This is a genomic window from Streptomyces sp. NPDC030838 (genome assembly GCF_055572035.1).
Map to the genome: position 1 here is coordinate 172,476 of NZ_JBVIED010000008.1, position 114,121 is coordinate 286,596.

Sequence of the window (114,121 nt, forward strand, 5' to 3'; positions counted from 1 at the left end):
GAACCGCTCGGAGAACAGCTCGGAGAGGATCCGGGGGATCGGCTCGCGCGGGTTCTCGCCGTCGAGCCAGCGCCGGACCCGTGAGGTGTCCGTCGAGATGTGGTTGGCGCCCAACTGGCGTGCCCGGCGGTTGACCTGGCGGGCCAACTCGCCCTTGGACCAGCCGCTGCGCACGAACCACGAGCCCAACAGCTCATTCGGGCGCTTTTCAGCGTTCGTCCCGCTTCCGCCGTTGCCGCCCACTGGAACGCCCCCATCCCTCAGACCGCTTGTCATCGAGTGCGCCAAGCCTTATCAGAATGCCGGGCGAGTGGGTTGCCCGTCCCGGAGTTGTCACCCTTCGAACGGGAAACCGACTTGCCTCCGGCATACCCACCGGCGCATGTGCCCCACCCGCTGTGCACTCACAGTAATCCTACGATCACCCCTCCAGCCATGGCGATTCCAGAATCGCCACCATTCGCCACCCCTTCGAATGAACTCACGGACGCCTCTGCACGATTCACTTGACACATGACAGCCGGGGATGGGCGGACCGACGCACTCGAGGGCGCGCACGGCCAGGCGCACCACCCGGCACGCTTCCGGGCGCCGAGTGAACCGCGCGGCAGGGGGCAGCCGGGTAGACGAGGTCACGTTCCGCATTCATCTCGATCCGTCTCGTAACCACCGGTGCGCCGGACCCGTTGGAGGGGGCATGGGCTTCACGATCGGCAGCAGTCGGGGCATCCGCGACATCCGGTCCGGCTCGCGCCGCCGCGGCCGCTCGTCGGAGTGCACCGCCGTGGCCGAGTACACCGGGCTGTGGGGATGGGACGTCGTACCGGGCGCGCGGGCCGCCGCGGGCCTGTGTTCCTGCGGTCGCGCCGACTGCCCGGCACCGGGCGCGCATCCGCTGGACTTCGCCTCCCGGGTGCCGGCCGGGGCGACGCTGGACGAGGTGACCGACGCCTGGGCTCAGACCCCGGGCGCGGCGGTGATGCTGCCGGTCGGCAGGGCGTTCGACGTGATCGAGGTGGCCGAACCCGCCGGTCGGCACGCCCTGGTCCGGCTGGAGCGCATGGGTGTCCCGCTCGGCCCGGTGACCGCCACCCCGGACGGCCGCGCCCACTTCTTCGTCTCCCCCGGCGCCGCCGCCGAGCTTCCCGCCCTGCTGTACCGCATGGGCTGGGACGACCCGGCCCTCGACCTGCGCGGTCTCGGCCCCGGTACGCACATCACGGCGCCGCCCTCCGACCGCGGCGGCCTCGGTCCGGTGCGCTGGCTGCGCTCCCCCGCCCTCGACTCGGCGAGCCACCCGCCGGAGGCCCGGCTGCTGCTGGGCACGCTGGCGTACGTGGCACACCGGTCACGGGCGTAGCGGACGCCCCTACGACGAAGCGCCCGTCCCCTTGTCCACCGGGGCGGGCGCTTCGGCCACATACGGATTTCCGGAGGTCGTGTCATTCTCCGATGAGCGCGTCGACGAACGCCTCCGGCTCGAACGGCGCGAGGTCGTCCGCGCCCTCTCCGAGCCCGACCAGCTTCACCGGGACGCCCAGCTCGCGCTGGACCGCGACCACGATGCCGCCCTTGGCGGTGCCGTCGAGCTTGGTGAGCACGATGCCGGTGATGTCGACGACCTCGGCGAAGACCCGGGCCTGGACGAGGCCGTTCTGGCCGGTGGTGGCGTCGAGGACGAGCAGCACCTCGTCGAGGGGGGCGTGCTTCTCGACGACGCGCTTGACCTTGCCCAGCTCGTCCATGAGGCCGGTCTTGGTGTGGAGCCGGCCGGCGGTGTCGATGAGCACGACATCGGCGCCGATCTCCTTGCCCTCCTTCACCGCGTCGAACGCGACGGAGGCCGGGTCGCCGGCCTCGGGGCCGCGCACGGTGTGGGCGCCGACGCGCTCGCCCCAGGTCTGGAGCTGGTCGGCGGCGGCGGCGCGGAAGGTGTCGGCGGCGCCGAGCACGACGCTGTTGCCGTCGGCGACCAGGACCCGGGCGAGCTTGCCGGTGGTCGTGGTCTTGCCGGTGCCGTTGACACCGACGACCATCACGATGCCGGGCTTGCGGTCCTCGGGCTCGGTTTTCACGGTGCGGTCGAAGTCGGTGCCGACCAGGGTCAGCAGCTCCTCGCGGAGCAGACCGCGCAGCTGTTCGGGGGTACGGGTGCCGAGCACCTTCACACGCTCGCGCAGCCGTTCGACCAGCTCCTGGGTGGGCTGGACGCCGACGTCGGCGGTGAGCAGGGTGTCCTCGATCTCCTCCCAGGTGTCCTCGTCCAGGTGCTCGCGCGAGAGCAGCGAGAGCAGGCCCTTGCCCAGGGCGTTCTGGGAGCGGGAGAGCCGGGCGCGCAGGCGCACGAGGCGTCCGGCGGTGGGCTCGGGGATCTCGATCGGGGGAGCCTCGATGGGCTCCTCGACGACGGGAGGTTCCTCGACGGCGACCGGGGCCGAGCCGTCCGGGAGGTCCACCTCCTCGATCGTGCGGCGCGGTTCCTCCTTCGGCGTCTCGGCCTCGTCGCCGACGTGCGGCTCGGCCGGAGGTGCGGTGAGGTCGGGCGTCGTGGGGGGCGGCGGGGGCAGCTGCTTCTTGCGCCGGCTGCCGACCACGAGCCCGCCGAGCGCGCCGAGCACGACCACGGCGATGACTACAGCAAGGATGACGATGTCCATAACGCGTCCAGTATCGGCCATGGGGGTCCGCCGGACCCTTCTTGTGGCTTCCTCTGAGAGACAAACCGCACCGGTGGGTGCGAGTCGGGCCAAAGTACAATGGCATCGGCTCCGTCAACGCGCGTAGAGTCCCGACGTCCCCCCGTCCCCCCACCGCTAGGCATGTTCTTCATGAGCAAGACCGCCGAGACCGAAGGCGCTCTCGAAACCCGCGGCATCGAGCAGGTACCGGACCACGAGCGCACCGCGAGAACCCGTGAGCTGTTCCCCACCTGGGTGGGCGCCAACATCAGCGTGCTGCTGCTCACCATGGGCGCGAGCCTGGTCGTGGCCTACCACCTCAACATCTGGCAGGCGCTGGTCGTCGCCGTCGTCGCGCCGGTCGTGTCGTACGGCCTGGTCGGGCTGATCGGCATCGCGGGCAAGCGGGGCGGCGCGCCGGGCATGGCGCTCTCCCGGGCCGTCTTCGGCCAGCGCGGCAATCTGCTGCCCGGTTCGCTGATCTGGATCGCCCGCTGGGGCTGGGAGACGATCAACGCGGTGACCGGCGCCTACGCCATGCTCACCATCCTGGACATCGTGTTCGGCATCCGTGCGAACAGCGTGCTGGACATGGTGATGCTGCTGGCGTTCGTGGTCGCGACGTTCGCGATCTCCGGACTCGGCATCGGCGCCGTGCAGAAGTGCAACAAGTACGCGACCTACCTCTTCGGCGCGTTCTCCGTGCTGGTGCTGGGCTATCTGGCGGTGAACACGGACTGGTCGAAGGTGCTGGACCACTCGGCCGGTTCGACGGCCGCGGTGATCACCGGAATCGGCATGATCGCGGCGGGTGGCGTCAGCTGGATCCCGTCCGCGCCGGACTTCACGCGCTATCTGCCGCGCACGGCGTCGTCGAAGGCGATCGTGGGCACGGCGGTGGGCGGCGCCGGTGTCGTCGTGCTGCCGATGGTCCTGATGGGCGCGGTGATGGCGGTGTCCACGCCGGACCTGGCCTCGGCCGCCGACCCGGTCTCCTTCCTCGGCGAGATCCTGCCGACGTGGATCGCGGTGCCGTATCTGCTGATCGCGCTGATCGGCATGCTGCTGATCAACGCGATGTCGATGTACTCGGCGGGCTTCACCGCGCAGACCCTGGGCATCAAGGTGCCGCGCCACTGGGCGGTGTCCGTCAACGCCCTCATCTCGCTGGTCTTCGGCGGCGTGCTGATGCTGGTGGCGACGAGCTTCATGGGCTCCTTCATCGCCTTCCTGTCCCTGCTGGCGGTGGCGTTCTCGGCCTGGGTCGGCGTGTTCGGCGCGGACATGCTGCGGCGTACGTCGTACGACGGCGAGGCCATGGCCGACACGACCCGCACCAGCGCCTACTGGTACCGGGGCGGCTTCTCCCCCGCCGCGGTGACCGCCTGGGCCGTCGGCCTGGTGGCGGGCCTGCTGTTCACCACGTCGGACTGGTTCACCGGCCCGCTCGCCGCGAACAACGTCATCGGCGAGTACGGCCTCGGCTGGGTCGCCACGATCGTGATCTCGGGGCTGCTGTACCTGGCCCTGCCGAAGCCGGCGGTGACCACGCCGGCGACGAAGGCCGCCGAGCCGGTCACGTCCGAGAACCGCCCGAACGCGCCCATGGCCATCTGACGATCCGTCAGCTACCGTCCCCCTCCACCGACCCGTACCGGAGGGGGACTTCGCCATGCCCGTCACGGTCGTCCGTTTCAACCTGGTCGAGCCCGGCGCCACCCCCGCCTCCCTCGGCGCCCGCTACCGGGCCGCCCTGGAGATGGCCGCGTACGCCGACGCGCACGGTGTCACCACGGTGCAGACCGAGGAGCACCACGGCGTCGCCGACAACTGGCTGCCGTCGCCGTTCGCCTTCGCGGGCGCCGTACTGGGAGCCACCCGGCGGATCGCGGTGACCGTCTCGGCGGCCATCGGCCCGCTGCACGACCCGCTGCGGCTCGCCGAGGACATCGCCGTGCTGGACCTGCTGAGCGGCGGCCGGCTGGTGACCGTCGCCGGGATCGGCTACCGGGTCGAGGAGTACGAGCGGGCCGGGGTGTCCTGGGCGCGCCGGGGACGGCTCCAGGACGAGCTGCTGGAGACCCTGCTCCAGGCCTGGACCGGCGAGGAGTTCACCTACCGGGGCCGTACGGTACGGGTCACGCCGCGCCCCTTCACCGAGCCGCACCCCCTGCTGCTGGTCGGCGGCTCGTCGCGGGCCGCCGCCCGCCGCGCCGCCCGGCTCGGGCTGCCGTTCTTCCCCAGCGCGCATCTGCCGGAGCTGGAGGCGTACTACAAGGAGCGGCTCGTGGAGTACGGCACCGAGGGCTGGACGATGATGCCCGCCGCCGAGACCCCGCTGCTGCACCTCGCCGAGGACCCCGACCGCGTCTGGGCGGCGTACGGCGAGCACTTCCTGCACGAGGCGCGGACGTACGCCTCCTGGCAGCACTCGGGTGTGCGCTCGGCGGTGCGTTCGACGGCCCGCACGGTGGACGAGCTGCGCGCGGAGGGCGTGTACCGGGTGCTGACGCCGGACGAGTGCGTGGCGTGGGGGCCGGCGCAGCTGGTGCTGCATCCGCTGGTCGGCGGGATGCCGGTGGAGGAGGGCCGGCGGAGTCTGCGGCTGCTGTGCGAAGACGTACTGCCCCGGCTCGGTGAGTGAGCCGGGGCAGTACGTCTTACGGGTGTCGAGGAGCGGGCAGCGGGGACTTGGCCCGTCTCCTCGAGTCGAGGGAGCCTCGGGTGAGGCTCAGCCCATCTCCTCCAGCTTCTTGCCCTTGGTCTCGGGCACGAACTTGAGGATGAAGGGGATGGAGAGGAAGGCGAACACCGCGTACATGACGTAGGTGAGCGACAGGTTCCACTCCGAGAGGTCCGGGAAGGTGATGGTGATCACCCAGTTGGCGATCCACTGGGCCGAGGCGGCCACACCGAGCGCGGCGGCGCGGATCTTGTTCGGGAAGACCTCGCCGAGCATGACCCAGACGACCACACCCCAGGACAGGGCGAAGAAGAGCACGAAGGCGTTGGCGGCGATCAGCGCGACGTAGCCCTGCGCGGTGGGCAGCGGGTCGTTGCCGTTCTGGAAGGAGAAGGACCAGGCCGCCGCCGCGAGCGAGATGCCCATGCCGACCGAGCCGATGAGCGCCAGCGGCTTGCGGCCGATGCGGTCGACGAAGATCATCGCGATCACGGTACCGATGATGTTGATGATCGAGGTCTCGAACGAGTAGAAGAACGAGCTCGACGGGTCGACGCCGACGGACTGCCACAGCAGGTTCGAGTAGTAGAAGATGACGTTGATGCCGACCAGCTGCTGGAAGACGGAGAGGCCGATACCGATCCAGACGATCGGCAGCAGACCGAAGCGGCCGCCGAGCAGGTCCTTGAAGGTGGACTTGTGGTCGCTGCGCATCGCCTCGTCGATCTCGGCGACACGGGCGTCCAGGTCGATGTCGCCCTCGACGTCACCGAGCACCTTCTTGGCGTCGGTGATCCGGCCGACGCTGATCAGGTAGCGCGGCGACTCGGGGATGGCGAAGGAGAGCAGACCGTAGATCACGGCCGGCACGAGCATCACGCCGAGCATCCACTGCCAGGCTTCCAGGCCGGCGATCTGCCCGCGCTCCTCGCCGTCGGCCATGTTCAGGATGGCCCAGTTGACGAGCTGGGAGACGGCGATGCCGATGACGATGGCGGCCTGCTGGAACGAGGCGAGCCTGCCTCGGTAGGCGGGCGGGGCGACCTCGGCGATGTAGGCCGGGCCGATGACCGAGGCCATACCGATGGCGATACCGCCGAGCACGCGCCAGGCCGCGAGGTCCCAGGCGGCGAACGGCAGACCCGAGCCCACCGCACTCACGGCGAACAGCACCGCGGCGATCTGCATGACCCGGATACGGCCGATCCGGTCGGCGATCCGGCCGGCGACGGCCGCACCCACGGCGCTGCCCAGCAGGGCGCAGGCGGCAACGGTTCCGGTGGCACCGGAGCTGAGGTCGAACCGGGCCTGGATGCCGCCGTTCGCACCGTTGATGACGGAGCTGTCGTAGCCGAACAGGAAACCGCCCATGGCGGCCGCGGCGGTGATGAAGACGACGTGCCCGAGATGTTCGGGGTGCGCCGACTTGGCTCCTGACTGAGGTGCCTGCGCTGTGCTGGTCACTGGGTAACTCCTCGGGCCGCCGGCAACGCTGCCGGCTGGGGGCGAGCCCTTCCAGGGGTGGGGTGTTCACACCGCTCACACCTGAAGGTAAAAGCAACGTTGCAGAGACTATGCCTTCAGGTTTCGAAGTCAATAGGCCAAGACCTGTGAATTTTCCCCATGACGTGTCAGCCTTGTGTTCACTTCTTGAAGTGATCTAGGAGGGGCGCAGGTCGCTACTGGTGTAGACCCTTATGCAGACCGCTGCCCGGAAGCGGGCGTTCAACGCAGCCGCTGGCTGATGACCTTCGACACACCGTCGCCCTGCATGGAGACGCCGTACAGCGCGTCGGCGACCTCCATGGTCCGCTTCTGGTGCGTGATGACGATGAGCTGCGAGGTCTCCTGCAGCTCCTGCATGATCCGGATGAGCCGCTGGAGGTTGGTGTCGTCCAGTGCGGCCTCGACCTCGTCCATGACGTAGAACGGGCTGGGCCGGGCCTTGAAGATCGACACCAGGAGGGCGACGGCGGTGAGTGAGCGCTCACCGCCCGAGAGCAGGCTCAGCCGCTTGACCTTCTTGCCCGGCGGCCGGGCCTCGACGTCCACACCCGTGGTGAGCATGTTGTCGGGATCGGTCAGGATCAGCCGCCCCTCACCGCCGGGGAAGAGGCGACTGAAGACGCCCTCGAACTCTCGTGCGGTGTCCCGGTAGGCCTCGGTGAAGACCTGTTCGACCCGCTCGTCGACCTCCTTCACCACCTGAAGCAGGTCCGCGCGGGTCTTCTTCAGGTCCTCCAGTTGCTCGCTGAGGAACTTGTGGCGCTCCTCCAGCGCCGCGAACTCCTCCAGGGCGAGCGGATTCACCTTTCCGAGCTGCTGGTACGCCCGTTCGGCCGCCTTCAGCCGCTTCTCCTGCTCCGCGCGGACGAACGGCCTCGGCTGGTTGCGCGGGTGCTCGGGGTCCTCCGGCAGCTCCTCGCCCTCGGCGGGCGGGGAGGGCGGTACGAGCTGATGGGGGCCGTACTCGTCGACGAGGCCGACGGGCTCCACGCCCAGCTCCTCCAGCGCCTTGGTCTCCAGCTGCTCGATGCGCAGCCGCTTCTCGGCGCCGAGCACCTCGCCGCGGTGCACCGAGTCGGTGAGCTTGTCGAGCTCGGCCTTGAGGTCACGGCCCTGGGTGCGGGCGGTGGCCAGCTCCTGCTCGCGCCTCGCCTTGGCGGCCTCGGCGGCGGAACGCTCCTGCTCGGCGCGGGCCAGGGAGACCTCGACGTGCGCGAGCAGCTGCCGGGCGCCCGAGGCGACGGCCTCGGCGACGGCCGCCTCGTGGCGCAGCCGGGCCCGCCGCTGCTCGGCACGCGCGCGTGCGTCGCGCTCCGCTTGGGCCGCGCGGTCGAGGGAGTCGGCGCGGCCGGCGAGCCCCTTGACGCGTTCCTCGTGCGTACGGACCTGGAGGCGGGCCTCCATCTCGGTCTGCCGGGCGTTGGCGCCGTCCGCCGCGAGCCGGTCCCGGACCGAGGTGTCCGGCTCCTCCTCGATCGGCATCTCCTCGGCCACGGCCAGCCGTTCGGCCAGCTCCTCGACCTCCTGGAGCGCCTTGTCCAGCGCCTCCTGCGCCCGCGCGGCGGCGGCGACGCTGCGCTCCGCTTCTCCCGCCGCTCCCCTGGCCTGCCCGGCGAGCCGGCCCAGCTGCTGCGCCACCGCCGACTTCTCCCGGTCGGCGGCCCGGCGCCGCTCGCCCAGCTCCTCGACGAGCGCGGCGGCCTCGGTGCGCTGCTCGGCGGCCACGTGCTGCGCCTCGGTCAGCTGCTCGCACCGCACCTCCAGCTCCGCCAGCTCGGCGGCGGCCTCGTCCACGGAGGCCTGCACCTCCAGAAGACTCGGCGCCCCGGCGGAACCGCCGTGCGCGAAGTGGGCGCCCAGCAGGTCTCCCTCCGCGGTGACCGCCGTCAGCTCCGGCCTTGCGTAGACCAGCTCCTCGGCGTCCTCCAGTGTCGGCACCACGACGATTCCGCGCAGCAGGCGTCGTACGGCGGGCATGAGCTCGGCGGGGCCGCGGACGAAGCGCTCTGCGGGGAGGGGTGTGCGCTCCTCGGGGAGGGCTGGGCGCTCCTCGGGGAGGGTGGTGGCGGGCGGGTGGGCGTCTGCGGGCTCGTCGTGGCTGGTCGCGCAGTTTCCCGCGCCCCTTTGGGGGGCTGGGCCGCGGTCGTCGGCTGCCGGTTCGTCGTGGTTGGTCGCGCAGTTCCCCGCGCCCCTTTGGGGGGCTGGGCCGCCGTTGTCGGGTGCCGGTTCGTGGGGGCTGGGCGCGCCGTTCCCCGCGCCCCCTTGCGGGGCTTCCTCCGGTGCGCCCGTCAGCAGCAGGGCCGCGCGGCCGCCGTCCTGTTTGCGCAGCAAGCGGAGCGCTTCGGCTGCCGAGGCCGGGGTCGTGACGGCGATCGCGTCCGCCGCCGCGCCGAAGGCGGTGGCCAGGGCGACCTCGTAGCCGGGGGTCACCGTCAGCAGCTCCGCCGCCGGGCCGAGCACTCCGGTCAGCCTGTCGCGTGCCCCCAGCAGTATCGCGGTGCCGTCCTTGCGCCGGAGGCCCAGCGCCAGGGTTTCGTGGCGGGCCTGGGTCGCGGCCCGCTTACGTTCCGCGGCGGTGACCGCCTCGCGGGCGGCGGTGAGGGCGGCGTCCGCCTCGGCGAGCCGGCGCTTGGCCGCCTCGTGCCGCTCGGCCAGCTCCGCGTCGCCCGCGTCGAGCCCGTCGACCTCGGCCTTCAGCGCCTCGTACTCCTCCTGCGCGGCGACGGCCCGTTCCTGCGCCTCGTCGCGGGCGGCGGCCAGCCGGTCGATCTCGGCCTGGGCGGAGGCCGCGCGCGAGCGGGCCGCGTTGACCTGGCCGTTCAGCCGGGCGAGCCCTTCGCGCCGGTCGGCGATGGCCCGGGCGGCGTCCTTCAGGCGGCGCTCCTCGGCGGCGAGCTCGCGCTCCAGTTCGGCGCGGTGCTCGACCGTGTCCTCCAGCGCCCGCTGCGCCGCCTCCAGGGCCGCCTCCAGCTCGGCCTCCTGCTCGCGGATCCGAGCGGCCTCGCGCTCCAGGTCCTCGGGGTCACGGCCGCGCCGTTCGTCCACCGGCGCGGCGGTGGCGCTCTTCACCCGTGCCTCGGCCAGCGAGATCGTGCCGCGCACCCGCTCGGCGAGCTGGGACAGCTCGTACCAGGTCTGCTGGGCGCGCTGGAGGCGCGGGGTGAGCCGGCGGACCTCGTCCTCCAGCAGGGCCTCCCGCTGGAGCGCCTTGCGCAGCTCCTGCTCGGCGGCCTCCTTGCGCTCCTTCAGCGCGGCCTCGTCGGCGATCTCGGCCTGGAGTGCCTCGCGCAGGCGTACGAGATCGTCGGCGAGGAGGCGGAGGCGGGCGTCGCGCAGGTCGGCCTGGATGACGGCGGCCCGCCGGGCGACGGCCGCCTGGCGGCCGAGCGGCTTCAGCTGGCGGCGCAGCTCGTCGGTGAGGTCCTGCACGCGCGCGAGGTTGGCCTGCATCGCGTCCAGCTTCCGCAGCGCCTTCTCCTTGCGCTTGCGGTGCTTGAGGACGCCGGCCGCCTCCTCGATGAAGGCGCGGCGGCCCATGGGGTCGGCGTGCAGCACGGAGTCGAGCTGGCCCTGGCCGACGATGACGTGCATCTCGCGGCCGATGCCGGAGTCGGAGAGCAGTTCCTGGATGTCGAGCAGGCGGCAGGTGTCGCCGTTGATCTGGTACTCGCTGCCGCCGTTGCGGAACATGATCCGCGTGATGGTGACCTCGGCGTACTCGATGGGGAGGGCCCCGTCGGAGTTGTCGATGGTCAGGGACACCTCGGCCCGGCCCAGCGGCGGGCGGCCGGTGGTGCCGGCGAAGATGACGTCCTCCATCTTGCCGCCGCGCAGCGACTTGGCGCCCTGTTCGCCCATGACCCAGCTGAGCGCGTCCACGACGTTGGACTTGCCCGAGCCGTTCGGACCGACGACGCACGTGATGCCCGGCTCGAACCGGAGCGTGGTGGCCGAGGCGAACGACTTGAATCCCCGGAGGGTCAGGGCCTTGAGGTGCACGCCGCTGGACTCTACCTTCCGGCGTTGTCTCACTCCATGAACGCGCGGTTTCGCCGGTGAACGCGCAGGGCACACCAGACGTTAAAGAAGCTGAAAGGATGCGCGGGGCAAGAACGCGGGGGCAAGGGCGCGGGGGCAAGAAAGAAGGGACGCCGAGGCGTCCCTTGCAACTTCTGACTATTGAGCGGTTGATACGGGCAGCCCAACCACTGCTTGTCGTTGTGCGATGCAGTGATCAGGTGAGCGCAGGCTCCGCCTGGTGTGCGTCGACGCTCTCCATGATCCTGTCGTGGTGAGAAGCGGCAGCCGCCAGCGCGTCGTTCTCCGCCTGGATCCGTACGAGCTCGGATTCCAGGTCCTGGACGCGCTGCTGGAGCCGTCGCATCTCGGCGAGGAGTCGAGGGTCGGAGCCGCCGACGTAACCGAGAAGCGCCTTTGCCATGATGGATGGTCCTCCACACTGAGTGACCGACCGAAGCGGTGTGGGTCGTGAGGGATTCGCACCCGCGGTGCTTGGCATTGTGGAGTTCTTGCTGCCGTTCATCCATGCCAAACAGCTAGGTGCGCGGGGTGCTTTCAGCGTCTCACCAAAAAGTTTGACGGTCAACACGATCACGCCCTGTATTGACGGGCAACCCGGTGTGCGCGGCCGGAAAACGGCGGCGCTGCGACTTCCGCGGGGCCTCAGGGCGTGGCGATCATCTTTCCGTGCGGAGCCTGCCACGGCAAGGGGTTCTCGGCAATCACCTGGGCGTTTTCCTTTCGGGCAGCTGCCCATGGCATGTCCCGCCGCCCGGCGGGGGCCGTCGGGCGGCCCGGGATCAGCGGATCGCGAAGCCGTCGTAGCCGCCGCGAGGTGTGTCCCAGATCTCGGTGACGCCCTCCACGCGCCCGGGCGTGTCGTCACCCTGGAGCCAGTCCAGCAGGCCCTGGCAGCCCTCGCGCGACCCCTCCGCGACCACCTGGACGCGGCCGTCGGCCAAATTGAGAGCAAAACCACTCAGACCGCCGATCTCCAGCGCCTTGGCCCGCGTGAACCAGCGAAAACCCACACCTTGCACGCGTCCTCGGACCCAGGCGACCAGTCGCACATCCTCGCTCATGGGTGCAACCTAACCGGCCAATGTCTCTCGGGACACTTCGCCCTCGTGCGCCATGGGGTACCGTCCAGCCCCAAACACATCTCATATGAAAGTCACCCGATCGGGTGACTTTGGTTGACCGCCGGGGACGAGTCGACCGCCAGGACGAGCACCAGGGACGAGGAAGGCCAGTACATGGGACGCCACCGACGCTCCGCCGCCGGCCGCGCCGCCACGGGCCGCGCCACGGGGGTCACGCCGGCACAGAGCGCCGAGACGGGGAGCCGGGAGCCGCGGCACCCGCAGCCGGGGCACCACCCCGAGCCGGGCATCGCGCCTTACCTGAACCCCGAGGCCTACGCCGAGGTGCAGGCCCGCAGCGACGCCTACCTCTTCGCCACCGACGACGGCCAGGGCTCCGCTCCCGACCCCGCGGCCTCCCCGGCCGGCGGCGGCTTCACCCCTGACGACGGCACCCGGCGCGGGAGCTCGCACCGCCGCAGGAAGAAGGGCGTGATCCCGGTCCGCACCGGTCTGCTCGGGGTCTCCGCCGCGGTCGCCCTCGGCGCGGTCGCGGTCGCCACCGGCGTCCTGCCCGGCGGCGACACCTACACGCTCGGCGGCAGCGGCGACAAGGTGCAGGCCACCGACAGCGGTGCCGCCAACACCGAGGGCCCGCTGGGCGGCACCTCCGGCACCGCCGAGGGCCAGTCCGGCGAGAGCGCCACCACGAGCCCGGAGACCGGCCGCTCCGCCTCTCCGTCGGCGTCGCCTTCCACCTCCAGTCCCTCGGCGTCGCCGTCCACCGAGAAGCCGTCGAAGGAGCCGACGAAGGAACCATCGGCCACGCCGTCGAAGAAGCCGAAGTCGAAGCCGACCCCGACGCCGTCGCGTACGCCGACCGCGGAGCCGCCGCGCACCACCGCCCCGGTGACCGTCTCCCAGGCGGCCGCCGCCGAGGCGGAGGTCGTGCGGCTGGTCAACGAGGAGCGGGCGAAGGCCGGTTGCCGGCCGGTGGCCGCGAACAGCGCGCTGGCGAAGCTGGCCCGCGACTTCAGCGAGGACATGGCCGCGCGGGACTTCTTCGACCACACCGACCCCAGCGGGGCGACCCCCTGGGACCGGGCGGAGAAGGCCGGCATCACCGACCTCGGCGGCGAGAACATAGCCCGCGGCCAGGCCGACGCGGCAGCCGTCATGGAGGCCTGGATGAACAGCTCCGGCCACCGCGCCAACATCCTGAACTGCGAGTTCACCACCCTGGGCGTGGGCGTCCACTTCGGCCCGGGCGGGCCGTGGTGGACCCAGGACTTCGGCTACTGAGACAGCCGCAGGGCAGAGGCCCAGGAGCCTTCCTGGGCCGTCTCCGGGACCCGGCCGCCGGGCCACGGCCGACCATGCACGAGGTCGTCAGTCGTTCCTCGTGAAGGTGCCGAGACCGGTCGTGTCGAGGTTCTCGACCCGGACCTTGCCGGCGCGTTCGCCGGAGGCGCCGGTGAAGGTCACGCCGGACAGGCCGACGGCGTTCTCGCCGGTGGTGCGGTAGCTGAAGGTGTCCCCGTCGTAGTGGCGCAGGGAGAACCGCTGCTTCTTCGGCCCGAGTTGCATGGTGAGTTCGCCGCCCTGGGCGCTGACGGTCATCGGGCCGTAGTACTCATTGGCGTACGTTCCGGTGTAGGCGCTGTCCGCCTTGGCGGGTGCGGGTGAGGCGGGAGGCTTGCTGTAGTCGACCGGCGAGCGGTCCCCCGCCAGGGACTGCTTGATGATCGGCCCGAGGAACGTCAGCCAGTCGACGGTGGGCCCGCCCGTCTGCGCGGTGTCGAGGAACGTGGCGGTGATCGCCTCGGGCAGGCCGACGGGCTGGCCGTTGGTCAGGACGACGATGCCGAGCTTCTCCGAGGGCAGCAGGGCGACGTGGGTGGCCGCCCCCAGCGCGAAACCGCCGGAGTGGCCGAGCTTCAGCCTGCCCTGGTCGTCGTAGCTCACGTTCCAGCCGAGCCCGTAGAACCCGGCCCGGCCCGCGGGCGCGTGCGGCGGCTCGGAGAGCATGTGCGGCAGATGGGTCCGTGCCAGCGCGTCGGCGTCGACGACCTGCCGCCCCTCGAACCTGCCGTTGCCCAGTTGCAGGCGCAGCCACTTCGTCATGTCCCGGGCCGTGGAGCTGGCTCCGCCCGCCGGGCTCTGGGCGTCCGCGTCACGAACATGCTCGGCGCGCCAGGTGCCCCCGCTCTGCACATGCAAGACGGCCTTGTTCTCCGCCTTCTCGTAGTCGGCGAAGGAAGAACTGGTGGAGTCCATGCCCAGCGGCCGGTACAACTTCGCGGCGGACAGCTCCTCCCAGCTGGTCCCCGCTGCTCGCGCGGCGGCGACGCCGGCTTCGGTCAGCCCGAAGTTCGTGTACGCGTAGTGGGCGCGGAACGGCGCCAGCGGCTGGTAGCGCAGGTGGTCCAGAATGTACGAGCGGTCGTAGCCGAGGTCTTCCAGGAGGTCTCCGGCGTGGTCGGGCAGTCCGCTGCGATGCGAGAACAGGTCGGCCAGCGTGACATGGCGGCTGACCCACGGGTCCTTCAGAGCGAAGCCGGAGCTGTGGTCGACGACCGGGTTGTCCCAGCCGACAGTCTTCTCCCCCACGGCCGCGGCGACCACCGTGGACGCAATCGGCTTGGAGACCGAGGCGAGCTGGAAGACGGTGTCCGCTCCGACCCGGTCCTTCGTGCCTGCCTTGCGCACGCCGAACCCCTTCGCATACAGCACCTCGTCGTCGTGCACCACCCCCACGGCGACACCGGGCACACCGGTGCGGCGCATGAAATCCCGCACGACGTCGTCCAGCCGGCCAACCGCGGTCTCGACCTCGGCCCGGGTGATCTGCGACGGCGGCTGAGCCGGAGGGACAGTGGGCAGCGGCGACGTCTCGGCGGCCGCACGCGCGATGGCGGTGGTGTCGGCATCGGCCCCGGTACAGCCGACAGCCGGCGCCGCCATCAGGCCCAAAGCCGCGGCGACACGAACGGAGCGGGAGCAAACACGACCAAGTCGGGCCATACCGCAATCGAAAACCCACCCCCGCCACCTGTCACACCCAGACAGGCCGATCAGGGGAATACCGCGTACGCCGGGCCTCCGAGGCCGAAGGCCCCGACCCGGCTGGTCCGGGTGCGGGGCCTTCGACGGAACTGCCCGGGGTGACTACTTGGTGATCGTCACCGTCGTCTGCGTCGTCGCGGACATGCGCTGCCCGTCGCCCTTGTAGGTGGCGGTGTAGGTGATGTCACCCGTCTCGCGCGGGCGTTCCGTGAACGTGAACTCGCCCGTCGCCGCGGAGACGGTGAAGGTTCCGACCGGGGTGCCGGTCGGGTGTGCCGCGTCCGTGCGGGTCACTTCGACCGTCGTGCCCGCCGGGAAGGGCTCCGCTGCCGACAGCCAACCGGTGACGGTCAGGTCCTTGCCTCGGTTCGAGGTCGCGGGGGCCTGGAGGCTGAGAGTGGTGTCCAGCTTGCCGGCGTCCGGGAGGACGTGGAGCGTGGGGGCGCTGCCGTAGGAGAAGCCCGTGATCGCGAAGAGACGGTTCTCGTCCGGGGCCCAGGCGAGGCCGTCGCGCTGGAGGTCGTTCACGACGTACTCGTGGAGCGCCGGCCAGGTGGTGCCCGGGCGGTAGGTCTTCACGAAGTCGCCGTCCGCGCCGGTCGCCACCGTTCCGTCGGTCGCCACGGCCACCGCGTTCGGGAACTGCCAGCTGGAGTAGGAGCCGTTCGACGACAGGTCCGACAGGCGGACGATCTGGTGGTCGTACGGGTTGTTCGCCGCCACGACGACGTTCTGGCCGTCGGCCGTCACCGCGAAGTCGTTGAGGTACGAGATCGACGGCGAGGAGCTGAAGGAGCGCTCGGCGCGCTTCTCCAGGGCACCGGTCGACGTGTCGTAGACCGCCAGGGTGGCCGGGCTGACGCCCTCCTGGCCTGCCACCAGGATGTTCGGGTCGGCGGGGGACGACGCCAGGGCCGGGCCGTAGTACCAGTACCGGCCGCTCGGTTCGAGCGTCGCCGCCGGGGCCGCGGAAGCCACGTCGAGCGAGCCGATGCCGCCGCTGCTGCCGGTGCCGATCGTGTAACCGAACCACAGCTTGCCGCCCGCCATCGCCAGGGTCTGGGGCGAGATGTCCGCGCCGGTCGGGTAGCGGTTGGTCTCGGTGAGCGTGGCGGTGTCGATCTCGGCGATCGCGCCGGCCGTCGACAGGGCCACGTACAGCTTGCTGGAATCCGCCGAGAGCACGAGGCCCGCGGCCCCCTCCTCGCCGGTGATCTGCCGGACGACCGCGCCCGCGTAGTCGGTGACGACGATGCTGCCGCCCGTGGGGTCGCTGACGAACACCCGGTCGTGCACGCCGTCGACGACGATGTCCCGGAACGAGGCGCTGGGCAGTGCCACGCTCGTCTGCTCGGCCGCGGCCGTCCCTGTCCCCGTCCCGATCAGGGTGAGCGAGCCGATCAGTGCCGCTGCCGCCGCGACGGCAGTGCGTGTGTGGATGCGCAAGTGAACGAAACCTCCTCGGAGTTGGGCGGCCGTTTTCGACCTCCCGTTCGAAGAGCGCAGCGAGGTGCAGATGTGTCACTCGGGGTCGCGGGGACAGGTGCTCCGGCTGGGGTACGGCAGCGGAGCACCTGCGCGAGACGTATGTGCGCTCAGGCCGCCGCGCGGCCCTTCAGGAACACCCCGGCGGTCTCGGTCACCCGGCGGCCCAGGTGCTCGGCGGTCGCGATGTCGGCCTTGTGGACGGCGGCCGGGCCCTCGTCGATGTTGGTCTGGGCGGCAGCGCCCGCGAAGAAGCCGAGGCGGTTGAGGTCGTTCTCGGAGCCGGCGCTGTTGTTCCAGCCCGGGTGCAGGCCCAGGTTGATCCAGTGCATGCCGTGCTGCGCGGCGAGGGTCTGGAAGAACTGCAGCGTGTGCAGCTTGTCGCCGCTCTTGGAGCCGGAGTTGGTGAAACCGGCGGCCAGCTTGTCCTTCCAGTCCTGGCCGAACCAGCGCTTGGAGCTGGCCTCGGCGAAGACGTGGAAGGCGCCCGAGGCGGTGCCCATGTAGGTCGGGGAGCCGAAGACGATGACGTCCGAGCGGTCGAGCACCGCCCACTGTTCCTCGGTGATCTCGTCCACCTTGATCAGGTGCACCTCGGCACCGGCCTCGGCGGCGCCCGCGCGGACGGCCTCGGCGAGGACGGTGGTGTGGCCATAGCCCGAGTGGTAGGCGATGGAGACGACAGGGGTGGTCACAGGGGTACTCCTCAGGGACGCGGACGAAATCACCGGGCATCGGTAGTTCACCGGCGACCTGACAGAGAAAAACACTAACTTTTTGAAAGCGCAACCCCTAAGTTTGCGCTGCAATCCCCTAAGCTGGGTGCATGACGACCACCCGGGAGTACACGCCGGAGCAGGACCTCGCGTACAACGTGTTCTCCAAGGCCTGCCCCTCGCGCGGCACGCTGGAGCACGTCACGGGACGCTGGGGCGCGCTCACGCTCGGAGCCCTGTACGAGGGTTCGTTCCGCTTCAACGAGCTGCGCCGCCGGGTCGACGGCGTGAGCGAGAAGATGCTGTCCCAGACCCTGCACGCCCTGGAGCGCGACGGCCTGGTGCACCGCGAGGCCCAGCCCACCAACCCGCCCCGGGTGGACTACGAACTGACCGCCCTCGGCCGCCAGGTCGCCGAGCGTCTGCTGGGCCTCATCCACTTCCTGGAAGGCCGCATGGACGACGTCCTCGCGGCCCGTGAGCACTACGACGCGACGCGCGGCGGCCGCTGACAGCGCGGGCAGTAGTAGCTGGAGCGGTTCATCCACGGGCGGCGGCGCATCGGCGTACCGCACCGCTTGCAGGGCAGTCCTTCGCGGCCGTACGCGTCGAGGGAGCGGTCGAAGTAGCCGGACTCGCCGTTGACGTTGACGTAGAGGCTGTCGAAGCTCGTGCCGCCGACCGCGAGGGCCTCGTTCATCACGTCCCGGACATGGCCGAGCAGCTCCCGGGTGCGGGGGCGGGTGAAGGTCGAGGTCGGGCGGTCGTAGTGCAGGCGGGCGCGCCACAGCGCCTCGTCCGCGTAGATGTTGCCGACGCCGCTGATCAGCGACTGGTCGAGCAGCGCCCGCTTGATGGTGGTGCGCTTGCGGCGCAGCGCCTGGTGGAAGGCCTCCTCGTCGAACAGCGGGTCGAGGGGGTCGCGGGCGATGTGCGCGATGACGTCGGGCAGGCCGTCGGGACCGGTGTCGTGCAGCGACAGGCCGCCGAAGGTGCGCTGGTCGACGAAGCGCAGCTCGGTGCCCAGGGCGTCGGTGAAGCGGACCCGGATGCGTAGATGCTTCTCGTCGGGCGCCTCCTGCGGCTGGACCAGCAGTTGCCCGCTCATGCCGAGGTGGGCGAGGACGGCCTGGTCGGTGTCCTCCAGCGGCAGCCACAGATACTTGCCGCGACGGCTGGGCATGCCGATCCGGTGGCCCTTGAGCCGGTGCGCGAAGTCGTCGGCGCCCGCGCTGTGCCGGCGTACGGCACGCGGATGCAGCACCTCGGCGTCGGCGACGGTCCGGTGGGCGACCCACCGCTCCAGGCCGCGTCGGACGACCTCGACCTCGGGCAACTCGGGCATGGGCACCCCCGGGGAAAGCGAAGGATGAACCGAGCGCCCGCCCCGGGATACTGGGGCGGGCGCTCGATCGCGTGGTGTCAGGCGCTCGCCGACGAGGTGTCGGTGCTGCCTTCCGTGGCCGGAGCGGCATCGACGGCGGTCGCTGCGGTTGCCGCCGCCTTGGCGCGCTCGTCCGCCGCTGCGCGGATGGCCCGCCAGGCGGATTCCGCGGCCTGCTGCTCGGCCTCCTTCTTGCTGCGGCCGGTGCCGGTGCCGTACGAGACGCCTCCGACGCGGGCGGCAGCAGTGAAGGTCTTCTCGTGGTCGGGGCCGGTCTCCGTGACCAGGTACTCGGGGACACCGAGGCCTTCGGTCGCGGTCAGCTCCTGGAGGGATGTCTTCCAGTCCAGGCCGGCGCCGAGGTTGGAGGACTTCTCGATCAGCGGGTCGAACAGGCGGTGCACCAGCTCCGCCGCCGAGTCCAGGCCCTGGTCGAGATAGACCGCGCCGATCACCGCTTCGAGGGTGTCGGCGAGGATGGATGCCTTGTCCCGGCCACCCGTGCCCTCTTCACCGCGGCCGAGCCGGATGAAGGAGCCGAGGTCCAGCGTTCGTCCCACCTCGGCCAGCGCGCGCGAGTTGACCACCGCGGCCCGCAGCTTGGCCAGCTGGCCCTCGGGCAGGTCGGGGTGGGTGCGGTACAGCGTGTCCGTGACGACGAGGCCGAGGACGGAGTCCCCCAGGAACTCCAGCCGCTCGTTCGTCGGCAGACCGCCGTTCTCGTACGCGTAGGAACGGTGGGTCAGCGCTCGCACCAGAAGGGCGGACTCGACCTTGTAGCCGAGCCGCCCTTCCAGAAGCGTGTGGGACGAGGCCTGGTTGTCCGCAGAGTTTTTCTTCGGCGTGGACACAGTGCCTCTCACCAGCCGCTCAGACCTCGAGGACCTGGCGCTTGTTGTAGGTGCCGCACGACGGGCACGCGATGTGCTGCTGCTTGGGCTCGTGGCAGCGCTCGCACGCAACCAGGGTGGGGACCGCAGCCTTCCACTGCGACCGGCGGTGGCGCGTGTTGCTGCGCGACATCTTCCGCTTCGGAACAGCCACGGCTACTTCTCCTGCTTCTCGTCGGCGCGTGCTGACTGAGGCGCGCCGCCGCTCATCTCGTCCTTATCGCCGGGTTCGAGTGAACCGGCGAGTCCCTGCAATGCCGCCCAACGGATGTCGACGGCGTCGTGGTGGTGATCCGGGTCGTCCGCAAGGCGTGCTCCGCACTCGGAGCACAGGCCCGGGCAGTCTTCCTGGCACACCGGCTGCATCGGCAGTGCGAGCACCACCGCGTCACGCAGCACAGGTTCGAGGTCGAAGAGTCCGTCCTCGAGGAAGAGCCTGTCCTCGTCGTCCTCGGCGTCGTCGCCCGGTTCCGCGATCACACGGCCCCGGTCGTCGGCGTCAGGGTACGAGAACATCTCCTGGAAGTCCGCTTCGAGCTCGAGCTCCAGCGGCTCCAGACACCTTACGCACTCCCCCTCGGCCGTTGCACGGGCGGTGCCTGTGACGAGCACCCCTTCCATGACCGACTCGAGTCGGAGTTCCAGCTCCACCGGGTTGCCTTCCGGCACTCCGATGACTCCCTGGATCCCGAAGTCCCGGGGAGCGTCGATCGTGCGGGTCAGGCGCTGCAGCGCGCCAGGACGCCGCCCCAGCTCGTGCGTGTCGAACACGAGAGGGTTGCGGTGGTCGAGGCGGGCGTGAGAGGCCATTCCTGCTTTCGATCTTCCGAGCTAGGGGGACGCCGCCCTTCGGTGCTCCCGGGCAGCGCTGATCGCGAACGTACGCGCGACCGAAGAGCCAGGATACTGGACCTTTCGCTCTCGGCCCAATCCGCGGGGTCAGCCGTTGCCCCGGCCCTGCTCGTAGGCCCGCAGCTGCTCCGCGCTGATCATGCTGGTGTCGAAGAGGCTGGTCTCGTCCAGAGCGTATCCCTGCGCCGCCTGCGGAGGCTGGGCGGGCTGGGGCGGGATCTGCTGGGCGGGCTGCTGCGGGGCGTAGGCGGGCTGCTGGGCGTCGTACCCCTGATAGGCGTAGGGGTCGGCCTGCTGGTAGCCGTACGGGTCCTGCTGGCCGTAGCCCTGCTGGTAGCCGCCGTACGGGTCCGGCTGCTGCTGATAGCCGTAGGCCGGCTCCGGCTGCTGTTGCTGCTGCCGGGCGGGCTGCTCCGCCTGGCTGTCCTGCTCCGCCAGGGCGGCGAGGCCGGCCAGGTAGTCGGCGTCGCTGGAGTGCTGGACGGTGCTGGTGTCGTCGGCGAGGGCGCCGAGGTCGTCGGTGGCGATCCGGCCGTGCAGCTTCTGCCGGCCGCGGCCGACGGCCTCCAGGGTCTTGGCGAGAACCGCCTCGAAGGCGCCGAGCTTGGCGTCGACGTACTGGTCGGCGGTACGGCGCAGGGTCTCCGGGTCGTGGCTGCGCTCCGGGGCGTCCTCGTCCTCGTAGCCCTGCTCGTCGAGGCCGGGGCCGGTGCCGAGCAGCTTCTCGCGGCCGCGGCCGACCGAGCCGAGGGTCTTGGTGAGGACGACCTCGAAGTTGGCGAGTTTGGAGTCGACGTAGTCGTCGGCCTCGGCGCGGATCTCCTCGGCCTCCTGGCGGGCCTCGGCGAGGATCCGGTCGGCCTCGGCCTGGGAGCGGCGGGCGACCTCGGTGTCGGAGATCAGGGAGCCGCGCTCGGCGTGCGCGCTCGCGATGATCCGCTCGGCCTCCTGGCGGGCCTGCTCGACCATCTGCTCCCGGCCGCCGATCAGCTCCTGCGCCTGGGCGAGCGAGTCGGGCAGCGCCGCGCGGACCTCTTCCAGCATCGAGAGCAGTTCGGCGCGGTTGACCACGCACGAGGCCGACATCGGCATCGACCGGGCACTGGAGACCGCCGCGACGATCTCGTCGAGCTTCTTCTGCACGTCCACCGTGTGCTCGCCACTCTCTACAGCTGTGTTGGAGACGGACGGGACGACTGTACGGCCATGGGGCGCCCGGGGGACACCGGGTGACGGGCCGTCAGCGGATCGGCCCTTACGTCACTCCTGGCGCAGTCGCTTGGTGAGGGCGTCCAGGACCACCGGCGGGACCAGGTGGGAGACGTCGCCACCCCAGGCCGCGACCTCCTTGACCAGGGAGGACGACAGGAAGCTGTAGGTGGGGTTGGTGGGCACGAAGAGGGTCTCGACGCCCGTGAGGCCGTTGTTCATCTGGGCCATCTGCAGCTCGTAGTCGAAGTCGCTGACCGCGCGGAGGCCCTTGACGATGGCGGGGATGTCGCGCTGCTTGCAGAAGTCGACGAGGAGGCCGTGGAAGGCCTCGACGCGGACGTTGGCGTACTCGGAGGTGACCTGTCGGATCAGATCGATCCGCTCGTCGATCTCGAACAGGCCCTTCTTGGACTTGTTGATCATCACCGCGACATAGACCTCGTCGTAGAGGCGGGAGGCGCGGGCAATGATGTCGAGATGTCCGTTGGTGATCGGGTCGAACGACCCGGGACAGACGGCGCGGCGCACTTGAGATCCCTCGCTCTCCGGTCCGGTCATGGTGCGTCTTCGCACGTAGAGGCGGCGCGACCGTACCAAAACGTTCCCTCTCCGTAGCGCCGGGCCCGCAGCGGCTCGAAGCCGTCCGGCCACGTGAATTCCCCGCCTCTGGTGCTGCGCTCCACGGTGACGAGGGCGTCCTCCGCGAGCCACCCTTCCGAGCGGAGTGTGAGCAGAATCTCGCGAAGATCGTGATCTGTGACTCGGTACGGCGGGTCGAGGAAGACGAGGTCGTACGGCTGCTCGGGCGGGGCCGTACGGATGATCTGTTCCGCTTTGCCCGCTCTGACCTCGGCGCCGGGCAGGCCCAGGTTTCTGACGTTCTCCCGGACGACGCGGACGGCTCGGGCGTCGGCCTCGACCAGCAGGGTGTGGCCCGCGCCGCGCGACAGGGCCTCCAGGCCGACGGCGCCGGAGCCGGCGTACAGGTCGAGGACCCGTTCGCCGTCCAGGGGGCCGCCGAGAAGGCTCTGCCAGGTGGAGAAGAGGCCCTCGCGTGCGCGGTCGGAGGTGGGGCGAGTGCCTGTCCCTGGCGGGACGGCCAGGCGGCGTCCGCCGGCTGCGCCGGCGATCACGCGGGTCATCTTGGGTCCTTGTTCGTGGGGTTCTTAGGGCTTCAGTTTGGCAGGCGGGGCGTGGGGGTGCTGATTCGCCGTCGGCCGGTGCGGGCTCGTTGTGGCTGGTCGCGCCCACGCGGCGGAGCCGCATGTCGATACAGCCCCGCGCCCCTAGGTCACTCATCTCACCCCTTTTCCAAGTACTGCTCTCTCTCCTCGTCCAAGAGGGCGTCCAGGGCCGTTCGCAGGCCCGGCAATCCGGTCAGCTCCGGATCGGCGGCGACCACCTTGGTCGCCTCCTCCCTCGCCTCCGCGATGATCTCCTCGTCCTCGATGACCGTGAGGACCTTCAGGCTGGTGCGGGCGCCGGACTGGGCCTGGCCGAGGACGTCGCCCTCGCGGCGTTGTTCGAGGTCGATGCGGGAGAGTTCGAAGCCGTCGAGGGTGGAGGCGACCGCGTTCAGGCGCTGGCGGGCGGCGCTGGCCTCGGGCATCTCGGTGACCAGGAGGCAGAGGCCGGGGGCGGAGCCTCGGCCGACGCGGCCGCGCAGCTGGTGCAGCTGGGAGACGCCGAAGCGGTCGGCGTCCATGATCACCATCACGGTGGCGTTGGGCACGTTGACGCCGACCTCGATGACGGTGGTGGCGACCAGGACGTCGGTCTCGCCCGCGGCGAAGCGGCGCATCACCGCGTCCTTGTCGTCGGGGTGCATACGGCCGTGCAGGACCTCGACCCGCAGTCCCTGGAGGGGACCCTTGGCGAGCTGGTCGGCGACGTCCAGGACGGCGAGCGCGGGGCGCTTCTCGGCCTCGTCCTCGGGGGACGGCTTCTTCGTCGCGCTCTTCGGGTCCGTCTCCTCGTCGCCGATGCGGGGGCAGACGACGTACGCCTGATGGCCGTTCGCCACCTCCTCGCGGACGCGCTCCCAGGCCCGGGCGAGGAAATGCGGCTTGTCGGCGGCGGGGACGACATGGCTGGCGATCGGGGAGCGGCCGGCCGGGAGCTGGTCGAGGACGGAGGTCTCCAGGTCGCCGAAGACCGTCATGGCGACCGTGCGCGGGATGGGGGTGGCCGTCATGACGAGGAGGTGCGGGGGCTGCTTGCCCTTGCCGCGCAGGGCGTCGCGCTGTTCGACGCCGAAGCGGTGCTGCTCGTCGACCACGACCAGGCCCAGATCGTGGAACTGCACCTTGTCCTCGATCAGCGCGTGGGTGCCGATCACGATCCCGGCCTCGCCGGTGACCAGGTCGAGCAGCGCCTGCCGGCGGGCGGCCGCGCCCATGGAGCCGGTGAGCAGCACGACCTTGGTGGCGTGGTCGGCCCCGCCGAGCATCCCTCCCTCGGCCAGCTCGCCCATCATCTCCACGATCGACCGGTGGTGCTGCTGGGCGAGCACCTCGGTGGGCGCGAGCATCGCGGCCTGCCCGCCGGCGTCGACGACGGCGAGCATGGCGCGCAGGGCGACCATCGTGTTGTGGGTCACCGTGAAGTTGTCCGTGATGTACGCATGGCTCGGGTGAGCGACGCTGATGCACTGCACGGGCTTGCGCCCCACGTACTCGACGGCGCGGATGCCACGTCGGAAGGTGTTGTACGTCGGACGCGGACGGACACGTTCCGCCTTGCGGGCCAGTCGGAACGGGGCGTACTCGTCGGGCAGGGCCACAGAGACGTTGAACGCGGCCCTCCTCGGCAGGACCCTCGCCCTGCCCCCCAGCGAGCGCACCAGCCAGGCGGCGTCTTCCGCGAGCCTGCGGGAAGCCGAGCACAGCGACACGCTCATCCCGTCCCGGTGAACGGTGCCGTCGGTGTCCAGGAGTCCCTGGAGGAGCGCCAAACGGTTCTTGATCGATGTGTTCTTGAACTCGGTCGGGATGAACTTCTCGTGCGACGTCAGGCCCCAGAGCCCCAGGTCGCGCAGGGTCTGGATGACCGGGTTGCGCACGCCGCCCGCACGGCGGGCGAGTTGGATCGTGTGGTCGCAGCGGGAACCGGTGACGGGAACGAGGCGGCATTCAGGGGCCACCGCGGCCGCCACCGCGTCGCGGATCTCGTCGTCGGCCGTGGACAGCCGCAGGTTGTGCCGGAAGGAGCCGTCCCCCAGGAGCAGGCCGAAGAGGTAGGGGTCCATGGGAAGCCCGCTGTCACCACCCAGGTCGACAGGGGTCGCCGCCGGGACGTACCACTTCGACGAACCGTTGGCCTTGAACAGGTCGTGACGGATCTCGCGGGTGGTCATCACCTTGGGTGCCTGACCCCGATGCCAGGCGCAGCTCGTGCCGACGATCCAGAGATGCTCCTCATCGCACTCCACCGCGCTTCCGTCGGACAGCACCATGCGCCACACGTCGCGCTCTCCCTGCGGGAACACCCCGTCCACCAGAGCGATCTCCCCTGTGGGCACGACGACCTCGTCACCCGGCCGCATATCGCCCATCCGTCGGAAGCCCTGGGGCGTGAGGACGAGCGAGTCCAGAGGCTGGGCCTTCCCCGAGCCCACCTCCCCCTGGAGCAGGCGGTGCATCGGGTGTTCCGTGGCCAGGTCGTCGAAGATCTCCTTGGAGACCTTGCGCTGGCCCTCGGTGAGGGTGAAGGGGAGGCGGTCGTCGAAGGCGGCGAGGAGGCCGTCCGGCCTGGGTTTGCGGGGGATCGCCGGAAGCAGGGCGTCGGCGTGGCGGCGGCGGGCCAGGGCGACCTGGAGGACGAAGGCCTCGTCCCACTTGAGGCGGTCGCGGGCGGCGGCGATGTCCGCCTTGGTGTGCGGGCGGTGGATCCTCAGCAGGGCTTCGGGGAGCGGGAGCAGGCCGCGGCCCTCGCGGAGCGTCGGCGGGAGCGGGTCGACGGCCTCGTGGGCGCTGGGCAGGACGGTCTGGACGGCCTTGCCGATCTTCCAGGACTCCAGTTTGGCGGTGGCGGGGTAGATCGGAATCAGGGCGCCCGCCCAGGTCTCCACGCTCTCCTCGCTGTCGCCGCGCAGCAACTCGTACGCCGGGTGCGCCAGTTGGAGGCGGCGGTTGAAGACGGAGACCTTGCCCGCGAACATCGCGTGGGTGCCCGGCAGGAGTTCCTTGAGGGGCTTGTGCACGCCGTTGCCGAAGAAGACCAGCTGGAGCCGGCCGCTGCCGTCGGTGATGGTCACCTCCAGGCGCTGGCCCTTGCCGCGGGGCGCCCGGGTGGAGGCGAAGGTGTGCAGCCGGGCGTCGGCGACCTGGGCGACGACCGTGACGTGCTCGTCCATGGGGAGGTCGGCGAGGTGGGTGAGCTGGCCCCGCTCCTCGTATCTGCGCGGGTAGTGGTGCAGGAGGTCGCCGACGGTGTGCAGGCCGAGGTGCTCGGCCATCACCTTCGCGGTGGCGGGGCCGAGCACTTTCTTCAGGGGTTCGTCCAGTGCGGGCACGAGATCCATTGCACACCACGCCACTGACAATGCCTCGGCGACGCCCAGGCGGCGTTGCCGTATCGGTCTGGGAAACCCCTGGTCAGGCGGCTCGATCGGGCTCTAGGATGACGCGCTCCGGCCATCCCTCTCCGCGGTCACCGCCTCACCGGGACCGCCCGACCCCGCGCCGTAGCCTCTCCCCCCACCGGCGTTGTGACGATGGACTCCCAGACCTCACAGTCATCACAGGCATCCCAGGCACCTTCTTCGCCTCATACGTTCCAGGTCGACTTGCGCGGCCTGGTGGACCTGCTCTCCCATCATCTCTATTCCAGTCCCAAGGTCTACCTGCGGGAGCTGTTGCAGAACGCGGTCGACGCCATCACCGCCCGGCGGGCCGAGCAGCCCGACGCCCCGGCCCGGGTACGGCTGTACGCGCAGGGCGGCACGCTGCGGGTGGAGGACTCCGGTGTCGGGCTCACCGAGTCCGATGTGCACAGCCTGCTGGCCACCATCGGCCGCAGCTCCAAGCGGGCCGACGGGCTCCAGGAGGCGCGCGCGGACTTCCTCGGCCAGTTCGGCATCGGTCTGCTGGCCTGTTTCGTGGTCGCCGAGCGGATCCGGGTCGTCAGTCGCAGCGCCCGTACGCCGGACGCCCGGCCCGTGGAGTGGACGGCGTCGGACGACGGCTCGTACACCGTGCGGACCCTGCCGGACGAGGCCCGGCCCGAACCCGGCACCACCGTCCACCTGGTGGCGCGGGCCGGTTCCGCGGAGTGGCTGTCCGAGGAGCGGGTGCTGGCGCTGGCCCGGGACTTCGGCACGCTGCTGCCGTACGACGTCCGGGTGGGCGAGGAGGCGGTCACCGATCTGCCCGCGCCCTGGGACCGGCCGTACCCCTCCCCCGCCGCCCGGCGGGTGGCGCTCGCGCGGCACTGTCATGAGCAGTTCGGGTTCACACCGCTCGATTCGATCGATCTGGACGTGCCGTTGGCGGGCATACGCGGCGTCGCGTACGTCCTGCCCTCCGCGGTCAGCCCGGCCCAGCGCGCCCGGCACCGGGTGCACCTGAAGGGCATGCTGCTGACCGAGCGCGCCGAGCAGTTGCTGCCCGACTGGGCGTTCTTCGTGCGCTGCGTCCTCGACACCGACAGCCTGCGGCCCACCGCCTCGCGGGAGGCGCTGTACGAGGACGAGACCCTGGCGGCCGTACGGGAGGCGCTGGGCGAGCGGATCCGGTCCTGGCTGACCGGGCTCGCGGCCGGCGATCCGCAGCGGCTGACGGCCTTCCTCGCCGTGCACCACCTGGGCGTGAAGTCCCTCGCGCGGTATGACAAGGAGATGCTGCGCACGATGCTGCCGTGGCTGCCCTTCGAGACGACCGACGGGCAGCTGTCGTTGGAGGAGTTCGCGCAGCGGCACCCGGTGGTGCACTTCACGCGCACCGTCGAGGAGTTCCGGCAGGTCGCCCCGATCGCCTCCGCGCAGGGCATCGGGGTCGTCAACGGCGGCTACACCTACGACAGCGAGCTGGTCGAGGCACTGCCCTCGGTCCGTCCCGGGACGGCCGTCGCCGAGCTGGACGCGGACACGGTGACCGCTCATCTGGACATGGTGGAGCCGGGCGAGGAGCTGGCCCTGGCCGACTTCCTGGCCGCCGCGCGGGCCACGCTGACCCCGCTGGGCTGTGATGTCGTACTGCGCGCCTTCCACCCGCTGTCGGTGCCCGCGCTGCACCTGGACGACCGCGCGGCCCGGCACGAACAGGCCCGCGCGGAGGCCGAGGAGCAGGCCGACGACCTGTGGGCCGGGATCCTCGGTTCGCTGCGCGGCGACGCCCCGCGCGCGCGACTGGTGCTGAACCACCTCAATCCGCTGATCCGGCGGATCAGTTCGCTGCCCGACCGGGAGCTGATCGGCACGGCCACGGAGTCCCTGTACGGCCAGGCCCTGCTGATGGCGCAACGCCCGCTGCGGCCCGCCGACTCGGCGCTGCTGAACCGGGCCTTCATCGGCCTTCTGGAGTGGGCCACTCACCGCGAGGACGAGCACTGATGAGTGAGATCACGGACTTCGACTCCCTGCGGCGCGCGCTGGCGGAGAACGCGGCGCGGCCGGAGGGCCCGGCCCGCAACGCGCGCGCGGAGCAACTGCTGGCCGCGGCGGAGCGGCTGGAGATACCGCTCGCCGTGATCGAGGCCCTGGGGCATCAGCTGACGGTCTACAACTACAGCTCCGAGAAGGCGAAGATGTTCGTCCCCTTCGCGCGGCTGCTGCGCATGTGGGACGAGCGCCCGGAGGACTTCGACGAGCAGGAGACCCATTCGCTGCACTGGGTCTTCAAGTGGATGACGACCGGCATGCTCGACCAGCCGCACATCCCGCTCGCCTCGATCGAGAAGTGGCTCGCCGAGATGGAGCAGCGCTACCGGCTGGCGGGGCACTCGGAGCGGGCGGTGCGCAGCGCCGAGTTCCATGTGGCCGCGCATGTCGGGGACGTGCCCCGCGCGGAGCGCGCGTACGCCGCGTGGCTGGCCGCCGACCGGGACTCCATGGCCGACTGTCACGCGTGTGAGCTGGACGGGCAGGGCTGGTGGCAGGCGGAGCGGGGCCGGGACGAGGAGGCGCTGCGGTTCTGGCGGCCCGTCCTGGAGGGCGAGTTCACCTGCGCCCACGAGCCGCACGCGGCGCTCGCCTCCTCGCTGCTGCCGCTGGTGCGGCTCGGCCGGCTGGACGAGGCGCGCGCCCACCATCTGCGCGGTTTCCGGCTGGTGCGGTCCATGGAGAGCATGCGCGGCGCGTACGCGGAGCACGTGGAGTTCTGCGCGCTGACCGGTAACGAGGCGCGCGCCCTGGAGCTGCTGGCGGAGCGGCCGGCGTACTTCACGGACTCGGGGCAGCCGCGCAGCCGGATGGAGTTCCTGAGCGTGGTGGCCCTGCTGATGGACCGGCTGACCGGGCTGGGGCTGGGCGACCGGCAGGTGCCGGGACCGGCCGGGCGTTCGTGGACGGCTCGGGAACTCGCGGTGCACGCGCGCGCGGAGGCGCTGGCACTGGCGGAACGGTTCGACCAGCGCAACGGCACGGCGTACGTCAGTGAGCGGGCCCGCGCGCGCATGGACCGGCCTGCGCTCGTGGACCGGCTTCCGCTGGGTGTGCGCACGCCGCGCCCGGCGCACACGGCGCACACCCCCGCTCCCGCTCCGGCCACACAACCGTCCACGCTCCCCGGCGCGAACGGCGCGCACTCTGGCGCGGACTCCGGCGCCGACTCCGGTGCGGACTCTGGAAAGGCCGGCGCTGAGCCCGGAAAGCCCGACGCGATGCCCGGAAAGGCCGGCACAGAGCCCGACATCGAGGCCCTGCTGACCGAGGCCCGGCGCCTGTCGGACACCCTCCAGCCGAACGCCGTCGAGGCCTGGGCGGCGGTCGCGCGCGCCGCCGAGGCCGCGGAGGGCGTCGAACTGGCCGCGCGCGACCGCGCGGAGATCGCCGACCACGAGGCGATGGTCCTGGGCCCGGAGGGCGCCGCCCTCTTCGAGCGGGCCGCGGAGCTGTACGCCGAGGCGGGCGACCCGGGCGAGGCGCTGGCGGCACGCGCGCGTGCCGCCTACGTCCGCGCGCTCGCCGGCCAGGTGGACGAGGCCGTGGCCGCCGTCGCCGAGCCGTACGACCAGGTGCTCGCGCTGTACGCCGAGGACGGCACGGGCATACGCCAGACCGCGTCGGTCCTGATGGGCCGGGCGCGGATCCTGATGCGGCGGGTCTACGACGAGGCAGAGGACCCAGTGCGGGCACCCGCCGCCGAGGCCGCGGAGCCCTCCCTCGCGCAGGACGGCGCGCCTCGCGCGGACGACCCCGTCCTGGCCGAGGCGGAGACCGCCGTCCGGGAGGTGCTGGCGCTGGTGGACGGGCACACCGGGGGCGACGTACGGCTGGCCTCGCGGGCCGCCGAGGCGCGGGCGATGCTCGCGGAGCTGGCGGCGCGGTCCGGCGACCCGCACACGGCGGCGGCGCTGTTCGCGCGGGCGGCCGGTGAGTACGTGGCCGCGGGGCTGCCGTGGTTCGCCGTGGAGTACGAGGCCCGGCTCGCCGGAATCGCGCACCACCTCGGCGACACCGCGGAGGCGGAGCGGGCGCTGCGCGCGGCCCTGGAGCACGGAGGGGCCCAGCTGGAGCCCGTCGGGCGGGCGCAGCTGCACCTCCAGCTGGCCGAGGTGGTCGGCGGCCGGGGCGCGGCCGAGGAGGCCGCCGAGCACGCCCTGGAGGCGGCGCACTGGGCCGACGAGGCGGGCGAGGGCCGCACGTTCGGCGCCTGGGCGCGGCATCTGCTCGGCGGCTTCCTGCTGCGGCAGGGCCGGTGGGCCGAGGCCGCCGAGGTGCTGGAGTCGGCGCTGCCCGATCTGACCGCCGAGACGCACGGCGACGGGGCGGTCGTGCAGACGCGGTGGTGGCTCGGCGACTGCCTCAGCGAGCTGGGAGAGCACCAGGCGGCCGCCGAACGCCGCCTGCAGGCCGCCGAGATCGCCCGGCACTGGCCCGAGCAGCACGACCACGCGACCCTCGCCCACCTCGCCGCCGAATCCCTGGGCCACGCGGGGATGCCGGCCGAGGCGGACCAGGCCTACGCGCGCGCGGGCGACCTGTGGCGTTCCCTGGGCAACGTGCACGGCCTCGTCCGCTCGCTGCGGGCCCGCGCGTGGCTCGCCCTGCGCACGCCGGACGGTTCGGACCGCGCGCGGGAGCTGATGGCGGACGCCCTGCGGGAGTGCGCGGCGGCGTTGGAGGCGGCACCCGACGAGGAGGCGCGGTGGCGGCTCGCCGCCGAACTCGGCCACACCCACCGCCAGTTCGGCGACCTGCTGGCCCGCTCGTGCACCGAGGACGCCGAGGACGGCTCGATCCAGGACGTGTTCGAGGCGGCTCTGGAGCAGATGGCCGAGGCGATCGAAGTGTTCGCCGGCCTCGGCGACGAGGCCCTGGACAGCCGCACCGGCGCGGAACTGGCCGCCGGCTGGCTGGAGGCCGACCTGGGCCGTCTCACCGCGGCGGCGGTCCGCGCGCGTGCCGTGCTCGCCGCCTACGGCGGCGCCGAGGAGGGCGACGAGGCGGCGCGGGCCCGGCGGGCGGAGGCGGAGCAGCTGCTCCGGGTGGTGCGGGAGCAGGGGGAGCAGGGGGACCGCTGAGCGGAGCAGCTGCTCGGCGTGGTGCGGGAGCAGGGGACCGCTGACCGGCCCCGCGCTCACTCCACGCCGATGAGCAGCAGGGCCCCCTGCCGCCCGCCCCGGTACACCACCGTGTCCACGGCCAGGTACGCCTCCCGCACCCGGGCCTCCAGCCGGTCCGCGACGGCCTGCGGCGCCTCGTCGCCGAGGACGAGGGTGACCAGCTCCCCGCCGGCCGCGAGCATGCGGTCGAGGACGGTCTGCGCGATGGCGGTGACGTCGGCGCCGATCACGGCCACGTCCCCGTCGATGAGCCCGAGGACGTCACCGGCCTGGCAGATGCCCGCCGTGGTCCAGGACTGTTCCTCGGCGACGGTGACCTCGGCGTAGCGGGTGGCGCCCGCCGCCGACGTCATCGCGACGACGTCCTCGTCGAAGCGGCGCTCCGGCTCGTGCACCGCGAGCGCCGCGATGCCCTGGACGGCGGAGCGGGTCGGGATGAGGGCCACGCGGACGCCCTCCGCGCGGGCCTGCTCGGCCGCCGCGGCGGCCGTGTGGCGCAGCTCGGCGTCGTTGGGCAGCAGCACGACCTCGCGCGCGTGGGCGCGGCGTACGGCGTGCAGCAGTTCCCCGCTGGCGGGCGGCTCCCCGGGGCTCGCGAGCACGGTGGTCGCGCCCGCGTCGGCGTAGAGCCCGGCCAGGCCCTCGCCGGGCACGACGGCGACCACGGCGCGCTGGGCCCGTTCCACGGGCGGCCGCTCCCCGCGCGTGGTGTGCACGTCGCCCGCGCCGAAGTGGGTGATCCGGATCCGGTACGGCCGTCCGGCCTCGACGCCCGCCTCCACGGCGGCGCCGGCGTCGTCCACGTGCACATGGACGTTCCACAGCCCGTCGCCGCCGACCACGACGAGCGAGTCCCCGAGGGCGTCCAGCCGCTGCCGCAGCCGCGCCACGGCGTCGTCGTCGGCCTCCAGGAGATAGATCACCTCGAAGGCGGGCCCGCCCTCCTCCAGCGCCGCCGCCCCTTCCGGGCAGGTGTGCGCCTCCTCCTCCACGACGCCCTCCCCGCGCGCGTGGGGCCCTGCCAGCGAGGTCGGCACCCCGCGTGGTGTCTCCCCCGTGAACGTCTCGACCAGTGCCCCGAGCACCGCCACGAGCCCCCGCCCGCCGGCGTCGACCACCCCGGCGCGCTCCAGCACGGCCAGCTGTCCGGGGGTCGCGGCGAGCGCGGCGCGCGCCCCGTCGTAGGCGGCCCGCGCGACGGCCCCGCAGTCGCCCTGGGCGGCCCCGGCCGCGTCCGCGGCGGCGGAGGCGACGGTCAGCACGGTGCCCTCCACCGGGTGGGCGACGGCCTGGCGGGCGGAGTCGGCGGCGCGGCGCAGGGCGAGCCGCAGCCCGGGTCCGTCGGTGTGCGGGGTGTCGTCCTCGGCGGCGAGCACCTGGGCCATGCCGCGCAGCAGCTGGGCGAGGATGGTCCCGGAGTTCCCGCGCGCGCCGATGAGCGCCCCGTGCGCCATCGCGCGCACGGCCTCCGCGAGCGAGGGCCGCTCCGCCGCCCCCGCGCCGACCTCGTGGCCCGCGAAGACCGCTTCCACGGCGGCGGTGGCCGACTCGACGGTCAGATACAGGTTCGTGCCGGTGTCGCCATCCGCCACCGGGTACACGTTGATCGCGTCGATCTCCTCGCGCGCCCGCCCGAGGGCGGTGAGCGCGAGACCGCACCAGGTGCGCACCGCGAGAGCATCGAAGAATGTCTGCGGCACCTGCGCCACCTGCGCCTCCCTGAGCTGCTGGACTGGACGCAGCGTAGACCCAGGGCCGGTGGCGGCCGGAAGAGGGCCGGGGCGGGCCCCGGAGCAGCCATGGTAGTTTCGTTCTACGGGCGCAGCCGTTGTATGCTGCTCCGGTTGCCCGATCTGATCGGGCTGTTCCCCTGGCAACGCCACTCAGATCTCAGATCGCTCGTAGAGCCTAAGATCTCGATCCCGGCATGCCGGGATTAACCGTAAGTGCATCTGAAGTCTTTGGAGTGACCCGTGGCTGCCAACTGCGACGTCTGCGGCAAGGGGCCGGGCTTCGGCAACAACATCTCGCACTCGCACCGCCGTACGTCCCGCCGCTGGAACCCGAACATCCAGCGTGTGCGTACCGTGGTCGGCGGGACGCCGAAGCGCGTGAACGCTTGCACCTCGTGCATCAAGGCCGGCAAGGTCTCGCGCTGACGCTCAGCTGAGCGCGCGGCCACTGCCGGTTCGCTGTAAAAAGCCGGTCCACCTCGCGTGGACCGGCTTTTTGCTGTACCCGCCTGCGTCTCGGATCGGCTGCACCGGAGTGGACCGACACCCACCGGTTCGAACGTATGACCGACACACAAAGCGGCCCCTCGCCGAACGGTTCGCGGGGGCGGGCTGGATCCGGGTGTGACGCTCGTCGCGGCGTACGTCCTGGCCGGGGAGCCGAGGACGCGCCGCACTAACCGCGTGGAGCCCTCAGCGCCCAGCCGTGGTCCACCGGCCCGATGCCCCCGCCGAGCGCGAACCCGGCCGCGATCGCCCCGGTGACGTACTCCTTGGCCGCCGCCACCGCCTCCGGCACGGCCAGCCCCCGCGCGAGGTGGGAGGCGATCGCCGAGGCGAGGGTGCAGCCCGTGCCGTGGGTGTGACGGTTGTCGTGCCGGGGAGCGCGCAGCCAGTGCTCCTCGGAGCCGTCGGTGAGCAAGTCCACCGCCTCGCCGGACAGATGGCCGCCCTTGATCACCACCCAGCGCGGCCCGTACGCCAGGACGGCCGCCGCGGCCCGCCGCATGTGCTCCTCGGACTCGACCCGGACGCCGGTGAGTTGGGCGACCTCGTCGAGGTTCGGGGTGGCGACGGTCGCGACCGGCAGCAGCTTGGTGCGTACGGAGTCCAGCGCGGAGGCCGCGAGCAGCGCGTCCCCGTGCTTGGAGACGCCCACCGGGTCCACGACCGCCGGCGCGTCCGTCCCGGAGATCAATTCGGCGACCGTCTCGACGAGTTCCGCCGAGGCCAGCATGCCGGTCTTCACCGCCTGGACGCCGATGTCGTCGACGACGCTGCGGTACTGCGCCCGCACCGCCTCCACCGGCAGCTCCCAGGCGCCCTGCACGCCGAGCGAGTTCTGCGCGGTCACGGCGGTGATCACGCTCATGCCGTGCACCCCGAGCGCGAGCATCGTCTTCAGGTCGGCCTGGACACCCGCGCCGCCCCCGGAGTCGGACCCGGCGACCGTGAGAACCCTGGGTGGCGCGCTCATGACTCTATGTCCCCGAAGTGGTCCCAGCCGCCCTTGCTGGTCCAGGGCGCCCCGTCCACCGTGACCTGCGGCAGCGCCGAGGGGTTCAGCACCTCGCCGATCACCTTCCAGCGGGCGGGCAGCTTCACGTCCGGCGGGAAGGTCGCCACGATCGCGTGATCCTCTCCCCCGGTCAGCACCCACTGGAGCGGGTCCACCCCCACGGCCTGCCCGATGTCGTTCATCTGGGACGGGATGTCGATGGCGCCGGAGCGGATGTCGATCCGGACCTTGCTGGCCTCCGCGATGTGCCCCAGGTCGGCGATCAGCCCGTCGCTCACGTCGCACATCGCCGTGGCGCCGAGCGCGGCGGCGGCCGGACCCGCGTGGTACGGCGGTTCGGGGCGCCGGTGGGCCTCGACGAAGGCGCGCGGCGAGCGGAAGCCGCGGGAGAGCACCGCGTACCCCGCGGCGGACCAGCCGAGCCAGCCGGTCACCGCGACCAGGTCGCCGGGCTGGGCTCCACCCCGGGTCACCGGCTCCTGGTTGCGCAGATCGCCGAGCGCGGTGATCGACACGGTGATGGTGTCCCCGCGGACCACGTCCCCGCCGACCACGGCCGCGCCCGCGACCTGGCACTCGTCGCGCAGCCCGTCCATCAGCTCGCTCGGCCAGGTCACCGGCAGCTCGGCGGGTACGACCAGGCCGAGCAGCAGCGCGGTCGGTACGGCGCCCATGGCGGCGATGTCCGCGAGGTTCTGCGCGGCGGCCTTGCGGCCCACGTCGTACGCCGTGGACCAGTCGCGGCGGAAGTGCCGCCCCTCCACGAGGATGTCGGTGCTGGCCACGACCCTGCGGTCGGGTGCGGCGACCACCGCGGCGTCGTCGCCGGGGCCGACCCGCACCGCCGGGGTGGTGGTGAGACGGGAGGTGAGCTCCCTGATGAGCCCGAACTCACCGAGCTCACCAACAGTGCCCTTCATTGCCCTTACGCCCCTTCTGTCCTCGTGCATGCCCGGTCGCGCGTCAACAGTGTCCTCGATACGGTCGGAGTGACTGTCGGCGCGGTCCCCTTGACCGTCAACTTCCGTCGTGCCGGCACCCCGGCACGCAGGCCCCGGTTCCCGCAGGTCTCCCCGCGGCGAGCGGCGACGCGATACCGTGGCGTTCCTTTTCCCCACATGATCCTCGTGGCCGCCCTGGAGGTTCCGTGGTACAGGCGTACATTCTGATCCAGACGGAGGTCGGCAAGGCCTCGACCGTCGCCGAGACGATCAGCAAGATCCCTGGAGTCGTCCAGGCCGAGGACGTCACCGGACCGTACGACGTCATCGTGCGGGCCCAGGCCGACACGGTCGACGACCTCGGTCGCATGGTGGTCGCCAAGGTCCAGCAGGTGGAAGGCATCACACGCACCCTGACCTGCCCGGTGGTCCATCTGTAGCCCCCGTCTACCCTTGGCCGGTGAACATCTTCCGTCACCGGCCCATCGGCCTGTCCGCGCTCGCCCTGCTGATCACCGCCGTGGGCTGCTCCTCAGCAGACGACAGCGCGTCGGCGACGGTTCCCAGTCCGGACGCAGCGGTGACCGAGCTGTGCCGGAAACTCGACGAAGCGCTGCCGGCGAAGGTGGCCGGTCTGAGCCGCGAGGACCCTGAGCCGCGGTCCACGCTGACCGCGGGCTGGGGAAGCCCGGAGATCATACTGCGCTGCGGGGTGCCCAGGCCGCCGAAGATGATCGACCCCAAGGTCGCCGAAGGGCGGGACGCGGATGCCGTGGCCGGCGGGGTGAACGGCGTCGACTGGCTGCAGGAGAAGGCGGACGACGGGTTTCGGTTCACCACGGCGAACCGGCTCGCTTATGTCGAGGTCAGCGTGCCGGAGGGTGTGGACAGCTCGGCGGTGTTGATCGAACTGGCGTCCGCGGTCAAGTCGGCGATTCCCGGAGGTATCGCCGACTAAGCGCCGTGGGTGGTTGTCGCCGTCCTCGGGTGCGGGTGCTCTGTGGTTTCTCGCGCAGTTCCCCGCGCCCCTAAGGGCGTTTCAGCGGAGGCCCGTCGACCTGTTCAGCGCTGCCTGGATCAGGCGGTCCACCAGCTCCGGGTAGCCGATGCCGCTCGCCTGCCACATCTGCGGGTACATCGAGATCGGGGTGAAGCCGGGCATCGTGTTGATCTCGTTGATCACGAACTCGCCGTCCTCGGTGAGGAAGAAGTCCGCGCGGACCAGACCCTCGCAGGAGGCGGCGTCGAAGGCCGCGACCGCGAGCTTCCGGACCTCGGCGGTCTCCTCCTCGGTGAGGGGGGCGGGGACGATGCCGGGCGTGGAGTCGATGTACTTCGCCTCGAAGTCGTAGTACGCGTGCGCGTCCGGCGGCGGGATCTCGGCGGGCACCGAGGCGCGCGGGCCGTCCTCGAACTCCAGGACGCCGCACTCGATCTCCCGGCCGCGCAGCGCGGCCTCGATCAGGATCTTCGGGTCGTGCCGCTGCGCCTCGGCGATCGCCTCGTCGAGGCCCTCGAAGGACTCCACCTTGGTGATGCCGATCGAGGAGCCCGCGCGCGCGGGCTTCACGAACAGCGGCCAGCCGTGCTCGCCCGCGAAGTCCGCGATACGGCGGCGGGCGCCCGCACCCTTTTCCCCGCCCGGGGCGGCACGCTCCCACTCACGCGGCCGGATCACGAGGTACGGGCCCACCTTCAGCCCGAACGACTCGAAGACCCGCTTCATGTACTCCTTGTCCTGGCCGACGGCCGAGGAGAGCACGCCCGAGCCCACGTACGGCACCCCGGACAGCTCCAGGAGGCCCTGGAGCGTGCCGTCCTCGCCGTACGGGCCGTGCAGCACCGGGAAGACCACGTCGACCTCGCCCAGCGCCTTGGGCACGGAACCCGGCTCGGCGTAGACGACTTCGCGGTTGCCCGGGTCGACCGGGAGCACCACACCGCCCTCGCCGGACTCGGCGAGGTCCTCGACGGTCGGCGTACGGCGGTCGGTGATCGCCATCCGCTCGGGTTCGTCGACGGTGAGCGCCCAGCGCCCGTCGCGGGTGATGCCGATCGGCAGGACCTCGTACTGCGTCCGGTCGATGGCCTTGAGGACGGCGCCGGCGGTGACCACGGAGATCCCGTGTTCGGAGCTGCGGCCTCCGTACACCACGGCCACCCGCGGCTTGCGGGTCGGCTGCTGCTCGGGGCTCTGGGGGAGGTTCTCGGTGCTCATATCGCGATGAGAGTACCCGTTGGTAGGGCCGGGAGACAGCGTCCGGGGGGCGGCGTGGCTCAGCGTCGTTCCGGCTTCGCGCTGCGCGACATCAGCTCCTTGAGGGCCACCACCGGCGGCTTGCCCTCGTGCACGATGCCGACGACCGTCTCGGTGATGGGCATGTCGACGCCGTGCCGGCGGGCCAGATCCAGCACCGACTCACAGGACTTGACGCCCTCGGCGGTCTGCTTGGTGACCGCGATGGTCTCCTGCAGGGTCATGCCCTTGCCGAGGTTGGTGCCGAAGGTGTGGTTGCGGGACAGCGGCGAGGAGCAGGTGGCCACCAGGTCGCCCAGACCGGCGAGTCCGGAGAAGGTCAGCGGGTCGGCGCCCATGGCGAGGCCCAGCCGGGTGGTCTCGGCGAGACCGCGGGTGATGAGCGAGCCCTTGGCGTTGTCGCCGAGGCCCATGCCGTCCGCGATGCCGACGGCGAGCCCGATGACGTTCTTGACCGCGCCGCCGAGTTCGCAGCCGACGACGTCGGTGTTGGTGTACGGGCGGAAGTACGGCGTGTGGCAGGCGGCCTGGAGGCGCTGGGCGACGGCCTCGTCGGTGCAGGCGACCACGGAGGCGGCCGGCATCCGGGCGGCGATCTCGCGGGCGAGGTTGGGTCCGGTGACCACGGCGATCCGGTCCTGGCCCACCTTGGCGACGTCGTCGATGACCTCGCTCATCCGCATGGCGGTGCCGAGTTCGATGCCCTTCATCAGGGAGACCAGCACGGTGCCGGGGGCCAGCAGCGGTGTCCACTCGGAGAGGTTGCCGCGCAGCGTCTGGGACGGCACGGACAAGATCGTGAAGTCCGCGCCGGCGGCGGCCTCGGCGGGGTCGGTGGTGGCCCGCATGTTCTCCGGGAGCTCGATGCCCGGGAAGTAGTCGGGGTTGGTCCGGGTCGAGTTGATCGCCTCGGCGACCCCCTCGCGGCGCGCCCACAGCACGACCTCGCAGCCCGCGTCGGCGAGCACCATGCCGAAGGCCGTACCCCACGAACCGGCGCTGAAGACCGCCGCCTTGACCGGCTTGCTCACTTGCTCTGCCCTTCTGCCTGCTTGCCCTGCGTCTGCTGCGTCTGCGCCTGGGTGCGCCGCCGCTGCTCGATGCGTTCGCGCTTCGGGTCGTACGGCGTCTCGGGCGCCTTCTCGCCGCGGATCTCCTCCAGCTGGCGGGTGATCGCGGCCATGATGACCTCGGTCGCCTCCTTGAGGACGTCCGCGGTCATGTCCTTGTCGTAGAAGCGCGAGAGGTCCACCGGCGGGCCGGCGAGCACCCGGCTGGTCTTGCGCGGGAACAGGTGGGGCTTCTTGGCGTACGGCGGCAGCAGTTCGTTGCAGCCCCACTGGGCGACCGGGATCACCGGGCACTTGGTGCGCAGGGCGACGCGGGCGGCGCCGGTCTTGCCGGTCATGGGCCAGCCGTCGGGGTCGCGGGTGAGGGTGCCCTCCGGGTAGAAGGCGACGCACTCGCCGCGTTCCACGGCGTCGATCGCGGCCCGGAAGGCGCTGAGCGCGTCCGTGCTCTCGCGATAGACGGGGATCTGCCCGGTGCCGCGCATCGCGGCGCCGACGAATCCCTTCCTGAAAAGCCCGCTCTTCGCCAGGAATCGCGGCACCCGACCCGTGTTGTACTGAAAGTGCGCGTAGGCGAAGGGGTCGATGTGCGAATTGTGGTTCACCACGGTGATAAATCCGCCCTCGGCCGGAATGTGCTCCATTCCACGCCAGTCCCGCTTGAGCAGAACCACCAGCGGCGGTTTGCAGATCACCGCGGCGAAGCGGTACCAGAAGCCGATTCTGCGGCGGGGCACGCGGACACCTTCCTCTAGGGCTGCCACCAGGCCCGGGGGCCGCACAAGTGTCGCCCCAGGCCGTCGGTCTGTCGAGAACACCGTACGCCCCGAAGACCGGGCCGCCAGATGGGCCGGGGGACAATGTCCGCGACAAGAGAGGGGGCGCGACGCTCGTGCAGTGGACCTTGGTGATCCCCGTGAAGCCCTTGGCACGGGCGAAGAGCAGGCTCGCGGACACGGCCGCCGACGGCCTGCGCCCGGGTCTCGCCCTGGCGTTCGCCCAGGACACGGTGGCCGCGGCGCTGGCCTGCCCGGCGGTGCGGGATGTGGCCGTCGTCACGGACGACGCCCTGGCCGGCCGGGAGCTGGCCGCGCTGGGCGCCCGGATCGTCGCCGACGAGCCGCGGGGCGGCCTGAACGCCGCGCTGGAGCACGCGGCGGCCGCCGTGCGCTCCTTGCGCCCCGAAAGCGCCGTCGCCGCCCTCAATGCCGATCTTCCGGCGCTACGCCCGGCGGAATTGACCCGGGTCCTGGACGCGGCGGCGGAATTCCCGCGCGCTTTTCTCCCGGACGCCGCGGAAATCGGCACGACCCTGCTGGCGGCCGGCCCGGACCGGGAATTGCGACCGGCCTTCGGGCTCGACTCCCGGGCTCGTCATCGCGCGTCCGGCGCGGTGGAGCTGGGTCTCACGGGAGTGGATTCGGTACGGCAGGACGTGGACACCGGTGCCGATCTGCGCACCGCGCTCGCCCTGGGGGTGGGGCCCCGTACGGCGGCGATGGCCGCGCGCCTGCTGATCCCCGGGCAGTAGGCTGCCGTCATGCAGGCGACCGCATACACGTACGACGCCGAGACGCGCAGCGGACAGGTGCTGCTCGACGACGGCACCCCCGTCCCCTTCGACGCCGCCGCGTTCGACGCGGGCGGGCTGCGGCTGCTGCGGCCCGGCCAGCGGGTGCGGATCGAGACCGAGGGCGAGGGCGAGGCCCGCACGATCACGCTGGTGACGCTGCAGACCTTCTGAAAACCCCTGATCAGACCCCTGAACAGACCCCTGATCAGGCCCTGATCAGGCCCTGGACACGCCGCGGGCCGGACTCCCGAGGGAGTCCGGCCCGGCGCGTGAGTGCCCCTGTGGCGCGCCCTTACTTCTTGCGGGCGGTGGCCTTCTTGGCGGTCGTGGTCTTGCGGGCCGTCGACTTCTTGGCGGGGGCCTTCTTGGCCGTCGCCTTCTTCGCCGGGGCCTTCTTGGCCGTCGCCTTCTTGGCGGTGGTCTTCGCGGCGGTGGTCTTGGCAGCCGCCGTGGTGGCCTTCTTGGCGGGCGCCTTCTTCGCCGTGGTCTTCTTCGCGGCGGCCGTGGTCTTCTTCGCCGGCGCCGCCTTCTTCGCGGCGGCCTTCTTCGCCGGCGCGGCCTTCTTGGCGGTGGTCTTCTTCGCGGCGGCCTTCTTGACCGTCGCCGCGGCGCCTCCGGTCAGGCTTCCCTTGGGGGCCTTCTTCACGGCGACCTCGCCACCGCGGGGCAGCTTCTTCGAGCCGCTGACCAGGTCCTTGAAGCCCTGACCTGCACGGAAGCGCGGCACCGAGGTCTTCTTGACCCGAACCCGCTCGCCCGTCTGAGGGTTACGGGCGTAGCGCGCCGGACGGTCGACCTTCTCGAACGAACCGAAGCCGGTGACCGAGACCCGCTCACCCGCGACGACCGCGCGGACGATGGCGTCCAGTACGTGGTCGACGGCATCGGCGGCCTGCTGGCGGCCGCCCATCTTGTCGGCAATCGCTTCTACGAGCTGCGCCTTGTTCACGTCTTCCCCTTCGGAGACATCGCCAGAACGAAAGTGTTCAAGCTTTTTCGCACGTTAGGCAGATATATACCGCAAATCAAACACGAAACGGGCTAATCACCCTTGTGCCGCATCGGACTCGACGGTCCCGGACTTGTTCAGCCGTCCTCTTCGGGGAAACGCCCCTCGTCGAGGTCGGCCGTGAACCGCTCCAGACGCCTTGTCGCATCGGCGAGATCGTGCTTGGCCGCGGCCGTGATGACCAGCAGCTTCCGGGTCAGCGCCATCCGTACGCCCTCCGGGACTTGCAGTGCGCGCACCCTTGCGTGCGCTTCCTTGAGTCGGTCCGCGACTGCCGCATAGAGCTCGAGTTGGCCGTCGTGTTCCATGCACAGATTGTGCCATCTGGGGCGAGTTGTCGCCTGCCCGGGGTCTAACTGCCGCCTCGAACGGCCCTCCGGACGGTCGCCGCCGCCGCGCCGCCATCGAGCGCCTACCCCGGCAATCACCGCTCTAACGTGGGAAGTTGAAGAGCCCGGGGGTGGCGTCGGGGATCGAACGGACCGGAAAACGGCTGTACCCCCGATCGGGGCGATCGGGGGTACAGCCGGGGTGTTGGGGTGGCCGAAACTCGACCTTCGCGAGGGCCTGGCGGCCCCGGAGGTCAGATCTTCAGCGTCCGCGGCTTGTAGGCGGGGCGCTTCGCCTCGTACTCCGCGATGTCCTCCTCGTTCCGGAGGGTGATGGAGATGTCGTCCAGCCCGTTCAGCAGCCGCCAGCGGGAGTTCTCGTCCAGCTCGAAGGAGGCGGTGATGCCCTCGGCGCGAACCTCACGAGCCTCAAGGTCCACAGTGACCTCAGCAGTCGGGTCCTGTTCCGTGAGTTCCCACAGGGCGTCCACGATCTTCTGCTCCAGAACCACCGTGAGCAGGCCGTTCTTGAGCGAGTTGCCGCGGAAGATGTCGGCGAAGCGCGAGGAGATGACGGCCTTGAAGCCGTAGTTCTGCAGCGCCCACACCGCGTGCTCACGGGAGGAGCCGGTGCCGAAGTCGGGGCCGGCGACCAGCACCGTGGCACCCTGCCGCTCGGGCCGGTTGAGCACGAACTCCGGGTCCTTGCGCCAGGCCTCGAACAGCCCGTCCTCGAACCCGTCCCGGGTCACCTTCTTGAGCCAGTGGGCGGGGATGATCTGGTCGGTGTCGACGTTGCTGCGGCGCAGCGGGACGGCCCGGCCGGTGTGCGTGGTGAAAGCTTCCATGACTGATCAGACTCCAGCGGGCACGGGGGCGTCGGACAGGTCGGCGGGCGAGGCCAGGTGCCCCAGGACGGCGGTCGCGGCCGCGACCTGCGGCGACACCAGATGCGTACGGCCGCCCTTGCCCTGCCTGCCCTCGAAGTTGCGGTTGGAGGTGGACGCGGAGCGCTCGCCGGGGGCCAGCTGGTCCGGGTTCATGCCGAGGCACATCGAGCAGCCCGCGTGCCGCCATTCGGCGCCGGCCTCCTTGAACACCACGTCCAGGCCCTCGGAGACGGCCTGCAGACCCACGCGCGCGGAGCCCGGGACGACCAGCATCCGTACGCCGTCGGCGATTTTGCGGCCGCGCAGGATCTCGGCGGCGTTGCGCAGGTCCTCGATGCGGCCGTTGGTGCAGGAGCCTACGAAGACGGTGTCCACCTTGATGGACCGCAGCGGCTGCCCGGCCTCCAACCCCATGTACTCCAGGGCCTTTTCGGCGGCGAGGCGCTCCGAAGCGTCTTCGTACGAAGCCGGGTCGGGGACGGACGCGGAAAGCGGCGCGCCCTGGCCCGGGTTGGTGCCCCAGGTGACGAACGGCGACAGTTCGGCGGCGTCGATGACGACCTCGGCGTCGAACTCGGCGTCGTCGTCGGTCCTCAGCGTCTTCCAGTACTCGACCGCGGCGTCCCAGTCGGCGCCCTCGGGGGCGTGGGCGCGGCCCTTGATGTACTCGAAGGTGGTCTCGTCGGGGGCGATCATGCCCGCGCGGGCGCCGGCCTCGATCGACATGTTGCAGATGGTCATCCGGGCCTCCATCGAGAGCTTCTCGATGGCGGAGCCGCGGTACTCCAGCACATATCCCTGGCCGCCGCCGGTGCCGATCCGCGCGATGATCGCCAGGATCAGGTCCTTGGCGGTGACGCCGTCGGGCAGCTCGCCGTCGACCGTGATGGCCATGGTCTTCGGGCGGGCCATGGGCAGCGTCTGGGTGGCCAGCACATGCTCGACCTGAGAGGTGCCGATACCGAACGCCAGCGCGCCGAAGGCGCCGTGCGTGGAGGTGTGCGAGTCGCCGCAGACGACGGTCATGCCGGGCTGGGTCAGACCCAGCTGCGGGCCGACGACGTGCACGACGCCCTGCTCGACGTCGCCCAGCGGGTGCAGCCGGACGCCGAACTCGGCGGCGTTCCTGCGCAGGGTCTCCAGCTGGGCGCGGGAGACCGGGTCGGCGACGGGCTTGTCGATGTCGAGGGTCGGGGTGTTGTGATCCTCGGTCGCGATGGTGAGGTCGAGTCGACGCACCTTCCGCCCGCTCTTGCGGAGGCCGTCGAAGGCCTGCGGGCTGGTCACCTCGTGCAGCAGGTGCAGATCGATGTAGAGGAGGTCGGGCTCGCCCTCGGCGCGCCGGACGACGTGGTCGTCCCAGACCTTCTCCGCGAGTGTCCTACCCATCGCTTTCCCTCCGGTCGGCAAAGGTGCGCCGACCCAACTAGAGACTGTGAGGAGACGGCGCCCGCGCCCCTGGTTACGGGCGTCCGCCGCCAGGCCCGTCATTTGTGCGGGCCGCTGTGCCTTCGTGTCATCCAGGGTGGCGTGTTCCACGGAAAATTGAACTTGCGTTTCACAGAGTGAGACGCAAGTATCGTTGCATGGACAACAGTAGCGGCGTCGGCGTTCTGGACAAGGCGGCCCTCGTCCTGAGCGCTCTGGAGTCCGGTCCGGCCACCCTCGCGGGTCTGGTCGCGGCCACCGGACTGGCACGACCCACGGCCCACCGCCTGGCCGTGGCACTTGAACACCACCGCATGGTGGCGCGTGACATGCAGGGCCGTTTCATCCTCGGCCCGCGCCTGGCAGAGCTGGCCGCGGCGGCCGGCGAGGACCGCCTCCTCGCCACGGCCGGCCCGGTGCTCACCCACCTCCGTGACGTGACAGGAGAGAGCGCGCAGCTCTACCGCCGCCAGGGCGACATGCGCATCTGCGTCGCCGCGGCGGAGCGTCTGTCCGGCCTGCGGGACACCGTCCCGGTCGGCTCGACGCTCACGATGAAGGCGGGCTCCTCGGCGCAGATCCTCATGGCCTGGGAGGAGCCGGAGCGGCTGCACCGCGGCCTCCAGGGCGCCCGCTTCACGGCGACGGCCCTGTCGGGCGTACGGCGCCGCGGCTGGGCCCAGTCGATCGGCGAGCGCGAGCCGGGCGTCGCGTCCGTCTCCGCGCCCGTACGCGGCCCCTCGAACCGCGTGGTGGCCGCGGTGTCCGTCTCCGGCCCCATCGAGCGCCTGACCCGCCACCCGGGCCGTATGCACGCCCAGGCGGTCATCGACGCGGCAGCCCGCCTCTCGGAGGCCCTGCGCCGCTCGGGCTGACGGCAACAGGAAACCGCCGTAGGGACTGAGCGGCCTCAACGCCGCGGCAGCTCGATCCCTACGGCGCGGGAGACTCCCTGGAGAGAACCGGCTACGGCGCCGGCGCGCGCCAAGCGAACCGCTCCTTCGCATACCGCCCACGGGCCTCCAGCGGAACCTGCCCATGCGCCGCAGCGAGCCCGAACGCCGGCATGTCCCCGTAGATCGCCTCGTACGACCCCTCCGGCACGACATACGCCTCATGCCAGATCCCGACGTGGCCCCGGACCCTGCCCTTGCGGTCCATGCCGTTGACCCGAGCCCACACCTCGCGGTGAAACGCATCCGGTGCGCTCGCGTACGCGTACAGCTTCTCCTTCGACTCCCAGTACTGCACGACGTAGTACGTTCGCGGCGAAGCCGTCAGCAGCACCCGGGACAGCAATCCCCGCCCCGGATCCCTCTTCAGTTCCGCCAGCATCCGGAACATCGCCAGCATCACCGGCAGCCAGTGGTGCACCGCCCAGAACCTGTTGATCCGCATCCCGATCAGCAGGACGATCACGTCTCCCCGAGCATCCGCGGTCGTCAGCCGCAGAGCGCGGCCGGCCGTCTTCTCCGTGTCCGCCATGCTTGGATAGTGCCGCTACCCAACGAAAGGCGCAAGACATGCGGCTCGCCGAACTGAGCAACCGCAGCGGTGTCTCCATCGCGACGATCAAGTACTACCTGCGCGAAGGCCTCTTGCCGCCGGGCCGCCAGATCAACGCGACCACGGCGGAGTACGACGAGACGCACCTGCGCCGGCTCCGGCTGGTACGCGCGCTGATCCAGGTCGGCAAGGTCCCCGTGGCGAGCGCCCGCGAGGTGCTCCGGCACATCGACGACGAGTCCCTGGGCCGTTCGATCCGGCTGGGCGCGGCCCTGTGGGAGCTGCCGCAGGGGCCGGAGCCGGACGAGGACGACGAGTGCGTCCAGGCCGCCCACCAGGAGGTCGGCACGCTCCTGGACCGGCTCGGCTGGGACAACGCCAAGCGGCTCGCGAGCATCTCCCCCGCGTACCGCTCGCTGGTGGTGGGGGTGGCCGCGTTCCGCCGGCTCGGCTACGACTGGGGGGCCGAACAGCTCGCGCCGTACGCCGAGTTGATGCACCGGACGGCCGTCCTCGACCTGGACAACATGGAGACGTACCCGTCGGAGTCGGAGCAGGTCGAGTTCGCGGTCCTGGGGGCGATCCTCAACGAGCCGGTGCTGCAGGCGCTGCACCGGCTGGCCCAGGAGGAGGAGACGACGCGGCGGTACGGCATCGAGTGAACGCCGAAGGGGCCCTCGCCGAAGCGAAGGCCCCTTGGGACTCGTACCCCCGACCGGATTCGAACCGGCGCTACCGCCTTGAGAGGGCGGCGTGCTAGGCCGCTACACAACGGGGGCGTGGACTCTGCGTTTCCGCAGGTCCGAGCTGGTCTACCTGGACTCGAACCAAGACTAACTGAACCAGAATCAGTCGTGCTGCCAATTACACCATAGACCAATGTGGTTTAGACCAGTCAGTACCCCCGACCGGATTCGAACCGGCGCTACCGCCTTGAGAGGGCGGCGTGCTAGGCCGCTACACAACGGGGGCCCTAGCGATCATCTCGGAAGAGATCACCGTACCCCCGACCGGATTCGAACCGGCGCTACTGCCTTGAGAGGGCAGCGTGCTAGGCCGCTACACAACGGGGGCTTGCGGATGGGATCCGCGGGTTGCAGATTGAGCTCTGCGAGCTGGCCTACCTGGACTCGAACCAAGACTAACTGAACCAGAATCAGTCGTGCTGCCAATTACACCATAGGCCACTGGAACGCAAGCCCCGTATGGGGATCTTGTTCTAGTTCGCTCCTCCGGTTCCCGGCCTTTCGGCCCGCTCCCCGGCGGCGCAGAAAGAACATTACCTGAAGGTGGACGGGGCTCCAAAACGGGTATCCGCGCCGAGCAGTGCCGGGAGTTCGGAGAGGGACGCGATCCGGTGCGGACCGGCCGGAACCGCCACCGTCGCCGAGCCGCCCAGGCGGTCGATCCAGACCGACAGCAACCCGGCGTCGGCGGCGCCCCGTCCGTCGATCTCCGGGTGGTCGCCGACGTACGCCACCTGGTGCGGAGACAGCGACAGGGCCTCGCAGGCGGCGAGGAACGCCCGGGCCTCGGGCTTGGAGACGCCCAGCTCCGCGGCGCACAGGATCGTCTCGAAGCGGTGGTGGACGCCGAGCATCCGCAGCTTGCGGTCCTGGACGGTGAGGCTGGAGTTGGAGAGCACCGCGTGGCGGTGGCTGGCGGCGAGGGCGTCCAGGACGGGCAGGACGTCCGGGAAGAGGGCCCAGACGGCCTCGTAGTGGGCGAGGTACCGCTCGAACCAGGCGTCGGCCTCCGCGTCCGTCAGCGTCCGGCCCAGGAACTCTCGCACCCGGTCCCGGCGCTGGCCCTCGTAGGAGGCCTCCCCCGCCGCGAAACGGTCCCAGTGGCGCTCCGTGACCGCCTTCCACAGCGCGAAGGCCCGCTCGGCCCCGCCGTACCGCTCCAGCAGGCCCTCGGCCGCCAGATGGGCACGGATGCCCTCACGGTCCGCGGTCGAGTAGTCGAAGAGGGTGTCGTCCACGTCCCAGACCACGGCACGGATGCTCATGATCCGACGGTAACGCGGTGGGCCGTTTCGCGGGGCGGATACGGGCGAAGGGGCACTGGCACACTGGGGTCATGAGCGAGTACCGCGTCCAGTTCACCGTAGAAGCCCGTGCGACGTACGACGCCCTGCCCGGAGAGCGTCGGGCCCAGTTGGACAAGGCCGTGCGCGTACTGGCCCGGGATCCGTTCCGGAAGAACTCGACCGCCCCGCTCGGCCCGGAAGAGCATCTGCGCAAGGCCTACGTGGCCCCCGGCGTGGTGCTGGAGTACATGGTGGCTGGAACGATCATGGTCATCGTCGTACTGGAGATCTTCGACGAGAGCGCCTATCTGATCGACGAAGCCGACGCGCAGTGACCGAGACGACGAGGGGCGGTACCCGGAGAGCCGGGTACCGCCCCTTCACGCGTGCGTGAGGCTTACGCCGCCAGCTTCGCCAGCGCCGCGTCGATGCGGGTCAGGGTCTTCTCCTTGCCCAGGACCTCCAGGGACTCGAAGAGCGGCAGGCCGACCGTGCGGCCGGTGACGGCGACCCGGACCGGGGCCTGGGCCTTGCCGAGCTTGAGGCCGTGGGCCTCGCCGGCGGCCAGGACGGCCTCCTTCAGGGACTCGGCGGAGGTCCAGTCGGCCGACTCCAGCTTCTCGCGGGCCGTGCGCAGCAGGGCGTCGGAGCCCTCCTTCATCGCCTTCGTCCAGCTCGGCTCGTCGAAGACCGGCTCCGGGAGGAAGAGGAAGTCGACGTTGTCGGTGATCTCGGACAGGACCTTCAGGCGCGTCTGCGCGTGCGGGGCGATCGCCTGCCACTGCGCCTCGTCGAAGTCCTCCGGCGCCCACGGGGCGAACGGGGCCTTCAGCCAGGGGCGGCAGCGCTCCGTGAAGTCCTTCACATCCAGCATCCGGATGTGATCGCCGTTGATCGCCTCGCACTTCTTCAGGTCGAAGCGGGCCGGGTTGGGGTTGACGTCCTTCACGTCGAAGGCCGCGACCATCTCGTCCATCGTGAAGATGTCCTGGTCTGCGGAGAGCGACCAGCCGAGCAGCGAGAGGTAGTTGAGCAGGCCCTCGGGGAGGAAGCCGCGCTCGCGGTAGAGGTTCAGCGACGACTGCGGGTCCCGCTTCGAGAGCTTCTTGTTGCCCTCGCCCATCACGTACGGCAGATGGCCGAACTCGGGGATGCGCTGGGCGATGCCCAGCTCGATCAGCGCCTTGTAGAGGGCGATCTGGCGGGGGGTGGAGGAGAGCAGGTCCTCGCCGCGCAGGACGTGGGTGATCTCCATCAGGGCGTCGTCGACCGGGTTCACCAGCGTGTAGAGAGGCGCCCCGTTCGCGCGGACGATGCCGTAGTCCGGGACGTTCTCCGGGGTGAAGGTCAGCTCGCCGCGGACCAGGTCGGTGAAGGTGATGGTCTCGTCCGGCATCCGGAAGCGGACGATCGGCTCGCGGCCCTGGGCCTTGTACTCCTCGACCTGCGCCTCGGTCAGCTCGCGGCAGTGGCCGTCGTAGCCGGACGGCTTGCCGGCGGCGCGGGCGGCCTCGCGGCGGGTGTCCAGCTCCTCCTGGGAGCAGTAGCAGCGGTAGGCGTGGCCGCCGTCCAGGAGCTTCTGAGCGACGTCCTGGTAGATGTCCATGCGCTGCGACTGGCGGTACGGCGCGTGGGGGCCGCCGACCTCGGGGCCCTCGTCCCAGTCGAAGCCGAGCCAGCGCATCGAGTCGAGGAGCTGGTTGTACGACTCCTCGGAGTCGCGGGCCGCGTCGGTGTCCTCGATGCGGAAGACCAGGGTGCCCTGGTGGTGCCGGGCGAACGCCCAGTTGAACAGGGCGGTGCGGACCAGGCCCACATGGGGGTTACCGGTCGGCGACGGGCAGAAACGGACGCGTACGGGGGAGCCGGATGCGCTAGCCACGCTTGACAACCTTGTTGGTGAGAGTGCCGATGCCTTCGATGGTGACGGCGACCTCGTCGCCGACGTTCAGGGGGCCGACCCCTGCCGGGGTGCCGGTGAGGATCACATCGCCGGGGAGCAGCGTCATGGCCTCGGAGATGTTGACGATCAGGTCCTCGATGGGGTGGATCATCTCGCTCGTCCGGCCGAGCTGGCGCTGTTCGCCGTTGACCGTGAGCTGGACGGTCAGGTCGGACGCCGTCTCGAGGTCAAGGCCGGTCTCCACCCAGGGGCCCAGCGGGCAGGAGGTGTCGAAGCCCTTCGCCCGCGCCCACTGCTTCTCGCGTCGCTGCACGTCCCGGGCGGTGATGTCGTTGGCGCAGGTGAAGCCGAAGATCACGTCCTTGACGCGGTCGCGCGGGACCTCGCGGCACATCCGGCCGATCACGACAGCCAGCTCGGCCTCGTGGTGCAGCTCCTGGGAGAAGGAGGGGTACTGGATGTCGTCGCCGGGGCCGATGACCGAGGTCGACGGCTTGAAGAAGGCGAACGGGGCGTCCGGGACCTCGTTGCCCAGCTCGCGCGCGTGCTCCGCGTAGTTGCGGCCGAAGGCCACCACCTTGTTGGGGAGCACCGGCGGCAGCAGCCTGACCTTGCTCAGCGGCACCTTCGTACCGGAGAGCTCGAAGTCCGCGAACGGGATGCCCTTGATGATGTCGAGGACGAGCTCGTCCGGCTTGTCGCCCTCGACCGCGCCGAAGGCGACGTTCCCGTCGATGGAGAACCTGGCGATGCGCACGGGATGCTTTGCCCCTTGACTGAGCTGGCGGGAGTCTGACGCTCCAGGCTAACGCGGCAAAGGCCGGGCGCCCCGCGCATTGTGCGCGAGGCGCCCTGGTCGACCCGTGTCGAGGTGTGGCTGCTCGGCTACTCGGCCGCCGCGGCGCCCACCGGGACCTCCATGAGGACCGTACGCTTCGGGTTGGCCGTCTGGGAGGGGAGCTCGACGGAGTGCTCCGGCTGCACCGGGGTCTGCAGTTCGTCGGCGTCCTTCAGGTGCGCCAGCGTCGTGCGCCGCGGGTTGGCGATCTTGTGGAACATCGTCGTCGTCTTCACGGGGGTCCTCTACAGAGCGCGGTCTCTTGTAAAGCGTCAGGCTAAACATGCGGATTCCCGTCAAAGGGCGGAAGCGCTCATGAATCGCGTGTGAGTTTGCTCACGAAGTCACGCCCAAACCGGTCAATTCAGGCCCGCAACTCATGCCAATGAAACGGACATTCGGCGACTGAAGCGACCATTCCGCTCCTGATCATGGCGACTGGGACACCGCGCACACCTCGGCGGATCGTAGGCAAATGTCCGCTATAAGAGGGACCCTGTTCGACGTCCCGTAACCTGGCCCTCACATGCTGTCACGGAGGTCACAGCCTGACCAACGGGCCTTGTTGGAGATCCGGCACTGTGCTGGAATTCCACGGACCGCCGCAGGAACGAGCCGGCGCGCAGGGTGGCGCGAAAAGCGCCGAGTGGCGGCGAGAAGGGGGAAGCCAGCGCCGGTCACTCACGACCACCCGGGGACGTATTCAGGGCGTCCCCGACGACGCCGACACCGTCACTCCGTTCGCGGAGAGACGCCTGGTCCAGAGGTTGCGACGCTAGTGCAGGGACGTTTCAAGAGGGATGGCAGCGCTTCGGCGGAGCCGGAGCCGCACGGCGGGACTGGCCCCATGGCCGGCAGCTCCTCGCCCCAGCACGCCCAGGGCCAGGGCCCGTCCGGTGACGGCCCCGCGCGCTCCGGGCGCCCCGGCACGTCCGCGCCCTCGGGCCCGGCGAGCCCCACTGCTCCGACCGTGAAGCCCCCGCAGGGCCCGGCCGGACCCGGCCCGCGAATAGCCCTGCGCAACTGGCGGATCTCCACCCGTCTGGTCGCGCTGCTCACCCTCCCGGTGGTCGCGGCCACCTCGCTGGGCGCGCTGCGTATCGCCCAGTCCATGGAGGAGCAGCAGCAGCTCGACAACATGAAGCTGCTGACGGACATGACCAAGCAGGCCACCGAGCTGGCCATGGCGCTCCAGGAGGAGCGCGACAAGTCCGCGGGTCCGCTGGCGCACAACTCGACGTCCAGCAGCATCACCGTCAAGGGCTACCGGGACAAGACCGACCGTGCCCTGCAGAACTTCCTCGACGCCTCCGAGGAGATCGACAGCGCCAGCCGGGACGGCAACCTCCAGGGCGTCCGGGACAGCGTCGTCGGTCTGGCGCGCGACCTGATGACCCTGAACAAGGTCCGCAGCGCGGCCTACGAGGCCAAGAACAACAACATGCAGACCGTCGAGGCCTACCACCGCCTGATCGAGCACCTGCTCGACCTGTCGCAGGACATGGCCGAGGCGACCAGCAACCCGGAGATGATCCAGCGCACGCGTGCCCTGGCGGCCTTCTCCTCCGCCAAGGAGTACGCCTCCATCCAGCGCGCGGTCCTCGCGGCGGCCCTGCCCGCGAACAAGACCACCTACGGCAACCTCTCCGCGAACGACCGCCTGTACGCCGAGTCGGCGCTGCAGAGCCAGAAGTCCGACCTCAACAGCTTCCGGAGCATCTACGGCGACGAGAACGCCGCGGAACTGCTCGAGCCCATCGAAGAGGGCAACTCCACCATCGAGGCCACCGACCTCTACGCCTCCCGCGCGTTCGGCCGGCCCGAGGGCCTGGAGGGCCTGGAGAAGCGCTCGTACCAGGACTGGGTGGACGACAGCTCGGCCAAGATCGAGCAGATGAAGAAGATCGAGCGCACGCTGCTCGAAGAGATGGAGCAGAAGGCCCGCGAGCTGCGCAGCGAGTCGGAGCAGGAAGCGATCATCTCCGGTGCGCTGATCCTGCTCGTGCTCGGCGTGTCGCTGGTCGGCGCCTTCGTGGTGGCCCGCTCCATGATCCGCTCGCTGCGCCGGCTGGAGGACACGGCGACCAAGGTCGCCTCCGAGCGCCTGCCCGAGCTGGTCAAGCAGCTGTCCGAGTCCGACCCGCAGGACGTCGACACGTCCGTGGAGTCGGTCGGTGTGCACTCCCGGGACGAGATCGGCCGGGTGGCCGCGGCCTTCGACGACGTGCACCGCGAGGCGGTCCGCCTCGCCGCCGAGCAGGCCCTGCTGCGGGGCAACGTCAACGCGATGTTCACCAACCTCTCGCGCCGCTCCCAGGGTCTGATCCAGCGCCAGCTGTCGCTGATCTCCGAACTGGAGTCCCGCGAGGCCGACCCGGACCAGCTGGCCTCCCTGTTCAAGCTGGACCACCTCGCCACGCGTATGCGCCGTAACGGTGAGAACCTGCTCGTTCTCGCGGGTGAGGAGCCCGGCCGGCGCTGGACCCGCCCGGTTCCGCTGGTCGACGTGCTGCGTGCCGCCGCGTCCGAGGTGGAGCAGTACGAGCGCATCGAGCTGGCCGCCGTGCCGACCACCCAGGTCGCCGGCCGGGTCGTCAACGACCTCGTGCACCTGCTCGCCGAGCTGCTGGAGAACGCCACCTCCTTCTCCTCCCCGCAGACCAAGGTCAAGGTCACCGGTCACGCCCTGCCCGACGGCCGGGTGCTGATCGAGATCCACGACACCGGTATCGGTCTGTCCCCCGAGGACCTCGCGGCGATCAACGAGCGGCTCGCCTCGCCGCCCACCGTGGACGTCTCCGTCTCCCGCCGCATGGGTCTGTTCGTGGTCGGCCGTCTGTCCCAGCGGCACGGCATCCGCATCCAGCTGCGCCCGTCGGACTCCGGCGGTACGACCGCGCTGGTCATGCTGCCCGTCGACGTCGCCCAGGGCGGCAAGAAGCCGCAGCCCAAGCAGGGCCAGGGCGCCGGTGGCTCCGGCGGTCCGGCCGCCGCGCAGGCCGCCGCCGGCGCGGCCGCGGCCCGACGCCAGAACGGCGGTGCCCTCGGCGGCGGCGCGAACGGCGGTGCCCTCGGTGCGGGCGGTGCCGGCGGCGGGCTGCTCGGGGCCGGTCAGGGCCCGCGCGCCGCGCTCCCCGGCCGGGACGGGGGCGGCCGTCCGGGCGCCCCGGGTGGCCCCGGTGCCCCGCGTCCGCAGGCTCCCGCGCCCCAGCAGGGCCGTCCGGCGCCCGCCGGTGCCGGCGCCCCGCAGGGTCTGCAGGCCGCCGGTCCGGGCGGTGCGCCGCAGGGCCAGGGTGCCCGCGGCCCCGTACCGCCGCAGCGTGACGCCGCGAACCAGAACGCGGGCGGCGAGCGCGGCCGGCGCGGTCAGCAGCCGCAGCTGCCGCCGCGCGGTGGCCCGCGGGCGGAACTGCCCGGTGGCAACGCGCAGCCCCGCGTGCCCAGCTGGAGCGACGAGAACGCCCAGCCGCCGGTGCCGCGTGCCTCGCTGGACACCCCGCGCGGCCACGAGGAGCCGGACGTCTCGCAGACTTCCCGGATGCCGCGGATCGACGACCGTCAGGGTCCCGGCTCCACGACGGAGATGCCGGCGATTCCGCGCATCGACGAGCGTCAGGCCCCGCCCGCCGGTGCCGACTTCGGCCACCCGGGCGCGAACACCCCGCAGCAGACGGGCCAGTTCGTCCGCCCGGACGTCTTCGGCACGCCCGCCGCGGGCGACCCGGCGAGCACGGGCCGGTTCCCGGCGCAGCAGGGCTACGACAACGGCTCCACCGGCCAGTTCGCGACGCCGCAGGCGTACAACGGCAGCACCACGGGCCAGTCCCCTGCCCCGCAGGCGTACGACAACGGTTCGACGGGCCAGTTCCCGGCGGCCCAGCAGCAGGGCTACGACAACGGCTCCACCGGCCAGTTCCCGGTGCCCGCCCAGGACGGCTCGGCCACCGGCCGGCACGCCCTGCCCGGTGGCCGGCAGAACGGTCAGGCGGACTTCGGCGCCCAGCACGGCGCGCAGCGTCCGCAGGCGCGGCCCGGTCGTCCGGAGCCGGAGGCGCTGCCGCCGGCCGGTCCCGGGGACGGGCGTACGCCGCTGTACGACACGCTGGAGACCAACTGGTTCCACGGCCAGCAGGGTCAGCAGGCACAGCAGGGCCAGCCGGCCCCGCAGGCTCCGCAGGCCCGGCCCGAGCGGGCGCCGCAGCAGCAGGCTCCCACCGGACCGCAGCGGTCGGCCTCGGCCGCCTGGCGCAGCTCGCCCAACGACGACCTCGTGAAGCAGGCCGAGCGCGTCCGCCAGCCCGCCGCCGGCGGGGTCACCACCTCCGGCCTGCCGCGCCGGGTCCCCCGGGCGAACCTCGTCCCGGGCACCGCTCAGCAGCAGCCGAACCAGACCGGTCCGCAGGTCTCGCGCGCTCCCCAGGACGTGCGCGGCCGACTCACCAACCTCCGTCGGGGTATCGCACAGGGCCGTCAGGCCGGTTCGGGCCAGACGGGCAGTTTCCCGAGCCCCACTCACCCGCAGGAGCGTTAGTTGAGCCCGATGAGCCAGGCGGCACAGAACCTCAACTGGTTGATCACCAACTTCGTGGACAACACCCCCGGGGTGTCCCACACCGTCGTCGTGTCCGCCGACGGCCTTCTGCTGGCGCTGTCCGAGGGCTTCCCGCGCGACCGTGCCGACCAGCTGGCGGCCGTCGCGTCCGGGCTCACCTCGCTGACAGCCGGGGCCTCCCGGATCTTCGAGGGCGGCGATGTGGCACAGACGGTCGTCGAGATGGAGCGGGGATTCCTCTTCCTCATGTCCATCTCCGACGGCTCGTCGCTGGCCGTCCTGGCGCACCCCGAGGCGGACATCGGACTCGTCGGCTACGAGATGGCACTGCTCGTGGACCGTGCGGGCGCGGTGCTCACGCCGGACCTGCGCGCCGAACTGCAAGGCAGTCTGCTCCACTGACCGACTCAAGATCCACCCGTCTCACCAAATCACCGTCCGGCCGCCACAATCCCCCCACCGGCCACCGTCAGACGGCTTGACTGACCAACTTGCTGTCCCGCCCGGAGGATTCATGACCCCGCCCACCGCCTCTCATGATCCGTACACAGATCCGTACGGGGACGAGGGCGACCAGCCGCTGGTCCGTCCCTATGCGATGACCGGCGGCCGGACCCGGCCGCGCTACCAGCTGGCCCTCGAGGCACTGATCAGCACCACGGCCGACCCGGCAGCGCTCATGGGGCTGCTCCCCGAGCACCAGCGCATCTGCCATCTGTGCCGCGAGGTGAAGTCGGTCGCCGAGGTGTCGGCGCTGCTGAACATGCCGCTCGGCGTGGCCCGGATCCTGGTCGCGGACCTCGCCGAGGCCGGACTGGTCGCCGTACACCAGCCGGGCGGCGACGAGAACAACGGCGGTGCACCGGACGTGACACTGCTCGAAAGGGTGCTCAGTGGACTTCGCAAGCTCTAGCGGGGCCGTGGCTCCGGGGCGTTCCACCACCTCCGCGAAGATCGTGGTGGCGGGTGGCTTCGGCGTGGGCAAGACCACGTTCGTGGGTGCCGTCTCGGAGATCAACCCGCTGCGCACGGAGGCCGTGATGACGTCCGCCAGCGCGGGCATCGACGACCTCACCCACACCGGGGACAAGACCACGACGACCGTGGCCATGGACTTCGGCCGGATCACCCTGGACCAGGACCTGATCCTGTACCTCTTCGGTACGCCGGGGCAGGACCGCTTCTGGTTCATGTGGGACGACCTGGTGCGTGGCGCCATCGGCGCGGTGGTCCTGGTGGACACCCGGCGGCTGGCGGACTGCTTCCCGGCGGTGGACTACTTCGAGAACAGCGGCCTGCCGTTCGTGGTCGCGCTCAACGGCTTCGACGGTCATCAGCCGTACGCACCGGACGAGGTGCGCGAGGCCCTGCAGATCGGGCCGGACACCCCGATCATCACCACCGACGCCCGGCACCGCGCGGACGCCAAGTCCGCGCTGATCACGCTGGTCGAGCACGCTCTGATGGCCCGCCTGAAGTAGCACCCAAGTTCGGCATGTGTTACGGCAGTTGCCGTAGCCCTTCCGAGACGGACAACGGAGCCGACTGTGGCCTTTGACACGGTCGGCTTCGCTGTTCATAACGTTTCGGCAGAGGAATCCGGTGGTACCGCCACGCGTCGCGGTCGGGTGGTGTCGCTGCGCGCACAAAAGCCCCGTCTTTTGACGGGGCTCGCTCTTTATGACCGTTTTATCTGCGGCCTGCCTCACGGGGTTTCACCGGTTTCCCATGTTTGGAAGAGCGCTGGTCCACGTGCTGGAATGCCTGAACTGCCCAATAGTCAAAGACGTACTCAACGGTCGATGGCGATCTGGGCTCTGAGACACTGCGGCACGACGTAGGTGCCGACCGCCGAGAGGTTGTTGGTCGAGTGAGGCGAAGCAAGAACGGTCCCGAGCCGCCCGCCCGGGGCAACTTCACCCCGCCGCCGCGCGGAGCGGCGCCCGCCCCTGTTGTGCCCGGCTCGGAGCCGACGGCCGCACCCGCTCCGAGCGGCGGCCGTTTCTCCCCGCGCAACTGGCGGGTGACGACCCGACTGAACGCGATCCTGCTCATTCCCGTGCTGGTCGGTCTGGTCATGGGCGGCTTCCAGGTGAAGAGCTCGATCGACACCTGGCAGGAGGCCGAGGACGCGGAGAACACCGCGCGTCTGGTGCGGGCCTCCCTCACCTACGCCGACGCCCTCTACACCGAGCGTGACATCACGGCCGCCCCCCTGCTCCAGGGCAAGGGCCAGGACGACAAGGCCGTGGTCGCCGCCCGGGAGAAGACCGACGACGCCGCCGCCGCCTTCGACGAGGCGGCGAAGAGCATGCCCGACAAGGCCGGCCTGAACCGCCGCCTGGAGCTGTTCCACAAGGTCGAGCCCGAGCTGGACGCGCTGCGCCAGGCCGCCTACACCTCCCGTCTCAAGGGCGTGCAGACGCAGGAGGGCTACGTCAGGATCGCCCACCCGCTGATGGAGTTCGCCAACGAGCTCGGTCTGGGCACCGGCAACATCACCAGCTACGGCCGTACCGTCTACGCCATCTCGCTGACCAAGGCCGCGCTGTCGCTTGAGCGGTCCATCGGTATGCAGCTGCTGGTGAAGCCGGGCCCCGGCAACGGCGACTTCGCCACTCAGCGCACCTCCCTCGCGTCGTACGCCTACCTCGAGCGCATCGCCATCGAGGAGTACATCGGCGGTGGCACCGAGGCCGACGCGGACAAGCTGGAGGCGGCCGACAAGCAGATGCGGGCCGACGCCGCGGCCGCGGCCAGGGAAGCGCTGGCCCAGGACCCGAACTACAAGGCGCCGCCGTCCGATCCGAAGAAGATCGTCGCGGCCGTCGCGGGCCTGAAGACCACCGCGCGGGCCGAGCGCGACCTGCTCGCCGCGCAGGGCATCACGCCCGAGAACTGGTGGGCGGTCAACACCCTCAAGTACGACGCGTACCGCCAGATCGAGTCGGACCTCGCGGACACGGCCGTGAACGAGGCGTCCGAGATCGCGGACGACGCCAAGACGGACGCCTTCATCACCGGTGCCGCCGTCGTGATCGCGCTGCTCGCCGCGTTCATCCTGGCCGGCATGGTGGCCCGCCAGATGAGCCGCTCGATGCGCCAGCTGCGCAACGCCGCCTTCGGTATCGCCGAGCAGCGTCTGCCGATGCTGGTCGACCAGCTCTCCCGCACCGACCCCGGCCGGGTCGACACCCGGGTCGCGCCGATCCCGATCAACTCCACGGACGAGATCGGCGAGGTCGCCCGCGCCTTCGACCAGGTCCACCGCGAGGCCGTGCGGCTCGCCGCCGAGCAGGCCCTGCTGCGGGGCAACATCAACGCGATCTTCACCAACCTGTCGCGCCGCAACCAGTCGCTGATCGAGGGCCAGCTGACCCTGATCACCGACCTGGAGAACAACGAGGCCGACCCGGACCAGCTGGAGAACCTCTTCAAGCTGGACCACCTGGCCACCCGTATGCGCCGCAACGGCGAGAACCTGCTGGTCCTCGCCGGCGAGGAGCCCGGCCGCCGCTGGGACCAGCCGGTCCCGCTGGTCGACGTGCTGCGCGCCGCCTCCTCCGAGGTGGAGCAGTACGAGCGCATCGAGATATCCGGTGTGCCGGAGGCCGACATCCACGGCCGTGCCGTGACCGACCTCGTGCACCTGCTGGCCGAGCTGCTGGAGAACGCCACCACGTTCTCCTCGCCGCAGACCAAGGTCCGCGTCACCGCGACCCGTCTGCCCGACGGCCGCGTGATGATCGAGATCCACGACAAGGGCATCGGCCTCACCGCCGAGGACTTCGCGGACATCAACCACAAGCTGGCCAACCCGCCGACCGTGGACGCCGCGATCTCCCAGCGCATGGGTCTGTTCGTGGTCGGCCGGCTCTCCGACCGGCACGGCATCCGGGTGCAGCTGCGCCCCTCCGGCGAGCAGGCCGGCACCACCTCGCTGGTCATGCTGCCCGACGCGATCACCCACGGTGGCGGTGGCGACGGGTCCGTGGACCGCGAGGAGTTCACGGTCTCGCAGATCATCCCGGAGCAGCAGTTCCAGGGTGAGGACTTCAGCCAGCCGATGCGCACGGCGGCGGAGCTCGGCTTCGACGACAGCCGTTACACCGAGGTCCCGGACGACATCCGCGAACTGGACCCGGTCGGCCGCTCCCTGATGCGTGAGGAGCGCCGCGCGGCCCTGGAGGCGCAGGCACACGGCCAGCACCCCGGCCAGGAGACCGCCGCGGAGTCGGCCTACGCGGCCGACGGCTTCGACCAGCAGACCGGCCAGCACGCCTACGGAGGCGGCCAGGGCGGCTACGCCGAGCAGACCGACTACGGTCAGCAGCAGGCGTACGAGGAGCAGCAGTCGTACGAGGAGCCCTACTTCCCGCAGGACGGCGGGCTGCCGCGAAACGACGGATTCCGTTCGGCCGGCGGCTACCCGGAGCCCACGTATGCGGAGTCCGGCCAGGACGCGCACGCCGCGGCGCCCACGGCTGCCTCGGAGAGCTACTCGGGCTTCGAAGAGCAGTCCTACCAGGCTGACTGGCAGCAGCAGGACGGCTACCGGAACGGCTACCCGGACCAGTACGCTCCCGAAGCGGAATCTGCACAGGCCGCTGACGCGAGCGAGCGGGACCGCGTAGGCTTCGACCGTCCGGGACCGGCTTCCTCCGCCGGGCACGAGCTGACCGACGCCGGGCTTCCCCGCCGCGGCTCCACCGCGAGCGGCACCACGGGCGGCGGCGCGCAGCGCGTGAACCAGGAAGCGCCGGCCCCCTCCCCGGAGAGCAACGGCGACACCGGCTGGCGCTCGGCGAACGACGAGCGGTGGCAGCAGGCCGCGCAGCTCCGGAAGCCGAAGGCGGGCGGAGTGACCTCCTCCGGCCTGCCGCGGCGGGTGCCCAAGGCCAATCTGGTCGAGGGCTCCGCGGAGACGACCCCGCAGGGAGGCCCACAGGTCTCCCGCGCCCCCGAGGACGTCCGGGGCAGGCTGAGCAACCTGCGCCGGGGAGTGCAGCGGGGACGCACCGCAGGAAGTGAAACGAACGGCCAGGGCTTCGGTCCTGACAGCACCTACAACCAGGAGCGTTAGTGTGAGCCCGATGAGCCAGGCGGCACAGAACCTGAACTGGTTGATCACCAACTTCGTGGACAACACCCCCGGGGTGTCCCACACCGTGGTGGTCTCCGCCGACGGACTCCTTCTGGCGATGTCCGAAGGCTTTCCCCGCGACCGCGCCGACCAGCTCGCGGCCGTCGCCTCCGGTCTGACCTCGCTGACCGCCGGTGCCTCGCGCATCTTCGAGGGCGGCAGCGTGAACCAGACGGTTGTGGAGATGGAGCGAGGATTCCTCTTCATCATGTCCATCTCGGACGGGTCGTCGCTCGCGGTTCTGGCCCACCCCGAAGCGGACATCGGCCTCATTGGGTACGAGATGGCGCTTCTCGTGGACCGTGCGGGAACGGTTCTGACTCCGGATCTCCGTGCGGAGCTCCAGGGGAGCCTTCTCAACTAACAGTCAGACGGTGCGTTTTCGCGTCCCGGGGCCGTAAGGTTTCGGGACGCGGCTCCACAGGGATGGGTGCCCGGCACAGTCGGAGGAGGAGAAAGTGGCAACACCCCCAGGCGGTTCGTCTTCGGGCAACTGGTCGTACGGCCCTGCCCAGGGCCAGAACGACGGTTCGGCGAACCGGTACAACTTCCCCTCCGCCCCGAGCCACCGGCAGCCGTACACGCCGCAGGGTCCCGGCCCCGCGCCGTACGACCAGCCGCAGGCACCGCGTATCCAGCCCGTGCAGCCGCAGCGCCGCACCCCTGAGCCGGCGCCCGCCGGGGCGTCGAACAACCCCCTGGTGCGCCCGTACGCGATGACGGGCGGCCGCACCAGGCCGCGGTACCAGCTCGCCATCGAGGCGCTGGTGCACACCACCGCGGCTCCGCACCAGATGCAGGGCCAGCTGCCCGAGCATCAGCGGATCTGCAACCTCTGCCGGGAAATCAAGTCGGTGGCCGAGATCTCGGCTCTCCTCACGATCCCTCTCGGCGTGGCCAGGATCCTCGTCGCCGACTTGGCGGAGGCGGGACTGGTCGCCATCCATCAGCCCGGCGGCGACGAGAACGCCGGTGGCCAGCCAGACGTGACACTGCTCGAAAGGGTGCTCAGTGGACTTCGCAAGCTCTAGCGGCGGTCCTTCCCGCTCCACCACCTCCGCGAAGATCGTGGTGGCGGGCGGCTTCGGCGTGGGCAAGACCACGTTCGTCGGCGCCGTCTCGGAGATCAACCCGCTGCGCACGGAGGCCGTCATGACGTCTGCTTCGGCAGGCATCGACGACCTCACCCACACCGGAGACAAGACGACCACCACGGTCGCCATGGACTTCGGCCGCATCACCCTCGACCAGGACCTGATCCTGTACCTCTTCGGTACGCCCGGCCAGGACCGCTTCTGGTTCATGTGGGACGACCTGGTGCGCGGCGCGATCGGCGCGGTGGTGCTCGTGGACACCCGGCGCCTGGCCGACTGCTTCCCCGCGGTCGACTACTTCGAGAACAGCGGCCTGCCGTTCGTCATCGCCCTCAACGGCTTCGACGGCAACCAGCCGTACTCCCCCGACGAGGTCCGCGAGGCCCTCCAGATCGGCCCCGACACCCCGATCATCACCACCGACGCCCGCCACCGCGCGGACGCGAAGTCGACGCTGATCACGCTGGTGGAGCATGCGCTGATGGCGCGACTGCGGTAGTCGGCACTTGCGCCTTGCGGCCCTCGTTCCTCCTGTGGGAGGGATGGGGGCCGTTGGCTTTTTCCGGGGAGGGATGCGGTGAGCGCGGAGGCGGCGGCGTTACGGCTGGGGACGACCGTGGCGAGGTCGGCGGCGGGGGCCTGGCTCGGCGGGAAGCGCCGGCAGCAGGAACGCCGGATGTCGATGGCCGAGCTGGTACGGCTGCGGGTTCCCGGGCTGCGGCTCCAGCGGAGCGTCGAGCGGCAGTTCGAGCAGCGGCGTCCCCGCGAGGGACTGCAGATGCCGCCAGGCCGCGGTGGAGACGGTTCGGACGGTCGCGCTCATCGGGGGTGAGGAGGCGCTGGCGCTGCTGGCGAGGTACACCGTGGGCGCTACGAAGGAAACGGTCAAGGCCCTCCTCGACGGCTGGAGCTACTTCGACGCCGACGCTTACGTGGATCAGGTTCTGTCACAGGTGTCCCTGCGAGGCGTGCCGGTGAGGCTGAGCCACTCAGGTCAGTGGGACGCCGCGCTACGGCTGACCACTCTCACCAGTCTGGCGATCACCTATCCCTTCCGAGGCTTCCCAGCGGTGCGGCGGTTTCCTCCCCTTCGGACTCTGGCCTGCTTCGGGCTTCGCGGCGAAGTGGACCTGTCGTGCGTGCTGGCGCAGCCTCACCTGACGTTTCTCGCACTGTTCGGCGACGAGGCGACCTCGATGACGAACACGGAGGCGCTGGGGGAACTCCGGGAGCTGAGAACGCTCTTTCTCAGCATCAGCGACACATCGGATCTGGGGAACCTGAGTCTCGGCCCAGAGGTCACACGCCTCTCGCTGTCGACGGAGCTCAGTACTCCGTTCCTGCCAAGGTGCTGACCCTGCAGAACTGCCTCCTGCCCGAATCCCTCGACGCCCTGAATTTCCCCGGGGTGGACGTCCGCGTGGTCTGAACACACCACGGCCCCGCCCTCCAAAAGGAGAGCGGGGCCGTAGGCACCGTCAAAAGGCTCAGCGCCAGCTGTGCGGTGCCCGGAAACCGGACTCGCGCTCAAGGCGGCGCCAGGCGGCGCGGACGCGGCTGTGGGTCGGGGCGATCTCGGCGGGGCGGGCGGCCGCGCGGGCCAGGAGGAGGGCCGTGATGGCGGCGACTTCCTCGGGCCCTGCGTGGCCCTTCTCAACACGGATGTCAGGCATGGACATACGACAGGCTCCTCAGGGTCACTGCGGGGGGTTGCCGTGCTTGCGGGAGGGCAGGTCGGCGTGCTTGGTGTGCAGCATCGCCAGGGACTTGACGAGGACCTCACGGGTTTCCGCGGGGTCGATCACGTCGTCGACCAGGCCTCGCTCGGCCGCGTAGTACGGGTGCATCAGCTCGGACTTGTACTCCTTGACCATGCGCGCCCGCATGGCCTCGGGGTCGTCCGCCTCGGCGATCTGGCGGCGGAAGATGACGTTGGCCGCGCCCTCCGCGCCCATCACGGCGATCTCGTTCGTCGGCCAGGCGTAGGTGAGGTCGGCACCGATGGACTGGCTGTCCATGACGATGTAGGCACCTCCGTACGCCTTGCGCAGGATCAGCGAGATCCGCGGCACCGTCGCGTTGCAGTAGGCGTACAGGAGCTTCGCGCCGTGCCGGATGATTCCGCCGTGCTCCTGGTCGACGCCCGGGAGGAACCCGGGGACGTCCAGGAAGGTGACGATCGGGATGTTGAAAGCGTCGCACATCTGGACAAAGCGTGCAGCTTTTTCCGATGCCTCGATGTCCAGGACGCCTGCCAGCACCTGGGGTTGGTTCGCGATGATGCCGACCACCTGGCCGTCCAGACGGGCCAGCGCGCAGATGATGTTCCGCGCCCAGCGCTCGTGGACCTCCAGGTACTCGCCGTCGTCGACGATCTCCTCGATCACCTTGGCCATGTCGTACGGCCGGTTGCCGTCCGCCGGGACCAGGTCCAGGAGGACGTCCGAGCGGCGGTCGACCGGGTCGGACGACTCCACCCTCGGCGGGTTCTCGCGGTTGTTCTGCGGGAGCAGCGAGAGGAGGTAGCGCACCTCGGCGATGCACGTCTCCTCGTCGTCGTACGCGAAGTGGCAGACGCCGCTGGTCTCCGCGTGCACGTCCGCGCCGCCCAGGCCGTTCTGGGTGATCTCCTCACCCGTCACCGCCTTGACCACGTCCGGTCCGGTGATGAACATCTGCGAGGTGTCGCGGACCATGAAGACGAAGTCCGTCAGGGCCGGGCTGTACGCCGCGCCGCCCGCGCACGGGCCCAGCATCACCGAGATCTGCGGGATGACACCGCTCGCCTTGGTGTTGCGCTGGAAGATGCCGCCGTAGCCGGCGAGGGCGGAGACGCCCTCCTGGATACGGGCGCCCGCGCCGTCGTTCAGGGACACCAGGGGCGCGCCCGCCGCGATGGCCATGTCCATGATCTTGTGGATCTTCGTCGCGTGGGCCTCGCCCAGCGCGCCGCCGAAGATCCGGAAGTCATGGGCGTAGACGAAGACCGTGCGGCCCTCCACCGTGCCCCAGCCGGTGATGACACCGTCGGTGTACGGCTTCTTGGCCTCCAGGCCGAAGCCGGTCGCCCGGTGCCTGCGCAGCTGCTCGACCTCACGGAAGGACCCCGGGTCGAGCAGCAGTTCGATACGCTCCCGGGCGGTCAGCTTGCCCTTGGCGTGCTGCGCCTCGGTCGCCTTCTCGCTCGGGCCCGCCACTGCCTGCGCACGGATCTCGTGCAGCTCGGCCACCCGGCCGCGCGCGTCCGTCGGCTCACCCGTCGCCTCATCCAAAACGGTCATGTAGCGACCTTACGAAGGAGACCAAGGAAAGCGAGCCGTCGACTCCGTACAGTCTCCGGCTCGTTTTCCTGGTACCCCTGAACAGAACCTCAGGGGTATGCAGGCCTTCCGACTGCTCAGAGGGCCTGACCGTTGTAGAGGTTCAACAAAGTCTTCAGCCGACAGCCACCTCACATTCATGGGTGGCACATGCCATCCCCGGAGTGACACGCAGGCGCAGCCGGCGGCCCGTGGCGAGCACGTCCACCGTCTCATCCGCCCGGATCACCCCGCGCACCGGATGGTCCCAGACGATCTCCAGCGGGGTCCCGGTGCGGGGCGGTTCGCTCACGCAGAGGGTGGCCGTACGGCCGTGGCGGCGCAGCAGCACGCTCGCGCCGGCCGATGCGGTGAGCGGGCCCGCCGTCCCCGGCTGCCAGAAATTGGCGACCGTCAGGCCGAGCGCCGGCACGGTCACCGCCTGGCAGGCGGCGTCGTTGACGAGCACCGACAGCCAGCGGCGGTCGGCGGCGCGGGCCGCCACCGTACGACGGGAGGCGCCCGGCATGAGGACGTACAGGTAGCCGGCGTCCGCCGGGTCCGTGCCGTGGTCGAGCCAGAGGGTCTGCCAGCGCCGGGTGCGCCGCTCGGTCGTGCTGGTGGTGTTGATGTCGGACCAGGCGCCGGTGCGGTCCTCCCGCAGGGCGCGCAGGTCGCCGTCGGGGACGAGCCAGCCACCGTGGCCCTCCAGGTGGGCCCAGCCGGGGCCCCGGACGAACGTCTGGGTGCCGCCCTCCCCCAGGTTGCGGTTGTCGACGACCGTCTCGACCGGGACGCCGTCCGCGCAGCTGATGCCGGCGCCCAGGCAGACCACGGCGTCCGCGAGGAAGAACCACGACTTGCGGGCCTGAAGGGTCGAGCCGAGGCCCTTGAGGTGCTGGCCGACCGCCGCGAACTCGCCGTCGGTGGTACCGCCGACCCAGCGGACGTCCGGCTTGGGCGCGCCCCACTCGCCGCCCGCGCGGTCGGGCAGCCGCTTGGTGGAGACGGTGGTGCCGGGCAGGCGGTACCAGTCGACGGTGGGCCAGTACCAGTCGGTGTACTGGTCGCCGAGGCCCGGCGCCCACCAGGAGAGCATGCCTGCGCCGGTGTGCCAGCCGCGCGGGTTCTCGCCGTTGCCGCACTCGTAGTACGCGATGCGGTCGCTCGCCATGGCGAGGCCGGCGGTGAAGGCGGGGCGGCGGTGGACCGCGCGGTCCATGGCCGGGAAGAGGCGGTGGCCGACGGGCTCGGGGGCGGCCGGGACGGGGGCGGCGGCGATGGTGTGCAGCCGGGCCAGATCCGCCACGTCGAATTGACGAGCCGTCAGAATGGGGCTCACCCGGTCACGTTCGATCCAGCCCTTCACCGCGGCGTGCCAGCGGTCCCGCTCGGCGGGGCTCGCGCCCAGGGCGAGCAGGGCGATGGCCGCGATGATGCCCTGTCCGTGGAAGTGGTCGCTGCGCAGCACGCGCCGTTCGTCGGCGGCGAGATACCCCCGGCTGATGGCCCGCCCGTTGACCATGTCCATCACCAGTCCGTCGTGGATCAGCGGGGCGTAGGCGCGTTCGACGCTGTCGAGGACGATCTGCCGGTTCGGGTCGGTGACCTCCCACGCGGAGCCGGCGAGCAGGGCGAAGAGGCGGCCGAGTCCGTCGAGCATGACCTGGCCGTAGGTGCCGGAGTAGGCGACCCAGGTGTGCTGGACGAACGAGCCGTCGGCGTAGAGGCCGTCGCCCCGGGTGACGTACGGGAAGACGGGCGACAGCGCGTCCCGGGCGAGGGCGATGCGGTCCGGGGCGCGGCCCAGGATGCCGCGCAGGGCGACGGAGCGGCACAGGTCGACGCGGTTGGCGCCGGTGGAGGTGCCGGAGTAGTCGGCGAGCATCGTGTCGGGGATGAAGTGGTCGACGGCGGCGCAGGCCGCGGCGATCCGGTCGGCGCCGAGGTGGTCGTACAGGGCGGCCGTGATGTCCATCAGGAGGCGGGGGCTGCCGATCTGCCATTCCCACCAGTTGCCGTAGCGGGTGGTGCCGGGGTGGTAGACGGTCGCGGCGAGGTGGTCGAGACCGCGCAGGACGGCCGCGAGCAGGTCGGGGTCGCCGGTGGAGCCGGTGCCGGGCTGGACGTAGGCCCGGGTCATGGTCCACAGGCGGCCGTAGGCGCGAGTGATGCCGGCGGGCGGGTCGTACGGGGTGTCCGGCCACAGGGAGTTCGGCGCCGGTGTCCCGGGCAGGGTGGCGTGGAAGCCTCGGGCGAGGTCGCCGGTCTCCGCGAGGCGGGCGGCGTAGGGTGCGGCGGCCGGGTCGTAGCCGGTGCCGAGGGCGAGGTCCAGCCAGCGGCGGCGCAGGGTGTCGTATGGGTCCGCGGCGGCGTGGGCCCGGGGGTGGACGGTGGCTGTCATGGCGAGGGTGGCGGCGAGGAGGACGGCTCTGCGGGTGAGTGCGGCATGGGCGGCGGCTCTGGGTTCGCGTTCCATCGTCATGCCCATGCCCTAGCAGGAGAGACGGTGGGTGGGAACGGGGCGGGGCGGGGCCGTTCGGGTGGCGGGGCGGCTGGCGGCCGTTTGGACGGCGGGGCGGGCCGTGGCCGGGCGGGCGGGACCTGGTGCGGGGAAACGGGGCACAGCGCGGCCGTTCGGGCAGCGGGGCGGGCCGTAGCCGTGCAGGCGGGACCCGGCACGTGGGGAATGGGGCGGGCCGTAGGCGTTCGGGCGAGAGCTGGCACGGGGGGACGAGGCGCGGCGCGGACGTTCGGGCAGCGGGGTGGGCCGTAGACGTTCGGGCGAGAGCTGGCACGGGGGGACGAGGCGCGGCGCGGCCGTTCGGGCAGCGGGGCGGGCCGTAGGCGTTCGGGTGGGATCCGGCGCGTGGACAACAGGGCGGAGGCCGTAGCCACTCGGGCGCGGCCCGGGTTCAGCCGAATCGGTTCAGGAGCCGTCGGTACAGGCCGGGGGCGAGCCCGCGCACCCGGCCCGGCAGGGTGAGCCAGCCGGGGACGTACGCCTCGTCCCGGCCCCGGGCGACCGCCTCCCAGACCGTGCCCGCGACGCTGCCGGGCGAGGTGGGGCGGGGCCGGGAGCGGCGGTAGGGGGTGCCGCGGCGGGCGAAGAACTCGGTGTCCACCGGGCCGGGCACCACGAGCGTCACGCCGACCCCGGTGCCGCGCAGCTCCTGCCGCAGCGACTCGGCGAACGCGGCCACCCCCGCCTTCGCGGCCGAGTACACCGCCTCCTCGCGCACCCCCACACAGCCCGCGACCGACCCGACCAGCACCACCCGGCCCCGGCCCGCCGTCACCATGGCGGGCAGCACCTCCCGGACCAGGTGCAGGGTGGCGGCGAGGTCCACGGCGAGGACGCCGTCGATGACGTCGTGCGGCATGGTGACGAACGGGCCCGCCCAGCCGATGCCCGCCCCGGCGACCAGCAGATCGATCCGCCCGGCCGCGTCCAGCGCGGAGCGGGCCAGCGACCGCGGCCCGCCGGGAGCGGCGAGGTCGGCGGGCAGCACGACGGCGGAGGTGCCGGCCGCCGTCTCCGCCAGGCGGTCCCGGTCCCGTCCGCTGAGCAGCAGCTGCCAGCCGCCCTCGGCGAAACGGCGGGCGGTGGCCGCGCCGATGCCCGAGGACGCACCGGTCACCAGGGCCACGGGCCGGTCGCGGCGCGCCGGCCGGGGAGTCCGGGCCACGGACGGAGCGGGGGCGGCGCTCGCCCGGGGATCGGAGGTGGAGCCGGTGTGGGTCACGGGTCGGTCTCCCTGCGCAGTCGGTCCGGTTTTCCGGAGCACGTCTTCCAGGACACCGCCGAAGCGGTCCCCGGCGCCAGTTCTGCCGCCCGTCCGCCGTCCCCGCTCACCCGACCGGCGTGTGCGGTTCCGGCGGCGGGCGGGGCAGGCGCTTCCCGGATCCGGTACCCCGTGGGGCGGAACCACTCCTGCGGGCCGTGCGGTGCCGCCAGGCGGCGGTACGGGCGCTGCGGGGCGCGAGGGTCCGGGTTACCAAGGGGAGACCCCCGGAGGTGTCCATGCGTCTGCTGCTCGTCCACCCCAGTGCCCTGATGTACTCGGAGATCTTCCTGCGCCTGGAACCCCTCGGCCTCGAACGGGTGGCGGGTGCCGCGCGCGCCGCCGGGCACGAGGTGCGGGTCGTCGACCTCCAGGTGCTCGGCCGGGAGCGGCTGCGCGCCGAGGTGCGGTCGTTCCGGCCGGAGGCGCTCGGGATCTCGCTGAACTACCTGGCCAACGTCCCCGAGGCGATCGAACTGGCCGGGGAGGTCAAGCGGGCGGTGCCGGGCTGTTTCGTCTTCCTCGGCGGCCACAGCGTGTCCTTCGTCGCCGAAGAGGTGCTGGAGCAGGCCGAGGGCGCGGTCGACGCGGTGGTGCGCGGCGAGGGGGAACCGGCGGTCGCACCGCTGCTGGAGGCCGTACGGGACGGAGGGGTCGACGGCGTGCCGGGCATCGTCACCGCGGCGGGCCGCGGGCCCGCGCCGCTGATGCTGCACGGCATCGACAGCCCGCTCCCCGCCCGCGACCTGATGCGCAACCGGCGGCGCTATTTCATCGGCGAGCTGGACCCGTGCGCCTCCGTGGAGTTCACCCGCGGCTGCCCCTGGGACTGCTCGTTCTGCTCCGCGTGGACGTTCTACGGCCGCAGCTACCGCAAGGCCTCCCCCGAGGCGGCGGCCGCGGAGCTGGCGTCGATCCGCGAGCCGAACGTGTTCATCGTCGACGACGTGGCGTTCATCCGGCCCGAGCACGGTGACGCGATCGCCGCGGAGGTGGAGCGGCGGCGGGTCCGCAAGCGCTACTACCTGGAGACCCGCAGCGATGTGCTGCTGCGTCACCCGGAGGTCTTCGAACGGTGGGCGCGGCTCGGGCTGAAGTACATGTTCCTCGGCATGGAGGCGATCGACGCGGAGGGCCTCGACCTGTACCGCAAGCGGATCAGCCCCGACGAGAACTTCCGGGCCCTGGAGGCCGCGCGGCGCATGGGCATCGCGGTCGCCATCAACCTGATCGTCGATCCCGCGTGGGACGAGGAACAGTTCCGCGTGGTGCGGGAGTTCGCGCTGTCCGTGCCGGAGATCGTGCACTTCACGGTGATGACGCCGTATCCCGGCACGGAGATCTGGCACACCGAGGCCCGGCGCCTGACCACGCGGGACTACCGGCTCTTCGACATCCAGCACGCGGTGGTGCCGACGACGCTGCCGCTGGAGCGGTTCTACGAGGAGCTGGTGAGCACCCAGGCCGTGATCAACCGCAAGCACCTCGGGGTCCGCACCGCCTTCCGCGCGGCGCGCGTCCTGGGCCGCAACCTGCTGCACGGGCAGACCAACTTCGCCCGGATGCTGTGGAAGTTCAACCAGGTGTACAACCCGCGGCGGCAGCTCGCCGACCACGCCATGCCGGTCCGCTACGAACTGCCGCTGCCGCAGCGCGTCGACGTCGGCGACCGGCGCAAGCTGTACGTACACACGCGGAGCCGGGGAACGACCCAGTAGCGCCGCGGGGAGGGGGCTGTCCGACCGATGCCGATCGCCGTGCTCGCCTCGCTCGCCGCGGGAGCGTGCTTCGCCGTCGCGGGGCTGCTCCAGCAGTGGGCCGCGGGCGCGCGTCCGGACTCCGAGGCGCTGCGTCTGCGGCTGCTCGGCGGGCTGGCCCGCGATCCGCTGTGGCTGTGCGGGATCGCGCTGGCCGTCCTGGCGTACGGCTTCCAGTCGCTGGCACTCGCCTTCGGGCCGCTCAGTCTGGTGCAGCCGCTGATCGTCGCCGAACTGATCTTCGCGGTGCCGCTGTCGGCGCGGCTGCACCGGATGCGGCTGGGGCGCCGGGAGTGGTTCGGTACGGCCGCGGTGGCCGCCGGGCTGGCCGCGGCGCTGGCCTCGGCCCGGCCGCACGGGGGCCGCCCGGCGGCGGCGAGTCTGCCGGAGTGGCTGCTGATCCTGGGCGGCACGGCGACCGTCGTCTGCGCGGCGCTGGCCGCCGCCCGCCGGCTGTCCGGACCGTGGCGGGCCTCGGCGACGGCACTGGCGGCCGGGACGGTCATGGGCACCCAGTCCGTCCTGCTCGCCGCGACCGTGGACCGCCTCCGGCACGGCCCCGGCGCGGCGCTGGCCGCCTGGCAGACCTACGCCCTGGTGGCGGCCTCCCTCGGGGGCCTGCTCCTCATCCAGACCGCCTTCCAGCAGGGCCCCCTCGCCGCGAGCATGACGGTCATCGACGCCTCCGAGCCGGTGGTCGCGGTGACCGTCGGCACCCTGGTCTTCGGCGAGTCCCTCACCACCGGCTGGCCGGTCAGCGCGCTCACCGTGACGGGGCTGGCGCTGGTGGGCGCGGGCATCGTGAGCCTGGACTCGTCACCGGTGGTCGCGGCACTGCACGAACGGAAGGTGCGGGGGGCCGCGGTGGAGCGGCGGGGGCGATGAACGCCCGGTCGGTGGCGGGCTTCCCGGGGAGACGATGAACGCCCGGTCAGCGACCGGCCGTTCGACGGCGGTCGCGCACCGGCTGGGGCGACGGCACCCCCGTGCGGGGCAGCCAGACGGGGAGCAGGTCCTCGGTGAGGACACGGTCCCAGGAGGGGTGGCTGGCGCGGGCCGTGGCCGCCGCGCGGTGGCGTAGGGCGGTGAGGAGGGGTGGGTCGTCGAGGAGGGTGGTGAGGGCGGTGGTCCAGGCGGCGGGGGTGTCGTCGGGTACGACGATGCCGTCCTCGCCGGGTGCGGTGAGCCACTGGGTGGTGTGGGCGCCGTCGGGGAGCAGGACGGCGAGGCCGGCGGCCATGGCCTCGGCGACGGCGTTGCCGCAGGTCTCCGTGCGGGAGGGGAAGGCGAAGAGGTCGCAGCCGGCGTAGACGTGCGCCAGGCGGTCCTGCGGGAGCGGGCCGAGCAGGGTGGCGTCCGGGGCGAGGGACCGGCGCACGGGCTCGGCCTCCGCGCCCGCGCCCGCCAGCACCAGGTGGACGGGCCTCCCCCGCGCGCGCAGCCGGCGCACGCTCTCGGCCAGCAGGGGCAGTCCCTTGGTGGCGTCCAGGCGGCCGGCGAACAGGATCAGCGGGCGGTCGGCCGGGATGCCGTAGACGCGGGCCAGGCGGGAGCGCGCCGTGGGGTCGGGGCGGAAGCGTGCGTGGTCGATGCCGCGGCGGAGCAGGGCGACCCGGTGGGCGCCGAGGACCGGGGCCAGTTCGGCGCAGCCCGCCGGGGTGGGCGCCAGGACGCGTTCGCAGGCGTCGAGCAGGCGGTCGCGGCGTCGGCGCAGCCACCGCTCGGCGCCCCGCGCGAGCAGCGGCCCCGCACCGGGCAGCCGGCGGGCGGCCAGGTAGCGGGCGTAGACGGAGGCGAGGGCGGGGACGTCGGTGTGCACGGAGGCCACCAGGCGCGGCACCGGCCCGCCCCCGCGGGCGAGCCGGACGGCGGTGGTGGCGTAGGCGAAGCCGTGCGTGAGGTGCCAGACGTCGTGGCGGGGCAGAAGGGCCGCGAGGCGCGGGTGGTAGGGGGCCAGGTCGGTCACGTCCTCGGCGCCGCGGGCGGAGGTGAACGCGCCGGAGTCGAGCACCGGCCGGAGCATGACGAGGCGGACGCGGGGCGAGAGGGCCTCGACGCGCTCGCGGGCGCCGAGGAAGTAGACGGTGAGGTCGAGGCCGGGCGCAGGGTCCGGCAGCCGGGCCGCGCTCTCCGCGAAGCGCTCCCAGCACTTGACGTGGCCGCCCGAGGTGTCGCTCCTCATCAGCTCGACCAGGACCGCGACCGAAGGCACGGGCACTGGGTACCACCCCGGCCATTGTTCCAATCGCGACACTTCGCCAATGATGTTGAAGATTGAATGGAATAGGTCTACGGTGGGTTTCGTTCACCTAGTTGAACATTCAACGTTCCGTCCCCAAGGAGAACGCCATGACCCTCGACCTGGCCACCCTGACCGGCGACTACACCCTCGACCCCGCCCACACGACCATCGGCTTCGTCGCCCGCCACGCCATGGTCACCAACGTCAAGGGCAAGTTCCTCGACTTCAGCGGCTCGCTGCACCTCGACGGCACCGACCCGTCGAAGTCCACCGCGTCCATCGACGTCAAGATGGACAGCATCGACACCGGCAACGCCGACCGCGACGGTCACCTCAAGAGCGCGGACTTCTTCAAGACCGATGAGTTCCCGACCATGACCTTCCGCTCCACCAAGGCGGAGTCCCTGGGCGGCGACGACTACCGCATCACCGGCGACCTGTCGATCCTCGGCGTCACCAAGCCGATCACCATCGACCTGGAGTTCAACGGCGCCGCGAAGGACCCGTTCGGCAACGAGCGCGTCGGCTTCGAGGGCAAGGCGACGATCCTGCGCTCCGAGTGGGGCCTGACCTGGAACGCGGCGCTGGAGACCGGCGGCTTCCTGATCTCCGACAAGGTCAAGCTGAACTTCGACATCTCGGCGATCAAGAACGCGTGAGCCGACGGCTCCGCCGTTCCCCCGAGCGCGCCCGCCCTCCACTCCCCCCGTAGGGAGGGCGGGCGCTCGCCTTCCCACCACCGCCGCCCTCAGCCGCTCCCCCGCTCCAGCTTCCGGACCGCGGCCGCCAGCCGGGCGGCCCGCCGCTCCGGTGTCCGGGCGCGCAGCAGATCCAGGATCACCAGATACCGGTCCGTCCTGCCGAGCCCTTCGAAGGCCGCCCTGGCCGCGGGGCTGCGCTCCAGCGCCGCCGCGAGGTCGTCCGGGACGGTCGCGTGGCGCTGCGACTCGTACGCCGCCGCCCAGCGCCCGTCCGCCTGCGCCGCCGCCACCTCCGCGAGCCCGGCGGGGCGCATCCGGCCGGCGGCGGACAGCTCCTCGACCCGCCGTACGTTGACCATGGACCAGAGGCTGCCGGGGCGGCGCGGCGTGATCCGCTGGAGGTAGTGGGAGGCGTCGAGAGCCTTGCGCTGCCCGGTGATCCAGCCGTGGCAGAGCGCCGCGTCGTTCACCTCGGCGGCGGTGACGGACGGCAGCCCCGAGCCCTTCTTGGCGACCTTCACCCACAGGCCGGGGTGCGGGGCGGGATGCCGGGCGAGCCAGCCGTCGAGGTCGGCGACGGTCTCGAAGACGAGCGACTCCTCAGTGGTCATGGGAGCACGGTAGGCCGGGTATAGGACAGTAACCGGCCTAGATGGCGGGCTGGTTGCAGCCGCATCATGGTCGGCATGACCGAAGACTCCCGACCGGAACCGGACGGCCGCGCCTGGGTCGTCCTGAAGACCTACGAGATCGACCACGGCCATCCCCACCCCCTGACCGTCGTCCACGCTTGACTGCGGGAGCGCGGCATCGACTGGATGCCGTTCCCGCCGGGAGACGTCCACTGGGACCGGATGTGCGCCCCCGGACTCGACGGCCGCCGGCGGGCCTGGGTCACGGTGGCCGTCGCGGCGTCGGCCCTGCGGCGGCTCGGACTGCACCCGGAGCAGCCCACAGCCGGGGCGGCCGGGAAGTCGCCGCCGAAGTGGTGGCATGCCGCGGGTGAGCGGTACGCCCGCGGGGCCGGGCGCTGGGGCGGCGGGTAAACCCGGTGCGCGGTGGGGTGTTCGCGTGGTTGGCTCGCCCCCATGACCTGGCTGCCGCGCGACTTCGTCCATCCCGTGCATGTCGAGATACCCGGCGGCGGAGGCCACCGGCTGCGGCCGATCAGCGGGGCCGACGCGCCGCTCGACTACCCCGCCGTGATGGGGTCGCGGGAGCGGCTCTGGTCGGTCTTCGGGCCCGCCTGGGGCTGGCCGACGGCCACGATGTCGTACGAGGCGAACCGCGCGGACCTGGAGCGGCACGCCGCCGAGATCGAGGCCCACCAGTCGTTCAACTACACCGTCGAGAACCCGGACCGCACCGCCCTGCGCGGCTGCGTCTACATCGATCCGCCGGAGAAGCGGGGCGCCGACGCGGAGATCTCCTGGTGGGTGGTGGACGAGGAGGTCGGCGGTGCGCTGGAGCGGGCGCTGGACGCGTTCGTGCCGCGCTGGATCGCCGAGGACTGGCCGTTCGAGCGGCCCCGGTTCATCGGGCGGGATCTGACCTGGCAGGAGTGGCTGCGGCTGCCCGATCGGGCGTAGGCCTCAGAAGCCGCCGCCGAAGTCGCCTCCCCCGCCGAAGTCGCCGCCGCCCCAGCCGCCGCCCCCGAAGTCGCCGGTGTCGAAGTCGGCGCCGGAGACGTCACCGCCCTCGTAGCCGCCGAAGTCGCCGTATCCGGCGCCGTAGTCGGCCGCGTAGGACGGGGTGGCCATCATGCTGCCGAGCATGGTGCCGATCAGCAGGCCGGGGAGGATGCCGCCGCCGAAGTAGCCGCCCGCCCAGGGGCCGTAGGCCGGGCCCGCGTCCCAGTAGGGGCGGCGGCCGTACTCGGTGTCGACCTCGCGGATCATGGGGTCGCGACCGTCGGCCAGCCGGGCCTGGTCGGCCCCGCAGACCGGGACCTCGCGGGTGGCACCGCCCTCCGGCGTCCAGGTGACGTCGGCGACGGACGGGCCGTGGCGCGGGTCGAAGAAGCACGGCGGCCGGCGTTCGGGCGGCGGCCGGCCCTCGCGGCGGGCGGCCAGCCTGGCGAGCGCGAACCGGCCGTCCTCCAGGGACTCGGTGACCGGCTTCACGTCCTCCGGTTTCCGCGCGGCCGCCATTCTGGCCTTCGCCGTGTCGTAGGCGTCCAGGGCGTGTTCGTAGTCGGCGCGCATCGCGTCGTCGGCCGCGGGGTCCCCGGGCCGGAAGTCGAGGCGGTCCAGTTCCTCGCCGAACGCGGTGATGTCCTCGTCGACCACCACGCGCAGCTTCTCCAGCGCCGCCCGCTGCTCGTCCTCGTGGCGGCGCCGGTTGCGGCGGACGAGGGCGTACGCCCCGGCGCCGCCCGCGGCGAGCACCGCGCCGGTGGTGATGAGCGCGGTGGTGGAGACACCGGTGTCGGCGGACCCCCAGGAGGCGGGGGCGGAGCCGCGGACGCCGCCGCGCAGGGCGTCGTCGACGAAGTCGTTCAGCTGGGCCTTGGCGTCGCCCGCGTCCTGCACGGCCGTGACCAGGTTGGACACGCCCTGGCGGCTCAGCACGCTGCTGTCGGCGCGCGCGTCGAAGCGGTCGCCGACCCGCACGCCGTACAGGCCGGTGATGCCGGTCTCGGTACGGAGGTTGCGGAAGAGATTCTCCGTCGGCTGGTCGGCCGGCAGGACCGCCACGAACACGGGCTTGTCCGCGTCCTCGATCTTGTCGGCGAGCGCCTCCGCGTCCGCCTCGGACAGCACGTCGGCGGCGGCCGGATCGACGTAGACGGGGCTCTCCCGCAGGGCCTGGGCGACCTCGGAGAGATCGGTGGCCGCGTGCGCTCCCGGCGCACCGGCCGACAGCACCGCCAGTGCGGCGGTGACCGGCACGATCAGGAGGCGTACGAAGGTACGCGCCAGTGCGGCCTTCATACGTTCGAAGCTACCTCAAAGCCACCCAATATGGGCATCGGCCCCGAAATGCGGAGCCGGACAACCGACGTCCCTCGGGACCGATGCCCACGGCTCGTGACGACCGTCTACTCCGCCGGCTGCACGCCCGCCCGCAGCAGCCCGTACGTGTACGCGTCCTCCAGGGCCTGCCACGACGCGGCGATCACGTTTTCCGCGACGCCGACCGTCGACCACTCGCCCGTCCCGTCCGAGGTGGAGATCAGGACCCGGGTCGTGGACTGGGTGCCGTGCTTGCCCTCCAGGATGCGGACCTTGTAGTCGACCAGCTCGAGCTTGGCGAGCTGCGGGTAGATCTTCTCCAGAGCGACGCGCAGGGCCCGGTCGAGGGCGTTGACCGGGCCGTTGCCCTCCGCCGTGGCGACGATCCGCTCGCCCTTGGCCCACAGCTTGACGGTGGCCTCGTTGGCGTGGGTGCCGTCGGGGCGGTCCTCGACGATGGCCCGCCAGGACTCGACCTCGAAGTAGCGCAGGGGCTTGCCCTGGACCTCCGTGCGGAGCAGGAGTTCGAACGAGGCGTCCGCAGCCTCGTACGTGTAGCCCTTGAGCTCCCGCTCCTTCACGCGCTCCACGACCCGGCCGACCAGCTCGCGGTCGCCGCCGAGGTCGATGCCCAGCTCCTTGCCCTTCAGCTCCACCGACGCCCGGCCCGCCATGTCGGAGACCAGCATCCGCATGGTGTTGCCGACCTGCTCGGGGTCGATGTGCTGGTAGAGGTCCGGGTCGACCTTGATGGCGGAGGCGTGCAGGCCCGCCTTGTGCGCGAAGGCGGAGAGGCCGACGTACGGCTGGTGGGTGGAGGGGGTGAGGTTCACGACCTCCGCGATCGCGTGCGAGATCCTCGTCATCTCGCGCAGCTTGCCCTCCGGCAGCACCTTCTTGCCGTACTTCAGCTCCAGCGCGGCCACCACCGGGAAGAGGTTGGCGTTGCCGACCCGCTCGCCGTAGCCGTTGGCCGTGCACTGGACGTGGGTCGCGCCCGCGTCGACGGCGGCCAGCGTGTTCGCCACCGCGCAGCCCGTGTCGTCCTGGGCGTGGATGCCGAGCCGGGCACCGGTGTCCGCGAGGACCGTCCCCACCACCGCCTGGATCTGCGCCGGGAGCATGCCGCCGTTGGTGTCGCAGAGGATCACCACGTCGGCGCCGGCCTCCTTCGCCGTGCGGACGACCGACTTGGCGTACTCCGGGTTGGCGCGGTAGCCGTCGAAGAAGTGCTCGCAGTCGACGAAGACCCGGCGGCCCTGGTCCTTGAGGTAGGAGACGGTGTCGCGGACCATCTCCAGGTTCTCGTCGAGCGTGGTGCGCAGGGCCAGTTCGACATGGCGGTCGTGGGACTTGGCGACCAGGGTGATCACCGGGGCGCCCGAGTCGAGGAGCGCCTTGACCTGGGGGTCCTCGGCGGCGGTGGTGCCGGCCCGGCGGGTGGAGCCGAAGGCGACCAGCTGGGCGTGTTTGAAGGCGATCTCCTGCTGGGCGCGGGCGAAGAACTCGGTGTCGCGCGGGTTCGCGCCGGGCCAGCCGCCCTCGATGAAGCCGACGCCGAAGTCGTCCAGGTGCCGTGCGATGGCCAGCTTGTCCGCGACCGTGAGGTTGATGCCCTCGCGCTGGGCGCCGTCGCGCAGGGTGGTGTCGAAGACGTGGAAGGAGTCGTCGAGCTCGCTGGTTTCCGTCATGGTGGTTGAAGGCTCCTGTGTTGGATCTCGGTCTACCGGAATGACCGGCTCCACCGTCCTTCTATGATCCCTCGCGCTCTCCTCCCGGCTGAGGGTGGGCCAGGAAAACGAAAAACCTCTCGCGGGTGCGAGAGGTCTGCGCGCGGGTCGAGGACGACGGTGTCCGCCCGTACCGGGTCGTACGAGGCGGTCACTGCGGACCGGCGCGCCTGCTGCCAATAATCATGGCGAACGAGAGCACGGGGGCAGTCTGGCACAAGCGCGCCCCCGTGCTCACGGTTGTCTCAGTATGCGAGCCCCGGATCACTCACCGCACACGGTGGACGAAGCCGTCGCCCTCCCCGTTGGTGTCGCCCGGCACCAGCTGCGACGAGGACGAGTACAGGCCGAGCAGGCGGCCGTCGCGGGCGAAGCCGGAGGGCGCGGTGTAGCCCTCGGTGAGCGGGCCGCCGGTGACGGACTCGGTGACGAGCGTGGTGCGCCCGGTGCGCAGATCCCGTACGTACACGTTGTCAGCGGTCTCGCCGCTCGGCAGGGTCGTCTCCCGCTGGAAGGCCAGCTTGCGGCCGTCGGCGCTGAGCACGCCCGCGCCGAGTCCGCCCGCGCCCTCGTGGGTGATCCATCGGGTGCCGCCCGTCCGGGTGTCGTGCAGGTACAGCTCCCAGGTGTACGCCGGGGCCTCCGGGACCACGCTGTCGTCGAACGACGAGTACGCGACGAGGCTGCCGTCCGCGGAGAGAGACAGACCCGCCGGCCCGCCGTTGGTGGGGTCGCCCTCCGGGGTGAGGTTCAGCTGCTTCTGCTCGCCGGTGCGCAGATCGGCCAGCCACAGCTCGCCGCGCCCGCCGCGCGGGTGGCGCTGGATGTAGGCGAGCTTGCCGCCGTCGGCACTGAGCCGGAGGTTCTGGACGTACCAGTCCGCCGGGAGGCGGTCGCTGATCCTGCGCGTCTCGCCGGTGCGGCGGTCGACGACGTAGGCGCGTGTCTGGTGGGGCGCGTCGCCGCCCTCGATCCGGGACGCCGAGGCGGTGAAGGCCAGATGGCGGCCGTCACCGGACATGTCCAGGCTGTCGAATACGCCTCCGGATCCGCCGTCGGCGGCGATGCTGACCCGCTCCGTCTTCCCGGTGCGGCGGTCGTGGACGTACGCGTCGCTGTAGGAGGGCTGCGGCTTGGACCACGGGACGAGGTTCGTCGCCCGGGACGTGAAGGCGATGTACCGGCCGTCGCCGCTGACCCTGACGTAGTGGCTCGCCGCGTCGGCCTGGGTGCCGTCCGACGCCACGCTGACCCGCTCGACGGTGCCCCGGCGCAGGTCGCGGACGAACACATCGGGCTGCCCGTTGGTGTCGTCCGGCACCACATCCGAGGCGTACGAGGAGAAGGCGGCGTAGCGCCCGCTGTCACTGAGCCGCGGTCCGTCCGACGCCCCGTTCAGCTGCTCCCCCGTCGCCGACACGGTGACCCGCTCGGTCCGCGGCTCCGGTGCCGCTCCCGCCGAGGCCGCCGACACCACGGCCATCGCCCCCGCGAGCACCGCGACGGACATCCCCCGCATGGTTCTGTGCACACTTCCCCCTGGTCTGACGCATCTCCCCCGGCCCCGCGCCGAGGGCTCCGAGAAGCCAAACGCACCACGCGGGCCGGGTCAATCGCCCGTATTGCGTACAACCCGGGCAGGGACTCAGACGTCCGCGAGGAGGGTCTGGTCCAGGAACTCCCGTACGTGGCCGAGAATCTGCGCCCGGTCGGTGCCGCGCAGACCGATGGCGACGTGGATGGAGAAGCCGTCCAGCAGCGCCCGCAGCCGAGCGGCGAAGCGGTCGGGGTCGACGGGGCGGAACTCGCCGCGTGAGACGCCCTCGGCGAGCAGGGCGACCAGGTCGCGGTGCCAGGCGCCCTCGATGGCGGCCTGCCGCTCGCGGGCGTCGTCGTCGGCGTTCTGCGAGCGGTTCCAGACCTCCAGCCACAGCGTCCAGTGCGGGTCGCGGTGGCCGTCGGGGACGTACAGGTCGACGTACGCGTCGAGGCGTTCCCGGGCCGGTGCGGCGCGGGCGAGCAGTCGGCCACGCTCGGCACCCAGCCGCCCCTCGCTCCACTCCAGGGTCTGCAGCAGCAGCTCGTCCTTGGAGTGGAAGTAGTAGAGGAGATGGCCACTGCTCATGCCGACCTCGCGGCCGAGCGCCGCCATGGTCAGCTTCTCCAGACCGCGCTCGGCGATCATCTCCATGGCGGCGGCGAGCAGTTCCTCGCGGGGCGGTGCCGGGGTGCGGCGGCGGCTGCTCACGGGGCGGCCTCCAACCGGACGGCATCGGGCAGGAAGTGCGTCTCGTACGGGCCGTAGCACTCGCTGAACTGGGTGGCCACGGGGGTGCCGCAGCCGCCGCACACCTTGTTGGGACCCTCACGCCCGGGACTGCCGCAGCACCCGACCTCGCCGGAGTCGGGGTTGCGGACGAGGAAGTCCCGGGTGTCCTCGGGGTGGACCACCAGGGTGTCGCGCGGCCCGGCGGACATGAGGAACCCCTGGCCTTCGGGGTCGGACACGCATACGCCGGGGACCGCGGCCCCGACCCACTCGGGGTCGGGGTGCGGCACGAACGGCGCCCCGCTCGGCTCCGGGTCCACCGCGTAACAGCCACGCGGAACGGTCGACGGGGCGTGCCGCGTCCCGTCGGGGAGCGGCACGCCGTCGTACGCGGGGCGCTCGGGCAGCTCGGGCAGCAGCCGCACCGGCTCGGTGAGGGGGCGGCCGCATGCCGCGCAGACCAGGACGTTCACCCGTATGTTCTACCCGACGCGCGCCGTCACCGGACCTTCGGCTGCTGCTGGGTGATGCAGTGGATGCCACCGCCGCCCGCGAAGATCTGCCGGGCGTCCACCAGCGTGACGGTCCGCTCGGGGAACAGGCGGCGGAAGATGCCCGCCGCGATCTCGTCGTTCGGGTCGTCGAATGCGCACAGCACGACGCCGCCGTTGCACAGGTAGTGGTTGATGTACGAGTAGTCGACCCAGTCGCCCTCCTCGTCCTTCAGGACGGTGGGCGCGGGGATCTCGACGACCTCCAGGCGGCGGCCCTTCGCGTCGGTCTGGTTGCGCAGGATCTCCAGGTACATCTGGGAGCGGACGTGGTCCGGGTGGGCCGGGTTGCGCTGGCTGTGCACGACCACGGTGCCCGGCCGCGCGAAGGCCGCGACGATGTCGACGTGGCCCTGGGTGCCGTACATGCCGTAGTCGCCGGCCAGGCCGTGCGGCAGCCAGATCGCCTTGGTGGTGCCGAGTTTGGCGTGGATCTCCGCCTCGACCTGCTCGCGGGTCCAGTCGGGGTTGCGGCCGGCGCCCAGCTGGACGGTGTCGGTCAGCAGGACCGTGCCCTCGCCGTCGACGTGGATCGCGCCGCCCTCGTTGACGAGCGCGCTGCTCAGGATCGGCACCCCGGCCAGGTCCGCGACATGGCGGGCGATCTTCGAGTCGTGCTCCCAGCGGGCCCAGTCCTGGCCGCCCCAGCCGTTGAACACCCAGTCCACGGCGGCCAGCCGGCCCTCCGCGTCCGTCACGAAGGTCGGGCCGATGTCACGCATCCACGCGTCGTCGAGCTCACGCTCCACGAGGTCGATGTCCGGGCCGAGCAGCTCGCGCGCGGAGTCGCCCTGGCCGGGGCCGTGCACCATCGTCACCGGCTCGAAGCGGCGCACGGCGCGGGCCACGGAGGCCCAGGCGGCGCGGGCCTCGGCCAGCTCCTCGTCGGTGGTGAAGGTCGGGTTGGGGCCCGGCCAGGCCATCCAGGTGCGCTCGTGCGGGGCCCACTCGGGGGGCATGCGGAAGGTCATGAAGATGTCCCGGAGTCAGAGGAATCAGAGGAAGTAGAGGCGGTTGAGGGAGACCGAGTCGGCGGGGTCGGAGCGCAGGGGCTCTCCGTCCAGCGTCACGAGGCCCGTGCGCTGGTCGACGTCGACCGATCCGGTACGGGAGTTGAGGCGCAGATCCGCCGGCCCGATACCGCGCGTGCCGCGTACGGCGACCCGGCGGCGGCGGGTGGGCATGGTGTCGCGGCCCTGGTCGAGGGCGGCTTGGGCGACGAAGGCGACGGAGATGTCGGCGGGCGTGGCGCCGTACGCCCCGAACTGCGGTCCGAGCACGAGCGGTTCGCAGGTGTCGGTGGCCGCGTTGGGGTCGCCGACCACGCCGTACGCCGGGAAACCGGCCTTGAGCACGAGCTGTGGCTTGGCGCCGAAGTACTCCGGCCGCCACAGCACGATGTCGGCGAGCTTGCCGACCTCGATCGAGCCGACCTCGTGGGCGAGGCCGTGCGCGATGGCCGGGTTGATGGTCAGCTTGGCCATGTAGCGCAGGACGCGCTCGTTGTCGTGGTCGGTGTCCGGGGCGCCGAGTTCGGCCTTCATCTTCCCGGCCATGGCGAAGGTACGGCGGACCGTCTCGCCCGCGCGGCCCATGCCCTGCGCGTCGGACGAGGTGATGCCGATCGCGCCCAGGTCGTGCAGCACGTCCTCGGCGCCCATGGTGCCGGCGCGGATGCGGTCGCGGGCCATGGCGGCGTCGCCGGGAAGGTCGGGCTTGAGGTCGTGGACGGAGACGATCATGCCGTAGTGCTCGGCGACCGCGTCCCGGCCGAAGGGCAGGGTGGGGTTGGTGGAGGAGCCGATGACGTTCGGCACGCCCGCCATCTTCAGCACGTTGGGGACGTGTCCGCCGCCGCAGCCCTCGATGTGGAAGGCGTGGATGGTACGGCCCTCCAGCACCCGGAGCGTGTCCTCGACCGACAGACACTCGTTCAGGCCGTCGCTGTGCAGGGCGACCTGCACGTCGTGCTCCTCGGCGACCCGCAGCGCGGTGTCCAGGGCGCGGGTGTGGGCGCCCATGTCCTCGTGCACCTTGAAGCCGGACGCGCCGCCCTCGGCCAGCGCCTCGATCAGCGGGGCGTCGTGGGAGGACGAACCCCGGCCGAGGAAGCCGATGTTGACGGGCCAGGCGTCGAAGGCGTTGAACGCGTGCTTCAGCGCCCAGGGCGAGTTGACGCCGACGCCCCACACGGGCCCGAACTCCTGGCCGATGATGGTGGTGACCCCAGAGGCCAGCGAGGCCTCCATGATGCGCGGCGACAGCAGGTGGACGTGGGTGTCGACGGCTCCGGCGGTGGCGATCAGGCCCTCGCCGGAGACGATCGAGGTGCCGGTGCCGACGACGACGTCGACCCCGTCGAGGGTGTCGGGGTTCCCGGCCCGTCCGATGGAGCAGATCCGCCCCTCCCGGATGCCGATCGACACCTTGCGGATGCCCTGCACCGCGTCGATGACGACGACGTTGCTGATGACGACGTCACAGGTCTCGCGGACGGCGGCGGCCTTCAGGTGCAGTCCGTCGCGGGCGGTCTTGCCGAATCCGGCCAGGAACTCGTCGCCGTACCGCTGGGCGTCGGACTCGACCTTGATGGTCAGTCCGGAGTCGCCCAGCCGGACGCGGTCGCCGGCGCGGGGGCCGTGGGTGGCGGCGTACTCGTACGGGGTGAGGCGGCGGGCTTCGGCGGGGTGCCCTCCGGGGCGGCTCATCGCTCGACCTCCTGATCAGTGGTGTCCGATACGCCATCCGTTGTGTCCGATACGCCATCGGTTGCGTCTGATACGCCGAGGTAGCCGCAGGCGGCGGCGCGGCGCAGCGCCTCCTCGCGGGCGCCGGGCGCGTCCAGCGGTCCGTCGACGAGCCCGGCGAAGCCGATCGCGATCCGGTCGCCTCCGATCGGCACGAGCCCCACCTCGGCACGCTCGCCGGGTCCGAAGCGCACGGAGGATCCGGCGGGGACGGCGAGCCGCATGCCGTAGGCCGCCGCGCGGTCGAAGTCGAGCCGCGGGTTGGCCTCGAAGAAGTGGAAGTGCGAGGTCACCGAGACGGGAACGCCCGCGGTGTTGGTGACGGTCAGCCGGACGACCGGATCGGGGTCGGCGTGCTCGGGCCCCGGCAGCAGCGCGCCCGGGCCCTGCTCGCCCAGGCCGCCGCCGAGGGGGTCGGAGACCACCGCGAGCCGGGAGCCGTCGTCGAAGACGGCCTCGACCATGACCTCGGTGACCACGTCGGCGACGCCGGGCAGCACGTCGTCCGGACCGAGCACGGTCCGGGCCGCCTCGATGGCCTCGGCGAGCCGTTTTCCGTCGCGGGCGGCCTCGCAGACGGTGTCCGCGATGAGCGCGGTGGCCTCCGGCACGTTGAGCTTCAGGCCGCGGGCCCGGCGGGCGCGGGCCAGCTCGGCGGCTCCGAAGAGCAGCAGCCGGTCACGTTCCGTGGGGGTCAGTCTCATGACGCGGGCACCTCCTTGCCTTCCCCGGGTTAGAGCATCACTCTAAACATAAGATTCTTCCAATCGAAGCATTGACTGGCCAGCTTGAGCCACGTCACATTGAGCGCCGTTCAAACTGTCAGGCGGCGTCGAAGGAGACCAGCCATGCCGATGGAACAGCGCGGAGTGGACACCATCCCCGAGGAGGAACGCACCAGCACGCCCCGTGACCTGGTGTCGATCCTGCTCGGCTCGAATCTCTGCCTCGGAGTGATCGTCTTCGGCTGGCTACCGCCGTCCTTCGGACTGGGCTGGTGGGCGTCGGTCAGCTCGATCGTGGTGGGCACCCTGGCCGGCATCGCCTTCACCGCCCCGCTGGCGCTGATCTCGCTGCGCACCGCCACCAACCTCTCGACCTCGTCCGGCGCCCAGTTCGGGGTGCGCGGACGGCTCGTCGGCTCGGTCGTCGGCCTGCTGCTGGCCCTCGGCTACACCGCGCTGACGGTGTGGATCGGCGGCGACGTGACGGTCAGCGTGCTGGGCCGCCTGTTCGGCCTGCCCGCGAGCGAGCCGGCGTACGTCCTGGTCTACGGGCTGCTGGCCGCGGCGACCGTCGCGGGCGCGGTCTACGGCTACCGGGTGCTGCTGGCGATGTCCCGGCTCCTCGCGATCGGCATGACGGCCCTGCTCGTCCTCGGCGTCTTCGCCTACGCGCCGGACTTCACCACGGCGGCGCTCCCGGAGGCCGGCGGCTACCTGCTCGGCGGGTTCTGGCCGACGTGGCTCCTGGCGGCGGTGGCCGCGGGCCTGTCCGGTCCGGTCGCCTTCATCACCCTGCTCGGCGACTACACCCGCTACATCTCCCCGGCCCGCCACACCTCCCGCAAGGTGCTGCACGCGACCTGGCTCGGCCTGCTGCTCGGCCTCCTGGTGCCGCAGCTCTTCGGCACCTTCACCTCGTACGCCGCCCGCGCCGCCCTCGACTACGCGGGCCCGCTCGCCGAGGCCGCCCCCACCTGGTACCTGCTGCCGCTGCTGCTCGCCGCCTCGGCCGGGTCGGTGGGCAACGCGGGCCTGATGCTCTACTCGATGGGCCTCGACCTGGACGCCATCCTGCCCCGGCTGTCGCGCGCCCGGGCCACCTGCGCGGTCGCCGTCATCGCCACGGCGTGCGTGTTCGCCGGGCACTTCGCCATGGAGGCGCAGACGGCGATGACGTCGTTCGTGCTGCTGCTGACGGCCATCGGTACGCCGTGGGCGGTCATCACCCTCATCGGCTTCGTCCGCTGCGGCGGGGTCTACGACGCGGACGCGCTCCAGGTGTACAACCGCCGGGCGCGGGGCGGAGCGTACTGGTTCACGGCGGGCTGGAACATCCCGGCCACGGTCTCCTGGGCACTGGGCGCGGTCGTCGGCGTGCTGGCGGTGGCGCTGCCGTCGTACGAGGGTCCGCTGCTGGCGCTGACCGGCGGCATCGACTTCAGCTTCCTGCTGTCGGGCGCGGTGGGCGGACTGGCGTACCTGCTGCTGACCGGCCGTGCGAAGCGAACGGCCGCCGCGGAACCGGAGTCCGAGGCGGCCGTCAAGACGGCGGCTGACGCCTAACCCAGCTTGTGCATCCAGCCGTGGGCGTCCTGAGCGGTGCCCCGCTGGATGTCGAGGAGGGCCTGGCGCAGCTTGAGGGTGACCTCGCCGGGCTCGCCCCCACTCTGCTTCCACTCGGCGCCATCGCGCTTGACCGTGCCCACCGGCGTGATGACGGCAGCCGTGCCGCAGGCGAAGACCTCGGTGAGGCTGCCGTTCTCGGAGTCGCGCTGCCACTGGTCGACGGAGATCCGGCCCTCCTCGGCCTCGAAGCCGAGGTCGCGGGCGACGGTGAGCAGGGAGTCGCGGGTGACACCCTCGAGGATCGAGCCGGTGAGGGTCGGGGTGACGATCTTGTTGCCGTACACGAAGTACAGGTTCATACCGCCGAGTTCCTCGACCCACTGGTGCTCGACGGCGTCGAGGTAGCAGACCTGGTCGCAGCCCTTGGCGGCGGCCTCCGCCTGCGCGAGCAGCGACGCCGCGTAGTTGCCGCCGGTCTTGGCGTCGCCCATGCCGCCGGGGACGGCGCGGACGCGGTCCTCGGAGACCCAGATGGAGACGGGCTTGACGCCGCCGGGGAAGTACGCGCCGGCCGGGGAGGCGATGACGAGGAACAGGTACTCGTTGGCGGGCTTCACGCCGAGTCCGACCTCGGTGGCGATCATGAACGGGCGCAGGTAGAGGGACTCCTCGCCGCCGTGCGCCGGCACCCACGCCTTGTCCTGCTGGACCAGGGCGTCACAGGCCTCGATGAAGGTCTCGACCGGCAGCTCCGGCATGGCCAGCCGCCGCGCGGAGCGCTGGAAGCGCAGCGCGTTCTGGTCCGGGCGGAAGGTGGCGACGGAGCCGTCGGGCTGGCGGTAGGCCTTGAGGCCCTCGAAGATCTCCTGCGCGTAGTGCAGGACCGTGGTGGCCGGGTCGAGAGGGATCGGCGCGTACGGCACGAGCTGGCCGTCGTGCCAGCCGCGGCCTTCCGTCCACTTGATCGTCACCATGTGGTCGGTGAAGTGGCGGCCGAACCCGGGGTTCGCGAGGATCGCCTCGCGCTCCGCGTCGGAGAGCGGGTTGGCCGAGGGCTTCAGCTCGATCGTGGGCGTCGTCATGAGTGGTTGTCCTTCACCGGTTGTAGTGACGGGCCGCTTATCCGCCCGCACCGGCCAGTTCAGGCCAGTGTTAGGACGTCCGAGCTTTCCCTCATTCCGCGGCTCCGCGTTCGATTATCGCGCGCGGCGCCGAGCGGAAGAAACGGGGTGGCGGCGGCCCAGGGGTCGATGGTGGCACCCGGCGGGGACAGGGGGAAGCCGCCGGGCGCCCTGAGGGGGACCCGACGGCTTCTGTCAGAAGTGACGCGCCGAGCCTCAGCCGGCTACGCGTACGGCAAGCGCGTCGCCGATCTCCGAGGTGGAGCGGGCGGGCTTGCCGGCGCGCTCGGTGAGGTCGGCGGCGACCGCCGCGTCGATGCGGTCGGCCTCGGCCTCATAGCCGAGGTGGCGCAGCAGCAGCGCGACGGACAGGACCGTGGCGGTGGGGTCGGCCTTGCCCTGGCCGGCGATGTCCGGGGCCGAGCCGTGCACGGGCTCGAACATGGACGGGAACTCGCCGCTCGGGTTGATGTTGCCGGAGGCGGCGACGCCGATGCCGCCGGAGACGGCCGCGGCGAGGTCGGTGATGATGTCGCCGAAGAGGTTGTCGGTGACGATCACGTCGAACCGCTCGGGCTGGGTGACCAGGAAGATGGTCGCCGCGTCGACGTGGATGTACTCGGTGGTGACCTCGGGGTACTCCTCGGCCACCTTGTTGAAGATGTTGGTCCACAGGTGACCGGCGAAGGTCAGCACGTTGTTCTTGTGGACCAGGGTGAGCTTCTTGCGCGGGCGGGCCTGGGCGCGGGCGAAGGCGTCCCGGACGACGCGCTCGACACCGTAGGCCGTGTTGACGGAGACCTCGGTGGCGACCTCGTGCGGGGTGCCCTTGCGGATGGTGCCGCCGTTGCCGGTGTACGGACCCTCGGTGCCCTCGCGGACGACGACGAAGTCGATCTCCGGCTGGCCGGCGAGCGGGGTGGCGACACCCGGCAGCAGCTTGGACGGCCGCAGGTTGACGTGGTGGTCGAAGGCGAAGCGGAGCTTGAGCAGGAAGCCGCGCTCCAGGACGCCGGACGGGACCGACGGGTCGCCGATGGCGCCGAGCAGGATGGCGTCGTGCTTCTTCAGGTCGTCGAGGTCGGCGTCGGTGAGGGTCTCACCGGTCGCGTGGTAGCGCTGGGCGCCGAAGTCGTACTCCTTGGTCTCCAGCTTCACATCCTGCGGAAGGACGGCGGAGAGGACCTTCAGGCCTTCGGCCACGACCTCCTGGCCGATGCCGTCACCGGGGATCACTGCGAGATTGATGCTGCGAGACATGCGGGCACCCTACTCCTCGTCCCATGGGATGACACGCACTGTCCGCGATACGGACACGTCGTCCCGCGTTCACCCGTATGTCGCGCGGGTGTTGGCCCGCGCTGGGAAGTTCACGGGCATGGTCACCGGCATGGAGATCCCCGACTTCGGCATACCGGCGCGACTCGCCGACCGGATGAGCATGGCCGAACAGCACGAGTATCTGCGCACCAGGCTCACCCGGCGCCGCACGCTGGTGACGGCCGGGGCGGTGGCGGGCGGACTGCTCACGGGCTGCTCGGGAGGGGACAGACCGGCGACCGACGCCGATTCCCGCGCCCCCGGCTCCGCCGTCGTCCCCTTCGGCCGCCACCTCGCCTTCGGCGCCGACCCGCGCACCGCGATGCGGATCTCCTGGCAGGTGCCGGCCGCGGTGCGACGGCCGTATGTGCGGATCGGCACCCGCCCCGACGACCTGGGCGGCCGGATCGACGCCGAGGTGCGGGCGCTGCGCACACCCGAGGTGCGAGGGGTGCGCGCGGCGGTCGAGCAGTACTACGTGCACGCGGGGCTGGACGGCCTGCTGCCCGGTACGACGTACCACTACGGCGTCGGCCACGAGGGATACGACCCGGCCGCACCCGAGCACCGCGCCTCCCTCGGCACGTTCCGCACCGCGCCCACGAAGACCGACAGGTTCGTCTTCACGGCCTTCGGCGATCAGGGCGTCGGCGAGGCCGCAGCCGCCAACAACGCGCTGCTGCTGGCTCAGAAGCCCGCCTTCCACCTGCACGCGGGCGACATCTGCTACGCGAACCCGACCGGCAAGGGCCGGGCGTCCGACGCCTACGACGCCACCCACTGGGACCTGTACCTGAAGCAGACCGAGCCGGTGGCGCGGTCGGTGCCGTGGATGGTGACGACCGGCAACCACGACATGGAGGCCTGGTACTCGCCCGACGGCTACGGCGGCCAGTGGACCCGCTGGTCCCTGCCGGACAGCGGCTTCGACCCGCGCCGGGCGCCGGGCGTGTACGCGTTCACCTACGGCAACGTCGGCGTGGTCGCGCTGGACGCCAACGACGTGTCGTACGAGATCCCCGCGAACCTCGGGTACAGCGAGGGCCGCCAGACGGCCTGGCTGGACAAGAAGCTGCGCGAACTGCGCGCGGACAGGGGCGTCGACTTCGTCGTCGTCTTCTTCCACCACTGCGCCTACTCCACCTCCTCGCACGCCTCCGACGGCGGGGTGCGCGCGGAGTGGGTGCCGCTGTTCGCCGAGCACCAGGTGGACCTGGTGATCAACGGGCACAACCACGTCTACGAGCGCACCGACGCCATCCGCGGCGGCGAGGTGGGCCGGCCGGTGCCGATCGGCGGCTCCACCGATCCGACGCGCGACGGGATCGTCTACGTCACCGCGGGCGGCGGCGGGAAGGAGCTGTACGGCTTTCCGGCGGGGGTGGCGGAGAGCTACGAGGGGCGGGTCGCCGACCGGGAGGCCGTGCCGACCTTCCGGTGGACGAGGTCGCGGCAGGCGAAGCCGGAGACCGTGGAGTGGTCGCGGGTGCGCTACCGGGGCTTCTCGTTCCTCTCCGTGGAGGCGGAGAGCGGGGCGGCCCCGCGGCTCACGGTGTCGGCGCTCGCCGGGAACGGGGAGCGGATCGACCACTTCGAGGTGCGCAGGGGCAGCTGAGCCCGCCGCTCAGTGGCCGGTCGCGCCGCCGTTGTCCCGGCGGTCGAGGGCGCGCTGGAGAGCGGCGGCGGCGTTCTTGCGCTCGGACTCGCTGATGCGGGAGACGTGGCGGACTCGGCGGCGGACGGTCGTCTCGGCCATGGGAATCGACTCCTTCGACAGACGGGAGTGCGGAAAGGGATCCACGAGACGCCGGATGGGCGCGGAGCTGCGGTGCCGCAGGGGTTGCCTGCACGGGCCCGGCTCACGAGCGCCAGTCGCTTGGTCGAGCGAGACGTTCGGCTCCTACAAAAGTAGGCGAGGACGGAGCGTCTGTCTCCACAATTACTCGGACTTCCTACTATCTGAGACGGGCGAGGTCAGAGCACGTCCCCGTCCCGCCAGTCGAAGACGAGTTCGCCCCGCGGATCGGCGGGCGCGGGCCAGACGTACGTGGAGCCCTCCTCGTCGGGCAGCCGGACGATGCCCTCCGGGCCGAGCGCGCAGATCCGCCCGTCCCACGCCCGCCAGCCCCGGGCGGTGTAGAGCCGGGCGCCGTCGTCGCTCGCGGAGAGGGCGCCGAGGTCGTAGGCGCGGGTGACGATCCCTTCCAGAGCGGCCATGACCCGGCCGCCGAGCCCCTGCCGCCGTACGTCCGCACGTACGGCGACCCCCTCGACGTATCCGACGCGCAGCCACCGCCCGCCGAGCCGCACCCGCCGCATCACGACGGCGCCGTGCGCGGCGAGCCCCCGCTCGTCGTGGACCAGGGCGTGCATGCCGCCGAGGGTGTGGTCCCAGTCCTCGTCGCCGAAGTCGCCGTCGAAGGCGTCGTGCAACAGGGCGCGGATGGCGAGGAGTTCGTCCGGGGCCAGTTCGGAGGTGTGTGCGATGCGTAGGGTCACGCAGGCAGTATCGGCGCCGCGGTGGACCGGGGGGCGGTTATCGGCCGTGCGACTGATCCTCCGCGCGCCGCCGGCCCCGCGGCCGTCGTGAGGGGAACGGTGACGTCATGAACGACACGGAGAAAGTGCTGCTCGAGGGCGGCCCCGACGACCTTCCCGAGCGGATCGTCCCCGTCCCCACCCCCGGCCCGGACGTGAAGGTCGAGCTGCGCAACGGGTACGAACACTTCCGGCCGACCGACCGCCACGCGGATACGCCGGAGGGCCGGCTGCGGGTGTACGAGTGGTGGGAGCGGACGGAGATGGCGGGCTAGCGCCCGCGTCCGGCCCCGTACGACGCCGCCCCCGGTCCGGAGGGGGGATCCGGAGCGGGGGCGGGGGTCGGCGTTGGGCGTCAGCCCATGTGCGGGTAGGTGTAGTCGGTCGGCGGGACCAGCGTCTCCTTGATGGCGCGGGTCAGGGTCCAGCGCGTCAGGTTCTGCGGGGCGCCGGCCTTGTCGTTGGTGCCGGAGGCGCGGCCGCCGCCGAAGGGCTGCTGGCCGACGACGGCGCCGGTCGACTTGTCGTTGATGTAGAAGTTGCCGGCCGCGTAGCGGAGCTTCTCCATCGTGTACGCGGCCGCCGCGCGGTCGCCCGAGATGACCGAGCCGGTCAGGGCGTAGTCGGACACCGACTCCATCTGGGTCAGCATCTCGTCGTACTTGTCGTCCTCGTAGACGTGCACGGCGAGGATCGGGCCGAAGTACTCGGTGGTGAACACCTCGTTCTCCGGGTCGGCGCACTCGATGACGGTCGGGCGGACGAAGTAGCCGACCGAGTCGTCGTAGGTGCCGCCCGCGACGATCGTGCAGGCCGGGTCGGACTTCGCGCGGTCGATGGCGGCCTTGTTCTTGGCGAAGGCGCGCTCGTCGATGACGGCGCCGATGAAGTTCGACAGGTCGGTGACGTCACCCATGGTGAGGTAGTCGACCTCGGCCGCGAACTCCTCCTTGAAGCCGTCGTTCCAGATGGACGCCGGGATGTACGCGCGGGAGGTCGCGGAGCACTTCTGGCCCTGGTACTCGAAGGCACCGCGGGTCAGGGCGGTCTTCAGGACCGCGCGGTCGGCGCTCGGGTGGGCGACGACGAAGTCCTTGCCGCCGGTCTCGCCGACCAGCCGCGGGTACGAGCGGTACTTCTCGATGTTGGTGCCGACCGTCTTCCACAGGTACTGGAAGGTCTTGGTCGAGCCGGTGAAGTGGATGCCGGCGAGGTCGCGGTGGTTCAGGGCCACCTCGGAGACCTCCAGGCCGTCACCGGTGACGAGGTTGATCACGCCCTTGGGCAGGCCCGCCTCCTCCAGCAGCTGCATCAGCAGCACGGCGGCGTGGGTCTGCGTCGGGGACGGCTTCCACACGACGACGTTGCCCATGAGGGCCGGGGCCGTCGGCAGGTTGCCCGCGATCGCCGTGAAGTTGAACGGGGTGATCGCGTAGACGAAGCCCTCCAGCGGGCGGTGGTCCAGGCGGTTCCACACGCCCGGGGAGTTCGCCGGGGGCTGCTCGGCCAGGATCTGGCGGGCGTAGTGGACGTTGAACCGCCAGAAGTCGACCAGCTCGCAGGGCGTGTCGATCTCGGCCTGCTGGGCGGTCTTGGACTGGCCCAGCATGGTGGAGGCGGCCAGGGTCTCGCGCCACGGGCCGGCCAGCAGCTCGGCGGCGCGCAGGATGATCGCCGCGCGGTTGTCGAAGGACATCGCGCGCCAGGCCGGCGCGGCGGCCAGGGCCGCGTCGATGGCGTCCTGGGCGTCCTGCTTGGTGGCGTTGCGGTAGGTGCCGAGAACGGCCTTGTGGTTGTGCGGCTGGACGACCTGGAAGGCCTCGCCGCCGCCCATCCGCTTCTCGCCGCCGATGGTGCACGGCAGGTCGATCGGGTTCTCGGCCAGCTCCTTGAGCTTGACCTCCAGGCGGGCGCGCTCGGGCGAGCCGGGGGCGTAGCCGTGCACCGGCTCGTTGACGGGGGTGGGGACCTGGGTCACAGCGTCCATGAGATCCGTAACTCCTTGAACTTGAGCGGGTGGTGGGGCTCAGCCCTTGCTGACCATCGAGCGCAGGAAGAAGCGCAGGTTCGCGGGCTTCTCCGCCAGGCGGCGCATGAAGTAGCCGTACCAGTCGGTGCCGTAGGCGGTGTAGACGCGCATCCGGTGGCCCTCGGCGGCCAGCCGCAGGTGCTCCTCGCTGCGGATGCCGTACAGCATCTGGAACTCGTACTCGTCGAGCTTGCGCCCGGCGCGCCGGGCCAGCTCCTGGGCGATGGAGATCAGGCGCGGGTCGTGGGACCCGATCATCGGGTACCCCTCGCCCTCCATCAGGATCTTCAGGATGCGTACGTACGCCTTGTCGATCTCCTGCTTCTGCTGGTAGGCGACCTCGGCGGGCTCCTTGTACGCGCCCTTCACGATCCGCACGCGGCTGCCGTTCGCGGCGAGGCGGCGGGCGTCGGCCTCGGTGCGGAAGAGGTAGGCCTGGATGACGCAGCCGGTCTGCGGGAAGTCCTTCCGCAGCTCGTCGTGGATGGCGAACATCGAGTCGAGGGTGGTGTGGTCCTCGGCGTCGAGCGTGACCGTGGTGCCGATGGCGGCGGCGGCCTCGACGACCGGGCGGACGTTCTTCAGCGCCAGCTCGTGACCGCCGGGGAATGTAGGGGCGGGCCCGGAGGGCCCTTCGAACAGGGCGGTGGTGGGCGACGGGAGGGACTGCCCGAACATGGACAGCTTCACCGACATCTCGACCTTCTCGCCGAGCTCGAGCGGCTTGATCCGCTCGATCAGCTCCAGGTAGGCGTCGCGGGCGGCGGTGGCCTGCTCCGGGGTGGTGATGTCCTCGCCGACGACGTCCATCGTCAGCTCCAGGCCCTTGGCCGTGAGCTCCTCGACGATCGGCACGATCTCGTCGACGGTCTCGCCGGGAATGAAGCGGTCGACGACCTGTTTCGTCCCCGGGGCCGCCGAGATCAGGCGTCGCATCCGGTCGCTGCGCGACGCGGCGAGAATCACGGGACCCAGCACGGGGCACCTCCACATACAACCAACCATCGGCCGATACCCGACGTTTCAGGTACGGCACGGAGAACCACCGTGAAACCTAAGGATCCCTCCGATCGTCTGCCACGGACAGCTGTCACGCATCCGTGCAACAGATCTCAGACAGATGTATGAGGGCCGGACGGAAATGGGGGACAATGCCCCGGTGACGTCGGATTACAAAGGTGACTACCAGGAGCTGGTCGACGAGATCTCCGAGCTTCTGGGCGCCCCGGCGACGCTGGAGAACCGCGACTTCGAGCTGATCGCCTTCGGGGCCTACGACAGCGAGGGCGAGCTGGACGCCTCGGCACTGGACCCGGTGCGCACCCGCTCGATCCTCACCCGGCGCTCCACCGCCGCCGTGCGGGCCTGGTTCGAGGGCTTCGGCATCACCCGGGCGACCGCACCGGTCCGGATCCCGCCGACGCCGGAGGCCGGGGTGTACCGGGGGCGGATCTGCCTGCCGGTACGCCATCGGGGTGTCGTCCTCGGCTACGTCTGGCTGCTGGAGGACGAGCCCGGCCCCACCGAGGCGCAGCTGACGGCCGCCATGCAGGTGACCGGGCGGATCGGGGCGCTGCTCGCCGACGAGGCGCAGCACGGTGCCGACCTCACCCGGGAGCTGCGGGCGGTGCTGACCGCGGAGCGGGGCTGGCAGCGCGACATGGCGGTGGCCGCCCTGCGCACCGCGCTGGGCCCGCGCGGGGACGGTCCGCACGCGGTGGTGTGCGTGGCGCCGTGGCCGTCGCCGGACCCGGACGACGCGCCGTCGGCGCGGGCGGTTCCGCACACGACCGCCCTGTGCACGGTGCCCTGGGGCACCACCGGGCAGAGCCTCGCGGCGCTGGTGCGGCTGCGCTCGACGGACTCCGCCACACCGGCCCTGAACACGGCGTCCCGGCTGCTGCGGGAGGGCGCCCGCGCGGCCGGCGTGAGCGAGCCCCGCGCCGGGCTCGCCGACCTGGGCACCTCCTGGCAGGAGGCCTCGGCCGCCGCCCGCGCCGCGCTGGCCGAGCCCCGGCTCGGTCCGGTCGCCGAGTGGGCGCGCGTCGGCCCGTACCGCCTGCTCACCGCGCTCCCTCCGGAGGCCGCCCACGATCCGGCGGTCACCCCGCTGCTCTCCCCCGCCCACCACGAGCTGGCCCGTACCGCGGAGACCTACCTGGACTGCGCGGGCCAGGCCGGCCGCACCGCCGCCGAGCTGGGCATCCACCGGCAGACCCTCTACTACCGGCTGTCCCGGGTGGAGCAGCTGACGGGACTGGACCTGGACGACGGGGAGGACCGGCTGCTGCTGCACATGGCGCTGAAGGGGGCGCGGCTGTAGGGGCCGGCTGGCTTGAATGCATCGGTCTGGCGCAAAACAGACCATCGATTTCCTTCACTTCGCTACGCAAGCGGCAATTCAGGCGTTGCCCCCATTCCGCCGCCAGCCGTTATCGCCGGTGAGATTGCTCACCCACCTCTTACCTGTGCGGGTCTTGAAGATCCACTTCTCGTTGTGATCATCTGTGTCCGCGCTGACGGAGTGCCGATACCCGGTCACTTGCGGTCAGTCGTCCCGAAGCTGGTCGGCCGGCGGAAATACCGTCGGTCATTTCTGCGAAAGGGAGAGGTACATGTCCGACAACACCAGTGCGGTCCTGTCCGCCATCGACAGCGACAAGAACCTGCGTTCGGCTGTCATCCGGCACCTCGCCACGACCCACGCCCACGAATTCGTCGGCCCGCTGCGCGCGGAGTTCCGCGGCAACGACGACATCGCCCTGGCGTCGGTCAACTCCAACAAGGAGTGGCAGGAGTAACACCAGGTCCGGCCGGGTCTCGGAAGAGATCCGGCCGGCTGTTGCCGGTTGCACACCCTCGACCGAACGGCGGTAGGTTCTTGCGTACCCTTTCTCCCGGCGTGACGCAGAGACTCCTGTTGCGCGATGACAGAGAAGCCCGCACAGAGTTGCTGCTCCGTCTGCTCTACTCGAAAAGCTCCGCGGAGTTGGTCGCCGACGCGCTGAAGGATCCCTCCGGGAAAGTCTGCGAGGCGACGGCGTCCGTTCTGTCGACCGTGGATTTCCATGCCCTGACCGTCGAGCGAGCGGCCCGGCTGCGCAATTTGAACCGCCATCTCCAGCGCACCTGCCCGCCGCTGTGGGAATGCCTCGGCAAGGAAAGCATCACACCCCTGGTCGAGGCGTACGCGGATTCCGATGCCTTCTGGCAGAGCGCCGGCCGCACCCTTTTCGAGAATTTCTGTCTGTTCGCCCACGGAGCCGTGGTGGAGCGCTCCCGGCTGCTCGCGGACGTCTTCCAGCTCTTCGGGCTCGTGAGCCGCTTCTCCGCCCCCGAGCTGATCGCGCCGCCCGAGGACGTGTGCGCCTGCACCACCGGCATCCCGGGAGAAGGCATGGATCTGACGAAGGCCGCCTTCTCCCCCTGGGACGACGGCGGACTGCTTCCCCCGGACGTCCCGGGCGCCCTCCAGGCCGAGGCGTTCCGTTCGGCGTGGCGGCTGGTGGACGAGCGCGGGAGGCTGCCGCGCTCCCTGGACCCCGAAGCCCTCGGCGAACCCGGTGACTACCAGATCGTCGTCGCCGCCTTCCCCGGCCGCAAGGTTTCCGCCGCGGCCCTTCCGCTCTGAGGCAGGTGCGCATGAGGAACGAGAAGCAGGTGCGCGTGAGGAACGAGAAGACGGACGCCGTCGGCCGACTCGGCTTCGGACTCGACTGGCAGTACCGCGACAGCTACCCGCAGAAGATGCCGGACCTGTGCGCCAGGTACGCCGGCCGGCTCAGCCATCTGTCCTGTGTCTCCCTGCCCAGCGCCGCCGACGCGCAGACCTTCATGGACGAGTGTGCCGGGGACCTGCCCGTGGTGCACCACCTGCCCGGGGTGGCCCCCGCCGCGCCCGGCGGCCCCAACATGGAGCTGTTCACCCGTCTCGAGACGGTGAGCGACGTCCTGGGCGCCGTCTGGACCTGCGAGGACATCGGCCTGTGGTCGATCGGCCCGTACCCGCTGCCGTACTTCACCCCACCGCTCTTCGAGCGCGAGGTCGCCGACCACGTCGTGGACGGCATCCGCCGGATGCGGGAGGTGAGCCGCTACCCGTTCGTGCCGGAGATCCCGTCCTGCACCCTCGCGGTCGGCCGCATGGGCCTCGGCGAGTTCTTCCACCGCGTCACCGACGGCGCCGACTGCGATCTGCTGCTGGACGTCGCCCACGTGTTCTCGTACGCCGTCGCCGTACGGCAGCCCTACGAGGACGTCCTGCGGTCGCTGCCGCTGGACCGGGTGGTGGAGATCCACGTGGCGGGCGGCTACATCGACCCGACCTTCGACAACCGGTACCTGGACACCCACAGCCACGCGGTCACGCCCGCCGTCATCGACCTGCTCCAGGAAGCGGTCGCCAACGCGCCGCGGCTGCGCGCCGTCACCTACGAGATCGGGGTGGGACTCGGCGCCGAGGAACTGGACAGCGACTTCGAGCGCATCGAGGGACTGCTGGCCGAGATCGACTGGACGCCGACCATCGCCCGCCCCGCCGGACTCGCCCCGGCAGGTACCGCATGACGGACGCACCGCAGCCCGCCACGCCGCCCTGGGCCGTGCTGAGCGGGGAACCCGACCGGGGCGCCGGACTCGGCGCGGGCGTACGGGTCCTGGTCGTCTCCGACGGCACCCCGGCGCCCGGCGACGCGGCGGCCGACCCGCACACGGAGCGGGTCGCCGAACTGTGCCGGCAGCTGGCCGGCCGGGCCGAGATCGGCTACGCCTCGGCCGCCCGGCTCAAGGCCCGCACCCTCGCCGCCGATCTGCGCGACATGGTCACGGCGGACGGCGGCTGGGACATCGTGGCCATGCCCTGGTCGTCGCCGGAGCGCGACGCCGAACGACTCGGGGTCCGGCGGGCCTTCGAGGAGGTGGCCCGCGACCCGGACATGCCGCTGTTCGTCGCGGCCGCCGGGCACGACGGACCGGGACGGCTGAGGTTCCCGGCCTCCTGCCCCTCCGTGCTGGCCGTCGGCGTCGGCTCCGACGACGGCGAACCGGCGGCGTACTGCGGCACGGACGGCCTGGGCCGCAAACCGCAGCTGCTCGTCCCGGACACCCTGTACGCCACCCGCTCGTCGGCCGGCCCCGACCCCATGCGCGGCACCTCGGCCGCCGTCGGCGTCGTCGCCGGACTCGCCGCCGCACTGGCCGGGCGGCTGGGCGGCGACGGGCGCCGCGTTCCCTCCGCGCGGCTGCGCGCCGCGCTGCTGGCCTCGGCCGGGTTGGGCGGAACACTGGTGAACACGCCGCTGCTGCGGCAGCCGGGCGCCGATGCCCCGGGACCGTCCGGCTTTGAACTGCCCCGCACGGCCGACCGGCTGCGGCTGCGCGTCACGACCGGCGGCACCGCCGTGCGGATCGCGGTCGCGGCCCCGGGCCCGGACGAGGTCGTCAGCGGGGACACCGACCCGCTGTGGCTGCCCCGCGCCGCCGAGCTGTCCGTGACCGCCGCGGGCGCCGGCACCACCCGGCGGGCCACCGGGGCCGGCTGGCTGGTGCTCGACCTCCCGCCCGGCACCGGGAGCGAGACCGTGATCACCGTCTCCTGCCCCGAACCGGTCACCGCCTTCGTGTCCGTCGGCGGCGCCGACGCCGTGGAGCGGATCGACGCTCCCCGCGACGAGGGCCGGACCGACGCTCCCCGCGACGAGTCCCGCGAGACCGCCCCGGCGGCGCGGGCCGGCACGGGCGGGCCCGTCATCCTCGGCCTGTCGGCCAGCCATGACGCCTCCGCCTGCCTGCTCCGCGACGGCGTCCCGCAGGTCGCCGTGCAGCAGGAACGGGTCACCCGGCGCAAACACGACGGCGTCGGTCACCTCGCCTCCCGGGCGGCGGCCGACTACTGCCTCGGCTCGGCCGGCCTGAGCGCGGACGACGTGGACGTCTTCGCCTTCAACGCGCAGCCCCTGCTGCCGGGTTACGTGGGACTGTCGGTACCGTCCGCCGCACAGGGCTTCGACCTGTTCGACCCGTTCGACGAACGCGCCGTCTACGTCTCGCACCACCTCGCGCACGCCTTCTCCGCGTTCTGGGGCTCGCCGTTCGAGGAGGCGGTGGTCGCCGTCTGCGACGGCTCCGGCGGTTCCGTGCTGGGCGCCGACGACCTCCTGACCGACGGACCCGGACTGCGCGCGTACCTGGCCCAGGAGACCGGGGACCGGCTGCCGCGCATCCATGTCTTCTCCGTCTACCACTTCCACCGCGACGGCTACCGGCTGCTGTTCCGCGAGTACGCCGACTCCTTCAACGTCCGCGTCGGCTCCTCCTCGATCGGCGAGACCTACGCGGCCGTGAGCCAGTACGTCTTCGGCGACTGGCAGGAGGGCAGCGGCAAGCTGATGGGCCTCGCGCCCTGGGGCAAGCCCGGCAACGCCGGGCCCAGCCTCCTGGAGCCGGGCCCCGACGGCCTGCCCCGCTTCCGCGGCGACTGGAAGGACGCCTACCGCGCCCCCGGCACCGGCGGTCCGCTGGACCACGCCGACCTCGCGGCCCGGATCCAGGCCGACCTCGAAGAGGCGCTGGTGGCCCGCATGCGGTACGCCATGTCCCTGGTGCCCGGCTGCGGCAATCTCGCCTACGCCGGAGGCGTCGCCCTCAACTCCGTGGCCAACGACCGCATCGCCCGGGAGAGCGGAGCCGACCGCCTCTTCGTGTTCCCCGCGGCGAGCGACGCCGGGGTGTCCCTGGGCGCCGCGGCCGCCGCGCACTTCCGGCTCACCGGCTCCACCCGCCGTGAACAGGGGCCGTACGACGACTACCTGGGCCACCCGTACACCCAGGACGACCACGACGCGGCCATCCGGCTGGTCGGTGACCGGGTGGTCGCCGAACCGCTGTCGCCGGCGGACGTCGCGGACCGGATCGCCGCGGGCGAGGTCATCGGCTGGTTCCAGGGCGGCTCGGAGTTCGGGCCGCGCGCGCTGGGACACCGGTCGGTGCTGGCCGACGCCCGCAGCCGCGACACCTGGGACTTCATCAACGCCCACATCAAGTTCCGGGAGGACTTCCGCCCACTGGCGCCGATCGTGCCCGAGGAGGTCGCCGCCGAGTACTTCGACCTGGACGAGCCGTCACCGCACATGCTGCGGGTCGTCCCGGTCCGCGAGAAGTACCGCGAGCGGCTCGCGGCCGTCACCCACGTCGACGGCACGGCCCGCGTGCAGACCGTCTCCCGGGCCGCCAACCCCCGCATCCACGAGCTGCTGCACCTCGTCGGCGAACGCACCGGCTTCCCGGTCATGGTGAACACGTCGCTCAACCGGCGCGGCGAACCCATGATCGAGACGCCCGGACAGGCCCTCGACATGCTGCTGGGCACCCGGCTGAGCGCCTTGGTGCTCGGCGACCGGCTGGTCCGCCGCGCCCCCGAGCACGAGGCACCGCTCTCCCTGCGCTCCGCCCTCGCCCTCGCCCCGGGCGTACGGCTGCGGTGGGAACAGGACGCCGAGGGCAGCCGGCTGCGGATCACCGGCGGGGCCGAACCGGCCGGCCTCGACCTGCCGAGGTGGGCGTTCACCGCCCTGTCCCGGGCCGAGCCCGGCCGTCCCCTCGGCTCCTACCTGCCGGCCTGCCTCGACGGCACGCAGATCGACACCGACACGGCACTGGCGTTCCTGACCGCGCTCCGCGCCCGCTGCCTGCTGGTGGTCACCCGGGAGACACCGCATGACTGACCTGGACAACAGCCCCGTGCCGCACGCCCTGGCGTGGCTGGAGACCACGACCGACGACCCCGCCATGCTGCCGTGCGGCACCTCGCACCGGTCGGTGCCGGCCGCCGAGGCCATCGCCCGCGTGTGGCCGCTGCGCCACCGGCTCGGCATCAGCCGGGTCACGGACCTCACGCCGCTCGACATCGTGGGCATCCCCGTCTTCAGCGTCACGCGGCCGAACGCCCGCACCGGCCAGATCACCCTCTGCCAGGGCAAGGGCAACGAGCCGTCGGAGGCCCTGGCCTCGGCGCTGTTCGAGGCGCTGGAGCGGCACTGCGGCTCCGTCGCCCGCCCCACCCTGACGGCCGCCCCGGCCGAGCTGCGAGCCGCCGGGCACGCCCATCTGGACGGAGCGGACCTGGGTCTGACCGAGCTGCCCGACCGGCCGCTGGAGTGGATCCGGGGCCGTGACAGCAGGGACGGCAGCCCCGTGCTGCTGCCGGCCGCCGAGGTGCTCTTCCCGTACACCGCGCCGCCCGGCTGCCTGCGGCCCGTACGCCCGAGCACCACGGGTCTGGCCTCCGGCGCCACCCTCAGCGAGGCGGTGCTGCACGCCCTCTACGAGGTCGTCGAACGGGACGCCACCTCCCGTTACCTCCAGGGCGGGCCGGGCCGTCTGGTCCCCCTCGACACGATCACCGGGCCCGCCGAGTCGGAGCTGCTGCTCAAGTACGCCAAGGCCGAGATCGACACCGTCGTCGTCGATCTCACGCACACGACCGTCCTGCCCACCTTCGCGGTGTTCCTGTCCGACCCCGGCGCCGCCCAGGCCCACCTGGCGGTCTCCGGCTTCGGGGCGCACCCCAACGCGGGCGTCGCCCTGCGCCGGGCCCTGACCGAAGCCGCCCAGGCCCGCGCCACCGCGATCCAGGGCAGCCGGGAGGACCTCGACCGCGTCGCCGACGTCTACCGCGCGGACCCCGCCGAGCAGCGGGCGGCGTTCCTGCACCGCGCCCTGCGGGCCAAGGCGGAGGGCGTCACGGACTTCCGCACACTCCCCGACCCGCCGCCGCGCTCGACGCGCGCCACCCTGCGGCACGTGGCCGCCCTGCTGGAGGACAGCGGCTACGACCGGGTCGTCCACACCGACTTGACCGTCCCCGAGCTCGGCCTGCCCGTCGCCCACGTCATGGTGCCCGGCATGGTCGACTCCGTCGTAGACCCCTTCAGGAGCCGTCGTGTGGCCCATCAGCACGTCCAGGCCTAGGCCCGTCGTCTTCGGCGCGGCATCGGTGCGTTCGCTGGATCCCGCCCTGCTGGCGGCGGTCGACCTGCGGCCCCCCGTACGCCGCGGGGACCTGCTGCCGCTGCTCGATGACAAGCCCGGCACCGTGGTCCTCGTCGACGGCCTGTTCGGCGGCACGATGGCCGTGACGCCGACCGAGTGCCGTCAGCTGCTGGACTCCGGCTGGACCGTGGTCGGCTGCTCCAGCATGGGGGCGCTGCGGGCGGCGGACCTGTGGCCGCTCGGCGCCATCGGCATCGGCGACATCTTCACGCTGTACCGGCTGGGCACCCTGACCTCCGACGCCGACGTGGCCGTCGCCCTCGACCCCGACGACGGCTACCGCGAACTGACCGTGTGCACGGTGCACGTACGGGCCGTGCTGGCGGCCGCCGTCGAGTCGGGCCTGCTCACCCCCGCCCGGCGGGCCCAGCTCGCCCGCGCCGCCGAGGACATCCACTGGACGCAGCGGTCCTGGGCGGCCTGCCGGGCGGCCTGGAGCGACCTGGGGACCGGCTCCACGGTGCTCTCCGCGCTCCTGCGGCTCGGCCGGGAACCACGGCTGCACCCCAAGGTGCGCGACGCCGACGCCGCCCTGCGCGCGGTGCTGGCGAGCGACTGGCTCGGCGACGAGATCGCCGGAGTGCGCCGCTGCCCGGCCTGTCAGGAGCCCCTCGCCGCGGGCGTGCTGTTCTGCCCCACCTGCGTCTCCGAGGCGCACGAGACCTGCCTGTGAGGCCCCGCCCGCCGTACGGCGGGTCCGGCAACGGGTACGAAGGGACGAAGGGAACCACCAGGGATGCTCACATCGATGGCCCGCCGGCTCGGCCTGCGCACCACCGGGCCGACCGAGCGGAGGCTGCTGACCACCGTCGCGGTCGACGCGACGGGCGGCGGCCTGTTCCTGGCCGGTGCGACGCTGTTCTACTCGCGGGTGGCCGGGCTGACCGCCGGACAGATCGGCGTCGGACTCTCCGTGCTGGGCATCGTCGCGCTGGCCGCGACGGTGCCCAACGGCCTGCTGGTCGACCGGATCGGTCCGCGGCACGCCCTGATCGTGCTGCATCTGTGGCGCGGGGTGTGGTGCTGCGCGCTGGCCTTCGTGCACTCCTTCTGGCAGTTCCTCGCCGTGCTGGTGCTGCTGGGGCTGGCGGAGCACGCCGGCATGCCCGCCCTCCAGGCGTACGTGGGGTCCGCGTTCGGTGACGACGAACGCGTCGGCGTCATGGCCCGGGTGCAGGTGCTGAAGAACACCGGTTTTCTGGTGGGCGCGCTGCTGGCGGCGGTGGCCGTGGGCAGCGGCGCGGACGCGGGCTACCAGGCGCTGCTGCTGGGCGACGGGGTGTCGTTCTTCGTCGCCGCCGTACTGATGACGACCGTCCGCAACGTGGGCGGCAGGCGGAAGAAGGGCGAGCGGCACTCGCCCGTCGCGCCGTTGAAGAACCTCCGGTTCCTCGCGCTGACCTGCTGCAACGGTGTGCTCCAGCTGAACCTCTCGGTGCTGGTGATCGGCATGCCGCTGTGGGTGACCCGGGCCACCGAGGCGCCCGAGGCGGTGGCGCCGCTGCTGATCGCGGTCAACACCGTGATCGCGATCTCGCTTCAGGTCCCCCTGAGCCGGGGCGCCGAGACGGTGTCCGGCGCCGGCCGCCACATGCGCCGGGCGGGGCTTTCCTTCGCCCTGATGTGCGGAACGCTGGTGCTGGCGTCGTGGACGCCGTCCGTCCCCGCCGCCGCGCTCATGGTGGCGTCCGTCGTCCTGCACACCCTGGGCGAGATCTGGCACGCCTCGGGCGGCTGGGGGCTGCAGTTCGCGCTGTCCCCCGAGGCCGAGCGCGGCAACTACGCCGCGGCGTACAGCCTGGGGCCGACCGCGGAGGGGATGGTCGGGCCGTCCCTGATCGCCGGCGGCGTGGTGGCCGCGGGCTCGGCCGGCTGGACGGCCCTTGCGGTGCTGTTCCTGGCCGCCGGGCTGGGCGCGCACGCCGTCGCGCGGCGGGCCGCCGCGCCGCCCGCCGCGGCGACCGCCCCGGCCGCGGTCAGCTCGACGGCGGACCGTCGTGCAGAATCCGCTGGAACAGGCGGTGATCCCGCCATTCCCCGTTGATGTGCAGATAGCGCGGGGCCATACCGATCGGCTCGAAGCCGTTCTTCTCCAGCACGCGCTGTGACGGGGCGTTGTCGAGCAGCGTGGTCGCCTCGATGCGGTGCAGCCCGACGACGTCCCGGGCCACCCGGCACACGCTCGCCACGCCGGCGGTGGCCAGGCCCCGGTTCCGCCGGCCCGCGGCCACCCAATAGCCGAGATACGCGCTGCAGAAAGGCCCGAATGCCATTCCGGAGAGCGTGATGGTGCCGACGATGGTTCCTTCGCTCTCGAACACCCACGGCACGACGCGCTGTTCCGCGAACTGCCGCAATTGGTCGTCGATACGCCGGGCCTGACCCTCGACGGTGAAAAAGCTGTCCGGACGGCGCGGTTCCCAGGGAGCCAGGTATTCCCGGTTCAGGACATACGCGGAATACAGCGCCTCCGCGTCGTCGGCGGTCACGAGCCGCAACCGGACACCGTCGGACAGCAGTTCGGGAGGAATGATCATCCGGTCACTGTAGCGCGCTCAACAGGTGGGCATCGACGAGGGCTTGGCACAGTTCCAGCCGCTCTCGCTCGTCCAGTGCGAAGGACAGTTCCTCGGGTGTGAATTCCGTACGTCCCGCGATAAACCGCATGGCTTTCTCGTGACCGTCGGGCATGGCAACGGAGCGGCGGCCGAGCACCGCGTACAGACGACGCGTCGCGGGCTGCGCGAAGAGCGCGCACGGCACCGTCCGCCGCCGCCGCAGCGGCGTCGTGTCCAGTACACCCAGCACGCCCAGCGACGAGTCCGTCTCGAAGGCGCCCGGGATCCGGTCCGTGAGCTGGGCCAGGAAGGTGCGTGCATGGGCCGACCGCAGCTGCTCGGGCTCCTGCCGCGCGAGCCCCGCCCGGACGTCGGCCAGGAACGACTCCGCCGCCTCCTCGAGCACGCCGTCGTCGTGCAGCCACCCGGCCGGCAGCTCGGCGTCCAGCAGCTCGGCGGGGAGGCTGTCCTCGACGAGCCGGGTCAGTGTGGTGCGCAGGACCTCGCGCCAGGAGTTGGACTCGATGCTGATGGTCACGTGTCCCGACCGGGCGCTGAGCGTCTGCGCCCGGTGCGGTGTGCCCTTCGGCAGATACAGCACGTCACCGGGGCGCAGCAGCAGCTCGCGGGTCTGAGCGGGGTCGGTGTTCCCGCTCTCGTGCCGCCGCTCCCACGGGGTGGCGCCGACGTGCCACTGCTTCTCGCCGAAGGCCTGGAGCACGAAGACGTCGTGCGGATCGGTGTGCAGGTCGAAGCCCTGGGACGAGACCGGCGTGAGATAGATGTTGGCCCGGCACCGCCGGCCCAGGGCCAGCTCCAGGGCGCGGCAGAACTCGGTCAGCGGCGGGTGGTACCAGTGCGCGGACTGCAGGATCAGGGTCGCCCCGCCGCGCACGGCGGCGGTCACCTCCGCCGCGCTGGCGACCCCGCGGGTGAGCATCTCGAGGATGTGCTCGTTCTCCGTCATCTCATGGTCGACGGGCCGCGGATAGATCTCCCGCATCGACCTGAGATACGCGCTGCGCGGCAGAATCTCCCCCTGCCGCACCAGCCGGATCACGTCGGAACGCAGCAGTGGCTGACTGGAGAGCAGCCGGTCTATGTCGTGCACGCTGATGAGGTCACTGGCGGGTATACCACCCGTGGTGAGATGTACTCGTTTCCCCATGACATCGGCGGTGAAAGCTTTCTCGTCACCAGTGCAGCGGCGGAGTTCCGCAGCGCCGACCGGAAGCATTCGAGCGGCCTCGTCCACCGTCTCCGCGCCGCCCAGCACCGGGACCAACGGATCCTTTTCCTGTCGCAGTGCCGCGGTGTTGACGATCTGGATATCCGGTGCGTTTCGATCGCTGATGATCATGGCGTTGACCCTACCCCGGCGCTGTTTTACCCACCAGCCCTCCTCCGTCCAATTCCCGCCGCCATTCCGCCGGTTGAACGGTGAATTCCGCGCCCATCGCGGACAATGCGACACCTCCGGCCCCACACGTGAAGCCGGGTACGCCCCGCACGTGAAGCCGGGGACGCCCTGAGGGCCGGCGCCGGGCCGGGCGACGACGCACGCCGAGCCGACCAGGTTCTGAAAACGATTGTCATCATGCTAGGTTCGTTACACGCTCAACCTTTGACCACCCCATTACCCGGAGTGTCCCGTGCGCGTCCCCGCCCGCCTGCTGCCCCTCACCGCGGCCATAGCGGCCCCCGCCCTGCTCACCGGCTGCTTCGCCTCCACCGGCAGCGGCGGCGGCGACGCCGAGGGCAAGCGCATCCGCGTGGCCATGATGCAGCCCCCGCGCTCGGGCCTGTCCCCGCTCTCCGACGACGCGTTCAAGCTGTCCCGCTGGTCGACCGCCGAGACCCTGGTGACGCTGGACGCGGACGGCGACGCCGAGCCGGCGCTCGCGACCGAGTGGCGGCAGAACGGCAGGACCTGGACGTTCACCCTCCGGGACGGCGTGACGTTCCACGACGGCACCAAGCTGACCGCCGAGGCCGTCGTCAACTCCCTCACCGAGGCCGCCGAGGCCGCTCCCAAGCCCCGTATCCTCGACGGCGTCGAGCTGACCGCTAAGGCCGACGGCGACAAGGTCCTGGTCACCACCGCCACCGAGGACCCGCTGGTCCCGCAGCGGCTCAGCTCCCCGCAGCTGTCGATCCTCGCGGCGAAGGCCTACGCGGGGAAGACCGTGAACCCGGTCGGCGCGGGCACCGGCCCCTTCGAGCTGACGAAGGTGAACGGCACCTCCTCCGCCACCCTGGACCGCTACGACGACTACTGGGGCGGCGAGGCCAAGGCCCCCGGCATCGACGTGACGTTCGTGCCCGACGGCACCGCCCGCGCCGCCGCCCTGCGCAGCGGCGAGGCCGACATCGTCGAGGCGGTGCCGGTGTCCCAGGCCGCGCTGCTCGACCAGGACCTGGTCACCGAGGTCCCGATGCCGCGCACCAACACCCTCTACCTGAACACCGAGAAGGGCGTCTTCCAGGACCCCGCGCTGCGCGCCGCCGCCCGCGAGGCCATCGACGCCGAGTCGATCGTGAAGGGTGTCTACGAGGGGCGCGCCGACGTCGCCAAGGGACTGCTCGGCCCGGCCCTGCCGTGGGCGGACGGGCTGCGCACGCCGGTGAAGCGCGCCAAGGCCGGTGACCCGGACGGCAAGAGCATCACCATCGGCACCTTCACCGACCGCGCCGAGCTGCCCGAGGTCGCCGCGGCGCTGCAACAGCAGCTCCAGAAGGCCGGGTTCAAGGTGAAGCTGGACGTGCGCGAGTACGCCAACATCGAATCCGACGCGCTCGCGGGCGAGTTCGACGCGTTCATCCTCTCCCGGGCCACGGTCCTCGACTCCGGCGACCCGGCCGCCTACCTCTACAGCGACTTCGCCTCCGACGGCTCCTTCAACATCGCGCAGCTCGCCGACCCGAGCGTCGACAAGGCCCTCGGCAAGGCCGCCGAGACCGCGACCGGCGAGGCCCGCCGCAAGGCCGTCATCGCCGCCGAGGCCGCCGTCCTCGGCACCGACGCGGCCGTGCCGATGCTCCACGAGCGGGTCATCCAGGGCGACGCCGCCGGCGTGGTGGACGCCGCCCACGACCCGCGCGAGCGGGAGCTGGTGACCGCCGACACCTACGTCAAGTGAAGGCTTCCGCAAGGCGGTTGACGGGTCCGGCCGGGCTGACCCGCCTCGTCTGCCTGGCCGCCGTCGTCGCCGCCGTGGGCCTGCTGCCCTGGCTGTCCGGCCGGGACCCCGCGCTGACCGTGCTGCGGGCACGCTCCGCCGAGCAGGAGCCGACCAAGGAGGCCCTGGACGCCGTACGACGCGATCTCGGGCTGGACGCCGGGCCGCTCGCCCTGCTCGGGGACTGGGCCGCCGGGCTGCTGCGCGGCGACCTCGGCACCTCCTGGGTGTCGGGCACCGAGGTGCTGCCCTCGGTGACGGCCGGGCTCCAGGTGTCGCTGGGCCTGATGGGCGCGGCCCTCGGTATCGCGGTCCTGCTGGCCGCCGCGCTGGTGGCACCGGTGCTGGTGCGCGGCCGGGGTTCGGCGGGCGGCTTCGCCGCGATGCTGGCCGCCGTACCGGAGTTCCTGCTGGCCACCGTGGCGCTGCTGGTGTGCGGAGTGTGGCTGGGCTGGCTGCCGACCTCCGGCTGGCAGGGGCCGGAGTACATGATCCTTCCCGCGCTCGCCCTCGGCGTCCCCGGGGGCGGGCTGCTCGGCCGGCTGGTCGCCGACGCGCTGCCCGCCGTGCTGGACGAGCGGTGGGTGGAGCTGTGGCGCGGCGCGGGAGTCGGTCGTACGAGGATCTCGGCGGCGGCCCTCAGGCGCGTACTCCCGCCGCTGGTCCCGCAGTTCGGCATGGCGGCGGTCGGGCTGACCGGCGGCGCTGTCGCGGTGGAGCAGGTGTTCGCGGTGCCGGGCATCGGCCGTACGGCACTGGGCGCGGCCAAGTCGCAGGACCTGCCGCTGCTCCAGGGCGCCGTGCTGGCGCTGCTGCTGCTCGGCCTGCTCACCGGCGTGCTGGCGGCACTGGTCCGGGGCCGGCTGCTCGGCCCCGCGCTGCGCGACGCCGCACTGGCGCTGCCCCCGGCGCGCCCGGTCCGTAGCCACCCGGCGATCCCGTCGACGCTGTTCGCCGTGCTCGCGGTGACCATCGGCTGGGGCCTGCTGCGCGACCCGTACGCGGTCGACACCACCGCCCGGCTGCGGCCCCCGTCCCTCGCGCACCCGCTCGGCACGGACGGGCTCGGCCGCGACGTACTGGCCCGGCTGGGGCACGGCGCCACGTCCACGATCGGTACGGCGGCCGCGGTCTGCCTGGTGGGCCTGCTGGTCGCCCTCGCCCTCGGGTTCCTGCCCGCCGTGGCGTCGGGCGCCTCGGACGTCGCCAACGCGCTGCCCCCGGTGATCGCCGGCATCCTGGTCGCGGCGGTGGTCGGCCCCGGCACCGGCGGGGCGGCCCTCGCCGTGGCCCTGCTCTCCTGGCCCGCGCTGTCGGCCCACGCGGCGGCCCTGGTGCAGGAGACCCGCGCCTCGGCGTTCCTGACCGCGCAGCGGGCCATCGGCGCGACCCCGTGGTGGATCCTCACCCGGCACGTGCTGCCGTCGGTGGCCGCGCCGGTCGCCCGGCACGCCCTGCTGCGCCTGCCCGGCATCGCCCTCGCCCTGGCCTCCCTGGGCTTCCTGGGCCTGGGCGCCCAGCCGCCCGCCCCCGAGTGGGGCCTGCTGCTCGACGAGTCCCGCGCCTACGTCGAACGCGCCCCCTGGGCCGCCCTCGCCCCGGCCGTCGCGCTGGCGCTGCTGGCGGCGCTGGCGGTGTCGGGAGCCGCGTACGCGCAGGGGCGACGGACCGCACGTGTGAAGGAGGCACCCGCCGGTGTCCGATGACGTAGTGCTCTCGGTACGCGACCTGCGCGTCGCCTTCGCCGGGGTGGAGGTCGTCCGCGGCCTCTCCTTCGACGTACGCGAGGGCGAAGTGCTCGCCGTGGTGGGCGAGTCGGGCGCGGGCAAGTCCCTGACCGCGCGGGCCCTGCTCGGCATGCTGCCGCGCGAGGCTGTGGCGGCCGGGACCGTGGAGCCGGACCTCTCGTCCGAGCGCGGCCGCCGGATCGCCCTCGTCCCGCAGGACGCCCTTTCCGCGCTCTCCCCCGTGCACCCGGTGGGCGACCAGCTCGCGGCCGCCGTACGGTCGGTGCGCCGGGTCTCCCGCGCCGAGGCGCGGGCGCTCGCGGTGGCCGCGCTCGACCGGGTGGGCATCCCGGACGCCGCCCGCCGGGCACGGGCGTACCCGCACGAGTACTCCGGCGGCATGCGGCAGCGGGCGGTCATCGCGATGGCCACGGTGAACGAGCCGGACGTCCTCGTCGCAGACGAGCCCACCACCGCCCTCGACCCCGACCGCCAGGAGCAGGTGCTGCGTGTCCTGGCCGAGCAGCGGGAAGCCGTCGGGGCGGCGCTGGTCCTCGTCACCCACGACCTGGACGCGGTACGGCGGCACGCGGACCGCGTGCTGGTCCTGTACGCGGGCCGGGCGACGGAACTCGGCCCGGTGGCCGAGGTCCTGACCCGCCCACGCGCCCCGTACACGGCGGGCCTGCTGGCCTCGCTCCCCCCGGAGGACGGCCCCCGACGCCACCGCCTCCCCACCCTGCCGGGCACCCCGCCCGCACCGGGCGCCCTGCCCCCGGGCTGCGCCTTCGCCCCGCGCTGCCCGCTCGCGACGGAGGTGTGCCGCACGGCGGAGCCGGAGCTCCGCGCGCTGGACGGGCGGCTGGTGGCCTGCCATCGCGCGGAGGATGTCCCGCACCCGGCAGTCGAGTTGTTCGAGTCGCCTGAGTCGTCCGAGTCGTCCGAGGAGAGGGAGAGGGTATGACCGAGCCGTTGCTCGACGTCCGCGACCTGGTCGTCCGCTACGGCGCGGTGACGGCCGTCGACGGGATCTCCTTCACCCTGGCCCCCGGCGAGACCCTGGCCCTGAACGGCCCCTCCGGCTGCGGCAAGTCGTCCACGGCGACGGCCGTACTCCAACTGCGCCGCCCGGACGCGGGCGAGGTCCGCTTCGAGGCCCGGGAGCTGACGAGGTTGACGGAGCGCGAACTGCGCCCCCTGCGCCCCCGCATGCAGCCGGTCTTCCAGGACCCCTACGGCTCCCTGAGCCCCCGCCACCGCATCCGCGACGCGGTGGCGGAACCCCTGAAGGTGCAGGGCCGCTGGACCGCCGCCGACGGCCCCGCCCGGGTCGCCGAACTCCTCGACCGGGTTGGCCTGGACCCGTCGTACGGCGACCGCCGCCCGCACGAACTCTCCGGCGGCCAGTGCCAACGCGCCGGCATCGCCCGCGCCCTCGCCTCCGAGCCACGCCTGCTGGTCCTCGACGAGCCGGTGTCCGCCCTGGACCCGTCCGTGCGGGCCGGAGTGCTGAACCTCCTCGCGGACCTCCAGGACGAGCTGGGCCTCGGCTATCTGTTCATCTGCCACGACCAGGCGGTCGTACGGCACTTCGCTGATCGGGTGCTGGAGATGCGGGACGGGCGGGTCATTTCCGGGTAGCGGCATCGATCACCCGGCGGAGGCCTTCGGTGAGCTGCTCCGCGGTGGGCGCGGTCTTGGGGTCGAAGGTCCACTGGGCGATAAGGCCCGTCATGAGGGTCACGTAGAACATGCCGAGGGTGTCGGCGGTCTCGTCCGAGACATCCTCTTCGCGCCCGCCCATGAGCATCGGCAGGAACCCGCGCCCGGCCTCCCGCTGTGCCCGCGCCAAGTGGTCCCGAACCTCCGGCAGTTGGTCGCCCATGGCCACGATCTCCACGCTGAGACGCCAGAGCGATCCCGGCTCCCGCATGGTGCTGATGACGTTCGACCACACCTCATGGAAGCGTTCGAGCGAACCGGGCTCGGCCCTCATGGCAGTCCCGTCCCCCTCGAAGGCGTCACCCATCTCCTCGACCAGCGACACGTACGCCTGCGCCAGCAGCGCGTCCTTCGAGCCGTAGTGGTAGCCGATCGACGCCAGATTGGTCCCCGACTCCTTGACGATGTCGCGCGCGGTCGTGCGCACGAACCCCTTCGCCAGCAGGCACCGCTTGGCGCGCACCACGCCCCCACCCGCCCGCGCCGGCCGCCGCGAATGGACCGCCCTCGCGTCCTGATGCTCCCGCTGCTGGTCTCGATGGACGTCTCGGTCCTCTACTTCGCGATCCCGGCGATCAGTGCGGACCTGGAGCCGAGCGGCACGCAGCAGCTGTGGATCTTCGACATCTACGGTTTCGTGGCGATCGGCGTGTGGTCCGGCGTGATGACGGCGGGCATCGCGCTCGGCTCGGTGATGAGCGGGCTGCTCGTCGAGCACTTCTGGTGGGGCTCGGTCTTCCTGGTCAACCTGCCCGCGATGCTGCTGCTGATGGTCCTGGGCCCGGTCCTGCTGCCCGAGTCGAGGAGCCCCGAGCCCGGCCGCTTCGACTGGCTGAGCGTCCCGCTGTCGATGGCGGCGGTCCTCCCCGTGATCTACGGACTGAAGGAGATCGCCGCCGAGGGCTGGAACGTGCGGTACGTGATGTCGGTGACGGTCGGTCTGCTCTTCGCCGCGCTCTTCGTCCACCGCCAGCGGACGGCGGCGTCACCGCTGATCTCGCCGGAGCTGTTCAGGGGCCGCGGTTTCAGCCCGGCCGTCGTCCTGAACCTCGTCGCCGCCTTCGGCATGATGGGCTCGGCCTACTTCACCACCCAGTACATCCAGTCGGTCCTGGGCAAGAGCCCCCTGGAGGCCGCGCTGTGGAGTCTGCTGCCGTCGGTGCCCATCGGGCTCGCGGCCCCGGTCAGCGCACAGCTCGTGCAGCGGGGTGCCCCCAGGGCACGTGGTCGCCGGAGGTTTCGCGGTCACCGCGTGCGGCTATGTGATGCTGGCCCTGACCGGCACGGACTCCCTCTGGCTGCTGCTGGCCGCGTGCGCGGTCCTGGCCTGCGGGGTCGTCGCCGCCCTGTCCCAGCTGGCCGACCTGGCTCTGAGCACCGCCCCGGTGGAGAAGGCGGGGGCCGCTTCGTCCCTGCTGGAGACCGGCACGGAGTTCGGCGGCGCGCTGAGCATGGCGTTCCTCGGCTCCATCGGCACGGCGATCTACCGCCAGGAGATGCCGGCGTCGGCACCGGACGTGGCCCGCGAGACGCTGGGGGTGCATTGGCGGTCGCCGATCAGGTCCCGGGACTGGCCGCCGCCGCGCGGGAGGCGTTCATCAGCGGGATGCAGGGGGCGGCGATCGCTGGGGCGGTGCTGCTGACGGGGGCGGCGGTGACGCTGCGGCGGGTGGGGTGCGCAAGGAACAGCGCACGGAAAACGCCGGACGAGCTGATCGAGTCAGCCCGTCCGGCGTTTGAGGACGAGGCCCGTTCAGGGCCGAAGCGGGGGTCCGGGGGCGGCAGCCCCCGGGGGGGGGCGGTCGGCTCAGGTCAGGTTGACCGACCGCGACGACGTCGCGCCGATCTCCGCGGCCAGCTCGGCCAGGACACCGGAGGACACCGTGTCGTCGACGGTCAGCACGGCCAGCGCCTCGCCGCCCACCGCCGCGCGCGCGACCTGCATGCCGGCGATGTTGATGCCCGCCTCGCCGAGGATGCGGCCCACGGTGCCGACGACACCCGGACGGTCCTCGTACTTCAGGACGACCATGTGGTCGGCGAGCGCGAGGTCCACGTCGTAGTCGCCGACCGCGACGATCTTCTGGACGTGCTTCGGGCCGGCCAGCGTGCCGGAGACCGACACCTCCTCGCCGTTGCCGAGGGTGCCGCGCACGGTGACCACGTTGCGGTGGTCCGGCGACTCGGAGCTGGTGGTCAGCCGCACCTCGACACCGCGTTCCTGGGCGAACAGCGGGGCGTTGACGTACGACACCGTCTCGTCGACGACGTCCTCGAAGACGCCCTTGAGCGCGGACAGCTCCAGCACCTTCACGTCGTGCTGGGTGATCTCGCCGTAGACCTCGACGTCGAGGCGGACCGCGACCTCGCCGGCCAGGGCGGTGAAGATCCGGCCCAGGCGCTCGGCGAGCGGCAGACCCGGCTTGACGTCCTCGGCGATGACACCGCCCTGGACGTTCACCGCGTCCGGCACCAGCTCACCGGCGAGGGCGAGGCGGACGGACTTCGCGACGGCGATGCCCGCCTTCTCCTGCGCCTCGTCGGTGGAGGCGCCGAGGTGCGGGGTGGAGACGACCTGGTCGAACTCGAACAGCGGGGAGTCCGTGCAGGGCTCCTTCGCGTACACGTCCAGGCCCGCGCCCGCGACGCGGCCCTCCTTCAGCGCCGAGTACAGCGCCTCCTCGTCGACGATCCCGCCGCGCGCGGCGTTGACGATGCGCACGCTCGGCTTGACCTTGCGCAGCGCCTCGTCGCCGATCAGACCGACCGTCTCGGGGGTCTTGGGCAGGTGGACGGTGATGAAGTCGGAGACCTCGAGCAGCTCGTCCAGCGACAGCACCTTCACGCCCATCTGCGCGGCGCGCGCGGGCTGCACATACGGGTCGTAGGCGACGACCTTCATGCCGAAGGCGGACATCCGCTGGGCGACCAGCGCGCCGATGCGGCCGAGGCCGACGACGCCGAGGGTCTTCTCGGCCAGCTCCACACCCGTGTACTTGCTGCGCTTCCACTCGCCGTTCTTCAGCGCGGCGTTGGCCTGCGGGATGTTGCGGGCGGTGGCGAGGAGGAGACCGCAGGCCAGCTCGGCGGCGGTCACGATGTTCGAGGTGGGGGCGTTGACGACCATCACGCCGGCCTTGGTGGCGGCGGAGACGTCCACGTTGTCCAGGCCGACGCCGGCTCGCGCGACGACCTTCAGCTTGTTCGCGGCGGCGATGGCCTCGGCGTCCACCTTGGTGGCGGAGCGGATCAGGATCGCGTCGACGTCGGCGATGGCCGGAAGCAGTTCGCTCCGGTCCGCGCCGTTGCAGTGGCGGATCTCGAAGTCCGGGCCAAGCGCGTCCACGGTCGCGGGCGACAGCTCTTCAGCGATGAGTACGACAGGTTTCGAGCTCACGTGAGTCCTCACAAGTCCAATGCATGCGGACGGCCGTCCCAA

101 protein-coding genes, 5 tRNA genes and 2 pseudogenes (1 of these 108 running past the window's edge) are annotated in these 114,121 nt (G+C 71.7%); 47 read left to right on the top strand and 61 right to left on the bottom strand.

Annotated elements, in window-relative coordinates; translation table 11 throughout:
- On the bottom strand, positions 1-243 hold the 5' portion of the coding sequence (gene nsdA / locus ACZ42A_RS21830; protein WP_468528908.1) for a transcriptional repressor NsdA. 1,233 nt of this gene lie to the left of the window's left edge; the window shows 243 of its 1,476 coding nt (coding positions 1-243); its start codon is at positions 241-243; its stop codon lies beyond the left edge, outside the window.
- Between the two features lie 454 nt (positions 244-697).
- On the opposite strand from nsdA, the gene ACZ42A_RS21835 reads away from it, so the two are divergent.
- Positions 698-1,360 carry a bifunctional DNA primase/polymerase gene (locus ACZ42A_RS21835; protein ID WP_468528909.1) on the top strand — a complete coding sequence of 221 codons (663 nt, stop codon included), beginning with the start codon at positions 698-700 and terminating at the stop codon, positions 1,358-1,360.
- A gap of 82 nt (positions 1,361-1,442) precedes the next feature.
- On the opposite strand, the gene ftsY is transcribed toward ACZ42A_RS21835, so the two are convergent.
- A complete protein-coding gene (ftsY, locus tag ACZ42A_RS21840) occupies positions 1,443-2,657 on the bottom strand; it encodes a signal recognition particle-docking protein FtsY (protein ID WP_468528910.1) in 1,215 nt (404 codons plus the stop codon).
- Between the two features lie 171 nt (positions 2,658-2,828).
- Here ftsY and ACZ42A_RS21845 point away from each other — a divergent pair, with 171 nt between their 5' ends.
- Both ACZ42A_RS21845 and ACZ42A_RS21850 read left to right on the top strand, forming a co-directional pair.
- Entirely contained in the window at positions 2,829-4,295 is a 1,467-nt protein-coding gene (locus ACZ42A_RS21845; protein WP_468528911.1) for a cytosine permease, read from the top strand.
- Between the two features lie 55 nt (positions 4,296-4,350).
- Entirely contained in the window at positions 4,351-5,322 is a 972-nt protein-coding gene (locus ACZ42A_RS21850; protein ID WP_468528912.1) for an LLM class flavin-dependent oxidoreductase, read from the top strand.
- Between the two features lie 87 nt (positions 5,323-5,409).
- Here ACZ42A_RS21850 and ACZ42A_RS21855 read toward each other — a convergent pair whose 3' ends face one another.
- The 4 genes from ACZ42A_RS21855 to ACZ42A_RS21870 form a co-directional block, all read right to left on the bottom strand.
- Positions 5,410-6,825, bottom strand: coding sequence for a sugar porter family MFS transporter (locus ACZ42A_RS21855; protein WP_468528913.1), 1,416 nt, complete (start codon positions 6,823-6,825; stop codon positions 5,410-5,412).
- A gap of 261 nt (positions 6,826-7,086) precedes the next feature.
- Positions 7,087-10,866 (bottom strand): AAA family ATPase, encoded by a 3,780-nt coding sequence (locus ACZ42A_RS21860; protein ID WP_468528914.1) that lies wholly within the window; start codon positions 10,864-10,866, stop codon positions 7,087-7,089.
- A 235-nt stretch (positions 10,867-11,101) separates the two neighbouring features.
- Complete coding sequence (locus tag ACZ42A_RS21865; RefSeq protein ID WP_129801581.1) at positions 11,102-11,308, bottom strand: hypothetical protein; 207 nt, start codon at positions 11,306-11,308, stop codon at positions 11,102-11,104.
- A 379-nt stretch (positions 11,309-11,687) separates the two neighbouring features.
- Entirely contained in the window at positions 11,688-11,969 is a 282-nt protein-coding gene (locus ACZ42A_RS21870) for an acylphosphatase (protein ID WP_468528915.1), read from the bottom strand.
- A 174-nt stretch (positions 11,970-12,143) separates the two neighbouring features.
- On the opposite strand from ACZ42A_RS21870, the gene ACZ42A_RS21875 reads away from it, so the two are divergent.
- Complete coding sequence (locus ACZ42A_RS21875) at positions 12,144-13,271, top strand: CAP domain-containing protein (protein WP_468528916.1); 1,128 nt, start codon at positions 12,144-12,146, stop codon at positions 13,269-13,271.
- An 87-nt stretch (positions 13,272-13,358) separates the two neighbouring features.
- Here the strand turns inward: ACZ42A_RS21875 and ACZ42A_RS21880 are convergent, their stop codons facing one another.
- The 3 genes from ACZ42A_RS21880 to ACZ42A_RS21890 form a co-directional block, all read right to left on the bottom strand.
- A complete protein-coding gene (locus ACZ42A_RS21880; protein WP_468528917.1) occupies positions 13,359-14,933 on the bottom strand; it encodes a serine hydrolase in 1,575 nt (524 codons plus the stop codon).
- A 204-nt stretch (positions 14,934-15,137) separates the two neighbouring features.
- Complete coding sequence (locus ACZ42A_RS21885) at positions 15,138-16,481, bottom strand: YncE family protein (protein WP_468528918.1); 1,344 nt, start codon at positions 16,479-16,481, stop codon at positions 15,138-15,140.
- Between the two features lie 149 nt (positions 16,482-16,630).
- The gene (locus tag ACZ42A_RS21890; protein WP_468528919.1) at positions 16,631-17,215 is read right to left on the bottom strand and encodes a flavodoxin family protein; all 585 of its coding nucleotides are present in this window, start codon (positions 17,213-17,215) and stop codon (positions 16,631-16,633) included.
- Positions 17,216-17,346: 131 nt separating this feature from the next.
- On the opposite strand from ACZ42A_RS21890, the gene ACZ42A_RS21895 reads away from it, so the two are divergent.
- Positions 17,347-17,748: a winged helix-turn-helix transcriptional regulator gene (locus ACZ42A_RS21895; RefSeq protein WP_468528920.1), complete on the top strand. Its 402-nt coding sequence runs from the start codon at positions 17,347-17,349 to the stop codon at positions 17,746-17,748.
- Here ACZ42A_RS21895 and mutM read toward each other — a convergent pair.
- The 8 genes and pseudogenes from mutM to ACZ42A_RS21935 all read right to left on the bottom strand — a co-directional run bounded on the left by mutM (position 17,721) and on the right by ACZ42A_RS21935 (position 26,096).
- Positions 17,721-18,581 carry a bifunctional DNA-formamidopyrimidine glycosylase/DNA-(apurinic or apyrimidinic site) lyase gene (mutM, locus tag ACZ42A_RS21900; RefSeq protein WP_468528921.1) on the bottom strand — a complete coding sequence of 287 codons (861 nt, stop codon included), beginning with the start codon at positions 18,579-18,581 and terminating at the stop codon, positions 17,721-17,723. The genes ACZ42A_RS21895 and mutM overlap by 28 nt on opposite strands.
- Positions 18,582-18,658: 77 nt before the next feature.
- Positions 18,659-19,471 (bottom strand): ribonuclease III, encoded by an 813-nt coding sequence (gene rnc, locus ACZ42A_RS21905; protein ID WP_468528922.1) that lies wholly within the window; start codon positions 19,469-19,471, stop codon positions 18,659-18,661.
- 19 nt (positions 19,472-19,490) lie between these two features.
- Positions 19,491-19,664, bottom strand: coding sequence for a 50S ribosomal protein L32 (rpmF, locus tag ACZ42A_RS21910; RefSeq protein WP_003951102.1), 174 nt, complete (start codon positions 19,662-19,664; stop codon positions 19,491-19,493).
- A gap of 2 nt (positions 19,665-19,666) precedes the next feature.
- Complete coding sequence (locus tag ACZ42A_RS21915; protein WP_468528923.1) at positions 19,667-20,320, bottom strand: YceD family protein; 654 nt, start codon at positions 20,318-20,320, stop codon at positions 19,667-19,669.
- Between the two features lie 129 nt (positions 20,321-20,449).
- Positions 20,450-21,511, bottom strand: coding sequence for an ATP synthase F0 subunit B (locus tag ACZ42A_RS21920; protein ID WP_468528924.1), 1,062 nt, complete (start codon positions 21,509-21,511; stop codon positions 20,450-20,452).
- A gap of 111 nt (positions 21,512-21,622) precedes the next feature.
- Positions 21,623-22,132, bottom strand: coding sequence for a pantetheine-phosphate adenylyltransferase (gene coaD / locus ACZ42A_RS21925; protein ID WP_468528925.1), 510 nt, complete (start codon positions 22,130-22,132; stop codon positions 21,623-21,625).
- Positions 22,129-22,719, bottom strand: a pseudogene (gene rsmD / locus ACZ42A_RS21930) (16S rRNA (guanine(966)-N(2))-methyltransferase RsmD); the annotation flags it as partial. The pseudogene rsmD and the gene coaD, both read right to left, overlap by 4 nt.
- A gap of 155 nt (positions 22,720-22,874) precedes the next feature.
- A complete protein-coding gene (locus ACZ42A_RS21935) occupies positions 22,875-26,096 on the bottom strand; it encodes a helicase-related protein (RefSeq protein WP_468528926.1) in 3,222 nt (1,073 codons plus the stop codon).
- Between the two features lie 192 nt (positions 26,097-26,288).
- Here ACZ42A_RS21935 and ACZ42A_RS21940 point away from each other — a divergent pair, with 192 nt between their 5' ends.
- Entirely contained in the window at positions 26,289-28,124 is a 1,836-nt protein-coding gene (locus tag ACZ42A_RS21940) for an HSP90 family protein (protein ID WP_468528927.1), read from the top strand.
- On the top strand, positions 28,124-31,255 hold the full coding sequence (locus ACZ42A_RS21945; protein WP_468528928.1) for a tetratricopeptide repeat protein: 3,132 nt from the start codon (positions 28,124-28,126) through the stop codon (positions 31,253-31,255). Before ACZ42A_RS21940 ends, ACZ42A_RS21945 begins: the two co-directional genes overlap by 1 nt.
- Positions 31,256-31,311: 56 nt before the next feature.
- Here ACZ42A_RS21945 and ACZ42A_RS21950 read toward each other — a convergent pair whose 3' ends face one another.
- Positions 31,312-33,006 carry a DAK2 domain-containing protein gene (locus ACZ42A_RS21950; RefSeq protein WP_468528929.1) on the bottom strand — a complete coding sequence of 565 codons (1,695 nt, stop codon included), beginning with the start codon at positions 33,004-33,006 and terminating at the stop codon, positions 31,312-31,314.
- 264 nt (positions 33,007-33,270) lie between these two features.
- Here ACZ42A_RS21950 and rpmB point away from each other — a divergent pair, with 264 nt between their 5' ends.
- Complete coding sequence (gene rpmB / locus ACZ42A_RS21955) at positions 33,271-33,456, top strand: 50S ribosomal protein L28 (RefSeq protein WP_003993230.1); 186 nt, start codon at positions 33,271-33,273, stop codon at positions 33,454-33,456.
- A 250-nt stretch (positions 33,457-33,706) separates the two neighbouring features.
- Here rpmB and thiD read toward each other — a convergent pair whose 3' ends face one another.
- Both thiD and ACZ42A_RS21965 read right to left on the bottom strand, forming a co-directional pair.
- Complete coding sequence (gene thiD, locus ACZ42A_RS21960; RefSeq protein WP_468528930.1) at positions 33,707-34,507, bottom strand: bifunctional hydroxymethylpyrimidine kinase/phosphomethylpyrimidine kinase; 801 nt, start codon at positions 34,505-34,507, stop codon at positions 33,707-33,709.
- Positions 34,504-35,469, bottom strand: coding sequence for a thiamine-phosphate kinase (locus ACZ42A_RS21965; RefSeq protein ID WP_468528931.1), 966 nt, complete (start codon positions 35,467-35,469; stop codon positions 34,504-34,506). The genes thiD and ACZ42A_RS21965 overlap by 4 nt, the downstream gene beginning before the upstream one ends.
- A gap of 227 nt (positions 35,470-35,696) precedes the next feature.
- Here ACZ42A_RS21965 and ACZ42A_RS21970 point away from each other — a divergent pair, with 227 nt between their 5' ends.
- Positions 35,697-35,930 (top strand): Lrp/AsnC family transcriptional regulator, encoded by a 234-nt coding sequence (locus tag ACZ42A_RS21970; RefSeq protein WP_468528932.1) that lies wholly within the window; start codon positions 35,697-35,699, stop codon positions 35,928-35,930.
- 20 nt (positions 35,931-35,950) lie between these two features.
- Positions 35,951-36,448 carry a DUF3515 domain-containing protein gene (locus ACZ42A_RS21975; RefSeq protein WP_468528933.1) on the top strand — a complete coding sequence of 166 codons (498 nt, stop codon included), beginning with the start codon at positions 35,951-35,953 and terminating at the stop codon, positions 36,446-36,448.
- A gap of 81 nt (positions 36,449-36,529) precedes the next feature.
- Here ACZ42A_RS21975 and ACZ42A_RS21980 read toward each other — a convergent pair whose 3' ends face one another.
- The 3 genes from ACZ42A_RS21980 to ACZ42A_RS21990 are packed head-to-tail and all read right to left on the bottom strand — an operon-like array spanning position 36,530 to position 39,554.
- Positions 36,530-37,708: a D-alanine--D-alanine ligase family protein gene (locus tag ACZ42A_RS21980; RefSeq protein ID WP_468528934.1), complete on the bottom strand. Its 1,179-nt coding sequence runs from the start codon at positions 37,706-37,708 to the stop codon at positions 36,530-36,532.
- Positions 37,709-37,767: 59 nt separating this feature from the next.
- Positions 37,768-38,778: an NAD(P)H-dependent glycerol-3-phosphate dehydrogenase gene (locus tag ACZ42A_RS21985; RefSeq protein WP_468528935.1), complete on the bottom strand. Its 1,011-nt coding sequence runs from the start codon at positions 38,776-38,778 to the stop codon at positions 37,768-37,770.
- On the bottom strand, positions 38,775-39,554 hold the full coding sequence (locus ACZ42A_RS21990; RefSeq protein WP_468528936.1) for a lysophospholipid acyltransferase family protein: 780 nt from the start codon (positions 39,552-39,554) through the stop codon (positions 38,775-38,777). Before ACZ42A_RS21990 ends, ACZ42A_RS21985 begins: the two co-directional genes overlap by 4 nt.
- A 155-nt stretch (positions 39,555-39,709) precedes the next feature.
- Here ACZ42A_RS21990 and cofC point away from each other — a divergent pair, with 155 nt between their 5' ends.
- Positions 39,710-40,348: a 2-phospho-L-lactate guanylyltransferase gene (gene cofC / locus ACZ42A_RS21995; RefSeq protein ID WP_468528937.1), complete on the top strand. Its 639-nt coding sequence runs from the start codon at positions 39,710-39,712 to the stop codon at positions 40,346-40,348.
- Positions 40,349-40,357: 9 nt separating this feature from the next.
- Entirely contained in the window at positions 40,358-40,561 is a 204-nt protein-coding gene (locus ACZ42A_RS22000) for a hypothetical protein (protein WP_468528938.1), read from the top strand.
- Positions 40,562-40,682: 121 nt separating this feature from the next.
- Here ACZ42A_RS22000 and ACZ42A_RS22005 read toward each other — a convergent pair whose 3' ends face one another.
- From ACZ42A_RS22005 to leuC, 4 genes are all read right to left on the bottom strand, one after another.
- Positions 40,683-41,339 (bottom strand): HU family DNA-binding protein, encoded by a 657-nt coding sequence (locus ACZ42A_RS22005; RefSeq protein ID WP_468528939.1) that lies wholly within the window; start codon positions 41,337-41,339, stop codon positions 40,683-40,685.
- A 137-nt stretch (positions 41,340-41,476) separates the two neighbouring features.
- Positions 41,477-41,707, bottom strand: a complete 231-nt coding sequence (locus ACZ42A_RS22010) for an SCO5555 family protein (protein WP_468528940.1) — start codon at positions 41,705-41,707, stop codon at positions 41,477-41,479.
- Between the two features lie 275 nt (positions 41,708-41,982).
- Complete coding sequence (gene leuD, locus ACZ42A_RS22015; RefSeq protein WP_468528941.1) at positions 41,983-42,576, bottom strand: 3-isopropylmalate dehydratase small subunit; 594 nt, start codon at positions 42,574-42,576, stop codon at positions 41,983-41,985.
- Positions 42,577-42,582: 6 nt separating this feature from the next.
- Positions 42,583-44,007 carry a 3-isopropylmalate dehydratase large subunit gene (leuC, locus tag ACZ42A_RS22020; RefSeq protein WP_468528942.1) on the bottom strand — a complete coding sequence of 475 codons (1,425 nt, stop codon included), beginning with the start codon at positions 44,005-44,007 and terminating at the stop codon, positions 42,583-42,585.
- 197 nt (positions 44,008-44,204) lie between these two features.
- Between leuC and ndgR the strand changes: the two genes are divergently transcribed.
- Positions 44,205-44,921, top strand: a complete 717-nt coding sequence (ndgR, locus tag ACZ42A_RS22025) for an IclR family transcriptional regulator NdgR (RefSeq protein ID WP_026278050.1) — start codon at positions 44,205-44,207, stop codon at positions 44,919-44,921.
- Between the two features lie 91 nt (positions 44,922-45,012).
- Here ndgR and ACZ42A_RS22030 read toward each other — a convergent pair whose 3' ends face one another.
- Positions 45,013-45,531, bottom strand: coding sequence for a DUF4188 domain-containing protein (locus ACZ42A_RS22030; protein ID WP_468528943.1), 519 nt, complete (start codon positions 45,529-45,531; stop codon positions 45,013-45,015).
- A gap of 38 nt (positions 45,532-45,569) precedes the next feature.
- Between ACZ42A_RS22030 and ACZ42A_RS22035 the strand changes: the two genes are divergently transcribed.
- The gene (locus ACZ42A_RS22035; protein ID WP_468528944.1) at positions 45,570-46,214 is read left to right on the top strand and encodes a MerR family transcriptional regulator; all 645 of its coding nucleotides are present in this window, start codon (positions 45,570-45,572) and stop codon (positions 46,212-46,214) included.
- Positions 46,215-46,258: 44 nt separating this feature from the next.
- Here ACZ42A_RS22035 and ACZ42A_RS22040 read toward each other — a convergent pair.
- From ACZ42A_RS22040 to ACZ42A_RS22065, 6 genes are all read right to left on the bottom strand, one after another.
- A tRNA-Glu gene (locus ACZ42A_RS22040) sits at positions 46,259-46,331 on the bottom strand.
- Between the two features lie 28 nt (positions 46,332-46,359).
- Positions 46,360-46,431, bottom strand: a tRNA-Gln gene (locus ACZ42A_RS22045).
- Positions 46,432-46,451: 20 nt separating this feature from the next.
- Positions 46,452-46,524: transfer RNA gene (locus ACZ42A_RS22050), tRNA-Glu, on the bottom strand.
- Positions 46,525-46,553: 29 nt separating this feature from the next.
- A tRNA-Glu gene (locus ACZ42A_RS22055) sits at positions 46,554-46,626 on the bottom strand.
- Between the two features lie 41 nt (positions 46,627-46,667).
- Positions 46,668-46,739, bottom strand: a tRNA-Gln gene (locus ACZ42A_RS22060).
- Between the two features lie 92 nt (positions 46,740-46,831).
- Positions 46,832-47,563 (bottom strand): HAD family hydrolase, encoded by a 732-nt coding sequence (locus tag ACZ42A_RS22065; protein ID WP_468528945.1) that lies wholly within the window; start codon positions 47,561-47,563, stop codon positions 46,832-46,834.
- 71 nt (positions 47,564-47,634) lie between these two features.
- Here ACZ42A_RS22065 and ACZ42A_RS22070 point away from each other — a divergent pair, with 71 nt between their 5' ends.
- Entirely contained in the window at positions 47,635-47,919 is a 285-nt protein-coding gene (locus tag ACZ42A_RS22070) for a type II toxin-antitoxin system RelE family toxin (RefSeq protein WP_468528946.1), read from the top strand.
- A 62-nt stretch (positions 47,920-47,981) separates the two neighbouring features.
- On the opposite strand, the gene gltX is transcribed toward ACZ42A_RS22070, so the two are convergent.
- The 3 genes from gltX to ACZ42A_RS22085 all read right to left on the bottom strand — a co-directional run bounded on the left by gltX (position 47,982) and on the right by ACZ42A_RS22085 (position 50,561).
- Positions 47,982-49,466, bottom strand: a complete 1,485-nt coding sequence (gene gltX, locus ACZ42A_RS22075) for a glutamate--tRNA ligase (protein WP_468528947.1) — start codon at positions 49,464-49,466, stop codon at positions 47,982-47,984.
- Positions 49,459-50,244, bottom strand: a complete 786-nt coding sequence (locus tag ACZ42A_RS22080; RefSeq protein WP_468528948.1) for a fumarylacetoacetate hydrolase family protein — start codon at positions 50,242-50,244, stop codon at positions 49,459-49,461. The genes gltX and ACZ42A_RS22080 overlap by 8 nt, the downstream gene beginning before the upstream one ends.
- A gap of 128 nt (positions 50,245-50,372) precedes the next feature.
- Positions 50,373-50,561, bottom strand: coding sequence for a hypothetical protein (locus ACZ42A_RS22085; RefSeq protein ID WP_468528949.1), 189 nt, complete (start codon positions 50,559-50,561; stop codon positions 50,373-50,375).
- A 542-nt stretch (positions 50,562-51,103) separates the two neighbouring features.
- On the opposite strand from ACZ42A_RS22085, the gene ACZ42A_RS22090 reads away from it, so the two are divergent.
- From ACZ42A_RS22090 to ACZ42A_RS22135, 10 genes are all read left to right on the top strand, one after another.
- A complete protein-coding gene (locus tag ACZ42A_RS22090) occupies positions 51,104-54,856 on the top strand; it encodes a sensor histidine kinase (RefSeq protein ID WP_468528950.1) in 3,753 nt (1,250 codons plus the stop codon).
- Between the two features lie 9 nt (positions 54,857-54,865).
- Positions 54,866-55,279, top strand: coding sequence for a roadblock/LC7 domain-containing protein (locus tag ACZ42A_RS22095; protein WP_468529067.1), 414 nt, complete (start codon positions 54,866-54,868; stop codon positions 55,277-55,279).
- A gap of 112 nt (positions 55,280-55,391) precedes the next feature.
- Positions 55,392-55,790 (top strand): DUF742 domain-containing protein, encoded by a 399-nt coding sequence (locus ACZ42A_RS22100; protein WP_468528951.1) that lies wholly within the window; start codon positions 55,392-55,394, stop codon positions 55,788-55,790.
- Positions 55,771-56,358, top strand: coding sequence for a GTP-binding protein (locus ACZ42A_RS22105; RefSeq protein ID WP_468528952.1), 588 nt, complete (start codon positions 55,771-55,773; stop codon positions 56,356-56,358). Before ACZ42A_RS22100 ends, ACZ42A_RS22105 begins: the two co-directional genes overlap by 20 nt.
- A gap of 389 nt (positions 56,359-56,747) precedes the next feature.
- On the top strand, positions 56,748-59,960 hold the full coding sequence (locus ACZ42A_RS22110) for a sensor histidine kinase (protein WP_468528953.1): 3,213 nt from the start codon (positions 56,748-56,750) through the stop codon (positions 59,958-59,960).
- Between the two features lie 10 nt (positions 59,961-59,970).
- A complete protein-coding gene (locus ACZ42A_RS22115; RefSeq protein WP_004983065.1) occupies positions 59,971-60,384 on the top strand; it encodes a roadblock/LC7 domain-containing protein in 414 nt (137 codons plus the stop codon).
- Between the two features lie 94 nt (positions 60,385-60,478).
- Positions 60,479-61,051: a DUF742 domain-containing protein gene (locus tag ACZ42A_RS22120; protein WP_468528954.1), complete on the top strand. Its 573-nt coding sequence runs from the start codon at positions 60,479-60,481 to the stop codon at positions 61,049-61,051.
- Positions 61,032-61,613, top strand: coding sequence for a GTP-binding protein (locus ACZ42A_RS22125; protein WP_003997631.1), 582 nt, complete (start codon positions 61,032-61,034; stop codon positions 61,611-61,613). Before ACZ42A_RS22120 ends, ACZ42A_RS22125 begins: the two co-directional genes overlap by 20 nt.
- A gap of 78 nt (positions 61,614-61,691) precedes the next feature.
- Positions 61,692-61,946 (top strand): NACHT N-terminal Helical domain 1-containing protein, encoded by a 255-nt coding sequence (locus ACZ42A_RS22130; protein WP_468528955.1) that lies wholly within the window; start codon positions 61,692-61,694, stop codon positions 61,944-61,946.
- Complete coding sequence (locus ACZ42A_RS22135) at positions 61,909-62,469, top strand: hypothetical protein (RefSeq protein WP_468528956.1); 561 nt, start codon at positions 61,909-61,911, stop codon at positions 62,467-62,469. The genes ACZ42A_RS22130 and ACZ42A_RS22135 overlap by 38 nt, the downstream gene beginning before the upstream one ends.
- Positions 62,470-62,601: 132 nt before the next feature.
- On the opposite strand, the gene ACZ42A_RS22140 is transcribed toward ACZ42A_RS22135, so the two are convergent.
- The 4 genes from ACZ42A_RS22140 to ACZ42A_RS22155 all read right to left on the bottom strand — a co-directional run bounded on the left by ACZ42A_RS22140 (position 62,602) and on the right by ACZ42A_RS22155 (position 68,159).
- Positions 62,602-62,793 (bottom strand): acyl-CoA carboxylase epsilon subunit, encoded by a 192-nt coding sequence (locus tag ACZ42A_RS22140; protein ID WP_468528957.1) that lies wholly within the window; start codon positions 62,791-62,793, stop codon positions 62,602-62,604.
- 18 nt (positions 62,794-62,811) lie between these two features.
- On the bottom strand, positions 62,812-64,395 hold the full coding sequence (locus tag ACZ42A_RS22145; RefSeq protein ID WP_468528958.1) for an acyl-CoA carboxylase subunit beta: 1,584 nt from the start codon (positions 64,393-64,395) through the stop codon (positions 62,812-62,814).
- Positions 64,396-64,549: 154 nt separating this feature from the next.
- Positions 64,550-66,898, bottom strand: coding sequence for a polysaccharide lyase 8 family protein (locus ACZ42A_RS22150; RefSeq protein ID WP_468528959.1), 2,349 nt, complete (start codon positions 66,896-66,898; stop codon positions 64,550-64,552).
- A 430-nt stretch (positions 66,899-67,328) separates the two neighbouring features.
- The gene (locus tag ACZ42A_RS22155; RefSeq protein ID WP_468528960.1) at positions 67,329-68,159 is read right to left on the bottom strand and encodes an SDR family NAD(P)-dependent oxidoreductase; all 831 of its coding nucleotides are present in this window, start codon (positions 68,157-68,159) and stop codon (positions 67,329-67,331) included.
- A 278-nt stretch (positions 68,160-68,437) separates the two neighbouring features.
- Here ACZ42A_RS22155 and hpnR point away from each other — a divergent pair, with 278 nt between their 5' ends.
- Positions 68,438-69,916, top strand: a complete 1,479-nt coding sequence (hpnR, locus tag ACZ42A_RS22160; protein WP_468529068.1) for a hopanoid C-3 methylase HpnR — start codon at positions 68,438-68,440, stop codon at positions 69,914-69,916.
- Between the two features lie 27 nt (positions 69,917-69,943).
- Complete coding sequence (locus tag ACZ42A_RS22165; RefSeq protein ID WP_468528961.1) at positions 69,944-70,840, top strand: DMT family transporter; 897 nt, start codon at positions 69,944-69,946, stop codon at positions 70,838-70,840.
- Positions 70,841-70,886: 46 nt separating this feature from the next.
- Here ACZ42A_RS22165 and ACZ42A_RS22170 read toward each other — a convergent pair whose 3' ends face one another.
- On the bottom strand, positions 70,887-72,167 hold the full coding sequence (locus ACZ42A_RS22170; RefSeq protein ID WP_468528962.1) for a glycosyltransferase: 1,281 nt from the start codon (positions 72,165-72,167) through the stop codon (positions 70,887-70,889).
- Positions 72,168-72,304: 137 nt separating this feature from the next.
- Between ACZ42A_RS22170 and ACZ42A_RS22175 the strand changes: the two genes are divergently transcribed.
- Positions 72,305-72,856 carry a YceI family protein gene (locus ACZ42A_RS22175; protein WP_468528963.1) on the top strand — a complete coding sequence of 184 codons (552 nt, stop codon included), beginning with the start codon at positions 72,305-72,307 and terminating at the stop codon, positions 72,854-72,856.
- Positions 72,857-72,945: 89 nt separating this feature from the next.
- Here ACZ42A_RS22175 and ACZ42A_RS22180 read toward each other — a convergent pair whose 3' ends face one another.
- On the bottom strand, positions 72,946-73,509 hold the full coding sequence (locus tag ACZ42A_RS22180; protein ID WP_468528964.1) for a YdeI/OmpD-associated family protein: 564 nt from the start codon (positions 73,507-73,509) through the stop codon (positions 72,946-72,948).
- A gap of 207 nt (positions 73,510-73,716) precedes the next feature.
- Between ACZ42A_RS22180 and ACZ42A_RS22185 the strand changes: the two genes are divergently transcribed.
- A complete protein-coding gene (locus ACZ42A_RS22185; RefSeq protein WP_468528965.1) occupies positions 73,717-73,944 on the top strand; it encodes a hypothetical protein in 228 nt (75 codons plus the stop codon).
- Positions 73,945-73,986: 42 nt separating this feature from the next.
- Positions 73,987-74,487, top strand: coding sequence for an N-acetyltransferase (locus ACZ42A_RS22190; RefSeq protein WP_468528966.1), 501 nt, complete (start codon positions 73,987-73,989; stop codon positions 74,485-74,487).
- A 3-nt stretch (positions 74,488-74,490) separates the two neighbouring features.
- On the opposite strand, the gene ACZ42A_RS22195 is transcribed toward ACZ42A_RS22190, so the two are convergent.
- From ACZ42A_RS22195 to ureA, 8 genes are all read right to left on the bottom strand, one after another.
- Entirely contained in the window at positions 74,491-75,831 is a 1,341-nt protein-coding gene (locus ACZ42A_RS22195; protein WP_468528967.1) for a hypothetical protein, read from the bottom strand.
- Positions 75,832-75,938: 107 nt separating this feature from the next.
- Positions 75,939-77,543 (bottom strand): citramalate synthase, encoded by a 1,605-nt coding sequence (gene cimA / locus ACZ42A_RS22200; RefSeq protein ID WP_468528968.1) that lies wholly within the window; start codon positions 77,541-77,543, stop codon positions 75,939-75,941.
- A 307-nt stretch (positions 77,544-77,850) separates the two neighbouring features.
- Positions 77,851-79,092: a TolB family protein gene (locus ACZ42A_RS22205; protein WP_468528969.1), complete on the bottom strand. Its 1,242-nt coding sequence runs from the start codon at positions 79,090-79,092 to the stop codon at positions 77,851-77,853.
- Between the two features lie 135 nt (positions 79,093-79,227).
- Positions 79,228-79,830, bottom strand: a complete 603-nt coding sequence (locus tag ACZ42A_RS22210) for a TetR/AcrR family transcriptional regulator (protein ID WP_468528970.1) — start codon at positions 79,828-79,830, stop codon at positions 79,228-79,230.
- Entirely contained in the window at positions 79,827-80,324 is a 498-nt protein-coding gene (locus ACZ42A_RS22215; RefSeq protein ID WP_468528971.1) for a hypothetical protein, read from the bottom strand. The genes ACZ42A_RS22210 and ACZ42A_RS22215 overlap by 4 nt, the downstream gene beginning before the upstream one ends.
- A gap of 26 nt (positions 80,325-80,350) precedes the next feature.
- Positions 80,351-81,373 (bottom strand): agmatine deiminase family protein, encoded by a 1,023-nt coding sequence (locus ACZ42A_RS22220; protein ID WP_468528972.1) that lies wholly within the window; start codon positions 81,371-81,373, stop codon positions 80,351-80,353.
- A 24-nt stretch (positions 81,374-81,397) separates the two neighbouring features.
- Positions 81,398-83,110 carry an urease subunit alpha gene (locus ACZ42A_RS22225; protein ID WP_468528973.1) on the bottom strand — a complete coding sequence of 571 codons (1,713 nt, stop codon included), beginning with the start codon at positions 83,108-83,110 and terminating at the stop codon, positions 81,398-81,400.
- Positions 83,107-83,853 (bottom strand): urease subunit gamma, encoded by a 747-nt coding sequence (ureA, locus tag ACZ42A_RS22230; protein WP_468528974.1) that lies wholly within the window; start codon positions 83,851-83,853, stop codon positions 83,107-83,109. The genes ACZ42A_RS22225 and ureA overlap by 4 nt, the downstream gene beginning before the upstream one ends.
- A gap of 144 nt (positions 83,854-83,997) precedes the next feature.
- Here ureA and ACZ42A_RS22235 point away from each other — a divergent pair, with 144 nt between their 5' ends.
- Positions 83,998-85,437 carry a cytosine permease gene (locus ACZ42A_RS22235; RefSeq protein ID WP_468528975.1) on the top strand — a complete coding sequence of 480 codons (1,440 nt, stop codon included), beginning with the start codon at positions 83,998-84,000 and terminating at the stop codon, positions 85,435-85,437.
- On the opposite strand, the gene ACZ42A_RS22240 is transcribed toward ACZ42A_RS22235, so the two are convergent.
- Both ACZ42A_RS22240 and ACZ42A_RS22245 read right to left on the bottom strand, forming a co-directional pair.
- Positions 85,434-86,522 (bottom strand): branched-chain amino acid aminotransferase, encoded by a 1,089-nt coding sequence (locus ACZ42A_RS22240; RefSeq protein WP_468528976.1) that lies wholly within the window; start codon positions 86,520-86,522, stop codon positions 85,434-85,436. The genes ACZ42A_RS22235 and ACZ42A_RS22240 overlap by 4 nt on opposite strands.
- Positions 86,523-86,777: 255 nt before the next feature.
- A complete protein-coding gene (locus tag ACZ42A_RS22245) occupies positions 86,778-87,821 on the bottom strand; it encodes a 3-isopropylmalate dehydrogenase (protein ID WP_468528977.1) in 1,044 nt (347 codons plus the stop codon).
- 130 nt (positions 87,822-87,951) lie between these two features.
- Here ACZ42A_RS22245 and ACZ42A_RS22250 point away from each other — a divergent pair, with 130 nt between their 5' ends.
- Positions 87,952-89,496, top strand: a complete 1,545-nt coding sequence (locus ACZ42A_RS22250) for a purple acid phosphatase family protein (protein WP_468528978.1) — start codon at positions 87,952-87,954, stop codon at positions 89,494-89,496.
- A 9-nt stretch (positions 89,497-89,505) separates the two neighbouring features.
- Here the strand turns inward: ACZ42A_RS22250 and ACZ42A_RS22255 are convergent, their stop codons facing one another.
- Positions 89,506-89,637 (bottom strand): hypothetical protein, encoded by a 132-nt coding sequence (locus ACZ42A_RS22255; RefSeq protein WP_468528979.1) that lies wholly within the window; start codon positions 89,635-89,637, stop codon positions 89,506-89,508.
- Between the two features lie 218 nt (positions 89,638-89,855).
- Positions 89,856-90,380, bottom strand: coding sequence for a GNAT family N-acetyltransferase (locus ACZ42A_RS22260; protein ID WP_468528980.1), 525 nt, complete (start codon positions 90,378-90,380; stop codon positions 89,856-89,858).
- A 107-nt stretch (positions 90,381-90,487) separates the two neighbouring features.
- Here ACZ42A_RS22260 and ACZ42A_RS22265 point away from each other — a divergent pair, with 107 nt between their 5' ends.
- Positions 90,488-90,694 (top strand): DUF5988 family protein, encoded by a 207-nt coding sequence (locus tag ACZ42A_RS22265; RefSeq protein ID WP_468528981.1) that lies wholly within the window; start codon positions 90,488-90,490, stop codon positions 90,692-90,694.
- 80 nt (positions 90,695-90,774) lie between these two features.
- Here ACZ42A_RS22265 and pruA read toward each other — a convergent pair whose 3' ends face one another.
- On the bottom strand, positions 90,775-92,406 hold the full coding sequence (pruA, locus tag ACZ42A_RS22270; RefSeq protein ID WP_468528982.1) for an L-glutamate gamma-semialdehyde dehydrogenase: 1,632 nt from the start codon (positions 92,404-92,406) through the stop codon (positions 90,775-90,777).
- A gap of 39 nt (positions 92,407-92,445) precedes the next feature.
- Positions 92,446-93,426: a proline dehydrogenase family protein gene (locus ACZ42A_RS22275; RefSeq protein WP_468528983.1), complete on the bottom strand. Its 981-nt coding sequence runs from the start codon at positions 93,424-93,426 to the stop codon at positions 92,446-92,448.
- Positions 93,427-93,589: 163 nt separating this feature from the next.
- Here ACZ42A_RS22275 and ACZ42A_RS22280 point away from each other — a divergent pair, with 163 nt between their 5' ends.
- From ACZ42A_RS22280 to ACZ42A_RS22315, 8 genes are all read left to right on the top strand, one after another.
- Positions 93,590-94,771, top strand: a complete 1,182-nt coding sequence (locus ACZ42A_RS22280; protein ID WP_468528984.1) for a PucR family transcriptional regulator — start codon at positions 93,590-93,592, stop codon at positions 94,769-94,771.
- Between the two features lie 292 nt (positions 94,772-95,063).
- Positions 95,064-95,249 (top strand): hypothetical protein, encoded by a 186-nt coding sequence (locus ACZ42A_RS22285; protein WP_468528985.1) that lies wholly within the window; start codon positions 95,064-95,066, stop codon positions 95,247-95,249.
- A gap of 101 nt (positions 95,250-95,350) precedes the next feature.
- Entirely contained in the window at positions 95,351-96,079 is a 729-nt protein-coding gene (locus ACZ42A_RS22290; protein WP_468528986.1) for a hypothetical protein, read from the top strand.
- Between the two features lie 11 nt (positions 96,080-96,090).
- On the top strand, positions 96,091-97,014 hold the full coding sequence (locus tag ACZ42A_RS22295) for a multinuclear nonheme iron-dependent oxidase (protein WP_468528987.1): 924 nt from the start codon (positions 96,091-96,093) through the stop codon (positions 97,012-97,014).
- A complete protein-coding gene (locus ACZ42A_RS22300; protein WP_468528988.1) occupies positions 97,011-100,169 on the top strand; it encodes a carbamoyltransferase C-terminal domain-containing protein in 3,159 nt (1,052 codons plus the stop codon). Before ACZ42A_RS22295 ends, ACZ42A_RS22300 begins: the two co-directional genes overlap by 4 nt.
- Positions 100,162-101,415 carry a YcaO-like family protein gene (locus tag ACZ42A_RS22305; RefSeq protein WP_468528989.1) on the top strand — a complete coding sequence of 418 codons (1,254 nt, stop codon included), beginning with the start codon at positions 100,162-100,164 and terminating at the stop codon, positions 101,413-101,415. The genes ACZ42A_RS22300 and ACZ42A_RS22305 overlap by 8 nt, the downstream gene beginning before the upstream one ends.
- The gene (locus tag ACZ42A_RS22310; protein WP_468528990.1) at positions 101,387-102,169 is read left to right on the top strand and encodes a TfuA-like protein; all 783 of its coding nucleotides are present in this window, start codon (positions 101,387-101,389) and stop codon (positions 102,167-102,169) included. The genes ACZ42A_RS22305 and ACZ42A_RS22310 overlap by 29 nt, the downstream gene beginning before the upstream one ends.
- Positions 102,170-102,232: 63 nt before the next feature.
- A complete protein-coding gene (locus ACZ42A_RS22315; RefSeq protein WP_468528991.1) occupies positions 102,233-103,540 on the top strand; it encodes an MFS transporter in 1,308 nt (435 codons plus the stop codon).
- Here ACZ42A_RS22315 and ACZ42A_RS22320 read toward each other — a convergent pair.
- Together ACZ42A_RS22320 and ACZ42A_RS22325 are read right to left on the bottom strand one after the other, a co-directional pair.
- A complete protein-coding gene (locus tag ACZ42A_RS22320) occupies positions 103,473-104,033 on the bottom strand; it encodes a GNAT family N-acetyltransferase (RefSeq protein WP_468528992.1) in 561 nt (186 codons plus the stop codon). The two genes, ACZ42A_RS22315 and ACZ42A_RS22320, sit on opposite strands and share 68 nt — an antisense overlap.
- A 4-nt stretch (positions 104,034-104,037) precedes the next feature.
- Positions 104,038-105,165 carry a JmjC domain-containing protein gene (locus ACZ42A_RS22325; protein ID WP_468528993.1) on the bottom strand — a complete coding sequence of 376 codons (1,128 nt, stop codon included), beginning with the start codon at positions 105,163-105,165 and terminating at the stop codon, positions 104,038-104,040.
- A 39-nt stretch (positions 105,166-105,204) separates the two neighbouring features.
- Between ACZ42A_RS22325 and ACZ42A_RS22330 the strand changes: the two genes are divergently transcribed.
- The 5 genes from ACZ42A_RS22330 (at position 105,205) to ACZ42A_RS22350 (ending at position 110,601) form a co-directional block, all read left to right on the top strand.
- Positions 105,205-105,498 carry a hypothetical protein gene (locus ACZ42A_RS22330; RefSeq protein ID WP_468528994.1) on the top strand — a complete coding sequence of 98 codons (294 nt, stop codon included), beginning with the start codon at positions 105,205-105,207 and terminating at the stop codon, positions 105,496-105,498.
- A 208-nt stretch (positions 105,499-105,706) separates the two neighbouring features.
- Positions 105,707-107,194 carry an ABC transporter substrate-binding protein gene (locus tag ACZ42A_RS22335; RefSeq protein ID WP_468528995.1) on the top strand — a complete coding sequence of 496 codons (1,488 nt, stop codon included), beginning with the start codon at positions 105,707-105,709 and terminating at the stop codon, positions 107,192-107,194.
- Complete coding sequence (locus tag ACZ42A_RS22340; protein ID WP_468528996.1) at positions 107,191-108,939, top strand: ABC transporter permease subunit; 1,749 nt, start codon at positions 107,191-107,193, stop codon at positions 108,937-108,939. The genes ACZ42A_RS22335 and ACZ42A_RS22340 overlap by 4 nt, the downstream gene beginning before the upstream one ends.
- The gene (locus ACZ42A_RS22345; protein WP_468528997.1) at positions 108,929-109,924 is read left to right on the top strand and encodes an ABC transporter ATP-binding protein; all 996 of its coding nucleotides are present in this window, start codon (positions 108,929-108,931) and stop codon (positions 109,922-109,924) included. The genes ACZ42A_RS22340 and ACZ42A_RS22345 overlap by 11 nt, the downstream gene beginning before the upstream one ends.
- Positions 109,921-110,601, top strand: coding sequence for an ATP-binding cassette domain-containing protein (locus ACZ42A_RS22350; RefSeq protein WP_468528998.1), 681 nt, complete (start codon positions 109,921-109,923; stop codon positions 110,599-110,601). Before ACZ42A_RS22345 ends, ACZ42A_RS22350 begins: the two co-directional genes overlap by 4 nt.
- On the opposite strand, the gene ACZ42A_RS22355 is transcribed toward ACZ42A_RS22350, so the two are convergent.
- Positions 110,588-111,148, bottom strand: coding sequence for a TetR/AcrR family transcriptional regulator (locus ACZ42A_RS22355; RefSeq protein ID WP_468528999.1), 561 nt, complete (start codon positions 111,146-111,148; stop codon positions 110,588-110,590). The two genes, ACZ42A_RS22350 and ACZ42A_RS22355, sit on opposite strands and share 14 nt — an antisense overlap.
- Here ACZ42A_RS22355 and ACZ42A_RS22360 point away from each other — a divergent pair.
- A pseudogene (locus ACZ42A_RS22360) lies at positions 111,087-112,369 on the top strand (MFS transporter); the annotation flags it as partial. The gene ACZ42A_RS22355 and the pseudogene ACZ42A_RS22360 sit on opposite strands and share 62 nt — an antisense overlap.
- Before the next feature lie 120 nt (positions 112,370-112,489).
- On the opposite strand, the gene serA reads toward ACZ42A_RS22360, so the two are convergent.
- Positions 112,490-114,079, bottom strand: coding sequence for a phosphoglycerate dehydrogenase (gene serA, locus ACZ42A_RS22365; protein WP_468529000.1), 1,590 nt, complete (start codon positions 114,077-114,079; stop codon positions 112,490-112,492).
- Between the last annotated feature and the right edge of the window lie 42 nt (positions 114,080-114,121).

Coding starts and splice junctions, on each gene's coding strand:
- ACZ42A_RS21835 (WP_468528909.1), top strand. CDS start 698: ATGGGCTTCACGATCGGCAGCAGTCGGGGCATCCGCGACATCCGGTCC.
- ftsY (WP_468528910.1), bottom strand. CDS start 2,657: ATGGACATCGTCATCCTTGCTGTAGTCATCGCCGTGGTCGTGCTCGGC.
- ACZ42A_RS21845 (WP_468528911.1), top strand. CDS start 2,829: ATGAGCAAGACCGCCGAGACCGAAGGCGCTCTCGAAACCCGCGGCATC.
- ACZ42A_RS21850 (WP_468528912.1), top strand. CDS start 4,351: ATGCCCGTCACGGTCGTCCGTTTCAACCTGGTCGAGCCCGGCGCCACC.
- ACZ42A_RS21865 (WP_129801581.1), bottom strand. CDS start 11,308: ATGGCAAAGGCGCTTCTCGGTTACGTCGGCGGCTCCGACCCTCGACTC.
- ACZ42A_RS21870 (WP_468528915.1), bottom strand. CDS start 11,969: ATGAGCGAGGATGTGCGACTGGTCGCCTGGGTCCGAGGACGCGTGCAA.
- ACZ42A_RS21875 (WP_468528916.1), top strand. CDS start 12,144: ATGGGACGCCACCGACGCTCCGCCGCCGGCCGCGCCGCCACGGGCCGC.
- ACZ42A_RS21880 (WP_468528917.1), bottom strand. CDS start 14,933: ATGGCGGCGCCGGCTGTCGGCTGTACCGGGGCCGATGCCGACACCACC.
- ACZ42A_RS21895 (WP_468528920.1), top strand. CDS start 17,347: ATGACGACCACCCGGGAGTACACGCCGGAGCAGGACCTCGCGTACAAC.
- mutM (WP_468528921.1), bottom strand. CDS start 18,581: ATGCCCGAGTTGCCCGAGGTCGAGGTCGTCCGACGCGGCCTGGAGCGG.
- ACZ42A_RS21915 (WP_468528923.1), bottom strand. CDS start 20,320: ATGGCCTCTCACGCCCGCCTCGACCACCGCAACCCTCTCGTGTTCGAC.
- coaD (WP_468528925.1), bottom strand. CDS start 22,132: ATGACCGGACCGGAGAGCGAGGGATCTCAAGTGCGCCGCGCCGTCTGT.
- ACZ42A_RS21935 (WP_468528926.1), bottom strand. CDS start 26,096: ATGGATCTCGTGCCCGCACTGGACGAACCCCTGAAGAAAGTGCTCGGC.
- ACZ42A_RS21940 (WP_468528927.1), top strand. CDS start 26,289: ATGGACTCCCAGACCTCACAGTCATCACAGGCATCCCAGGCACCTTCT.
- ACZ42A_RS21945 (WP_468528928.1), top strand. CDS start 28,124: ATGAGTGAGATCACGGACTTCGACTCCCTGCGGCGCGCGCTGGCGGAG.
- thiD (WP_468528930.1), bottom strand. CDS start 34,507: ATGAGCGCGCCACCCAGGGTTCTCACGGTCGCCGGGTCCGACTCCGGG.
- ACZ42A_RS21965 (WP_468528931.1), bottom strand. CDS start 35,469: ATGAAGGGCACTGTTGGTGAGCTCGGTGAGTTCGGGCTCATCAGGGAG.
- ACZ42A_RS21980 (WP_468528934.1), bottom strand. CDS start 37,708: ATGAGCACCGAGAACCTCCCCCAGAGCCCCGAGCAGCAGCCGACCCGC.
- ACZ42A_RS22000 (WP_468528938.1), top strand. CDS start 40,358: ATGCAGGCGACCGCATACACGTACGACGCCGAGACGCGCAGCGGACAG.
- ACZ42A_RS22010 (WP_468528940.1), bottom strand. CDS start 41,707: ATGGAACACGACGGCCAACTCGAGCTCTATGCGGCAGTCGCGGACCGA.
- leuD (WP_468528941.1), bottom strand. CDS start 42,576: ATGGAAGCTTTCACCACGCACACCGGCCGGGCCGTCCCGCTGCGCCGC.
- leuC (WP_468528942.1), bottom strand. CDS start 44,007: ATGGGTAGGACACTCGCGGAGAAGGTCTGGGACGACCACGTCGTCCGG.
- ndgR (WP_026278050.1), top strand. CDS start 44,205: ATGGACAACAGTAGCGGCGTCGGCGTTCTGGACAAGGCGGCCCTCGTC.
- ACZ42A_RS22030 (WP_468528943.1), bottom strand. CDS start 45,531: ATGGCGGACACGGAGAAGACGGCCGGCCGCGCTCTGCGGCTGACGACC.
- ACZ42A_RS22035 (WP_468528944.1), top strand. CDS start 45,570: ATGCGGCTCGCCGAACTGAGCAACCGCAGCGGTGTCTCCATCGCGACG.
- ACZ42A_RS22065 (WP_468528945.1), bottom strand. CDS start 47,563: ATGAGCATCCGTGCCGTGGTCTGGGACGTGGACGACACCCTCTTCGAC.
- ACZ42A_RS22070 (WP_468528946.1), top strand. CDS start 47,635: ATGAGCGAGTACCGCGTCCAGTTCACCGTAGAAGCCCGTGCGACGTAC.
- ACZ42A_RS22095 (WP_468529067.1), top strand. CDS start 54,866: ATGAGCCAGGCGGCACAGAACCTCAACTGGTTGATCACCAACTTCGTG.
- ACZ42A_RS22100 (WP_468528951.1), top strand. CDS start 55,392: ATGACCCCGCCCACCGCCTCTCATGATCCGTACACAGATCCGTACGGG.
- ACZ42A_RS22115 (WP_004983065.1), top strand. CDS start 59,971: ATGAGCCAGGCGGCACAGAACCTGAACTGGTTGATCACCAACTTCGTG.
- ACZ42A_RS22140 (WP_468528957.1), bottom strand. CDS start 62,793: ATGTCCATGCCTGACATCCGTGTTGAGAAGGGCCACGCAGGGCCCGAG.
- ACZ42A_RS22145 (WP_468528958.1), bottom strand. CDS start 64,395: ATGACCGTTTTGGATGAGGCGACGGGTGAGCCGACGGACGCGCGCGGC.
- ACZ42A_RS22150 (WP_468528959.1), bottom strand. CDS start 66,898: ATGACGATGGAACGCGAACCCAGAGCCGCCGCCCATGCCGCACTCACC.
- hpnR (WP_468529068.1), top strand. CDS start 68,438: ATGCGTCTGCTGCTCGTCCACCCCAGTGCCCTGATGTACTCGGAGATC.
- ACZ42A_RS22165 (WP_468528961.1), top strand. CDS start 69,944: ATGCCGATCGCCGTGCTCGCCTCGCTCGCCGCGGGAGCGTGCTTCGCC.
- ACZ42A_RS22175 (WP_468528963.1), top strand. CDS start 72,305: ATGACCCTCGACCTGGCCACCCTGACCGGCGACTACACCCTCGACCCC.
- ACZ42A_RS22180 (WP_468528964.1), bottom strand. CDS start 73,509: ATGACCACTGAGGAGTCGCTCGTCTTCGAGACCGTCGCCGACCTCGAC.
- ACZ42A_RS22185 (WP_468528965.1), top strand. CDS start 73,717: ATGCCGTTCCCGCCGGGAGACGTCCACTGGGACCGGATGTGCGCCCCC.
- ACZ42A_RS22190 (WP_468528966.1), top strand. CDS start 73,987: ATGACCTGGCTGCCGCGCGACTTCGTCCATCCCGTGCATGTCGAGATA.
- ACZ42A_RS22195 (WP_468528967.1), bottom strand. CDS start 75,831: ATGAAGGCCGCACTGGCGCGTACCTTCGTACGCCTCCTGATCGTGCCG.
- cimA (WP_468528968.1), bottom strand. CDS start 77,543: ATGACGGAAACCAGCGAGCTCGACGACTCCTTCCACGTCTTCGACACC.
- ACZ42A_RS22205 (WP_468528969.1), bottom strand. CDS start 79,092: ATGTCCGTCGCGGTGCTCGCGGGGGCGATGGCCGTGGTGTCGGCGGCC.
- ACZ42A_RS22220 (WP_468528972.1), bottom strand. CDS start 81,373: ATGACCTTCCGCATGCCCCCCGAGTGGGCCCCGCACGAGCGCACCTGG.
- ACZ42A_RS22225 (WP_468528973.1), bottom strand. CDS start 83,110: ATGAGCCGCCCCGGAGGGCACCCCGCCGAAGCCCGCCGCCTCACCCCG.
- ureA (WP_468528974.1), bottom strand. CDS start 83,853: ATGAGACTGACCCCCACGGAACGTGACCGGCTGCTGCTCTTCGGAGCC.
- ACZ42A_RS22235 (WP_468528975.1), top strand. CDS start 83,998: ATGCCGATGGAACAGCGCGGAGTGGACACCATCCCCGAGGAGGAACGC.
- ACZ42A_RS22240 (WP_468528976.1), bottom strand. CDS start 86,522: ATGACGACGCCCACGATCGAGCTGAAGCCCTCGGCCAACCCGCTCTCC.
- ACZ42A_RS22245 (WP_468528977.1), bottom strand. CDS start 87,821: ATGTCTCGCAGCATCAATCTCGCAGTGATCCCCGGTGACGGCATCGGC.
- ACZ42A_RS22250 (WP_468528978.1), top strand. CDS start 87,952: ATGGAGATCCCCGACTTCGGCATACCGGCGCGACTCGCCGACCGGATG.
- ACZ42A_RS22255 (WP_468528979.1), bottom strand. CDS start 89,637: ATGGCCGAGACGACCGTCCGCCGCCGAGTCCGCCACGTCTCCCGCATC.
- ACZ42A_RS22265 (WP_468528981.1), top strand. CDS start 90,488: ATGAACGACACGGAGAAAGTGCTGCTCGAGGGCGGCCCCGACGACCTT.
- pruA (WP_468528982.1), bottom strand. CDS start 92,406: ATGGACGCTGTGACCCAGGTCCCCACCCCCGTCAACGAGCCGGTGCAC.
- ACZ42A_RS22280 (WP_468528984.1), top strand. CDS start 93,590: ATGGGGGACAATGCCCCGGTGACGTCGGATTACAAAGGTGACTACCAG.
- ACZ42A_RS22285 (WP_468528985.1), top strand. CDS start 95,064: ATGTCCGACAACACCAGTGCGGTCCTGTCCGCCATCGACAGCGACAAG.
- ACZ42A_RS22295 (WP_468528987.1), top strand. CDS start 96,091: ATGAGGAACGAGAAGCAGGTGCGCGTGAGGAACGAGAAGACGGACGCC.
- ACZ42A_RS22300 (WP_468528988.1), top strand. CDS start 97,011: ATGACGGACGCACCGCAGCCCGCCACGCCGCCCTGGGCCGTGCTGAGC.
- ACZ42A_RS22305 (WP_468528989.1), top strand. CDS start 100,162: ATGACTGACCTGGACAACAGCCCCGTGCCGCACGCCCTGGCGTGGCTG.
- ACZ42A_RS22315 (WP_468528991.1), top strand. CDS start 102,233: ATGCTCACATCGATGGCCCGCCGGCTCGGCCTGCGCACCACCGGGCCG.
- ACZ42A_RS22320 (WP_468528992.1), bottom strand. CDS start 104,033: ATGATCATTCCTCCCGAACTGCTGTCCGACGGTGTCCGGTTGCGGCTC.
- ACZ42A_RS22330 (WP_468528994.1), top strand. CDS start 105,205: ATGTACTCGTTTCCCCATGACATCGGCGGTGAAAGCTTTCTCGTCACC.
- ACZ42A_RS22350 (WP_468528998.1), top strand. CDS start 109,921: ATGACCGAGCCGTTGCTCGACGTCCGCGACCTGGTCGTCCGCTACGGC.